The following is an 87709-nucleotide window of genomic DNA, read 5'->3' as shown; positions in this document are numbered from 1 at the left end:
TAGGCCCGCACCAGCGCCAGGGAGAAGTCGGAGTCCTCGGTGGCGAACAACCGCGCCGCGAACCCCGGGAACGACGGAAAGTTCATCGACGCCAGGATCCCGCCCGCGTTCATGTCCTTGACCCGCTCGTTCACGTCATAACAACCCGGCCGGATCTCATCCAGACCCTGCGGTTCGAGGCCGTACTCCTCCTTCGGACGCCCCGCCACCGCGTTCAACGCCGCGTTGGGGATGACGGTCTCCCGGAACTTCCAGACGTCGCTGCCGTCCTCGCGGTGGACGAGCTGGGGCGCGTCGTCCCGGTACTTCTTCGGCAGGTGGTTCACGAACATGTCGGGCGGTTCGATGATGTGGTCGTCCACGCTGATGAGGATCATGTCCTCGCGCTTCATGGCGTTCCTTTCGTCCGGGGGCGGGCGGCTCAGTCGGAGGCGGGCAGCGGCTTGGCCGCCTTGAGGGTCATCGGGACGCCGCCGCAGCTGAGCTCGCCCGCACCCGAGGAGGTGCAGAGCAGCTCGAGCGTTCCGGTGGCGTCGACGTAGCGCTTCCCGATGAGCGTGGCGGCCTCCCCGCCGCCGGGCGGCGGGGGCGGTGCGCCGCCCGTCGAGGAGGCGGGCACCATGGGGCTGCCGCCGCAGGAGATCTCCGGAACGCCCCCGGCGGGGGCGCGCACGATGATCACCCGCGTGCCGCAGGCGGTGCTGGCCAGCTGGTCACCGATGCGCGGTGCCGGTGCGGTCATGGGCGGACGTCCTCCTTCTCCTTGTCCCTGTCGAGCAGGCGGTCGGCGAGCTGGGCGATGTCGTAGGACTGCCGGGCCATCCAGAAGCGCAGGAACCCGGTCAGCGAGTAGCGCAGGAACACCGCGGACCCGGCGATGTCGGCGGTGACGCCGCCGAGGCCGAGCGTGATGGCGTCCCGCTGGACGAGCGGGTCGCGGGTGCCGTGCGAGAGCGCGTAGGCCGCCACGCCCAGCGCCGCCCCGGCCACCATCAGCACGGCGCCGAGGCGCAGCCACAGCGAGGATCGGCCGGCGGCCGGGTCGGGGATCTTCAGCTCCGCCAGCTCGCGGACGAAGCGGTCCGCGCGCGTCTGCGCGCCGCGGGCCTCCTCGCCGCGCGCCTCGTCCGGCGCGTTCTCCCCGGATGCGCGCGCGCCGCGGCTCGGTTCGGCGGACGTCGTCTCGGTCGGGCTCATGTGGGACTCCCCAGGTAGAGGGCGGACAGTTCGGCGCGCAGCCCGTCGTCCGGGCGGCCCTCCCGCTCGATCCGGCCGCGCACCAGCACGGCGGCGCGATCGGCGATCCCGAGGACGGCGGAGGCGAACTGCTCCACGACCAGCACGGCCACGCCCTGCCGGGCGATCTCGGCGACCTGCTCGTACAGCCGGCCGACGACCAGCGGCGCCAGGCCCATGGACAGCTCGTCGAGCAGCAGCACGGCGGGGTCGGCGGCGAGGCCCCGGGCGAGGGCGAGCATCTGCTGCTCGCCGCCCGACAGGGTGCCGGCCGTCTGCGCGGCGCGCCGGGCGAGGACGGGGAAGCGCCCGAAGGCGACCTCCTCGATCTCCGCGCGGGTGCGGCCGGTGAAGGTCATCATCAGCAGGTTGTCGCGGACCGACAGGTTGGGGAACACGCCGCGACCCTCGGGGATCAGGCAGACCCCGGCGCGGGCCAGGTCGCGCGGGCGGGCCCCGGTCACGTCGCGGCCGCCGAGCAGCAGCCGTCCCGACTCGGCCGGATGCACGCCGGCGGCGACGTGCAGCGTCGTGGTCTTGCCGGCCCCGTTCGGGCCGAGCAGCGCCACCACCTCGCCCGCGGCCACGGTGAGGCTCACCCCGTGCAGGACGGTGATCCGCTCGTGCGCGGCACGCACGTCGCACAGCTCGAACAGGGCGCTCACGACTCCCCCAGGTAGGCGGCGAGGACGGTCTCGTCGGCGCGGATCACCTCGGGGGGCCCGGCGGCGATGACCTTGCCGAGGTCGAGCACGTGCACCTCGTCGCACACGCCCATGACCAGCCCCATGTCGTGCTCCACCAGGACGACGGCGGTCCCGTCGCCGGCCAGCGACCGCAGCAGCGCCGCGAACCGCTCGGTCTCGGCGGCGTCCTGCCCGGCCGCGGGCTCGTCGAGGAGCAGCAGGGACGGCCGCACCGCCAGCGCGCGGCCCACCTCGACCAGGCGGGCGGCGCCGGTGGGTAGCGCGTCGGCCAGGCCGCCGGCGACCCCGGCCAGCCCGAGCCTGCCGATGATCTCGTCGGCGATCCGGGCGGCGTGCCGCCGCTCGGGCCCGAGCTCCGCGGCGACGAGCAGGTTGTCGCGGACGCTCAGCCGGCCGAACAGCTCCAGCCGCTGGAACGTGCGGGCCAGCCCGAGCCGGGCGCGCCGCGCGGGCCCCAGCCGCGTGACGTCCCGGCCGTCGAGCAGGACGCGCCCCGTCGAGGGCCGGCGCAGCCCGGACACGACGTCGAACAGGGTGCTCTTGCCCGCGCCGTTCGGCCCGATCAGGCCGGTGACGCGGCCCGGTTCGGCGGCGATGCCGACGCCGTCCAGGGCGAGATTCCCTCCGTAGGCGACCGTCACGCCCTCAACCTCGAGCGATGCCACGGGCCAGCACCTCCCCGTCCTCGGCGCGCCAGGGACGCCGCACACCCCACCACTCGACCGGGATCTCCGGCTCCGCCGGGGAGTCGCGCCGCGCCGCCGCGTAGGCCCGCAGCGCCGATGCGACGACCAGCGCACCGACCAGCAGGACCCAGCCGTTGACCGCGTCCAGGACCCGCAGCAGCCACGCCAGCGCGAGGGCGCACAGCAGGGCGGGCAGGACGATCCGGTCCCGGGCGGCCGGCTCCCAGTCGCGGCGGAGCCGGGGCACGATGCCGTCGGGGCTGTGCCCGAGGCCCATGCCGGCCAGGGCGGGCAGGATCGCGACGACGTTCTGCGTCCACGAGGCCAGGCCGAGCAGGATGTTCGGCCCGACGAACGCCGTCCCCGCGAACAGCCCGTTCCCGACGCAGCCGAGGCCGCCGATCACCGCGATCAGGAAGATGGGCAGCCCGGCCACGAGGTTGAACTGGTCGGCCGTGATCGTGCGCAGTTGCATGCCGTACAGCGCGCCGCCGAACCCGGCGATACCGGCCGCCAGGGCGAACACCGCCACCCGGGCGACCAGCAGGTTCCCGCCGAGGGTGGCGTAGGCCGCCTCGCTGTCGCGCAGCGCGATCAGCCGCCGGCCGAACCGGCCGCGGCGCAGCACGGCCACGCCGAGCGAGACCAGCGCGAGGCACACCGCCGAGAACACCATCAGCTCGCGGTCGCCGTCCAGCCGCAGGCCGAGCAGCGACGGGCCCGACACCTCCAGCGACCCCTGGTCGAACAGCGAGATCCGGACCCCGAACACGGAGAAGGACGGCAGGGTGAACAGCCACCGGTCGAGCACCACCGTGAACGCCGCCGTGCCGAGCGCCAGGTAGACCCCCGACAGGCGCAGCGCCGGCAACGCGACCAGCGCCCCCGCCAGCGCCGCGACGAGGACCGCGACCAGCAGCGCCCACGGCTGCCCGTGCGCGCCGAGATGCGCCCACACGACCGCGCCGATCCCCGCCATGCTGAGCTGGCACAACGAGATCTGGCCCGCGTACCCGGCCAGCGGGACGTACGACAGCGCGACCATGCCGAGCGGCAGCAGCGGCCCGAGGGTGATGAGGTCCTTGCCCTGCAGGACGGTCGCCAGCACCACGCCGACCACCACGATGGACGCGGCGAACAGCAGCGCCCCGCGCATCGACGGCAGCGGCACCGGGGCCAGGCGCCGGTCCCGGCCGCGCAGCCGCCGGTGCGGGAACAGCAGCAGCGCCACGAACAGCAGCAGCGCCGGCGCGGCGAGCCGCAGCCCGGGGAGGTAGGCGTTCTGCGGCAGGTAGCCGGTCAGGTAGCTCTCCATGCAGCCGACGACGACCGCGCCGAGGAACGTCAGCGGCAGGCTGCGCAGCCGGCCGAAGATCGCCGCGGTGTAGGCGCTGACGATCAGCAGGGAGAGCTGCTGCGCGTCCAGCGCGACGGCCGGCGCGATGAGGATGCCGCCGACCGCCGCGAGCTGCGTGCCGAGCACCCAGGCGACCCGGTTCGCGCGGACCGGGTCGGCCCCGGTGAGCCCGGCCAGCGCCCGGTCGTCGACGGTCGCCCGCATCTCCGCGCCGGTCCGGGTCCGGTTGAGCAGCGCCCAGAGACCGGCCGCGACCGCCACCGCGACCACCATGGTGAGCACCTGGTGCCAGGTGATCGTGACCGATCCCCAGTGCAGCGGCGTCCGGTCGGCGAAGAACGTCGGCAGCGGCCGGGCCACGTTCGGGTCCCAGACCCACCGTGCGGCGGCGATGAGGCCGCTCAGCAGCGCGACCATCATCACCATCCGCTCCGCCTCGCCCAGGTGCTGGACGGGGCGCAGCAGCACGCGTTCGACGAACAGCCCGAACGCGGGCGCGAGCACCAGCAGCACCACGGCGAGGGCGACCGGGACCGGCCATCCCCAGCCGGCGGACAGCTGCCAGTAGGTGAACGCCGCCAGCATGCCCGCCGCGCCGTGCGCGAAGTTGAACACGCCGGTGGTGACGTAGGTGAGCACCAGCCCGCTGCCGATGACCGCGTAGATCGCGGCGGTGCTCAGCCCGACGATCCCGAAGGCGAGGAACTGGTCCATTACTTGAGGTCGTTCATGCTCTTACCGACATCGGCGAGGGTGAGCGGCTTGCCATAATTGCCGGTGTACTTGTACTTGGGCGCGCCGCAGCGGTAGGGACCGTTGTTGGGCTTGAAGTCGGCGGGCTTCCAGCCGTCCGGGGTGGCCTTCTCGACGTTGAAGCAGTCCAGCGGGACGTCGTTCTTGGACAGGTCGATCGGGGCCTGCAGGCCGCCGGCCGTCCAGGCGGTTTCCTTGCGGGCGGCCTCGTAGACGCACTTGCGGGTCAGGTCGTCCCCGCAGGTGCCGGCCGACTTGGCGAACAGCAGCCACGCCGAGAAGCTGCGCAGGGCGACGCTCGTGACGTTCGCGCCGGAGGCGTACCTCTTGTACAGCTCCTGGACCTTCTTGGTCGCCGGGCTGTCCGAGGCGGTCTCCAGGGGGTGCAGCCCGCTGAGGTCGGCGAAGTTGTTCTGCGCCTTCAGGGACGGGCCCGCCAGCTTGATGAACTGGGGAAGGTAGGCGTTGTTGTTCGCGTCGATCCAGTCGAGCTTGTAGTTGATGCCGGTGAGGATCTGCTCGAGCTTGGCCAGGCTCGTGAAGTCCCCGTAGAAGATGAGGCCCTTGACGCCCTTGCTCTTGATCGACTGGGCGTAGGGGGTCCAGTCCGAGACGCCCTGCGCCGGGTAGAGGTCGCTGTAGGAGATCTTCCCGCCCAGCGCCCTGAGCGACTCCTGCGCCTGGCCGCCGAGGCCCTTGGTGACCGGCGAGTCGCCCGAGATGATGCCGACCGAGCCCTTCGACCCGGGGTAGGCCTCCTTCAGCAGCCACGACCAGTAGCCCTGGTAGCGGTTGTAGGAGACGCCGCCCGTCTGGGCGAGCTGCAGGTCCGAGCCGTTGTTGGTGACCATGCTCTGCTGGGCGGGGAAGTCGGGCAGCAGGCAGGAGAGCCGGTCCTTGGTGCCCATGGCGTCGAGCGCGGCGCTGCCGCCGACGAGCGCGAAGTCCTGCTTGCAGGATTCGAGCATCCGCTGGCGGACCTCCATCATCTTGGTGTCCCGGATGTTCGGGACGAGCTTGCGGCCCTTGACGCCGCCCAGCTCGTTGCACCAGGACGTGAACACCTTCGCGGCGTCCAGCAGCTCGGGGTTCTTGGTGAACCCGACGTCGCTGAAGACGCCGACGTCGATCGCGTCCTTGGTGACGCCCTGCGCGGGCGCCTTGGCCGGGCTGCCGGGCCCGCACACGTCCTTCAGGTCGCCGAAGTCGGCCGAGACGGCCTGCTTCGGCGCCGCGCCCTGCGTCGGTTCCTCGTTGCCGCCGCCGCTGCGGCCGCAACCGGCGGCCAGCAGGGCGACCGCCGCGAGGGCGGCTATGGTCGTCGGCGTTCTCACGGGTTTCCTCCTCGGTGCTTCCCCCGAGCGGCTGGCGGAGCAGGTGATCGCCGACCCTCTGGCGTCGTCCTCTTGCTGCAAGGAAACTAGCTTCTCGTATGCCGAGAATCAAGGATCCAGCTCCGAAGAACTCCTTGATCACTCAGGTCATGGCAGCGCGGCCCCCGCCCGGCGGCCGGGTCCGGCGACGTCGCAGGCAGGCGGTGGGCGGCCGGCCGCGGCCCCAGCGTTGACGGCGGCGCCGACTGCATGAGAATCTTCGAAGCAAAATGAGAGAATATAATTCTCACGAGAGGGGCCGACCCATGCGCCTGCCACCGCTGCCGGGTGAGCAGTGGACCGAGGAGGAGCGCGCCGCGCTGGGCGTGCTGCTGCCCGAGCACCTCATCAACCCGCGCGGGGCGGGCAACGCCCTGGCCACGCTGGTCCGGCACCCGCGCCTGACGAAGCGGTTCCTGCCCTTCAGCGGCTACCTGATGATGCGCTCGACCCTGCCGGCCCGGCTGCGCGAACTGGCCGTCCTGCGGGTCGCGCGGCTGAGCGGCTGCGCCTACGAGTGGACGGAGCACGTGAAGCTCGCGGCGGACATCGGCCTGTCCGGGGACGAGATCGAGGCGGCGGGCCGCGGCGAGGCCGCCGGCGAACTGGAGAGCGCGGTGCTGCGCGCCGTCACCGAACTCCACGCCGACTCGACCGTCTCCGACGCGACCTGGGCCCTGCTCGGCAAGCACCTCGACGAGCGCCAGCTCATCGACCTGCTCTTCACCGTCGGCACCTACGCCATGCTCGCGATGGCCTTCAACACCTTCGGCGTCGAGCCCGACGAGCCGACCGACAGGCGGATCTAGGCCCCGCGCGGGACGTCCGGGTCCGCGGGCACGATCAGGACCTTGCCCGCCGAGCTGCGGCCGGCGACGGCGGCGAGCGCGCCGGCCGCGTCCTCCAGCGGGTAGACGGCGTGGATGTGCGGCTTCAGCTCGCCCGTCGCGAACAGCCGGGTCAGCTCGGCGCGGCCCCGCGCGAGGGCGTCGCGGTCGTGCCGGGCCCAGCCGCCGAACTCGAAGCCGCGCACGCTGATCCCCTTGAGCATGACGAGGTTGAGCGGGATGCGGGGGATCTCGCCGGCGGCGAAGCCGACGGTCACGTAGCGCCCGCCCCAGCGCAGCGCGCGGAGGGCCGGTTCGGCGTGCGCGCCGCCGACCGGGTCGAGCACCACGTCGGCGCCGCCCGCGTCGGCCAGGTTCTTCTTCAGGTCCTCGTACGGCAGGGCGTCGTCCGCCCCTTCGGCGCGGCACAGGCCCCGCTTGCGCTCCGACGACGCGACGGCGATCACGCGCGCGCCGAGCAGCCGTCCGAGCTGGACGGCGGCGAGGCCGACCCCGCCGGCCGCGCCGAGCACGGCCAGCGTCTCGCCCGCCCGCAGTTCCGCGACGAGCGTGAGCGCGTGGTAGGCGGTGGCGTAGGAGACCCCGGACGCGGCGGCGGCACGGAGGTCGGCGTCCGGCGGCAGCGCGGTCAGGCTGGTCGCGGGCACCACCACGCGCTGGGCGAAGGCGCCGACGAACACCGAGCCGGACACCGCGTCGCCGACCGCGACGTCCTCGACGTCCGGCCCGACCTCGACGACGCGTCCGGCGAACTCGCTCCCCGGCGTGAAGGGGACCGGGGCGGCGACCTGGTAGGCGCCCTGGACGACGAGGATGTCGGCGAAGTTGACGGCGGCGGCGCGGACGTCGACGACGACCTGGCCGGCTCCGGCGACCGGCTCGGGGATCTCGCGCACGGTCAGGTCGTCCAGGGAACCGTGCACGGTGCAACGCAGTGCTCTCACAGCGGCGAGAATATCATTCTCTGAATAAGAAAGTAATGATCTCGCCACCTTTCAGGAGTGGAGGGGTGAGACTGCAAACGTCGTCCCGGCTAGGTGCAGTAAGGTTCTTGACATGGCACAGAAGACGGATCCGTCCGCGAGCACCCCGGCCGAGGAACCGGCCTGGAAGCAGCGCGCGGTCGAGCGCTCCACCAAGGCCGCCAAGCTCCGCGCCGAACAGCGGGTGGAGCGCTTCCTCGACGCGGCGCAGGCGATCATCACGGAGAAGAACACCACCGACTTCACCGTGCAGGAGGTCGTCGACCGCTCCCGCCAGTCGCTGCGCAGCTTCTACCAGCACTTCGACGGCAAGCACGAGCTGCTGCTCGCGCTGTTCGAGGACGCCCTGCGCAGGTCGTCCGACCAGATCCGGGCCGCCGCGGCCGGGCAGTCGGACCCGCTCGACCGGCTCCGGGTGGCGGTGCAGCTGCTGTTCGAGCTGTCGCGCCCCGACCCGGGCGCGCAGCGGCCGCTGTTCACCGACTTCGCCCCGCAGCTGCTGGTCTCCCACCCCGCCGAGGTGAAGATCGCGCACGCGCCGATGCTCGCCCTGTTCTCCGACCTGATGACGCAGGTCGAGGAGGCGGGGCAGCTGCGCGAGGGCGTCCGGCCGCGCCGCGCGGCGGCGCTGGTGATGCAGACGGTGATGTTCGTCGCGCAGTCCAGCGGGGTCGCCGAGGAGGACAACGCGCACCCGCTCAGCGCCGACGAGGTCTGGGACTTCTGCGCCATGGGGCTCGCCCAGCCCTGAGCGAGAATGCTGTTCTCAGATTGAAGAACATCACTATACTGAAGGTATGCCCGACCTTTGGAGCGACCTTCTGGCCTGCCTCGACCTGCGCGAGCTCCCCCCGGGCCGGGAGGCCGGCGCCTGGGGCGCGTCCGCGGCGTACGAGGGGCGCAACCAGCGGCTGAGCTACCACCGGCTGTTCGGCGGACAGCTCCTGGCCCAGTTCGTCTGGGCGGCGGCGCTCGCCTGCCCCGGCAAGGCCGTCAAGTCCCTGCACGCGCTGTTCCCCCGGGAGGGCGGCTCCGGCGAGCCCGTCCGGTACGAGGTGGAGCGCCACCGCGAGGGCGGCACGTTCGCGACGCTGACGGTCACCGCCCGGCAGTCGTCCGGCGTCATCGCCACCGCCGCGGTCTCGATGCACGCCGCCGAGGACGGACCCGACCACCAGACGCTCCCGAAGGCGCCGCCCGTTCCCGGGCCGGAGCACCGGGTGGAGATCGACCTGCTCCCCTGGGAGACCCGCGCGTCCGCCGACCTGGACACCGCCGCGTCCGGGCCGCCCGAGCTGGACCTGTGGATGCGCATCCCCGAGGCCGGTCCGGAAGGCGCCCCCGCCCTCACCGCCTACGCGACGGACCTCACCCTCATCGGGACGGCGCTGCGCCCGGTCGAGGGCGTCGGCCAGCGGGACGCCGGCACCGCGTTCACCTCCGCCGTCACCTCCCACACGCTCTGGTTCCACCGGCCGTTCCGCACCGGCGACTGGCTCCTGTTCCGCCAGCACAGCCCGCTGGTGGCGCACGGCCGCTGCTTCGGCAGGGGCGACGTGCTCACCGAGGACGGCGCGCTGGTCGCCTCCTACGCGCAGGAGGCCCTCCTACGCTTCCGCCGCTGATCGTCAGCCCGCCCCGCCGAGCGGCCTCCGGAGGAGATCCTCGGCGGCGGCGTAGGCGTCGATGCGGCCGGCCGCCACGTCGGCGGCCAGTTCGGCGAGGGCCGGATGCCCGCGCAGCCGGCTCTGCGCCAGGGAGAGGATCTGCGCGCGTGCGCGTCCGGCGCGCCGGACGGGATCGTCGGCGCGGTCGTGCGCCTCGATCGCCTCGACGAGCCGCGGCAGTCCCTCCCCCTTCGGCGCGACGAGGGTGAGGACCGGCGCACGGGTCTCGGCGCGCAGCTCGCGGACGGTCCGCTCGGCGCCGTCGCGGTCGGCCTTGTTGACGACCAGGATGTCGGCGACCTCCAGCAGCCCGGCCTTGGCGGCCTGGACGGCGTCGCCCGCGCCGGGCGCGAGCACGACCACGACGGGGTCGGCGACCGCGGCGATCTCGATCTCCGACTGCCCGACACCGACCGTCTCCACGATGACCGGGTCGTGGCCGAGGGCGGCGAGGAGCCGGACGGGCGCGGGCACGGCGGTGGCGAGGCCGCGGAGGTGCCCGCGGGTCGCCAGCGAGCGGATGAGCACGCCGGGGTCGGCGGCGGCGTCCGCCATCCGGATCCGGTCGCCGAGCAGGGCGCCGCCGCTGTAGGGCGAGGACGGGTCGACGGCGAGCACCGCCACCCGCGCCCCGCCCTCGCGGTACGCGCCGACGAGCGCCGCGACGGTCGTCGACTTGCCCGCGCCGGGCGGGCCGGTCACGCCGACGACCCGTGCGGCCGCCGGGCCGAGGACGTCCAGGACCTCGCCGCGGCGCGGCCCCTCGACGAGGCTGAGCAGCCGGCCCGCGGCGCGGACCGACCCGCCGCGCGCCGCGGCGATCAGCTCCGGGACGTTCACCGGGCGCCGGCCCCGGCCATCACGGCGCCGGAACCTCGATGACAGTGGCCGAGCCCATGCCGCCGCCAGCGCACATCGCGGCGACGCCGACGCCCCCGCCGCGCCGGCGCAGCTCGTGCACCAGCGTGACCAGCATGCGGGCACCGGTGGCGGCGACCGGGTGGCCGAGCGAGCAGCCGCTGCCGTTGACGTTCACCCGGTCGGGATCGAGCCCGAGCATCCCGACCGTGGCGACGCACATCGACGCGAACGCCTCGTTGATCTCGAACACCTCGACGTCGTCGAGCTTGAGCCCGGCGCGGGCCAGCGCCTTGGGGATCGCCTTCACCGGCGCGAGCCCGGTCTCGGCGGGGTCGACGCCGACCGACGCCCACGACCGGACGGTGGCGAGCACGGGCAGCCCCGCGCGCGCGGCGAGCCGGTCACTGGCGACCACGAGGGCAGCGGCGCCGTCGTTGCTGCCGCAGGCGTTGCCGGCGGTGATGCTGAATCCCTCGATCTCCGGATGGAGCGGCTTGAGCGAGGCGAGCTTCTCCATGGACGTGCTGCGCCGCGGGTGCTCGTCCACGGAGAACGTGCCGTGCGGCGTCTCGATGGGGACGATCTCCTCCTTGAAGCGGCCCTCGTCGATGGCGCGGATCGCGTTGCGGTGCGAGCGCAGCGCCCAGGCGTCCATCTCCTCGCGGGACACGCCCGCCTTGACGGCCGCGTTCCAGCCCACGGTGATCGACATGTCCAGGTTGGGAGCGTCCGGGCGGTCCGGATGGGTGGGCGGGTTCCACGGCTCGACCCACTCGCCGCCGACGAGGAACCGCGACTTCGGCGACGTGGAGGCGGAGTTCACCCCGCCGGCGATGACGAGCTCGTCCATGCCGGCCCGGATGCTCGCGGCGGCGTCCTGGACGGCGGCCTGCCCGGCGGCGCAGTGCCGGTTGCAGGCCTGCCCGGCGACCGAGGTGAGCCCGGCGGTGATCGCGGCGTGCCGGGCCACGACGCCGCCGCCGTAGAGCCCCTCTCCGAGGATCACGTCGTCGACCTGCTCGGGATCGAGACCCGACGCCGCCGCGGCGACCACGTGGTGCGCCAGGTCGTAGGCGGTGGTGTCGCGCAGGGTCCCCTTGAAGGCGGTGCCCACGGGGGTGCGCAGGGCGGAGGTGATGACGGCTTCAGGCACTGGTGTTCTCCAAGGTCGTGTCCATCTCGGACAGCAGGACGCGGCGCAGCAGCTTCCCGGTGTCGGTCTTCGGCAGTTCGGTGCGGAACACGATGTCGTCGGGCGTCTTGGAGGAGCGCAGCCGTTCCCGGACCCACCGCCTGATCTCCTCCGGGTCGCCTCGCCCGACGACGACGGCGACGAGGCGCTGCCCCCATTCGGGGTCGGGCACGCCCAGCACCGCGGCCTCCTCGATCCCGGGGTGCGCCACCAGGACGTCCTCGATCTCGGCCGGGGCGATGTTCTCCCCGCCGCGGATGATGGTGTCGTCGGCGCGTCCCTCGATGAACAGGTAGCCGCCGGCGTCGAGCCGTCCCCGGTCGCGGGTGGGGAACCAGCCCTCCGGATCGAGGGCGCTCCTGCCGCCGTACTCCCCGGAGATCTGCTCCCCCCGCACGAACACCAGCCCGGTCCGTCCCGGTTCCAAAGGCTCGCCCTCGTCGGAGCGGATCTGGAACTCGACGCCGGGGAGGGCGCGGCCCACCGACCCGAGGCGCGCCCGGGCATCCGGGTCGTCCGAGGTGAGAGCCGCGCGGTGGTCGTCCGGCTCCAGGACGGCGATGGACGACGCCGTCTCCGTCAGGCCGTAGGCGTTGACGAACCCCGTCTCCGGGAAGACCTGCAGCGCCCGTTCCAGGACGGGCAGCGGGGTGCGCGCGCCGCCGTAGGCGAGGTTGCGCAGCGTCGGTGTCCCGGCGTCGTCCCCGGGCACCTCGGCGACGATCCGTGCCAGCATCGTCGGCACGACCAGCGCGTGGGTGATCCGTTCGCGCCGGACGGTCTCCAGCCACTCCCGCGCGTCGAACGCGGACATGTACACCAGCCGGCGGCCCGTGTAGAGGTTCGACAGCAGGTTCGCCAGGCCGGCGACGTGGTAGGGCGGGACCGCGACCAGCGCCGCGTCCTCCTCCCCCGCGGACCCGAACTCCAGGGTGTTGAGGACGTAGGCGAGCAGATGCCGGTGCCGCAGCACGGCCGACTTCGGGGCGGCGGTGGTGCCGCTGGTGTACAGCAGCACCGCGACCGCGTCCCGGTCGTTGTCGGGGACCGCCTCCAGGCCGGGCTCGTCCTGCGAGGCCGCCGCCTCGGTCTCCTCCAGGAAGGAGTCGAGGTCGCCGGGCCGCAGGACGAGCGCGCCGGGATGGCGGGCCCGCAGCTCGTCCAGCTGCTGCTCGCCGAGCCGGTAGTTGAGGGGGACGAACGGCACGCCCGCCACGGCGGCGCCGAACAGCGCCACGGGGTAGGCGAGGTGGTTCGCCGCCAGGTAGAGGACGGCGGGATGCCGCCGGAACCGGTGGGCGGCCGCGCGGGCCAGGCGCAGCAGCCGCGCGGCGGTCAGCGAGCGGCCGTCCGCCGTCACCGCCGTCCGGTCGCCCGCCGAGGCCGCCATCTCGAGGATCATGATGATGTTCATGAGAATGCTATTCTCGCTCACTAAGATTCCTACTCGCAAGAGAGGGTAACGGAATGCAGATCGAGGGCAGTTCCGCGATCGTCGTCGGCGGTGCCGGCGGGCTCGGCGAGGCCACCGTCCGCCGCCTGCACGCGGCCGGCGCGAAGGTCGTCGTCGCCGACCTGGCCGACGAGAAGGGCAAGGCGCTGGAGGACGAGCTCGGCGTCCGCTACGTGCGCACCGACGCCACCGACGAGGACTCCGTGCTGGGGGCGATCGCGGAGGCCGAGGCGGCGGGGCCGCTGCGGATCTCCGTGGACGCGCACGGCGGCCCGGCCAGCGGCGGGCGGCTGGTCGGCAAGGACGGCTCGCCCCTGGACCTGGCCGGCTTCCGCACGACCATCGAGGTCTACCTGACCGGCGTCTTCAACGTGATGCGCCTGGCCGCCGCGGCCATCGGGAAGCAGGAGCCCGCCTCCGAGGAGGGGGCCAGAGGCGTCATCGTCAACACCGCCTCCATCGCCGCGTACGAGGGGCAGATCGGCCAGCTCCCCTACGCGGCCGCCAAGGGCGGGGTCGTCGGCATGACCATCGTCGCCGCCCGCGACCTGTCGCCGCTCGGCGTCCGCGTCGTGACCATCGCGCCGGGGACGTTCCTGACCCCGGCCTACGGCAAGGCCGGAGACCAGTTGGAGGCGTACTGGGGGCCGCAGGTCCCGCACCCGAAGCGCATGGGCCGCTCCCCCGAGTACGCCGCGCTCGTCCAGCACATCTGCGAGAACGACTACCTCAACGGCGAGGTCATCCGCCTCGACGGCGCCCTGCGGTTCCCGCCGAAGTGACCGGACCGCTTGCGGGCAGGGTCGCGTTCGTCGCCGGCGCGAGCCGCGGCATCGGGCGGACGGTGGCGGTGGCGCTCGCCGAGGCGGGCGCCGCGGTCGCCGTCGCCGCCCGGTCCGAACGCGAGGGGCGGCTGCCCGGCACGATCCACTCGGTCGCCGGGCGGATCAACGAGTCGGGCGGCCGCGCCCTCGCCGTCCCCTGCGACGTCACCAGCGAGGAGTCGGTCGAGGCGGCCGTCGCCGCGACCGCCGCGGAGTTCGGCGGCATCGACATCCTCATCGCCAACGCCGGGGTCCTCTGGCTCGGCCCGATCGAGTCGACGCCGCTCAAGCGCTGGCAGCTGTGCCTGGACGTCAACCTCACCGGCGTGTTCCTGGTGACCAGGGCCGTCATCCCGCACGTCAAGGCGCGCGGCGGCGGTTCGCTGGTGGCGGTGACGACCTCGGGCGTCGGCATGACGGACCGGGGCGCCACCGCCTACTGGGTCTCCAAGGCGGCGGTCGAACGCCTCTACCTGGGGCTCGCCGCCGAGCTCAGGCCCGACAACATCGCGGTGAACTGCCTCGCCCCGTCCCGCGTCGTGCTGACCGAGGGCTGGACGGCCGGTGGCGGCGGCAAGGAGATCCCCGACGAGATGGTCGAGCCGCCGGAGGCGATGGGCAGGGCCGCGGTGCTGCTCGCCGGCCAGGACGCGGGCGGCGTCACCGGCACCGTCCAGCGCTCGGAGGCCACGCACAGAGAATTGCGTTCTCGGCAGTTGAGAAGCTAGATTTCATGTATGGCGCACGACCATGGCTTCCATCCGGTCCGGATCACGCGGGTCATCGACGAGACGGCCGACGCGCGGACGTACGCGCTGGACGCGCCGTTCCCCTACCGGGCCGGCCAGTTCCTGACGTTCAAGGCCTGCGGCGCTCTGCGCAGCTACTCGATGTCGAGCTCGCCGGACACCGACGCCGAGCTGCGGACGACGGTGAAGCGCGTGCCCGGCGGGCTGGTCTCCAACTGGATGCTCGACAACCTGGAGCCCGGCGACCTGGTCGAGGTCACCCGGCCGGCCGGCGCGTTCTGCCTGCGGGAGACCTCCGCGCCGCTGGTGGCGTTCTGCGGGGGCAGCGGGATCACCCCGATCGCGTCCCTCGTCAAGAGCGCGCTGGCCACCACGGACCGGCGGGTCCGGGTGCTGGCGGCCGACCGGGACGCCGGCTCGGCCATCTTCCGCGACGAGCTGGCCGACCTCGCCGGCCGCCACCCCGGGCGCTTCGAGATCGAGCGCCACCTCGACGCCGAGAGCGGCTTCGTCACCGCCGACCGGGTGCGCGGCTTCACCGGCGCCGACCAGGACGCCGACTTCTACGTCTGCGGCCCGGCCCCGTTCATGGACCTGGTCGAGCGGTCCCTGCTGTCCCTCGGCGTCGAGGAGGGCCGGATCTTCATCGAGCGGTTCGCCGCGGCGGACGAGGAGCCGGCGGGCCCGGAGAAGGAGGGCACGGTCACCATCGTCCTGTCCGGCAAGCGGAAGACGATCCCGCAACGCGCGGGCGAGACGCTGCTGCAGAGCGCGCGCAGGGCGGGCCTCACCCCGCCGTTCTCCTGCGAGGCGGGCAACTGCGCCACGTGCATGGCCCAGGTCACCGACGGCGAGGCCAAGATGCGCGTGAACAACGCCCTGGAGGAGGACGAGGTCGCCGAAGGGTGGGTGCTCACCTGCCAGGGCGAGCCGGCGACCGAGCACATCACCGTCGTCTACGAGGACTGACCGCGTCAGCGAGGAACGAGATGGGGGAAGGCATGCCCGTTCGCCACCGCCACTGGATCGGCGGCAGGCCCGACGACCCGGCGGGCGGCGCCTACCTGCCCACCACCGATCCCTCGACGCGGCTGCCGGGCGACGAGATCGCCGCGGGCTCCGCCGCCGACGTGGACCGCGCGGTGGCAGCGGCGGCGTCCGCCCAGCCGAGCTGGGCCGGGTGGTCCGGCGCGGACCGCGCCGAGGTGCTGCACCGGGTCGCGGACGCGATCGAGGCCGGCGCCGGCGGGCTCATGGAGGTCGAGCGGGCCTGCACCGGAAAGACCGAGGGCCAGCTCCGCATGGAGATCGGCATGTCGGCCGGCTACTTCCGCTACTACGCCGGGGTCCTGCGCGCCCACCACGGCCGCACCATCGACCTCGGTGCGGGTAACCACGCCTACACGCGGCTCGAACCGTACGGTGTCGTCGCCGCGATCACACCGTGGAACCTGCCGCTGAACCAGGCGTGCCGGGCGCTGGCGCCGGCGCTGGCCGCGGGCAACGCGGTCGTCGCCAAGCCGTCGGAGTTCACCTCGGTGTCGACGCTGTCGCTGGCCCGCCTCGCCGGCGGGGCCGGGCTCCCCGCCGGCCTGCTGAACGTGGTGACGGGCACCGGCCCGGACGCTGGCACCCCGCTCGCCGCCCACCCGGCGGTGCGGCGGGTCACCTTCACCGGCTCGGTCGCCACCGGGCGGCACCTGGCCCGGATCGCCGCCGGACGGCTCATCCCCCTGACGCTGGAGCTCGGCGGCAAGTCGCCGCTGGTGGTGTTCGCCGACGCCGACATCGACGGGGCGGTCGCCGCGGCGGTGTCCGCCGTCGCCTTCAACGCCGGGCAGGTGTGCTCGGCCACCACCCGGCTCCTCGTCGAGGCCCCGGCGCACGACGCGGTCGTCGGGCGCGTCGTGGAGGCCGTCGAGCGGCTGCGGCCCGGCGCCGACTTCGGGCCGATGATCACCGAGGCGCAGTTCCGCAAGGTCCTGGACCACTTCGACGACGCCAAGCGCCAGGGCGCGGTGCCGGTGACCGGAGGGTCCGCCTACGACGGCGGGCCCGAGGCGCGGGGACGCTTCGTCCGCCCGACGGTCTACGCCCGCGTGCCGCCGGACCTGCGCATCGCCCGCGAGGAGGTGTTCGGCCCCGTCCTGGTCACGATGCCGTTCGCCGACGAGGCGGAGGCGCTCGCCCTCGCCAACGACACCGACTACGGGCTCGTCGGCGCGGTGTGGAGCGGCGACGCCGCGCGCGGCCTGCGGCTCGCCGAGCGGATCGACGCGGGGCAGGTGTCGGTGAACGGCGGCGCGCTCGGCATCGAGACGCCGTTCGGCGGCTTCAAGTCCAGCGGATACGGACGCGAGAAGGGCGTCGAGGCCCTGCACGAGTACGCCCAGGTGAAGACCGTCAGCCTGTCCCTGCGCCCCTGAACCCCCGGCCCCCTGAGAGGACCCATGGAAGACAGCGAAGACCTGCGCGCGGCGCGGGCCGTGCGCCGCGCCGTGCTCGGCGACGCCTACGTCGACGGCACGGCCGCCGGCCCGGACACGGTGGCCGGGGAGTTCCAGGACTACATCACCACGATGGCGTGGGGCGTGTGGGCCCGGGAGGGCGCCCTGACGTCCCGCGACCGGAGCCTGCTGGTGATGGCGATGACCGCCGCGCTCGGGCGGATGGAGGAGTTCCGGCTGCATGCGAGCAGCGCGCACCGGGCGGGCGTCGGCGACGCGGAGGTCGACGAGCTGCTGTTCCAGGTCGCCGCCTACTGCGGCGCCCCGGCGGGCGTCGCCGCCAGGCGGAGCATCAACCAGGTGCGGGCGGCGCGGGAGCAGAAGGGGGCGGGGCGGTGACGACCGTCGGGTTCGTGGGTCTCGGCAACATGGGCGCCGTGCTGGCGTCCAACCTTGTCGGAGCCGGGCTGACCGTCGTGACGTACGACGTCGCGGGGCCGGCCCGCTCCCCCGAGGGCGCCGCTCATGTCGACGACGTCGCGGCGCTCGCGGAGAAGGCCGACGTGGTGGTCTTCAGCCTCCCGGACGGGACCGCATCCGAGCAGGTCGCCCGGAGCATCACCGAGGCGCCCGTCCTGGGCGTGACCCACGTGGTCGACACCTCGACGATCGGGGTGGCCGCCTCCCGGACCGTCGCCGACCTGCTGGCCGGGAGCGGCATCGGCTACGTCGACGCCCCGGTGTCGGGCGGCGTCGCCGGAGCCCGCGCCCGCACCCTCGCGGTGATGTACTCCGGGCCCGACGACGCCTGCGCGCACGTCGAGCCGGTGCTCGCCGGGCTGAGCGACCGCCGCCACCGGGTGGGCGACCGGCCGGGGCTCGCGCAGGCGCTCAAGCTGGCCAACAACTTCCTGTCGGCCACCGCGCTCGCCGCGACCAGCGAGGCCGTCGCCTTCGGCGTGGCGGCCGGGCTCGACATGGGCACCATGCTCGCCGTGCTCAACGGGGCGAGCGGCCGCAGCGGCGCGACCGGCGACAAGTTCCCCGACCACGTGCTCACCGGCCGCTACGCCTCCGGCTTCACCAACTCGCTCATGTGCAAGGACGTGCGGCTCTACCTGCGCTCGGTCGCGGACCAGGGCGGCCCGTCCACGGTCGGCGCGGTCACCGCGTCGATCTGGGAGCGGTTCGCCGAGGCCGAACCCGGCGCCGACTTCACCCGGATCTACCCCTTCGTCCAGCATCCGTGAGGTGACGATGCGGTTCATCTACCACTACCCCGAGACGGGCGGGCTCGACGGCGACGTCCTCGACGCCGGTCCGCTGCGCGACGTGGCGGTCGCGGCGGAACGGGCCGGCTTCGACGGCCTGTCCCTCAGCGAGCACCCGGTGCCGGGCGCCCGGTGGCTCGCGGCGGGCGGCCACCAGACGCTGGACCCGTTCGTCGCGCTCGCCTACGCCGCCGGGGCGACCGACCGGCTGCGGCTGCTCACCCACCTGGCCGTCGCGCCCTACCGCAACCCGTTCCTGCTCGCCAAGGCCGCCGCGACGCTCGACAAGCTCTCCGGCGGACGCCTGACCCTCGGCCTCGGCACCGGCTACCAGAAGAGCGAGTTCCACGCCCTCGGCGTCGACATGGACGAGCGCAACGCGCTGTTCGACGAGGCCCTGGACGTGCTCCCGCTGCACTGGAGCGGCGAGCCGTTCGGCTACGAGGGCCGGCACTTCAGCGCCCGGGACGTGATCGCGCGGCCCCGGCCCGTCCAGGACCCGATCCCGATCTGGATCGGCGGCAACTCCCGGCTGAGCCGCCGCCGCGTCGCCGAGCGCGCGCAGGGCTGGATGCCGATGAACGGCGGCGCGCAACTGAGCGCCACCGCCCGCACCCCCGCGCTCGGCTCGCTCGACGACCTCGCCGCGGCCATCGCCGAGTTGCGGGAGGCGGCGGCCGCCAACGGCCGCACCGACCGGATCGACGTCCTGCACTCCTACCAGGACGCGGGGATCGCGACCCCGGCCGCCGAGGCCGACCGGCACCGCGAGGCGCTCGCCGAGATCGAGAAGGCCGGCGTCACCTGGGTGGTGGTGTCGAGCGGCACCGGTTCGCCCGCGGCCACGCTGGAGTTCCTGGAGGCCTTCGGCGCGACCTATCTGAGGGACGGGCGGTAGCGGCATGGGCTGGTTCGAGGACCGGGGCGGCCTGGACGGCACCGTCGCCGTCGTCACCGGCGGAGCGGGCGGGCTGGGGAAGGCCATCACCACCGACCTCGCCGCCAACGGCGTCCGCCCGGCGGTGCTCGACATCGACGCCGGCGCGGCCGGCGCCCTGCGCCGGTCGCTGGACGACCGGGGCCTCGACGCGATCGTCCGGCACGGCGACGTCCGCGACCCCGACGCGCTCGCGGCGCTCTTCACGGCCGCGGACGAGCGCTGGGGCCGCCTCGACACCCTCGTCAACGTCGTCGGCGGAACGTTCCGCGCGCCGTTCGCCGACACCGCCCCCAAGGGCTGGGACGCGCTGCTGCGCGCCAACCTGTCCCACGTCCTGCACGCCTGCTCGCTCGCCATCGAGCGGATGCGGGCGGGCGGGCGCGGCGGCAGCATCGTCAACATCACGACCATCGAGGCGCACCGCGCGGCGCCCGGCTTCGCCGTCTACTCGGCGGCGAAGGCGGCGGTGGAGCAGTTCGGCCGGACGCTCGCCGTCGAGCTCGCCCCCGACGGCATCCGGGTCAACAACGTCGCGCCCGACTACGCCCCGACCGACAACCTCGCGAAGCTCTCGACCGGCGACCACGCCCTCGCCGACGCCGACGGCGTCCGCATCGCGTTCCCGATGGGACGCGTCGGGCAGGTCACCGACATCTCGGGCTGCGTGGTGTTCCTCGCGTCGGGGCTGTCCGCGTACGTCACCGGGAGCACCCTGCACCCGGACGGGGGCACGTACGCGTCCTCGGGCTGGTTCAACTGGCCGGAGTCGGGCTGGGCGAACCACGTCCCCGCGCCCGTGCTGAAGGCCATGGCCTCGGGCGAGGGCGGCTGACCGGCCTGGGACGTTCCGGGCTCAGCCGCCGGCCGTGCTCCCGTGGCGTTCCTTGAGGAGCCGCCTCAGCACCTTACCGGACGGCAGGCGCGGGATCTCCTCGACGAGCACGACCTCGCTCGGCCGCTTGTAGGAGGCCAGCCGGTCGCCGACCAGCGCGATCAGCTCGCCGGGGTCGACCGGCCCGTCCGCGGCGACGGCCGCGACGACCGCCTCCCCGTTCGCGCCGTCCGGAACCCCGTACACCGCGCAGTCCGCGACGGCCGGGTGGCCGTGCAGCACGGCCTCGACCTCGGCGGGCGCGACCTGGAACCCGCGCACCTTGATCATCTCTTTGGCGCGGTCGGTGAGCCGGACCCAGCCGCCCTCGTCGATGTGCCCGACGTCCCCGGTGCGGTACCAGCCGCCGTCGAACGCGGCCGCGGTGGCCTCGGCGGGCAGATAGCCGGCCATCAGCGAGTCCGACCGCGCCTGGATCTCGCCGGTCTCCCCCGGTCCGGCCGGTTCGCCGGTCTCCAGCGAGACCACTCGCAGCTCGACGCCGGGCGCGGCCCGCCCGACGCTGTCCAGCCGTGCGCCGGAGACCGGATTGCAGGCGATGACGGGGAGCTCGCTCGCCCCGTACGCGGGCACCCAGCCGACGCCGGTCCGCCGTGTGACGGTCTCGGCGATCTCCGGGGTCACCGGCGTCGCGCCCCACATGATGTAGCGCAGCGACGACAGGTCGAACGACTCCAGCTCCGGGTGCGAGGCGATCGCCAGCGCGATCGGCGCGACGGCCATCTCCACGGTGATCCGGTCGGACTCGATGGTCCACAGCAGCAGGTCCAGGTCGTAGCGGCGGTGCAGCCGCATCCAGGCACCGGTCTGCAGGGCCGTCTCGATGTTGAGCAGGCCGAGGATGTGGGACGGCGGCGTGGCGATCTGGATGCGGTCCCGCGCGGTCAGCTCCAGCGTCGCGCGCCAGTTCCGGACGGCGGCGCCGAAGGAGGCGTGGGTGTGCCGGACCGCCTTCGGCAGGCCGGTCGTCCCCGAGCTGAACACCAGGAGGGCGTCGGTGTCCGGTGCCAGCTCGGGGAAGGCGGCGTTGGAGGGCCGGACGGGCTCCTCGTCCAGGTGCAGCATCGGCATCAGTCCGGCGAGGAGAGGATGGTCGCCCACCGCGTGCGACGGCTCGGTGACCTTCAGCGCGTGCTCGGCCTCGCCCCGCTTCCAGGACGGGCTGAACAGCACGACCGCAGCGCCCAGCCGCCAGACCGCCCGCACCGCGACGACGAACTCCGGCCGGTTCGAGGCCATCAGCGCGACGCGGTCCCCGGCCCGCACGCCGCGCCGCGCGAGCGTCCCGGCCAGCCCGGCGGCGAGCGCGTCCAGCCGCGCGGCCGTGTACTCGCGCTCCTCGAAGGCGAGCGCGGCCCGCCCGCTCACGTCAGGTCTCCGTGCTCCCCGAGGCGGGGCGGCGGCCCGTAGCGGGGCTCGTGCCCGGCGACCCGGATCGGGCTGCCGACCAGCCGGTACCCTCCCGCCTCCACGACCGTGTCCGGGGCGGCGGCCAGCGCCTCCGGCAGCGTCCGCACGGCCGCCGCCGGGATGCCGAGCGGGCGCAGCCGGGCCTCCCAGCCGGCGGCGGTGTCCGTCGCCAGGACGGCGGTCACGGCCGCGAGCACCTCCTCGCGCCGCGCCACGCGCTCGGCCATGGTCGCGAACCCCTCGACGCCCGCCTCCGCGCAGAACGCCTTCCAGAAGCGGTCGTGCGTGATGAACAGCGCGAGATGCCCACCGGCCGTCGGGAACAGCTGGGCCGGGACGTAGTAGGAGTGCGCGCCGAACGGCAGCCGGCGCGGCTCGACGCCCTCGTTCAGGTACGCGGACGCGCGGTAGTTGAGCTGGGACAGCATCACGTCCCGCAGCGACACCTCCACCTGCCCGCCGCGCCCGGAGACGATCTGGGCGAGCAGGCCCAGCGCCGCGGTGAGGCCGGCGGAGTTGTCCGCCGAGGAGTAGCCCGGCAGGGTCGGCGGCCCGTCGGGGTCGCCGGTGAGCGCGGCGACGCCGGTCGCGGCCTGCACGACGTAGTCGAACGCGGGATGGTCGCCGGCCGCCAGCCCGAACCCGGTGAGCGCGACGCAGACGATCCGCTCGTTGTGGTGCCGCAGCGCCTCGTAGGTGAGCCCCAGCCGCTGGATCGCCGACGGTTTCAGGTTGACCAGCAGGGCGTGCGCCCCGGCGACCAGCTCGCCGAGCCGCGCCCGGCCGGCCTCGGAGGTGAGGTCGATCCGGACGCTGCGCTTGTTCCGGTTGAGGCTGGCGAAGTACGCGTCGCTCACCTGCCGCGACAGGTCGCCGCCCGGCGGCTCGATCTTGGTGACCTCGGCGCCGAGGTCGGCGAGCATCATCGTGGCGTACGGGCCGGCCAGGATGTGTCCGGCCTCCAGCACGCGGATGCCCGCCAGCGGCCCGGCGCTCACCTCAGCTCCGCCGCGAGCCCCGCGAGCATCTCCCTGGTCCGCTGCTTGGAGGCGACCAGCTCGTCCCTGCCCTCGCCGATCGGCAGCAGCCGCACCGACAGGTCGGTGACGCCCGCGTCGGCGAACCGGCGCAGCCGGGCGGCGATGGCCGCCTCGTCGCCCGCCGCGCAGATGTCGCCGACGTCGCGGGCGTCGCCGTACTCCAGCAGCCGCTGGTAGTTCGGGGAGATCTCGGCCTCGCCGAGGATCCGGTTGGCGCGCTCGCGGGCCGCGTCCACCTCCGACGGCCCGCACAGGCAGACCGGGACGCCGGCCACGATCCGCGGCGCGGGGCGTCCGGCCTCCTCGGCGGCCTTGGTGATGCGGGGGACGACGTGCTCGCCGACCGCCTTCTCGTCGGCCATCCATAGCACGGTGCCGTCCGCCCGCTCCCCCGCGATCTTCAGCATCACGGGACCGAGCGCGGCGACCAGGACCGGCAGCGGGGCCACCGCCCCCAGCCCCAGGGGGTTGTGCACGGTGAACGTCTTGTTCTCCACGTCGACCGGGCCCGGCCCGGCGAACGCGGCGTCCAGGACGTCCAGGTAGTCGCGGGTGTACGCGGCGGGCCGCTCGTAGGGCAGGCCGAGCATGTCCCGGACGATCCAGTGGTGCGACGGCCCGACGCCGAGCGCGAGCCGCCCGCCCGTCGCCGCCTGGGCGGACAGGGCCTGCCGAGCCAGCGCGATCGGATGCTGCGCCTGCAGCGGCACCACCGCGGTGCCGATCTCGATCCGGCTCGTTCCCGTGCCCATCAGGGCCACCGCGACCAGGGCGTCGAAGTCCGTGGGCACCTGCGGCACCCACACGGTGTCCAGCCCGGCGGACTCGGCCCACCGGGCGTCGTCGACCATCCGGCTCGCCTTGCGCGCGGAGTCCCCGCGCTCGGGCCCGCTCATCACACCGATCCGCACGGCTCCTCCAAGTTCGCTGGGTTGGCTGATGCGCATGCGGCCGGGCGCGCCGGCCCGGCCGCGTGCGCCTCCGCGCGCGCCGTGCGCGGAGGGTCTCGGGTCACACCGGCGGCGCGGCGACGGGCCGCCACCGCGCGGTGCTCATCCGGTCGCGGCCGGCGGCGCGGCCGTCAGGGCGCGCACCTCCGCGACCAGGTCGTCGAGCCCGGTGGAGGTCGGGAACAGCGCGGCCGCGCCCGCCTCGCGCAGCCGGGGGACGTCGGCGGCCGGGATCGTGCCGCCGACGATGACGGTCATGTCGGCGGCGTCGGCGGCGCGCAGGGCCTCGACGGTGCGGACGGTCAGCGCGAGGTGCGCGCCGGACAGGATGCTCAGGCCGACGACGGCGACGTCCTCCTGCAGCGCGATCGCCACGATGTCCTCGACGCGCTGCCGGATGCCGGTGAAGACGACCTCGAACCCGGCGTCCCGCAGCGCGCGGGCGACGACCTTCGCGCCGCGGTCGTGGCCGTCCAGTCCCGGCTTGGCGATCAGTATGCGCGCGGGCATCAGAACACCACCGGCTGCTGGAACTCGCCCCAGACCGCCTTGAGCGCGGCCACCATCTCGCCGACCGTGCAGTAGGCGCCGGCGCAGTCGATCAGCGGGCCCATCAGGTTGGCGTCCCCCTCCGCGGCCCGGGACAGCTCGGCGAGCCGGGCGCGGACGGCCGCCGGATCGCGCTCCGCCTTCACCCGCGCCAGCCGTTTGAGCTGCCGCTCCCGGCCCTCGGCGTCCAGCTCGTAGCCGTCGATGTCGGGCGCGGGCTCGTCGGAGGCGAACCGGTTGACGCCGACCACCGGACGCGCGCCGGACTCCAGGTCGCGCTGGATCCGGTACGCCTCGTCGGCGATGAGGCCCTGCAGGTAGCCGTCCTCGATCGCGCGGACCATGCCGCCGTGCCGGTCGAGGTCGTCCATGATCTCGACGATCCGCTCCTCGGTGGCGTCGGTGAGCGCCTCCACGAAGTAGGAGCCGCCGAGCGGATCGGCGACCCGGGCGACGCCGGTCTCGTGGGCGAGGATCTGCTGGGTGCGCAGCGCGAGCGTCGCCGACTCCTCGCTGGGCAGCGCGAACGGCTCGTCCCACGCGGCGGTGAACATCGACTGGACGCCGCCCAGCACCGAGGCCATCGCCTCGTAGGCGACCCGGACGACGTTGTTGCGCGCCTGCGGGGCGTACAGCGACGCGCCGCCCGCCACGCAGCCGAACCGGAACATCGACGCCTTGTCGCTGGTCGCGCCGTACCGCTCCCGGACGATCGTCGCCCAGCGCCGCCGTCCCGCCCGGTACTTGGCGATCTCCTCGAAGAAGTCGCCGTGGGTGTAGAAGAAGAACGACACCTGCGGCGCGAACTCCTCGATCGTCATCCGGCCTCGCTCGACGACGGTGTCGCAGTAGGTCACCCCGTCGGCGAGCGTGAACGCCATCTCCTGGACGGCGTTGGCGCCGGCGTCGCGGAAGTGCGCGCCCGCCACCGAGATCGCGTTGAACCGCGGCACCTCCGCCGCGCAGAACTCGATGGTGTCGGCGATCAGCCGCAGCGACGGCTCCGGCGGCCAGATCCAGGTGCCGCGCGAGGCGTACTCCTTGAGGATGTCGTTCTGGATCGTCCCGGTGAGCTTCGCGCGCGGCACGCCCGCCTTCTCGGCGGCGGCGACGTAGAACGCCAGCAGGATCGCCGCCGTCCCGTTGATGGTGAAGCTGGTGCTGATCCGGTCGAGCGGGATGCCGGCGAACAGCACCTCGGCGTCGGCGAGGGTGTCGATGGCGACGCCGACCCGGCCGACCTCGTCGGTCACCTCCGGGTCGTCGGAGTCGTGGCCGCACTGGGTCGGCAGGTCCAGCGCGACCGACAGCCCGGTGCCGCCCTGGTCCAGCAGGTACCGGTACCGGCGGTTGGACTCCTCGGCGGTGCCGAACCCGGAGTACTGGCGGATCGTCCAGAGCCTCCCCCGGTACCCGGAGGGGTAGTTCCCGCGGGTGAAGGGGTACCGGCCGGGTTCGGGCGGTCCCCCGCGGACGTCCTCGGGCCCGTAGACGGGGCGGAGGGGGATGCCGGAGGAGCTCCGGACGGTGTCGTCGTCGTTCATGTCGGCCATGGCGGCGGACGCGTCAGACCGACATCAGACGGGCCAGGTTCCCGCCCATGATCTTCGCCTGGTCGGCCTCGTCCAGCCGCCCGAGCGCGTCGACGTAGCTGACCGGGTCGGCCAGGCCCTCGGGGTGGGGGTAGTCGGAGCCGAACAGCACCCGCTCGACCCCGATGAGATCGGAGAGCTCGGCCATGTCCTCCTCCCAGAACGGGCTGACGTGGATGTTGCGCTTGACCGCCTCGACCGGGTCCTCGCCGAACGCCTCCGGGGCCTTCTTGCGCACGTCGGCGAGCTGGTCCAGCAGCGGCGGCAGCCAGGACGAGCCGTTCTCGATGACCGCGATCTTCAGCTCGGGGAAGCGGGTCAGCATCCCGTGGCAGGCCATCGAGCCGACGGCGTCGGTGACCGGCCGCCATTCGGCCAGCATCCGGAAGGCGTTGGTCTTGAACGGCAGCATCTCGGCGCCGTGGCCCTCCCAGTCGTTGGCGTACCGGCTGTAGCCGCTGTCGGAGGAGTGCATCCCGATCAGCACGCCCTCGTCGACGACCCGCTTCCAGAACGGGTCGAACTCCGGCAGCGCGAACGAGCGGAGCCCGCGGTGCCCGGGGACGGGCGCGGGCCGGATCAGCACCGTCTTGGCGCCGCGCTCCAGGCACCAGTCGAGCTCCTCGATCGCCTTCTCGACGATGGGCAGGCTGATGACGGGGGTGGTGAAGATGCGGTCCTTGTAGTTGAAGGACCAGGTCTCGTGCAGCCACTGGTTGAGGGCGTGGACGACCACGTGGATCAGGTCCGGGTCGTCGCGCATCCGCTCCTCGATGAGGCTGGCGAGGGTGGGGAACATCAGCGTGCGCTGGATGCCGAGATCGTCCATCAGCTCCAGGCGCGGGCCGGGCTCGCGGAAGGCGGGGATCGCGCGCATCGGCTCGCCGAAGATCTCCCGCTTGCTCTTGCCGTCGGGGTTGCCGTGCCGGAAGTAGTCCTCCATCGCGCCCGGGCGGGCGACGACGTCGAAGGTCGGGTTGGGGATGTAGTCGCTGATCTGGCCGCGGATGGCGATCTTGGTACGGCCGTTCACCTGGACGTACTGGATGGCTCCCGCGTACTGCTTCGGCAGGTGGCGCGTGAGCGCCTCCTGGGTCTCGTAGAGGTGGTTGTCCGCGTCGAACAGCGGATACGGCAGCGCGCGCGACGGCATCGATATCCTCCTTAGGCGATATTGAGAATAGTATTCTCAGTGAGCGCGTACCGCAATGTCCCGGCGGAGCCGGAACTTCTGGACCTTGCCGCTCGCGGTGCGCGGGAAGTCCTCGACGACGTGCAGCTCCTCCGGCCACTTCTGCCGGGCCAGCCCCACCCGCTCCAGGTGGGCCCGCATCGCCCCGATCGTCGGCGCCGGCCCGCCGGGCTTCGTCCTGACGATCGCCGCGGCGTGCTCGCCGAGCCGGGCGTCGGGCGCCGGCACCACCGCCGCCTCGGCCACGCCCGGCATGCCGAGCAGGGACTCCTCGACCTCCAGCGCGCTGATGTTCTCCCCGCCGCGGATGATGATGTCGGACTTGCGGTCGGTGATCGTCAGGTAGCCGTCCTCGTCGAGCACGCCGATGTCGCCCGTCCGGTACCAGCCGTCCTCGTCGAACGCGCGGGCGGTCAGCTCCGGATCGGTGTAGCCGATGCACAGGTCCGGGCCCCGGCTGTAGATCTCCCCGTCCTCGCCGAGGCGGATCTCCACGCCCGGCAGCGCCGCGCCGTCGGTGTGCAGCCGCTTGGCCGCGGGGGCGGTGAAGTGCGAGCCCGTGATGGACGGGTGCTCGGTGCTCCCGTACGACCGGAAGACCGTGATGCCGAGGTCCTGGAGCCGGGTGGTGACCGCCACCGGGACCGCCGCGCCCCCGAGGCCCGCGAACCGCATGTTCGACAGGTGGTCCGGGGTGAAGTCGGGATGGTCGAGCAGGCTCGTCATGTAGTACGGGACGCCGCCGCAGACGGTGAGGTCGTCGCTCTTCATCAGCGCCAGCACCCGGCCCGGGTCCCAGACGTCGGCGATGTTCACCGCCGCGCCGCTCAGCACCGGGATCAGGTACGCCGAGACCATGCCGATGAAGTGGCCGACCGGGGCGGAGATGATCTGCCGGGAGACGTCCGGCGGGTGGCGCTCGGAGAGCTGGCGGGTCTCGAAACCGAGCGTCCGGTGGCTGTGCACGACCCCCTTGGGGTCGCGCGTCGTGCCGGAGGTGAACGCGATCACCGCGGGGCCCGCCGGGTCCGCGGCGGCCACGCCGGGCAGCGGGTCGCCGGCGAGCAGGTCGTCGAAGTCGCGCCCCACCACGCCGACGACCGGCACGTCCGCGCACACGCCGGGGTCGAACTCCAGGCGGCCGAACCGCTCGGCGCCGACGAACACCTTCGGCCGGACGGCCTTCAGGATGTAGCCGACCTCCTTGCGGCCGTAGAAGTGCACGATCGGGACGACCGTCGCGCCGAGGAAGGCCGACGCCCAGAAGACCGCCGCCGCCTCCATCCAGTTGGGCAGCTGGAACGCGACCACGTCGCCGGACCGTACGCCGCGGGCCCGGAGCCCGGCGGCGAGCCGCCGGGCGACCCGCTCCACGTCGCGGAACGTACCGGTCCACGGCCGCACCGCCGAGTGCACCCGGAACACCGTGCCGGGGGCTCCGGCGAGCCCGCGCGCCAGCATCTCCCCGAGGGTCTCGCTCGTCCACCAGCCCTCCGCCTCGTAGCGCTTGACCAGTGCGTCAGGGATCGTTCGCATGGTGATGGCTCCCAGTTCGCGATGCGGACCGCCGATGGCTTGTGAATATCACGTTCTCAGTCGAGAGAACAGTCATCTCTCGACGGGGAAGGAGAGCCGGATCGACCGGGTGGGGCACGCCTCGGCGGCGTTGCGCACGTCCTCGGCCGAATCCTCGGCCGGGTCCTCGCCGCGCTCGGCCACCAGCCGGACCTTCCCCTTTTCGTCCAGCTCGAAGGTGCCGGGCGCGTAGAAGGCGCACACTCCGGTGCCGGCGCAGGTCCGCGGCGTGACCGCGACCTCCTGCCGCTCCCCGGCCCGCCCGGCCCCGTCCGTGCCGCCGCTCATCCGAACACCACCGGCAGCCGGGCCGGGCCCCGCATCTGCAGGCCCATGAGGACGGGACGGGGGGCGTCCGGATCCCAGCGCAGGTTCGGCAGCCGGTCGAGGATCGCGGTGAGCGCCACCGTCATCTCCGCGCGGGCGAGGTGCATGCCGAGGCACACGTGCGGGCCCCCGGCGAACGACAGGTGGGGGCGCAGCGGCCGGAAGAGGTCGAACGCGTCGGGGTCGCCCCACCGGGCCGGATCGTGGTTCGCCGCGGTGAGGCAGAGCGCCACCCGCGAGCCGGCCGGGACGGAGACCCCGCCGAGCACCGTGTCCCGCGTCGCCATGCGGAAGAACGTCGGGTCGGTGACCTCCCACCGCAGGGACTCCTCGATCGCCGCGCGGACGAGCGACCGGTCGCGGCGGACGGCGTCGAGCTGGGCGGGGTTGTTCAGCAGCGCCCACAGCGTGATGCCGAGCTGCCGCCACGTCGTCCCGGACCCGGCCGTGAGGATCAGCCGCGCGAACGCCAGCACGTCCTCGTCGGTGAGCCCGTGGAGGTTCCCGTCCTCGTCCCGGACGCGCTCCTGGACCAGCCTGCTGATCAGGTCGTCGCGCGGGTTCTCCCGGCGGTCGGCGATCAGCGGGAGCAGCAGGTCCGCGGCGGCGGCCGAGGCGGCGAGCTTGTCCTCGCGCGCGACGTCGGCGCCGATCATCCGCTCGATCAGCTCGCGCAGCCGCAGCGTCTCGGCCATCCGGACGCCGAAGCTCCCGGTGATCGTCAGCAGCGGCAGCAGCGCGCAGAAGTCGAGGTTCAGCTCCGCCCGCCCCCGCTCTTCGACGCGGCTCAGCAGGGCGTCGGTGATCCCGGCGATCCAGCGGTCGATCCACCACTGCGTCGCGGCGCGTCCGAACGAGGGCTGGACGACGGCGCGGTGCCGGGTGTGCTCGGCGCCGTCCATGCCGAGGATGTTCGGGCCGAAGGTGGCGAAGGTACCGCGGAGGATCTCGGAGTTGAACGTCTCCGAGTCGCGGAACACCGCGTTGACCGTCGCGTAGTCGAAGACGGAGACGACCGGCTCCGACCACCGCCGCGCGTACTCGGGACGGGGCAGGCCCAGCGCCTCCTCGACGCAGCCCTCGTGCACGGCCCCGCTCTCGCGCGCCCGCCGCAGGTCGGCGTGGAAGTCCTCGACGTAGTCCCCGCCCGAGATGGCCCGGCGGTACTCGCCGCCGGTGTCGAACAACGTGCGGATCCCGTCCGGGTCGAGCCCGGCGATCTCCTCTAGCAGCATGCGTGTCTCCCGTTCGGTCGCGGGCCGGTCACCGGCTCACCGCCGTGAGGTGCTTGACCTGCTGGTAGGCCCGGATTCCCTCGCGTCCGCGCTCCCGCGAGCGGCCGCTGTGCCGCCACCCGCCGGAGGAGGCGAACGGCCCGAAGTAGCCGCCGTTCACCAGCACCGCGCCCGAGCGGATGCGGCGGGCCACGGCGAGCGCCCGGTCGGCGGCGCCGAACACCGCGCCCGACAGCCCGTACACGGTGTCGTTCGCCAGTTCGACGGCGTGGTCGAGGTCGCGGTAGCCGATCACCGACACGACCGGTCCGAAGGTCTCCTCCTGGGCCAGCGGGTTGGCCGTGTCGTCGAGGTCGACGACGGTCGGCTCGAAGAAGTGGCCGCCGAGGTCCGGGCGGGCGCGGCCGCCGGCGACGACCCGGCCGCCGTGCGCGAGGGCGGCGGCGACGTGGTCCTCGCAGCGCCGCACCTGGGCGTCACTGATGAGCGGCCCCACGTCGGTCGCCGGGTCGCGCGGGTCGCCGAGCCGGAGCGCGGCGACGCGGTCCGCGGCGTCGCGCAGGACGCGCCGCTTGCTCTCCTGCGGCACCAGCACCCGGGTCTGCAGGACGCAGCCCTGCCCGGCCATCGCGCGCATCACGACCGCGATCCCGTCGGCGGCCCCGTCCACGGCGTCGGGCAGGTAGACCCCCGCGGACTTGCCGCCGAGCTCCAGCATCAGGCGCTTGTGGGTCGGCGCGGCCTGGGCGGCGATCGCGGCGCCGACGGCGCTGGACCCGGTGAACGACACGGCGTCGACCTCCGGCGCCGTCGTCATCAGCACCGCCCCGGCTGTGCCCTCCTCGGCGAGGACGTTCAGCACGCCGGGCGGGAGCCCCGCCTCCTCGGCGGCCTCGCCCGCGGCCAGCACCGCCAGGGGCGCGAGCGGGCTGGGCCGCAGCACCACCGTGTTGCCCGTCAGCAGCGCCGGGACGACCTTCCACAGGGCCAGGAACAGCGGCACGTTGTAGGCCGGCATGGCCGCGACGACGCCGAGCGGTTCCCAGCTGAGGACGCTCGCGGCCACCCGCCCGCCGGCGACGAGACCGTCCAGCGGCACGGGGTTGTGCTCCTCCTCCGGCAGGGAGGCGTGGATCCGGACGGCGGCGCGGGCCTGCTCGATCGCGCCCGCGACCTGGAGCGTCCGCGCCGACGACAGCAGCGCACCGGTCTCGGCGACGACGGTGTCCGCAAGGCGCTCGCGCCGGGCCTCCAGCGCCGACAGGAACCCCAGGACGAGCGACGCCCGTTCGGCGGCCGGCGTCCGCGACCATCCGTCGAAGGCGCGCCGCGCGGCCCGCACGGCGCGCTGGAAGTCCGCGGGCTCGGCCGTCGGCACCTCGGCCACCGTGGACAGGTCCGCCGGGTTCGCGACCCGAAGGAGCGGGCCTCGGCCCAGGCGGACGCCGTCCACGAAGGAGTGCGGCGCCGACGCCTCCGTCGTGCCCGCCCTCACAGGCTGACGCCGGCGTCGAGCGGGAGCGCGACCCCGGTCACGGCGTGCGCGGCGTCCGACACCAGCCACAGGATCGCCTGACTGACGTCGGTGGGCTGCAGCCGGTCGATCGGCAGCACCCGCGTGAGCGCCTGCGCGTCGCTAGCCTGCGTCATCGGCGAGTGAGGATTGTTGATCATGTAGGTGTCGACCGCCGTCGGGTGGACGACGTTGACCCGGACGCCGTGCCGGCCGAGCAACCGGGCGAAGCCCTTCGCGAGGCCGACGACTCCGTGCTTGGCCGCGTTGTAGCCGGACATGCCGCCGGAGCCGTCCGTCATGCCCTTGAGCCCGGCGGTGGACCCGGTCACCACGATCGAGCCGCCGCGGCCCTGCTCGACGAGCGGCCGCTGGACCACCTTCAGCGTGTTGAAGACGCCGGTGAGCATCACCCCGACCGCGTCGTCCCATCGGGCCGCCGCCTGCTCCAGGGTGGTCTCGGTGCGGTCGCTGTGCAGCACGCCCGCGTTGGCGAGCACGATGTCCACGCCGCCGAGCTCGGCGATGCCGTGGTCCAGGGCCTTCGCCAGCGCGACGATGTCGCGGACGTCGGCGACCGCGGTGACGCACCGCCGCCCGGCGGCCTCGACGAGGCGCGCCGTCTCGGCCAGGTCGTCCGCCGTGGCCATCGGATAGGGCACGGTCGGGATGTCGGCGCAGATGTCCACGGCGATCACGTCGGCCCCGTGCTCGGCGAGCAGCGCCGCGTGCGACCGCCCCTGCCCGCGGCCGGCGCCCGTGATGAACGCGACCTTGCCGTCCAGTTGCCCCATGTCGTCGGCCTCTCCTCGGTGATCGCTGCCGCTCGGCCCTGCCGAAAAGGCATGCCGGACCGTCCGGCGGCCCAGTTGTTCCGCCGCCGGACCCGGTCGGGGATGGAGCCCGGCGAGGCGAACCGGCCGGGCTTTTCGAAGGTAAGCACGGTCGGCTAAAACCGTCAAGAGAATGAGCTTCTCCATATGTACGTGCAGTTGGCAGAGCCATCATGCTGGAGGTCGATCGTGCATGAGAGATTCTCATCTTCGCTATCGAGAACGATCTTCTCTTGCTTATGGACATATGGGCTTCTACTGGTTACGTTGAGGTCGCGATGCCGCCGATGAGGCGTCGCCCGCACCGCCGGCGAACCTCGCCGGTCCGTCCGCGGCGAGAGAAGAGACCTCGCCGCCGAGACCATTCCGCCCCGCCATTCAGTTCCGGTTTCCATGCGTCCCGCGGCGTCCGCGCCGGAGCGGCGCGAGCCCGCGAAGGAGAGCCCCATGCCCCACCGGCCGGCCGGCCCGCCGCCCGTCTTCGACGGCGTCCAGGTCCTCGAAGTGGCGCAGTGGACGTTCGCGCCGGCGGCCGCCGCGGTGCTGGCCGACTTCGGCGCCTCGGTCATCAAGGTCGAGGATCCGGTCACCGGCGACCCGCAGCGCGGGCTCGCGACCTCCGGGATCGTCCCGAAGGTCGGCGAGGTCAACCTGGTCACCGCCCAGACCAACCGCGGCAAGCGCAGCATCGGGCTCGACCTGCGCACGCCCCGCGGCCACGAGCTGCTCATGGAACTGGTCGACCGCGCCGACGTCTTCGTGACGAACTTCCGCGGACCCGCGCGGGTGAAGCTCGGGTTCGACGAGGACGAGGTCCGGTCCCGCAACCCGCGCATCGTCTACGCGCGGGCCACCGCCCAGGGGGTCCGCGGCCCCGACGCCGACCGCGGCGGGTACGACTTCACCTCGTTCTGGATGCGCAGCGGCATCGCCGCCGCGCTCACCGCGCCGGACGCCGACCGGCCGCTGCCCCAGCCGCCCGCCTTCGGCGACAAGGCCGGCGCGATGAACCTGGCGTTCGGGATCGCCGCGGCGCTGTTCCGCCGCGAGCGGACCGGCGAGGGAGCGTGCGTGGACGTCTCGCTGCTCGGCTCCGCGCTGTGGCAGCACTCCAGCGCGATCCTCTACTCCTGGGGGCTCGGCCGGGAGTTCCCCGTGGCCACCGGGCGGTCGGCGAACCCGATCGGGCGCGGCTACCGGACGGCCGACGGCCGCTGGATCGCGCTGATGATGATCGAGTCCGACCGCTGGTGGCCCGACCTGTGCCGGCACCTCGGCCGCCCCGACCTGATCGCGGACGAGCGGTTCGCGGACGCCGCGTCCCGGTCCGCGCACCACGACGCGTGCACCGCCGTGCTGGAGGACGTCTTCGCCGCGCTGCCGCTGGCGGAATGGGAACGGCGCCTCGCCGGCCTCGCCGGGCCCTGGGCCGTCCAGCGCTCGATGCTCGAAACCGCCGACGACCCCCAGGTCGTCGAGAACGGGTACACCGTGCCCGTCGACCACGACGGCACCGCGGTCCGGCTGATGAGCGCCCCGGTGCAGTTCGACGAGCGCGTCCCCGAACCGCGCCGCGCCCCTGAGCACGCCGAGCACACCGAGGAGGTGCTGCTCGAACTCGGCCACGACTGGGACGCGATCGCGGCGCTCAAGGAGTCCGGCGTGGTCTGACGACCGCGCGGGCCGGAACCGCAGCTCCACCCACCCCACCCCCTGGAGGACCCGGTGACCGCACAGCCAACGCCGGATCGGCCCCCCTTCCCCACCGAACGCGCGGCGACGGCCCTGGTGGTCGCGCTGATCGCCATCGAGGTCTGCGCCGTCTTCGAGACCGCGATGGCGGTCGCCGCCATCCCCACCTTCATGAAGGTCTTCTCGGCCGACGCCGCCACCGTCGGCTGGAGCACGACCATCTACCTGCTGGTGGGCGCCGCGTCCGCCGCCACCAGCGGACGCCTCGGCGACATGTTCGGCCGGACGCGGGTCCTGATCGCCGTGCTGGTGGTCGCGGCGCTGGGCTCGCTGATCAGCGTCCTGGCGGGCGGGCTGTGGCTCGTGGTGGTCGGGCGCGGCGTCCAGGGCATGGCCGCCGGCGCCCTGCCGCTGTCGTTCGGCCTGGTCCGCGAGCTGCTGCCGGAACGGCGGGTGCCGCTCGCCATGTCGCTGCTCGGCGGCGTGGTGCCGGTCTGCACCGGCGCCGGGGCGCTGCTCGCCGGCCTGCTGATCGACCACAGCGGATGGCGCGCCATGTTCCTGGTCGCCACGGTCCTCGGCGCGGCGGCGACGGCGGTCGCGGTCTTCGGCCTGCCGCGCACCCCGGGGATCACGCCGCGGCCGACCATCGACGTCGTCGGCGGCGTGCTGCTGGCGCCGGCCGCCGGGGGCGTGCTGTTCGGCGCCACCCAGGGCCGCACCTGGGGCTGGGACGACCCGCGGGTGATCGCGGCGTTCGTGCTCGGCGTCGCGGCCTTCCTCGTCTGGGCGTGGTGGGAGCGGCGCGTCCCGGAGCCGATGGTCGACCTGCGGCTGTTCGCCGCGCGCAAGGTCCGGCTGACGACGGCGGCGACGGTCATGGTCGGGCTCGGGCCCATGGGGGCGATCGCCATCCTGTCGCAGATGGTGCTGCAGCTTCCCGAGAAGGCACCGGTCGGGCTGGGGCTGTCGCCCACGAGGTCCGGATGGCTGCTGCTGGTCGTCGCGGTGTTCGGCTACGGGGGCGCGGCGGTCAGCGGACGGATCGCCCAGGCGGTGGGGGCGCGGTGGCCGCTGGTCATCGGGACCTGCACCTACGCCGCCGGCATCGTCCTGTGGATCTTCCTCGCCAAGAGCGTCGCCGGCACCCTGCTCTGCCTCACCCTCACCGGCATCGCCACCGGCTTCGCCGCGACCGCGCTGCCCGTCCTCATCGTGGAGGGGGTACCGGCGGAGCACACCGGCGAGGCGACCGGGATCAACCGGGTGACCCAGAACATCGCCGTGGCCTGCGGGCTGGCGCTCACCTCGGTCATCCTCGCGGCCTCGACCGTGCCCGGCACGGAGCTGCCGACCCGGTCGGCGCTGGTGGCCGCGCTGCTGTCGGTCACCGTCCTGGCGGTCGTCGGCACGGTGATCGGGCTGCTGATCGGCGGCCGCCGTCCCCGCGCGGCGACCGAGCCCGCCGGCGGTCTCGGGGTGGAGCCGGCGGAGGCCTGACCCGGCGACGACGAAGCCGGGCGACGAACGAAACCCGGCGCCGGACGCACCGGCGCCCCGACGGAAGGACGGACCACCATGACCGGCACGAACCCGGACCTGAACTGGCTGATCTCGGTCGACGACCACGTCCTCGAACCGGGCCACCTGTGGGAGACGTGGCTGCCGCAGAAGTACCGCGACCGCGGGCCGAAGCTCGTCATCGACGAGGACGGCAAGGGCACCTGGCACTACCTCGGCGCGAAGCAGCGCGCCAGCGGCCTGTCCGCGACGGTCGGCCGGGACAAGAGCCTGATCAGCCCGGAGCCGCTCGGCTACGACGAGATGCGGCCCGGCTGCTACGACCCGCGGGCCCGGGTCGAGGACATGGACCAGGGCGGCATCCTCGCCTCGATGACGTTCCCGACGTTCCCCGCGTTCTGCGGCCAGACGTTCTACCGCGGCGAGGACAAGGAGCTCGGGCTCGCCTGCGTCAAGGCCTACAACGACTGGATGGTCGAGGAGTGGTGCGCGAGCGCGCCCGGCCGGTTCATCCCGCTCACGCTGATCCCGCTGTGGGATCCCGAGGCCGCGGCCGAGGAGGTGCGGCGCGTCGCCGGCCGGGGCGTGCACGCGGTCGCGTTCAGCGAGAACCCCGAGCCGCTCGGGCTGCCGACGATCAACGACCCGGGCCGCTACTGGGACCCGTTCTTCCGGGCCGCCGCGGAGTGCGGCGTGGTCATCTGCATGCACGTCGGCTCGTCGTCGCAGATCCCGTCGATCAACGCCGACACCAACTTCATGGCCAACCTGTCGTGGGGCGCCGTCCGCACGTCCGGCACCATGCTCGACTGGCTGTTCAGCGGCGTCTTCGAGCGCTTCCCCGACCTGAAGATCTCCCTGGCCGAGGGCAACATCGGCTGGATCCCCTACTTCCTGGAGCGGGCCGAGCAGGTCATCGACAAGCAGCGCTTCTGGTTCCAGCGCGGCATCGACTACGACCCCGGCAAGGGCAGCAAGCAGCAGCGCACGGACGGCGGCGCGCACAGCATCGACTACCTGAACTTCGACATCCGGCAGAGCTTCCGCGACCACGTCTACGGCTGCTTCATCGACGACGTCGCCGGGCTGCGCAACCTCGACCTCATCGGCGAGGACAACGTCATGATCGAGACCGACTACCCGCACTCCGACACCACCTGGCCGAACTCGATGAAGCTCGCGCGCGACCGGCTCGCCGGGTTCGCCCCCGAGGTGCAGTACAAGATCCTGCGGGGCAACGCCGAGCGGCTGTTCCAGTTCACCCCGGCGGACACCGCGGAGCTCCCCGTCCCCGGCGGGGTGTCGTGACGGACGCCCGGACCGCCGTCATCGTCGGGCTCGGCATGAGCCCGCAGGGCCGCCGGCTCGGGATCTCGCCGCGGGAGCTGCGGCGGCAGGCGATCGACGCGGCGCTGGCCGACGCGGGGATCGGGCGCGAGCTGGTCGACACCTGCATCTGCTTCGGCGCCCAGCCCGAGGACCTGCGCTACGCCGGGCTGTCCCCGCGGACGTCGTTCGCGCTGAACTCGGGGGGCGCCTCCCCCGCGCTGTCGGTCGTCGTCGCCGCCGGCCTCATCGCGACCGGGCAGGCCGATCACGTCCTCAGCGTCTACGGGGAGGCGTTCACCGGGACGGCGCCGCGGCCGGAGCCGAACCACGGCGTCGCCGGACGGTCCGACATCGGCGGGTACAGCTACGGCTACCCCTACCTGTACGGGCTCGTCGGCCCCGGCGCGGTGTACGCGATGGCCGCCCGGCGCTATATGGACGTCCACGGCGCGACGTCGCAGGACCTGGGCGCGGTCGCCGTCGCCGAGCGGGCGTACGGGAGCGTCCGGCCGGGCGCGGTCGGGTACGGGCAGCCGATCACGGTGGCCGACCACCAGGCGTCCCGGATGATCGCCGACCCGCTGCGGCTGCTCGACTGCTCCCGCCCGACCGACGGCGGCGTCGCCATCGTGATCACGTCGGCGGAGCGGGCGGCGGACTGCGCCGGCAGCCCGGTCGCGGTGCTCGGGTCGGGCTGCGGGCACAACATCGCCAACTGGTGGGACGGCACGATGGCCGGCCGGTTCGGCGCGTCGCCCGACGCCGCCCGCCGCGCCTACGCCGAGGCCGGCGTCGGGCCGGAGGACATCTCCGTCGCGCAGCTCTACTCCCCCTTCACCATCGCCACGCTGATGCAGCTGGAGGAGTACGGGTTCTGCGGGGAGGGCGAGGCGCCCGCCTTCGTCCGGGACGGGCACACCGGACCGGCCGGGAGGCTGCCCACCAACACCGGCGGAGGGCAGCACTCCGGCTTCTACGCCACCGGGTTCACCCCGCTGTCGGAGGGCGTCCTGCAGGTCCGCGGCGAGGCCCCGACCAACCAGGTACCGGACGCCGAGCTCTGCCTCGTCAGCGGCAGCGGCGGCAACGGCGGCGTGCACGGCTCGTGGGCGCACGTGTCGCTCGTCCTGGGCAGGCCGCGGTGAGCGCGCCGCGGCCGTTCCCCGAGGACGTCGCACCGGACCTGGCGGACGCGGAGTTCTGGCAGGGCTGCCGCGAGGGCCGCTTCCTCCTGCTGCGCTGCGGGACCTGCGGCCGGGCGGTGTGGCCGGCGGGCGGTTGCCCGAGCCACGGGATGGCGCCGATGGCGTGGGAGCCGGCGAGCGGCCTCGGCCGCCTCCACACCTGGACGGTCGTGCACCAGCGGTACGCGACGTCGTTCGACGACCCGCCCCCCAACGTCGCCCTGGTGGAGCTGGACGAGGGCCCGCTGGTCCACTCGACCGTGATCGGCGCCGCCCGGCCGGTGATCGGGATGCGGGTGGAGGCCGACTTCCAGACGATCGCCCCGGACGTCGTGATCCCCGTCTTCCGGCCGGTCCGGGGGGCGGGCGATACCCTTGGCGCGTGACGCTGGAGCCGGGGTGGGCGGAGCGCATGACTCGGCACGCCGTCGAGCGCCGCCCCGCCCGAGGAGGGTTCGTCGGGCCGAGGGCCAAGCTCATCGCGGCCGGGCAGCGGCTGCTCCTGGAGAAGGGCGACTCCGACTACACGATCGAGGAGCTCGTGCGCCGGGCCGGCGTCGCGATCAAGACGTTCTACCGGTGCTTCCCCACCAAGGAGGAGTTCCTGCGGACGGTCTTCACCACGTCCGTCACGGGGGCGCTGCCGAGGATCCGCGAGTACATCCTCGCCACGTCCGGCGACCCGCTGGAGCGGCTGCGGATGGCGGTCACCTGGCCGCTCGTGTGGCACCGGGAGAACGAGTCGCTCAGCCGCGTGATCGCCTACGAGCACGTGCGGATCGCCCGGACCAGCCCCGAGACGATCGCCGTGACGGGCCGCCCGTACGAGGAGTTCGTCCGCGAGCTGATCGTCGGCGCGGCCGAGGCCGGGCTCGTGCGCCCGGCGAACCTCGACTGGGACGTGCACATCATCACCTCGATCGTCACCACGTCCTTCCACACGCTGGTCCTCGGGATGGGCGAGCCGCCCGAGCCCGACCGCGGCGCGCTCGCCGAGAACGTCTGGCGGTTCTGCCTGACCGCGCTGCACGGGCCCGCCGGCCCGGCCGCCGCCTGACCGCGCGTCCGCACCGGTCCGCCCGGCCCCGCCGGGGGTTGCCTGCACCGTGACTGGCGAATACGCTATTTCCGCAAATGAGAATGTCAATCTCGCCTCATCTGGAGAAGCCGCATGGTCGATCTCGAGCTGGAGCGGGGCGTGGCGGTCATCACCATCGACCGCCCGCAGGCCCGCAACGCCATCGCACCGGCCACCATGGACGAGCTGGACAAGGCCCTCGACGCGGCGGAGGGGGCCGGCGCGCTGGTGGTCCGGGGCGGGGGCGACCGCGCGTTCGTCTCGGGCGGCGACCTGAAGGAGCTCGCCGCGATCCGCACCGAGGACGAGGCGGTCGCGATGGCCCTGCGCATGCGAGGCGTCTGCGACCGGATCGCGGCCTTCCCCGCCCCGGTGATCGCCGCGCTGAACGGGCACGCGCTGGGCGGCGGGGCCGAGGTGGCGGTGGCCGCCGACATCCGGGTGGCCGCCGACGACATCAGGATCGGCTTCACCCAGTCGACGCTGGCGATCATGCCGGCGTGGGGCGGCGCGGAACGGCTCGCGGCGCTCGTCGGCCGGGGCCGGGCGCTGCTGCTCGCGGGCGCGGGGACCGTGCTCGGCGCGGCGGAGGCCGAGCGGCTCGGGCTGGTGGACATGGTACTGCCGCGCTCCTCCTTCGAGGAGGGATGGCGGTCGCTGGCCGCGTCGCTCGCCACCGGCGCGGCGCGGGAGATCAAGCGCGTCGTCGGGGGCGGCCTGACCGCCGACGAGGCTGCCCGCGCCTTCGCGCGGCTGTGGGTGGCGGACGAGCACTGGGAGGCGGCGGAGAGGGTGATGAACCGTGCGCGATGACGTGCGGCGGGCCGAGAGCCCGGTGGGGCTCATCGTGCGTCCGGCCGGCCCGGCCGAGACGACCGTCCTCTACCTGCCCGGCGACGGCGGCCCGCACGGCACGCCGGAGCCGGTGCTCGACCTGGCCGGGCGCCTCGCGACCCGGATGGCGGCCACCGTCGTCTGCGGCCGGTACGGGACGTCGTTCTCCACCGCCCTGGACGATGTCCGCGCGGCCTACGAGCACTGCCGGGCGTCCGGGCCGACGGTCGTCGCGGGCGAACGGTTCGGCGCCGGGCTGGCGGCGGCCCTGATGCTGCGGCTCCGCGACCTCGGAGCCGAGCAGCCCCGCTGCGCGGTGCTGGTGTCGGGGCTGCTCGACCTGACGCTGGAGGCGCCGAGCCTGCGGCTCAACGCCGGCGCCGACCCGGCGTTCGACGCCGCGCGGTTGCGGCGGCGCGTCGAGCGCTACGCCGCGGGCGCGGACCGGGCCGATCCGCTGCTCAGCCCGCTGTACGGCAACCTGCACGGGCTGCCGCCCATCAGGCTGCTGGCCGCGGGGACGGATCCGCTGCTGGACGACTCGCTGGCATTCGCCGCCCGCGCCGCCCGTTCCGGCGTCACCGTGGACCTCCGCGTCGTGCAGGACCGGTCGCTGCTGCCTGCCGAGACCGTCGCGGGCATCGCCGGCTTCGCCGCCGAGTGGACCCGCGCGAACGGTTCACCCGTTCCCTCCCGCTGACCTGGGACGGCCGGGCCGGGCTCGGCGGGCTCGCGCCCCCTCCGCCCGGCCCGGCAGGTCTCCCACGGGCCATGGTTCAGGTGACGGCGCCCGCGGCCTTGAGGGCGATGATGCGGTCCCAGTCCAGCCCCAGTTCGGCGAGGATCTCCTCGGTCTGGGCGGCGAACTCGGGCGCGGGGCCGAGCTCGGGCGCGGCGACGTCGAACTGCACGGGGCTGGCGACCAGGTCCAGGTCGCCGGCCCGGACGACGTACTCGTTCGCGCGGGCCTGCGGGTCGTTCCCGGCCTGCAGCGAGTCCTGCACCGGCGCCCACGGCCCGGCGAGGGTGGCGAAGCGCTCGGTCCACTCGGCCAGGGTCCGGGCGGCGATGGCCTCCCGGAGGATCTTCACGGCCTGCCCGGTGTTGGCGGCGATCCGCTCGGCGTCCGCGAAACGCGGGTCGTCGGCCAGCTCCGGCCGGCCGATGTGGCGGCACACGTCCGCCCAGAACTTGCCGGGCTGCAGCATGACGAAGGCCAGGTGGCGGCCGTCGGACGTGGCGTACAGGCCGGACAGCGGGTTGGACGGCGAGCCGTGCGCGCCCGCCGGCGGCGGGACGAGCGGCTCGCCGGCGTGGAGCGACAGCGCGATCCCGTGCCCCATCGCCCACAGGCCGCTGCCGAACAGCGACACGTCGACGACCGACGCCTCGCCGGTCCGCTCGCGCCGGAACAGCGCCGCCGCGATCCCGCCGGCCAGGTTCGTGCCGGAGATCGTGTCCCCGTAGGCCGGTCCGGGCGGGCTGATCATCCCTTCCGTCCCGGCGGGCGTGAGGCTGGCGGCGGTGCCGCCGCGCGCCCAGAAGGCCGTCATGTCGTAGCCGCCCTTGTCCGCCTCCCGGCCGCGCGGCCCGAGCGCGCTGCCCCGCGCGTAGACGATCTCCGGGTTGACGGCGCGGACGTCGTCGACGTCGATCCCGAACTTGGCGCGCGCGCCGGGGAGGAAGCTCGTGAGGAACACGTCCGAGCGGCGGATCAGCTCCTCGAGGACCTCCCTGCCCTCGGCCACGGTCAGGTCGAGCCCCAGGGAGCGCTTGCCGCGGTTGGCGTGCTCGATGTTGGGGTTGGGGTCGCCCTCGACGCGGATCGTGCCGATCTGCCGCAGGCCGCGCTGCGGGTCGCCGGTGACCGCGTGCTCCACCTTGACCACGTCGGCGCCCCAGTCGGCCAGCACGGCGCCCGCCGAGGGGACGAACCCGTACATCGCGACCTCGAGGACGCGGATCCCCTCCAGCGGCCTCACGCGGTCACCGCCGCGCAGAACCCGATCTCCATGAACTCCTCCAACCGGCGACGCCCGACCTGCGAACGGTGCCCGGCGGCTCCCGGCCGCGGAAGGGCACGCTGCCTGGAAGTTACATTCTCAGAAATGGAGAATCAACTCATCGACCACCGGAGACCGCCTCCGGCGATCGGCCGACGCGGGTCTTCCGGGCGGGCCGTTGATGAGAGTAATGTTCTCATATCCGGAACGAGGGTTCTCTAGCCCTGGACCGGGGTGCGCGGGCCGAGCGGCTCCAGACCGGAAGGACACCATCCATGGGACGTGTTGCGGGAAAGGTCGCGTTCATCACGGGCGCCGCCCGCGGCCAGGGCCGCAGCCACGCGGTGCGGCTGGCGGAAGAGGGCGCCGACATCATCGCCGTCGACCTCTGCCAGGACTACGAGACGGTCGGCTACCCCCTCGCCCGGCCGGACGACCTCAAGGAGACCGTCCGGCTCGTCGAGGAGCTGGGCCGGCGCATCGTGGCGGTGCAGGCCGACGTGCGCGAGGCCGCGCAGCTGCGCGACGCGGTGGAGCGGGGCATCGCCGAGCTCGGCCGGGTCGACATCGTCGTGGCGCAGGCCGGGATCGCCGGGATGAAGGGGCAGCCGCCACTGCAGGCGTGGACCGACGTCGTCGACACCAACCTCGTGGGCACGATCAACGCGGTCCAGGCGGCGCTGCCGCACCTGCCCGAGGGCGGCTCCATCATCGCCACCGGATCGACCGCGGCGCTCATGGTCATCGGCACCATCGACGAGCCCGGCAAGGACCCCGGCGGGCACGCCTACATGTACGCCAAGAAGGCGCTCTCGCAGTACATCCACGAGCTGGCGAGGAACGTCGCCCCGCTGCGGATCCGGGCCAACGTCGTACACCCCACCAACTGCAACACCGACATGCTGCAGAGCGAGCCGATGTACAAGTCGTTCCGGCCGGATCTGGAGCACCCGACCCGCGCGGACGCCGAGCCCGCGTTCAGCGTGCAGCAGGCGATGCCGATCCCCTACGTCGAGCCGCGCGACATCAGCGACATGGTCCTGTTCCTGGCGTCGGACGAGTCCCGCTACGTCACCGGCATGCAGATGCGGGTGGACGCCGGCGGCTACCTCAAGTGGCATGACTACAAGGTCTGAGCCCCGCGGGTCCGAGCCCGAACAGTCCGAGCCCCCGAAGGAGGAGACAACGTGAAGGTGAAGGTCGACTTGGAACGCTGCCAGGGCCACACGCTCTGCGCCATGAGGGCGCCCGACGTCTTCGAACTCGACGACGTCGACGGCCACTCGTCGCCGGTCAGCGAGGAGGTCCCGGCCGACCAGGAGGCGAAGGTCCTGGAGGCCGTCCGGTCGTGCCCGGAGCGCGCGATCTCGGTCTCCTGACCCGCCCGTTCCCAGCACAGCGAGGATGACGAGGAGTCCATGTGGCCGGACCGTCGGGCCGCCCCCTGCCGTCGATCACCGATGAGAACGCCTTCTTCTGGACGTCCGGGGCGGACGGCCGGCTGCGCTTCCAGCAGTGCGAGGCGTGCGAGGCGCTGATCCACCCGCCGCAGCCGGTGTGCCGGTACTGCCGGGGCACCCGGCTGCGGGTGCGGGCGGTGTCGGGATCCGCCACGCTCATCGGCTTCACCGTCAACCACCGGTTCGCCCTGCCCGGGCTGCCGCCGCCCTACGTCGTGGCGCAGGTGGCGATCGAGGAGGACCCCCGCGTCCGGCTGACGACCAACGCCGTCGGCTGCGATCCGGGCGACCTCGAACTCGGCATGCGGATGGAGGTCGCCTTCGAGCAGGCCGAGGACGTGTGGCTGCCGCTGTTCCGCCCGGCGGCCGAGCAGGGCGGGCCGGCGGAGCCGGTCGCGGACGCGGTGGAGCCGGAGCGGATCGGGCGGCACGTCCGGCCGATGGTCGCGGCGGACAAGTTCGAGGACCGCGCCGCGATCACCGGCATCGGGACCTCGGAGATCGGGCGGCGCCTGATGGTCCCGCCGCTGTCGCTGACCGTGGCGGCGTGCGAGCGGGCCGTCGCGGACGCCGGCCTCACCCTCGACGACATCGACGGCCTGGCGACCTACCCCGGCGCGGGCGCCTTCGGCGGGTTCGCCGAGGGCGGGGTCACGGCCCTGGAGTCGGCGCTCGGCATCCGGCCGACCTGGTACAACGGCGGCGCGGAGACCTTCGGCCCGGGCGGCTCCCTGATCGCGGCGATGCTCGCGGTCGCGGGCGGGCTGGCCCGGCACGTGCTGTGCTTCCGCACGCTCTGGGAGGCCACGCACACCGAGCTGATGCGGCAGGGGAAGATCACCCCGCCCGGCGGCGGGCGGGTCTCCGGCGGCTCCGCCTGGACGCACCCGTTCGGCGCGGTCTCGGCGGCGCACACGCTGGCGCAGAACGCCCAGCGGCACTTCGCCCGGTACGGGACGACCCGGGAGACGCTCGGCTGGATCGCCCTGAACCAGCGGGCGAACGCCGCGCTGAACCCGGCGGCGGTCTACCGCGACCCGATGACGATGGACGACTACCTCGGCGCGCGCCCGATCACGACGCCGTTCGGGCTCTACGACTGCGACGTGCCCTGCGACGGCGCGATCGCGGTCATCGTCTCGGCGGCCGGCGCCGCGCGCGACCTGGCCAAGCCGCCCGTCCGCGTGGAGGCCGTCGGGACGCAGATCATCGAGCGGCTGGAATGGGACCAGAGCACCCTGACCCACGAGCCGCAGGTCCTCGGGCAGGCCGCGCACCTGTGGACCCGCACGTCGCTGCGGCCCGCCGACGTCGACGTGGCCCTGCTCTACGACGGCTTCACCTTCAACTGCCTGTCGTGGATCGAGGCCCTCGGCTTCTGCGGCATCGGCGAGGCCAAGGACTTCCTCGACGGCGGCAAGAACATCGCCCGCGACGGCGTCCTCCCCCTCAACACCCACGGCGGGCAGCTCTCCCACGGACGCACCCATGGGATGGGCCTGGTCCACGAGGCCGTCGCGCAGCTGCGCGGGGAGGGCGGGGAACGGCAGGTGCCGGACGCCCGGGTCGCGGTGGTCAGCAGCGGCGGGCTCACACCGAGCGGAGCCATCCTGCTGCGGTCGGACGCGTGACGGCCGCCGCAGAACCCGCACCGTCCCGCCTGGTCGCCGACGTCGACGGTGTTCCCATGTCGGCGCTGCTGGCGGAGGCGCCCCGGCCCCGGGCCGTCATCGTCGCCCTGCACGGCGGCGCGACGACCTCGGCGTACTTCGACGCGCCGAACCGGCCCCGGCTGTCGCTGCTGCGGACCGGTGCGGCGCTCGGCTTCACCGTCCTCGCCCTGGACCGTCCGGGCTACGGCGCGTCCTCGGTCCGCCCCGAGCGGATGACGACCGCCGAGGAGCGCGTCGACCTTGCGGACGCGGCGGTGGACCGGTTCCTGGCGTCGCGGCCCCGCGGCGCGGGCGTTCTGCTAATGGGGCATTCGCTGGGCTGCGAGCTGGCCGTCAGGATGGCGGCCGGCGAGCGCGTCCGCGACCTGCTCGGGCTGGAGATCTCCGGGACGGGGCGGCACTACCGGCCGGCCGCCGCGGAGATCCTGACGGGCCGGTTCCGGGACGGCTCGTCACCGGCGTCCCGGGCGAGCGGGGTCCATGACCTGGTGTGGGGCGGCGACGGCCTGTACCCGGAGCGCATCGCGAGCGAGGCGGGCGTCCTGGTGCCCGGTCCCCCTCATGAGGGCTCCGTGGCCCGGAGCTGGCCGCACGACTTCCCGGCGGTCGCCGCCCGGGTGCGCGTCCCGGTGCACTACACCCTCGCCGAGCACGAGGGCGTGTGGAGGTCCGGACCCGCGGGGCTCGCCGACGTCACGGCCATGTTCACCGCCGCGCCGCGCGTCACGGCGGAGGAGCAGGCGGGCGGCGGGCACAACCTGAGCCTCGGCCTTTCGGCCATGGCGTACCACCTGCGCGTCCTGGCCTTCGCGGAGGAGTGCGCCCTGGCCCGGGAGCGCTCGGATCGCCGGCGCCCGTCCGAGCGGGTCCGCACGGTGGGCGAGGAGGCGCCGCGCTGAGCCGCCCGGCCCTCAGGCCGGGGCCGCGGTGGTCACTCCGCGGCGTTCGGGGTCCGGGACGCGAAGGTGGCGCCGGCGATGCCGCGGAAGCAGAAGTCCCAGACCTCCGTGGAGGTGAAGGGCACGGCGCGCCCGTCGACGGAGACGCCGTTGCCCTGCGCGGCGAACATGATCGTCTGCATCACGAGGGAGGCGCGGCGCCGCGGCCGGTCAGCGGGGATCGCGCCGGCCTCGGCGGCCTGCTCGATGAGCTCGGTGAACACCGAGAGCAGCGGCAGATGGGCGGCCGCGACCTGGGCGGGATGCCGGACGAGCAGCTGCTGCGCGAAGTCGCTGAACAGCGGACGCCGCACGTGCGGCTTCGGGCGGGACTGCTCGTAGAGGAGCTCGACGGCGCCCCGCAGGCGGCGCAGCGGGTCCGCCTCGGACACGGCGGCGTGCCGGATCTCCAGCGCCCCGGTGGCCAGCGCGTCCTCGAACAGCGCCAGCAGGAGCTCGTGCTTGCCGTCGAAGTGCTGGTAGAAGCTGCGCAGCGACTGCTGGGACCGTTCGACGACCTCCTGGACGGTGAAGTCCGTGGTCCCCTTCTCGATGATGAGCCCCTGCGCCGCGTCCAGGAAGCGCTGTACGCGCTGCTCGGCGCGGAGCTTGGCGGCCCGGGTGGAGCGCTCGACGGCCCGCCTGCGCCACGCCGGCTCTTCGGAGACTTCGGTCACGTGCAGAACGATACTCTGCGCTACCGATAAAGCCACACTCATGATGGACTTAAAAACGTCTCTCTCAAGAGACTCTTACTATCGATTCTTGAGAATGCTATTCTCTCGCCATGCATCACCTGGGCTGGCAGGCGCGGGAGCGCCCCGACGCGCCCGCCGTCATCGAGAGCGGCGGCAGGACCGTGACCTATGGCGAGCTCGACGCCCGTTCCCGCCATCTGGCCGCCGCACTCGACCTGGCCCCGGGCGAGCGCATCGCCGTCCAGATGCCCAACGGCGCCGCGCTGCTGGAGGTCGCCTGGGCCGCCCAGCGCTCTGGCCTGTACTACACGCCGGTGAACACGCACCTGCGGCCGTCGGAGATCGAGGAGATGACCGACGGCGCGCTGCTCATCACCACGGAGATCTACGAGCGGCTGCTCGCGGCCCCCGCGAGCGGAGAGTCCCGCGAGTGCGAGGGACGCGAACTGCTGTACTCCGGGGGGACCACGGGACGCCCCAAGGCGATCCGCAAGCAGCTCACCGCCGGGCCGATGGGCGACCCGTCCGCCGAATGCGTCCGCGTCGCGATGGGCCTGGAGCGGTACGGCATCGGCCCCGGGAGCGTCTACCTCTCCCCCGCTCCGCTCTACCACGCCGCGCCGCTCGTGTACTGCATGTCGCTGCTGCGGCTGGGCGCGACCCTCGTCGTCATGGACCGCTTCGACGCGGCCGGCTGCCTGGAGCTGATCGAACGGCACCGGGTCACCCACGCGCAGTTCGTCCCGACGATGTTCATCCGCATGCTGAAGCTGCCCGCCGAGCAGCGCGACCGCGACCTGAGCAGCCTCAAGCTGGTCTTCCACAGCGCGGCGCCCTGCCCGGTCGAGGTCAAGCGGCGGATGCTCGACTGGTTCGGGCCGATCATCCACGAGTACTACTCGGGCACCGAGGGCTACGGGCACGTCGCCATCGGCCCGGAGGAATGGCTCGCGCACCCCGGCTCGGTCGGCAAGGCCGGCGACGACGTCAGCATCCGCGACGGCGTCGTCTACTTCGGCGACCGCACGCTCGGCGACGTCGGCCGCCTGGACGAGGACGGCTACCTGTACCTGACCGACCGGGTCGCCCACATGATCGTGTCCGGCGGGGTCAACATCTACCCGCAGGAGGCGGAGAACCTCCTGGTCATGCACCCCCGCGTGGCCGACGCCGCGGTGATCGGGGTGCCCGACCCGGAGATGGGCGAGCGGGTCCTGGCGGTGGTCGAGCCGGCGGACGGGCAAGGCGGCGACGAGCTGAAGGACGAACTGCTCGCGTACTGCCGGGACCGCCTCGCCCACTACAAGTGCCCGCGCGACGTCGACTTCGTGCCCGCCCTGCCGCGGGACCCGAGCGGCAAGCTGCGCAAGGCCCTGCTCCGGGAGGGCTACTGGCAGGACCACGAAACGAGGATCGTCTGAATGGCACCGGCCACCGGCGACCCGAAGACGGCCCATCACGGCGAAGCGGTCCGGCGGACGGCGGCCGACGCCGCCGGGCCGGCCGCCACGACACTGCTCTGAGGCGAGGGCGCTCATGGATTTCGAGTTCGACGAGGACCAGCGGCTGCTGCAGGAGATGGTCCGCGACACGGTGGCCAAGTCGCGGTCGCAGCCCGAGGAGAAGCTCTGGCGGACCTACCAGGAGCTGGGATGGCTGGAGACCCCGCCGGTCGAGCTCGCGATCATCCTGGACGAGCTGGGCTACGTCGCCGACCCCACCCCGTTCCTCGCCACGACGACCTGGTTCGCGCCGCTCGCAGGGCGGCTGCCGGACGGCTCCGGGACCGGGGTGTGCGACGGCGCCGGACGCTTCGTCCTGGACGCCGACCGCGCCGACGAGGCGGCGCTGCTCACCCGTGACGGCGTGGTCGTCGTCGCCGGGGCCGAGCTGGACGTCGAGCCCGTCCCGGTCTTCGACCCGACCCTGCACGTGGCGCACGTCGCGGCCCCGGACCTCGCCGCCGGGATCCCGGACCTGACCCTGATGGGCCTGGCGATCACCGCCGTCGGGGCGTGCCGCCGCATCCTGGACCTCGCGCTGGCGCACGTGAAGCGGCGCGAGCAGTTCGGCGTACCGATCGGCTCGTTCCAGGCCGTCAAGCACAAGGCGGCGGACATGCACGTCGCGATCGAGCGGGCCAAGGCGCTGGCGTACTACTCGGCGCTGACCATCGCCGAGGACGACGCGCGCCGCCGCGAGGCCGCGCTGATGGCCAAGGCCGCCGCCGGGGAGTGCCAGCGGATCGTGTTCAAGCACGGCTACCAGCTCTTCGGCGCCATGGGCTACACGTGGGAGAACGACCTGCAGATCTACCTCAAACGAGCCAAGGCGTGCGACCTGCTGCTGGGCGGAGCGTCCGTGCACCGGCGGGCGCTGCTGGAGGAGTTCGCACAGAAGGGTGCCGTCCGATGAAGCTGGCCCCCGACCCCGAGGTCGAGGAGTTCCGCGCGGAGTTCGCCGCGTTCCTCGACGCGAACCTGCCCAGCGCGGAGGAGGCCGCGGTCCGGCCGAAGTCCAGCGCGGACATCCCGGAGTGGGCGCGGCGCTGGCAGCGGACGCTGTTCGACGCGGGCTGGCTGCTGCCGGGGAACCCGCCGGAGTACGGCGGCCGCAACGCCACGCTGCCGCAGCAGCTCGCGCACCTGGAGGAGCTGTCCCGGCGGCGGATCTACCACAGCTTCAACCCGCAGGGCCTCGGGATCGTCGCCGCCTCGCTGCTGACGTTCGGCACCGAGGAGCAGAAGCGGCGGTGGGCCGCCCCGATCCTGCGCGCCGAGATCACCGCCGCGCTCGGGATGAGCGAGCCGGGCGCCGGCTCCGACCTCGCCGGGCTGCGCACCCGCGCCGTCCTCGCCGGCGACGAGTTCGTGGTCAACGGGCAGAAGGTCTGGACGTCCGGCGCGCACGACGCCGACATCCTGCTGACGTTCGTGCGCACCGACCCCGACGCGCCCAAGCACAAGGGCATCAGCGTCCTCGTCATCCCCACCGACAGCGAGGGGCTGGTCCGCAGGCCGTTCGGATCGATCGCCGCCCCTGACGACCACGACTTCAACGAGGTGTTCTTCACCGACGTCCGGGTCCCCCGGGAGAACCTGATCGGCCCCTTGCACGGCGGCTGGGGGGTGGCGCACGGCTCCCTCGGGCACGAGCGGACGCTGCTGTGGCTGAGCTACGCCGACTGGATGAGCTACCTGATCGAGGACTCGCCCAGCAGCGAGGAGTGGTACGCGACCCTGCTCATGGACCTCCAGGCGATCCGGCTCCTCGGGTACCGCCAGCTCGCCGGCGGCCGGGACCCGGCCGAGCTCTCGGTGCTCAAGCTGTTCGGGTCCGAGGCGGTGCAGGAGGCGTCCCTGCACGCGCTGGAGGAGCACGGGCCCGACTCCCTGGTGCATCCCACGCTGACCGCGCCCTTCAACCACATGGACCTCGCCGACCACTACGCGAGCTGGTTCGAGCGGTACGCGCGCAGCTTCGGCGGGACGATCGCGGGCGGCACGTCGGAGATCCAGCGCAACATCATCGCCGAGCGCATCCTCGGCCTGCCCCGCTAGAGCCACCGGCCCGCGCAAGGCCGCGACCTGCAAGAGCACATCGGATCTCAGTGAGGAGGGCGCATGAGCGCCTCGGGCATGCGCGTCGGGTTCATCGGGCTGGGCAGCCAGGGCGGCCCCATGGCGCGGCAGATCGTCGACGCCGGGCACCCGACGACGCTGTGGGCGCGCCGCCCCGCGACGCTGGAGCCGTTCGCCGACACCGCCGCGGCCGTCGCCGCGTCCCCCGCCGAGCTGGCCGCGGCCAGCGACCTCGTCTGCGTCTGCGTGGTCGACGACGCCGGGGTCGAGGAGATCGTGGCCGGTGCGGACGGTGTGCTGGCGGGGCTCGCGGACGGCGCGGTGATCGCCGTGCACAGCACCGTCCACCCCGACACCTGCCGCCGCCTGGCGGCCGGCGCGGAGAAGGCCGGGGTCTCGCTCATCGACGCGCCGGTGAGCGGGGGCGGCCCCGCGGCGTCCGAGGGCCGGCTCCTGGTGATGGCGGGCGGCGAGCAGGAGACCGTCGAACGCTGCCGCCCGGTGTTCGCCGCCTACGGCGACCCGATCGTCCACACGGGCCCGCTCGGCTCCGGGCAGGTCGCCAAGCTGCTGAACAACCTGCTGTTCACCGCCAACCTCGCGACCGCGTCGACCGCGCTGACCCTCGGCCGGGCGCTGGACGTCGACCCCGGGAGCCTGGCCGAGGTGATCTCCCACGGCAGCGGCGCCAGCTTCGCCCTCGACCGGGTCGCCCCGACCGGGGGAAGCCTCGACCGCCTCGCCGCCTACGCCGGCGCGCTGCTCCGCAAGGACGTCGGGCTGATCGCGGGCGTCGCCGGCGCGGCGGGCGCCGAACCGGGCGCGGTCCTGGACGCCGCCGACGCCGCCCTGGCCCTCATGGACCGCCGCAGATGACCTGGGTCCGGCCCGCGCCGTGACGCCCGGCGGCACGGCTCCGCAGAACCCCGTCCCGCAGAGGAGGAACCGATGGACCAGATCTTGTACGACGTCGAGGACCGCGTCGCGGTCATCACCCTGAACCGCCCCGAGGTCGCCAACGCCCAGACCATGGAGCTGCTGGACGACCTCGACGCCGCGTGGAGCCGCGCCGCCGCCGACGACGAGGTGCGGGTCATCGTGCTGAAGGGCAACGGCAAGCACTTCTCGTCCGGCCACGACCTGAAGGGCGGCGGGCCCGCCCCGGACAAGATCACGCTGGAGCACATCTACGCCGTCGAGGCGCGCCGGTACCTGGAGCACACGCTGCGGTGGCGCAACGTCCCCAAGCCGTCGATCGCCGCCGTGCAGGGCAAGTGCATCGCGGGCGGGCTCATGCTCTGCTGGCCCTGCGACCTGATCGTGGCCGCCGAGAACGCGCAGTTCTCCGACCCCGTGGTGCACATGGGCATCGGCGGCGTGGAGTACCACGGCCACACCTGGGAGCTCGGTCCCCGCAAGGCCAAGGAGATCCTGTTCACCGGCCGTCCCATCACCGCGGACGAGGCCGAGAAGGTCGGCATGGTCAACCGCGTCGTCCCGCTGGACGAGCTGGAGGCGACGGCGATGGAGCTGGCCGGGCAGATCGCGCAGATGCATCCGTTCGCGCTGCGGCAGGCCAAGCGCGCCGTCAATCAGACCCTCGACGTGCAGGGCTTCTACGCCGCGATCCAGTCGGTGTTCGACATCCACCAGACCGGCCACGGCAACGCCCTCAGCGACGTCGGGTTCCCCGTCCTGCTGCGGCACCAGGGGATGAAGGACAAGCTCAAGAGCCAGTGAGCGCCGCGCGGCCGTCAGAGCGCGGTGGACGGGTCCGCGAGCCGGCCGGTCGGGGGCCGGATCATCCCGTGCACGGAGTAGGAGGCGACCAGGCGCTCGTCCTCGCTATACACGCGTCCCTCGCTCTGGGTCGTTCCGCGGCCCGTGTAGACGACCCGGGTCGCGTACAGCAGCCACTCGGTGACGTCGACGTCCTCGTGGTAGGCGACCGTGACCTTGGATATGCCGGTGGAGATGGTCCGGTGCGCCATGGCCTCGCTGTATCCGGCGTGGGGACGCAGCGCCGCGGCGATCGTCCAGTGCGCGACCGGGTGCGTCATCAGGGCGCTGTGCAGGTAGGCGGCCGGCGGCGCGTCGGCGAAGCGCGTCCACACGAACAGCTCGGGCGGCCCGACGCGCTGCGGGTCCTCGTCGTAGGCGTCGTCGACGACGCGCAGCTCGCGGCCCTGCACCTGCATGCCCGGCCGCTCGAAGGGACGCGCCGGCCGGGAGACGTCGGGCATCGGCGCCGTTGAGCCGATGAGGTCATCGGCGTCGGCGCCCATAAGGATCAGCCCGGCGCAGCAGAACCGGCCGTCCTGCGACACCCGCGCCTGGACGGTCGAGTAGGTCCGGCCCCTGTGCGGCACGTCCAGCTCGACCTCGATCCCCGCGTCGTGGCGGGCGGCTCGCGAGAACACCATGGACGCCGACGCGACCCGCTGATCGGGGATCTCCTTCGACGCAGCGACGACGGCGTCCGCCAGGAGCTGCCCGGCCTCCACGACGTTGCGGGCGGCGGCCCCGTGGGCGGGGGCCGCATACCGCCCGGGTCCGGCCGGCCGGACGTCCATCAGCCGGATCAGCTCGTCCTCGTCCCAGGCCTTCTCCGGCTCTCCCCCGGCGGCGGGCTCCGCCCCCGCGGTCTCCACGGCCTTCACCTTCCGGCGGAGGTGACCGGGTCGGCCGCGCCGATCTGGACGACGGCCCGGTCCTGGTAGAAGGCGATGTGGTCGCGCAGGACGGCGACCTCGGTGTACGGCTCCGGGTACTCCCAGGCGATGGGGTCGTCGCCGTCATGCGGCCGCCAGTATTTCGCCTGCCCCTTGAACGGGCACCGCGAGGTCCGGTCGGATGGCGCGAGGTGCTCGGTCCGCACGTCCGCCCTCGGTATGTAGAGGACGAGCCCGTGGTCCTGCTCGTCGACGACGAGAGCGGCGGTGGTCTCGGCCAGCGTCACGCCCTCGTGGGTCACGCGGACGAGGTTGCGCTTGCGGCGCACGTCCACCCGGTAGTCCGGCCGGTCGATGTAACCCGATGGTTCCATGGCTTCCTCCTCGGGGCGCGTCAGAGCGCGTCCGGCAGCGAGCCGCCGCGGACCTGCTCGCGGAGGCGGAACTTCTGGATCTTTCCGGTGGCGGTGCGCGGGAAGTCCGCGACGAGGTGCACCGACTCCGGCCATTTCGGCCGGGCGAGGCCGGCCGCGGCGAGATGCGCCCGCACGTCCTCCACCGTGACCGGGCGCGCCGGATCGCGCGGGCGGACCACGGCGCAGGCGTGCTCGCCCAGCCGCGCGTCCGGCTCGGCCACCACGCTGACCTCGGCGACCTGCTCCATCCTCAGCAGCAGCGCCTCGATCTCCTGGGCGCTGATGTTCTCGCCGCCCCGGATGATGACGTCGGCGACCCGGTCGGTGATGGTGAGGTAGCCGTCGCCGTCCACCTCGCCCATGTCGCCAGTGCGGTACCAGCCGTCGGCGTCGAACGCGCGGGCGGTGAGCTCGGGGTCGGTGTAGCCGATGAAGCAGTCGGCGCCGCGGGTGAGGATCTCGCCGTCGTCGTCGAGGCGGAACTCGGCGCCCGGCAGCGCCCGGCCGTCCGTGCGCAGGCGCTTGCCCTGCGCGTCCTCCAGCAGGCTCGCCGTGACCGACGGGTGCTCCGTGCTCCCGTACGACCGGTACACCGCGATGCCCTCCTTCGTCGCCCGCTCGGTGAAGGCCTCCGGCACCGTCGCGCCGCCCAGTCCCATGTACGGGATCAGGGCCAGATGCTCGGGGGTGAAGTCCGGATGGTCGAGCAGGCTGGTCAGGAAGTAGGGCGGCCCGCCGGCGATGCCGACGCCCCGCTCGCTCATCAGCGCCAGCACCTCCGCCGGGTCCCAGACGTCGATCAGGTGCACGGGCTCCGAGCGCAGCAGCGGCAGCAGGAACGCGTTGATCATTCCCATGAAGTGGCCGACCGGGGTGCCCACGACCTGCGGCGGCCCGCCCTTGCCGTAGAAGTGGTCGGCCTGCCGCGCCTCCCAGCCGATCGTCTGGTGGCTGTGCACCACGCCCTTGGGCTTGAGCGTCGTCCCGGACGTGAAGCCCACGATCACCGGGGACGCGGGGTCGACGGGCTCCGGCTCCGGCAGCGGGTCGGCGTCCAGCATCCGGTGGAAGGGGACGGCGTTCCCCGGCAGCTCCCGCTCCGGACGGTCGCTCACCACCAGCCACAGCGGTTCGCCGCCGCGCGAGGCGAACAGGTCCTCGTACTGGCGGAGGTGGTCGGTGCGCCCGAAGCCGTCGGGCGTGACGATCACCGCGGGACGGGTGTCGTCCAGGATGTGGCCGACCTCCTTGGGGCCGTAGAAGTGCACCACCGGGACGACGATCGCGCCGACATAGGCGGCGGCCCAGAACGTCATGGCGGCCTCGACCCAGTTCGGCAGCTGGAGCACGACCACCGAGCCGGGGCCGACGCCGCGGGCCTTGAGCGCCCGGGCCAGCGACCGTGCGGCACGGTCCACATCGGCGAGCGTGCCGCTGTAGGGACGCACCCGCGAGCGGACATGGAAGGGCAGGTGCGCGGCCCGGCCGAGCCCGGCGGCCACCGTCGAGCCGAGGGACTCGCCGGTCCACCGGCCTTCGTCGCGGTAACGCCGGGCGAGCGCGGCGGGAACGGTCCGGAGGCCCCAGCCGTCGAGAGCAGAGCTTCGAGTCATCGTTCCGCCTTCAGTACGACTTCGGCAGGCCGAGGACGTGCTCGCTGATGTAGTTCAGCACCATCTCCTGGCTGACCGGGGCGATGCGCATCAGGCGCGACTCCCGGAAGTAGCGCTCGACGTGGTACTCGCGCGCATACCCGAACCCGCCGTGCGTCTGGACGGCCGCGTCGGCCGCGGCGAAGGCGGCGTCGGCGCACAGGTACTTCGCCGTGTTCGCCTCCTTGCCGCACGGCTCCCCGGCGTCGTAGCGGGCGGCGGCGTGCCGCGCGGCCAGCTCCGCCGCGTCCAGCCGCATCGACGCCTCGGCGAGCGGAAACGCGATTCCCTGGTTCTGGCCGATCGGGCGGTTGAACACCACCCGCTCCCCCGCGTACCGCACCGCCCGGCGCAGCGCCGCGCGGCCGATGCCCAGCGATTCGTGCGCAAGCAGGATCCGCTCGGGGTTGATGCCGTCCAGCAGGTATGTGAACCCGCGGCCCTCCTCGCCGACCAGCGCCGATCCGGGGACGCGGAAGTCGTCGATGAACAGCTCGTAGGAGGACACCGCGTTGCGGCCGAGCTTCGGGATCGCGCGCATCTCGACGCCGCCGCCGGTCAGGTCGACCACGAACATCGACAGCCCGTCCGTCGGGCGCCTTCCCTCGCGCGGCTCGCTCGTTCGCGCCAGCAGCACCGCCTTCTGCGACTGCGCCGCCTTGGTGATCCAGACCTTGCGCCCGTTGATCACGTAGTCGGAGCCGTCCCGGCGGGCGAAGGTGCGGATCCGGCTGGTGTCGGAGCCGGCGTCGGGCTCGGTGATGGCGAAGCAGACGTGCAGGTCGCCGGTGGCGGCGGCGGGGAGCAGCTCGCGGCAGAGCCGGTCGCCGCCGTGCCGGGCCACCAGGTTGAGCCCGAAGATCGTCAGGTGGAAGGGGCTGCAGCCGTTCATGCCCGCCCCGGACGCCGCGATCTCGTACATCATGGACGACGCCGCCGAGATCCCCATGCCCGCGCCGCCGTACTCGCGCGGGATCGCGATGCCGAGCCAGCCCGCCTCCGCGAACGCCTTGTAGAACTCCCAGGGGAACCGGGACTCCTGGTCGGCCTCGGCCCAGTAGGCGTCGTCGAACCGCCCGGCCACGTCCCGGACGGCCGCGCGCAGTTCCTCGTCGGTGAGCGCCTCGTCGGCGGTGGCGCCGGAGGGCGCGGTGTCCTGGCTCATCGAAAGCTCCTAGATCGGTTTCCTGCGTCAGCGCACCGAGCGTCCGCCGTCGACGTACAGCACCTGCCCGGTCACGAACCCCGACTCCTCGGCGGCGAGGAACAGGGCGGCGTTGGCGATGTCGGCGGGCCTGCCGGCCCGCCGCATCGGCAGGGTGGCCGCGACGTCCGCCAGCCGCCGCTCGGCCGGGACGCCGAGGCGCTCCGCCGTCGCCCGGGTCATCTCGGTGTCGACGTAGCCGGGGCCGATCGAGTTGACCGTGACGCCGAACGGGCCGAGCTCGATGGCGGTCGTCCGGGTGAAGCCCTGGATGCCCGCCTTGGCCGCGGAGTAGTTCGCCTGGCCCCGGTTGCCGAGCGCCGAGGTCGAGGAGATGTTGATGACCCGCCCGTACCGCCGCTCGACCATGATCTTCTGCGCGGCGCGGGTCACCAGGAACACCCCGCGCATGTGCACGTTCACCACGGTGTCCCAGTCGTCCTCGGTCATCTTGAACAGCAGGTTGTCCCGCGTGACCCCGGCGTTGTTGACCACGATGTCGAGCCCGCCGAACTCCTCGACGAGCCGCTCCACCGCCCGCTCGACCTGCGCGGCGTCGGCGACGTCCGCGCCGAGGCCGAGGGCGCGTCCGCCGTCCTTCTCGATCGAGGCCACGGTCTCGCGCGTCAGGTCCTCCTCGAGGTCCAGGACGCCGACGCGGGCGCCGGCGCGGGCGTACGTCCGGGCGATCTCCGCTCCGATGCCGCGGGCGGCGCCCGTCACCAGCGCGACGCGGCCGTCAAGATTGGTCATGGTGCTCGACTCCTGTGTTCTCGGGGACGGACGGGGCGGGCACGGCGCGGGCGCGCCCGATCGCGCGGACCGCGTCGCGGTGGGCGCCGGACTCCAGGAGCCGGACGTGCCACTCGGCCTCGGCGTCCGCGCAGTCGGCGAGGTCGTGGTCGTGGGCGCGGGCCACATGGCGCTTCATCGCCGTGACCGCGTCCGGGGAGACGGCGGCGAGGCGTCCGGCCACGTCGGCGACGTGGCCGTGCAGTTCGTCGTCGGGGACGGCCCCGGTGACCAGGCCGAGTTCCTCGGCGCGTGCGGCGGGCAGGGGCGGTGACAGGTACAGCAGTTCCAGCGCCCGGGACGCGCCGACCAGCCGGTTCAGCGCCCATGTGCAACCGAAGTCGCCCGCGAGCCCGAGCCGGCCGAACCCCGTGCGCAGGGTCGCGGACGCGGCCGCGTAGCGCAGGTCGCAGGCCAGGGCGAGGCCGAGGCCCGCGCCGACGGCCGCGCCCTCGATCAGCGCCACGGACGGCTTGCCCAGCTCGCGGAGCCGGACGACGGTCGCGCGCTGGAGCGCCTTCTGGGCCGCCAGCCGGAGGCCGGGGGCGTCCGGCGGGCCGAAGATGCTCTCCCCCGCCGCGAGCTTGGCGAGGTCGCCGCCGGCGCAGAACGTGCCGCCGGCCCCGGCCAGGACCACGACCCGGACGTCGTCCGCGGCGGCGGCGAGGTCCAGCATGGCGGCCAGGCCGTCGAGCATCTCCCGCGAGAAGGCGTTGCGGACCTCCGGCCGGTTGAGCGTGAGGGTCAGCACGCCGCCCGCCCGCGCGGCGAGCAGGTGCGCGGTGCCCGTCGCCACGGTCCCGCCCGAATTACTTGACATAGACGTCGAAATTATAATGAGCTGATCGCCAGGTCAATGCCCGTCACCGAGCCGCTCCCCGGGCCGGCCGACTGTCATCGATATTGACGTCAAAGTTAGACTCAGGTGGAAGCCAGCCCGATCCGCACCCGCGCCGCACGCCCTGGAGGACCCCGATGCCCGACCGGCCAGGCAGCCGAGACCCGGCCAGCGCCCCCGCACCGCCCCTCGCCGGCACCGTCGTGGTGAGCTTCGAGCAGGCGGTGTCGGCGCCCTACTGCACGCGGATGCTGGCCGATCTCGGCGCCGAGGTCATCAAGGTCGAGCACCCGCGCGCCGGGGACCTCACCCGCTGGTTCGACGACGCGGCCGACGGCATGGCGACCTACTTCGTCTGGCTCAACCGCAACAAGCGGTCGCTGGCGCTGGACTGCAAGCGGCCCGAGGCGCGGCCCGTCCTCGACCGGCTGCTGGAACGCGCCGACGTCGTCGTGCAGAACCTCGCACCCGGTTCCGCCCGCCGCCTCGGGCTGGACGCGGCGACGCTGGTCGAGCGGTACCCGTCGATAGTGGCCGTGGACATCTCCGGCTACGGGACGGGCGGTCCGCTCGACCACCGCCGCGCCTACGACCTGCTCGTCCAGGCCGAAAGCGGGTCGTGCGCCGCGACCGGGCAGGCCGACGCGCCCGCCAAGCCCGGCATCCCGATCGCCGACATCGGTACGGCGATGCAGGCCGCGTCCGGCATCATGGCCGCGCTGCTCGGGCGCGCCCGCACCGGCACGGGCGCGGCGCTGCAGGTGAGCATGTTCGACACGGCGGCCGACTTCCTCGGCTTCGCCCTCCTGTACGCCCGCTACACGGGCGAGGAGCGCGCGCCGATCGGGATGTCGTCGCCCATCGTCGCGCCCTACAACGCCTACCCGACCAAGGACGGCCGCACGGTCGTGCTCGGCACGACGAACGACGCCGAGTGGCAGCGCCTCGCCCGCGACCTCATCGAGCGTCCCGACCTCGCCGACGACCCGTCCCTGGCCACCACCCCGCTGCGGTGCGGGCAGCGCGCCCGGCTAGACGAGGCCGTCACCGCCTGGACGTCCACCCTCGACCTCGCCGAGATCTGCGCGCGCGCGGACGCGGCAGGCATCGGCAACGCCGAGTTCAACCGGGTCACCGAGGTCGTCGACCACCCGCAACTCACCTCGCGCGGCCGGTGGCAGGAGGTCGGGTCCCCGGTGGGACCGCTGGCCTCGCTGCTGCCCCCGATCGTCACCCCCGCATGGGGCACGCCGCTTGAGGACGTCCCCGCCCTCGGCGAGCACACCACCGCGATCCTCACCGACCTGGGCTTCGACTCCGGCGCGCAGGACGGGCTCCGCAAGGCCGGCGCGGTGTGACACCGCGGCCCGGCTCACCAACAGTCAGGAGAGACATGAACGAGGCTGTGATCTGCCGGCCGGTGCGGACCCCGATCGGCCGGTTCGGCGGCGCGCTGCGGACGGTCCCCGTCCAGGATCTGGGCGTGGCCGTCGTGAAGGCGCTGCTCGATGGCACCGGGGCTGACGGCGGCGGGCTGGACGGCGCGCTTATCGACGACGTCGTGTTCGGCCACTGCTACGGCACCGCCGAGGCGCCCGCAATCGGGCGGGTCATCGCCCTGGACGCGGGCCTGCCGACCACGGTGCCCGGCGTGCAGATCGACCGGCGCTGCGGGTCCGGCCTCCAGGCCGTGGTGTACGCGGCCGCGATGGTGCGCTCCGGCGCCGCCCAGGCGATCATCGCGGGCGGCGCGGAGAACATGTCGCAGGCCCCGCACTACTCGCTGACCGCGCGCTGGGGGTCGCGCGCCGGCGACATCACGCTGACCGACACGCTGACGCGCGGCCGCTCGACCGCCGGCGGCCGGCACCACCCCGTGCCGGGCGGCATGCTCGAGACGGCCGAGAACCTGCGCCGCGAGTACAAGATCGGCCGCGAGGAGCAGGACGAGCTGTCCTACGCCTCGCACCGGCGCGCACTGGACGCCCAGGACCGCGGCGCGTTCGCGGAGGAGATCGTCCCGGTGACCGTGCGCGGCCGCAAGGGCGACGTGGTCGTCGACGCGGACGAGCACCCGCGCCGCGACATCTCCCTCGAGAAGCTCGCCGCGCTCCGCCCGGTCATGGCGAAGGACGACGCCGAGGCGACGGTCACGGCCGGCAACGCCAGCGGCCAGAACGACGGCGCCGCCGCGTGCCTGGTGACGACGCCCGAGTTCGCCGCCGAGCACGGCCTGCGGCCGCTCGCCCGCGTGGTGTCCACCGCGATCGCCGGGGTCCCGCCGCATCTGATGGGCATCGGGCCGGTGCCGGCGACGCGGAAGGCACTGGACGCCGCCGGGCTCGCGCTGGCCGACATGGACCTCATCGAGCTGAACGAGGCGTTCGCGGCGCAGGCGCTGGCGGTGACGCGGGAGTGGGGCTTCGCGCGCGACGACTTCGAGCGGCTCAACGTCAACGGCTCGGGCATCTCGCTGGGGCACCCGGTCGGGGCCACCGGGGCGCGGATCGTGGCGACGCTGCTGCGCGAGATGGAGCGGCGGGACGCGCGCTACGGGCTGGAGACGCTGTGCATCGGCGGCGGTCAGGGCATCGCCGCGGTGTTCGAGCGGGTGCGCGGCTGAGCGCGTTGCGCCGCCGGGGGCGGAAGGGTCAGGTCCGCGCGGCCTTCACGGTCTTTCCGCTCCCGGCCTTTCCGCGCGCGGCCTTTCCGCTCTCGGCGCTCGCCTTGCCTTCGGCGTCCGGGTCCAGGCCCAGCGCGTTGGCCCACAGCAGCGTGAGCTGCTCCACCGCCTCGTTCATGGCGAACCGGGCGCCGCCGATGAACATCATCTCGGCGAACTTGGCGACCATGCCGCCGAGCGCGGTCGCCGCGTACCGCTCGTCGACGCGTTCGTCGGCCAGCCCCTCCGCCTGCAGCCGTTTGATCGCGGACTCCAGCCGGGCCGCCAGGTAGTCGTCGCGCTTGGAGCGCACCCGGCGGACGTCCTCGTCGTAGCGGCTGACCTCCTCGATGACCCGCATGATGCGGGCCTCCTTGCGGTAGGCGGTCAGGTAGGCCTTGTTGGCGGCGCGGATGCGGTCGATCGGCCCGGCGTCGTCGGCGAGGTCCTGCGCGATGTCGTCCATCGACACCAGGCGCACCTCGACCTCCTCGGCGATCTCCCGGAAGAGCGATTCCTTGGAGTCGAAGTAGTGGTAGAACGACCCGTGCGACACCTCGGCCTCGGTGGCGATGTCGGTGATCCGCGCCTGGAGGAAGCCGTCGCGTTCGAACACGGTCTTGCCGGCGGCGACCAGGCGCGCCCGCGTCCGGCGGCCCTTCGCCGAGCGGGGCTCGGGATCCATGCTGCTCTCCAAACGGATGAATTCGACGTCGGAAACACCTTGACGTCGAGAATATCAACCTTCCCGGCCGCCATCGCGCGACCTCCGGCGGCCGCCCCGGCCGGCCCGCCGCCGCGACACCACCGTCCCTTTATTTGACATCGACGTCAGTATAGAATGATGGGCCACGGTAGCCCCGCCCCCGGCGCGCGGGGACGCAAGGGAGATGAGATGGCACCGGTCCCCATCGCCGACGACCTGTTCACCTGGCCCGACGACGAACCACGGCTGATCGGAGGCAGGTGCAAGGAGTGCGGCACGCACGTGTTCCCGCTCCGCGCCGGCTGCGCCAGGTGCGGAGCCGCCGCCGTGGAGCGCGCGCTGCTGAGCCGCGACGGGACGCTGTGGACGTGGACGTCCCAGGGCTTCCCGCCGAAGGCGCCGTTCCGCGGCGGGTTCGCCGGCACGGACCCGTTCGAGCCCTGGCTCGTCGGCGTGATCGAACTGCCCGGCCAGCTGCGCGTCGAAAGCCTCATCACCGGCTGCGCGCAGGGCGACCTGGAGTTCGGCATGCCGATGCGGCTGGTCACCATGCCCTTCCGCACCGGCGAGGACGGCGCGGAGATCATCACGTTCGCCTTCAGCCCGGAAGGGGCCGAGCATGCCTGATGTCGCGATCATCGGGGTGGGGATCCACCGGTTCGGCCGCTTCCCCGGCAAGCCGGCCCTCGCCATGGGCGCCGAGGCGGCCCGGGACGCGCTGGCCGACGCCGGCCTGAGCTGGTCCGACATGCAGTTCGCCGTGGGCGGCAGCTACGAGGTCGACCAACCGGACGCGGTCGTCGCCGAGCTCGGGCTGACCGGCGTGCAGTTCACCAACGTCTACAACGGCTGCGCGACCGCCGGCAGCGCGCTGGCCCTGGCCAGCCAGACGATCAAGCTGGGCGAGCACGAGATCGGCCTCGTCCTCGGCATGGACAAGCACGAGTCCGGCGCGTTCACCGCCGACCCGCAGGAGTACGGCTGCCCGTCCTGGTACGGCGAGATGGGGCTGTTCCTCACCACCAAGTTCTTCGGCATGAAGATCAACCGCTACATGCACGACCACGGCATCACCCACGAGACGCTCGCCGCGGTCGCCGCGAAGAACTACCGCAACGGCGAGCTCAACCCCAACGCGCACCGGCGCAAGCCGCTGAGCCCGGAGCAGATCCTCGAGTCGCGGATGGTCAACTACCCGCTGACCCAGTACATGTTCTGCAGCCCCAACGAGGGCGCGGCGGCGCTCGTCGTGTGCAGCGCCGACGTGGCGCACCGCTACACCGACAAGCCGATCTACCTGCGCAGCGTCGTCACCCGCACCCGGCGGTTCGGCGCATTCGAGGTGCACACCCCGTCCGCCTCGGTGGCCGCCGACCACGTCCCGGCACCGACCGTGGACGCCGCGAAGGCCGCGTTCGAGGCGGCGGGCGTCGGCCCGGAGGACGTCGGGATCGCGCAGCTCCAGGACACCGACGCAGGCGCCGAAGTCATCCACATGGCCGAGGTCGGGCTGTGCGCGGACGGCGAGCAGAACGAGCTGATCGCCTCCGGGGCCACGGCGCCGGGCGGCCGGCTGCCGGTCAACACCGACGGCGGCCTGATCGCCAACGGCGAGCCGGTCGGCGCGTCGGGCCTGCGGCAGGTGCGCGAACTGGTGCTCCAGATGCGCGGCCGGGCCGGCGACCGGCAGGTCGCCGGCGAGCCGCGGGTCGGCCTCGCCCAGCTGTACGGCGCACCGGGCGTCGCCGCGGTCTCCATCCTGTCCACCTGACCGGGACGGGCGCCCCCGGAAGCGGAGCGGCCCGGGGGCGCCGCACCCCGGGCCGCTCTCCCGCTCTCAGCCCGCCGCCGCTCCGAGCGCCTGGCGGGCGATGATGACCTGCTGGATCTGGCTCGTCCCCTCGTAGATGCGGAAGAGCCGCGCGTCGCGGTAGAACCGCTCGACCGGCACCGACCGCATGTACCCGGCGCCGCCGTGCACCTGGACGGCGCGGTCGGCCACGCGCCCGACGGCCTCGCTGCAGAAGTACTTGGCAGCGGCCGGCCCGGTACGGCGGTCGGAGCCGTCGGCGTAGGCGCGCGCGGCGTCCAGGACGAGGGCGCGGGCCGCCATGGTGTCGGTCACCGAGTCCGCGATCATCCCCTGCACCAGCTGGTGCGACCCGATCGGCTTCCCGCCCTGCTTCCGGTCGGACGCGAACCGGACGGACTCGTCGACCAGCCGCCGGCACATCCCCACGCAGGCGGCGGCCAGCAGCAGGCGCCCGTTGGACAGGCAGCGCATCGCGGTCAGGAATCCGGTACCGGCACCCGCCTCGCCGCCCACGACCGCATCGGACGACACCCGCACGCCGTCCAGGTTCACGTCGGCCGTCCAGGCTCCGAACTGCCCCATCTTGTGGTCGCGCGGCCCCACGGTCAGCCCGGGGGTGCCGGCCGGGACGATGAAGGTCGCGATCCCCCGGGACGACCTGGCGTCCGGGTCGGTGCGGGCGAAGACCATGAACACGTCGGCGATCGGCGCGTTGGTGATGTAGCGCTTGACGCCGTTGAGCACCCACTGGTCGCCGTCGCGGACCGCGCTGGTCCGCAGGTCGGCCGGGTCGGACCCGGCGTCCGGCTCGGTGAGCGCGAACGAGGCGACCGCCTCCCCCGAGGCGAGCCGGGGCAGCCAGTGCTCCTTCTGCTCCGGGGTCCCGGCGTCCATGATCACCTGCCCGGCGATGCCCACGTTGGTGCTGAACATCGAGCGCAGCGCCGGGGTGGTGTAGCCGATCTCGATCAGCAGCCGGCACTGGTCGACGACGCCGAGGCCGAGGCCGCCGTACTCCTCCGGGATGGTGAACCCGAACAGGCCCATCCGCTTCGCGGTCTCGCGCAGTTCGGCGGGCACCTCGTCCTTCTCGTCGATCTCCGCCTCGCGCGGGATGACGTCCCTGCGGATGAAGTCGCGGACGGCCTCCAGCATCGGTTCGAGGTCGTCGTCGTGGGTGTCGGCCACCGGTCAGCCACCTTCCATGGGCTTTTATTTCGACGTCGGAGTCGGTAATACGGGCGGGCGCCTCAGGTCACCGCGCGGGTGGACGCCCGCTCCTGCAGAGCGGTCTTGAGCACCTTCCCGCTCGCGGTGAGCGGCAGCTCCTCGATCAGCTCCACGAAGCGCGGCACCTTGTAGTTGGCCATCCGCTCGCGGCACCAGGCGATGACCTCGTCGGCGGACGGCGCGGGCGGGCGCGGCACGACGAACGCCATGCCGATCTGGCCGAGGCGCGCGTCGGGAACGCCGATGACCGCGACCTCGCGGACGCCCGGGTGCTCGAGGAGCATGGCCTCGATCTCGGCCGGGTAGGCGTTGAACCCGCCGACGATGAACATGTCCTTGGAGCGTCCGGCGATGCTCAGGCAGCCGCCCTCGTCGAAGCGCCCCAGGTCACCGGTGCGCAGCCAGCCGTCCGGGGACAGCACCTCCGCCGTCGCGTCCGGGTCGTCCAGGTACCCGGCCATGACGGTCGGCCCGCGCAGCACGATCTCGCCGACCTCGCCCTTCGCCGCGTCCTCGCCGGCGCCGTCGACGACGCGGATCTCGAAGCCGGGTCGGGCGCGGCCGACGGTGGTGGCGATGGTCTCCGGGGCGTCGCCGGGCCCGGTCGAGCTGGCCGTTCCCGCCTCGGTCAGGCCGTATCCGGCGACGATCACCTGGAACGGCAACTCGTCGCGGATCCGCCGGATCAGTTCGACCGGGATGTCGGCCGCGCCCGTCACCGCGACGCGCAGGCTCGACAGGTCGTACCGGTCGCGGTCGGGATGCTCCAGGATCGCGTGGTACATGGTCGGGGCGCCCGGCAGGACGGTCGCCTTTTCCTCCGCGACCAGCCCGAGCACCGTGTCGACGTCCAGGACGGCCTGCGGGTACATGGTGGCGCCGGCCGACACGCAGGCGAGGATGCCGGCCTTGAACCCGAACATGTGGAAGTAGGGGTTGACCATCACGTACCGGTCGCCCTCGGAGAGCCCGGTCATGGCGACCCAGTCGGTCGCCACGCGCATCGTCCGGCCGTGGGTCATGACCACGCCCTTGGGCTCCCCGGTCGTCCCGGAGGTGAAGAGGATGTCGGACGTGTCGCCTGAGCCCAGGGCGGCGCGCCGCCGGTCAACCTCGGCGAGCGCCTCGCCGGTGGCGCGCGCCAGGAAGGCGTCCCACGGCACCCCGGTCCCGGACGGACGGCCGCGGGCGATGACGGTGGTCCGCAGGTCCGGCAGGGCGACGCCCGCGCCGGCGAGCATCTCCACGTAGTCGTTGCCGAGGAAGTCGGTCACCGTCACCAGCGCCTTCGCCCCGGCGCGGTGCAGGATGCCGGCCGCCTCCCGCCCCTTGAACCTGGTGTTGACCGGGACGAGGACGGCGCCCGCCTGCTGCAGCCCGAGCAGCGCGACGATCCATTCGCGGCTGTTGAACGCCCAGATGCCGACGCGGTCGCCCGGCTCGACGCCGCTCGCGACCAGCGCGGCCCCGAACCGGCGGGCCTCCTCGTAGAGCTCCCTGTAGGAGACGCGCTTCCCGCCGTCCACGACGGCGGTCCGGTCGGGGAAGCGCTCCGCTGCGGACGCGGCCATCGCCGCGATGCTCGGCCGGTCCGGCCCGGGGTCGTCGTCGCTCATGTCGGCCTCCGTGATTGACATCGACGTCAGTATAGACTTTTATCGGGAGCAGAGAAGAGCTCCTCCGCATCCGCGCCGGCGGCCCGCGCGGCACACCCCCGCGGGCCCGGCGCGCCTCCCCCGAGGTGGCCGCCAATGATCACCGAGTCCGACCGTCCCCCGGCCGCCGCCGTCGCGCCCCGCACCGCGCCGCGGAGTGAGCGCTGATGGACGTCCGCCTGTCCGCCGAACAGCGGGCGCTGCGCGAAGCGGCCGCCCGGCTCGTCGACGACCACGCGCCCGGCTCCGTCGCCGCGCTGGCCGACGCCCCCCGTGCCGCCCGGCTGGACGCGGCGCTGGCCGGTTCCGGCTGGCGCGAGCTGCGCGTCCCGGACGCCGGCGACGGGAACCGGCCGCTCGCCTCCGCCGTCGAGACCGCGATCGTGGCCGAGGAGCTCGGCCGCGGCCCGGCCGACGCCTCCTTCCTGGGGCCGACACTGGCCACCGAACTGCGGCGCCGCGCGGGCGCCGAGCCCGCCGCCGAACCCGAGACCGTCCTGCTGCGGCCCGACCTGTCCGGCCTGGTCGTGGCCGAGGACGGGCAGGCGCGCTGCTCCGGCGTCGCGATCGACGCGCGGGGCGCCACGGCCGCGCTGGCCCTCGTCCGGACCGGCCACGGCTACGACCTGGCCCGCGTCCCGGTGTCCGGCACGTCGCCGGGGCGCGACCTCACCCGTCCCGCCGCGACGGTCCAGGACGCCGAGGCCGGACGGCTGCCCGGCACGGGCCGCGGCCCGCTCACCGCCGAGGACGTCGAGGCCTGGTCGGCGTTCGCCCTCGCGCTCACCTGCGCCGACCTGGTCGGGACGATGCGCGGCGCGGTGGACCTGGCCCGCGGGTACGCCGGCCTCCGCCACCAGTACGGCGTGGCCATCGGCACCTTCCAGAGCGTCCAGCACCTGCTGGCGGACGCGTTCGTCTCGATGGAGGGGTCCAGCAGCGTCACCCGGCACGCGGCCTGGGCGGCCGACACCCTCCCGCCCGGGGAGGCGTTCGCCGCCGCCGCGGTCGCCAAGGCCTACTGCGCCCGCGCCGCCCGCGAGGTGTGCGAGACCGCCGTCCAGGTGCACGGCGGCATCGGCATGACGTGGGAGTGCCTCGCCCACGTGCACCTCCGGCGGGCGCTGCTGTCCACCCAGGTGCTCGGCGACACGGGCGTGAACCTCGCCCGCGTCGTCGCGCACCGCAAGATCGGAGGCCTGCACGATGGACTTCGCTGACTCCCCGGAGGAGGCCGCGTTCCGCGCGCGGCTGCGGGCGTGGCTCGCGGAGCACAATCCCAAGCTCCCCCATTCGTCCACGGACGACGCGTACTGGGACGGCCAGGCGCCCTGGCACCGGGCGCTGTACGACGCCGGGTTCTTCGGGCTGTCGTGGCCCGGGGAGGTCGGCGGGCACGGCCTGCCGAGCGTGTACGAGGCGATCGTCGACGAGGAACTGGCGCAGGCCGGCGCGCCGCCGCGTCCCAGCCTGGGCTACCTGGTCCAGGGCATGATGCGGCACGGGAGCGAGGACGTGCAGCGCCGCTTCCTGCCCGGCCTGGTCAGCGGCCGGGAGCGCTGGTGCCAGGGGTTCAGCGAACCGGACGCCGGGTCGGACCTGGCGTCGCTGCGCACCCGCGCGGTCCGGCAGGGCGACGAGTACGTGATCACCGGCCACAAGGTCTGGACCAGCTACTCCGACGAGGCCGACTGGTGCCTGGTGCTGGCCCGGACCGATCCCGGCGTCCCCAAGCACAGGGGGCTGTCGGCGTTCGCCCTCCGGATGGACCAGGCCGCCGTCGAGCAGCGCCCGCTCAAGATGATCAACGGGGTGACCCGCGAGTTCGGTGAGGTGCTCTTCGACGGCGCGGTCGCCAAGGCGTCCGACATGATCGGGGAGCCGGGCGAGGGCTGGCGGCTGGCCATGACCGTGGTCAGCCACGAGCGGGAACCGGGCGAGCTGGGCTACGTCGCGCGCTACACCAAGGCCGTCAACGAGCTGGTCGACGTACTGCGCTCCGAGCCCGGCCGGTTCACCGAGGAGAACGTCCGGGACGTGGCGTGGGCGGTCGTCGAGGCCGAGATGCTGCGGCTGCACGTGTGCCGGCGGCTCTCCGACCGGCTGGACGGCACCTCGCACGGGCCCGAGGGCTCGGTGGACAAGCTGCTGATGACGCGGGCCGAACAGGCCGTCGGGCACGCCGCGCTCGGCATCAGCAATCTGACCGGCGGCATCGAGGAGGACACGTGGCTCAAGACGTATCTCTACAGCCGGGCGCAGAGCATCATGGGCGGGACGTCGCAGGTGCAGCGCAACCTGGTCGCGACCCGGATCCTCGGGCTGCCGGTCGCATGAGCGGCGCGTACGGGATGCCCCCGGAGATCGAGGTCACCGCGGACGGGCCGATCAGGATCGTGACGCTCAACCGCCCCGAGTCGCTCAACGCGACCAACCACGCGCTGCACGAGGGGCTCGGCGCGCTGTTCGGCCGGCTCGACGCCGACGAGGAGGCCCGCGCGGTCGTCCTCACCGGCGCGGGCCGCGCGTTCTCGGCGGGCGGCGACTTCTCCTACCTCGACGAGCTGACCAAGGACGACGGCCTGCGGCGGCAGACCCTCGTGGACGCGCGCAGCATCGTCACCGGGATGGTGCAGTGCCGGCTGCCGATCGTCGCGGCGGTCAACGGGCCGGCCGTCGGGCTGGGATGCAGCCTGGTCGCGCTCTCCGACATCGTGTACATCGCGGAGAGCGCCCACCTCGCCGACCCGCACGTCATGGTCGGGCTCGTCGCGGCGGACGGGGGCCCGGTCACCTGGCCGCTGCTGACGAGCCTGCAGCTGGCCAAGGAGTACGCGCTCACCGGCGACCGGATCAGCGCGCGCCGGGCCGCGGAGATCGGCCTGGCGAACCATGTCTGCCCCGACGGCGAGGTGATGGAGTCCGCGATGGCCTGCGCCCGCAAGCTCGCGGCCCTGCCCCGCCGGACGATGGAGGACACCAAGCGCGTCCTCAACCTGCACCTGGAGCGCGCCGTCCTCGCCACGCTCGACTTCGCGATCGCCGCGGAGGACCGGTCCTTCCTGTCGCCCGAGCTGCGGGCGACCCTGGACAGGCAGCTGGCCAAGCAGAAGAAGCAGGACTGACGGCCGCAGGACCTGGTCCGCCGGTGGCAGGGGCTCGCCGTTCCCCGCCACCGGCGGCGTCTTTCACAGGAGCGGCGCGTCCGGCAGGCGCCGGGTGCGGAGCAGGTCCTCTCCGAGTTCGCGCGTCAGCGTCCTGGCGTCACCGAAGAGGCCGTCGAGGGTGAGCACGCGCCGGAAGCAGTGATGGAAGCCGTGCTCGTCGGTGAAGCCCACCCCGGCCAGCACCTGCTGGCAGTGACGCGCCACGGTGCGCGCGTTCCGCCCGGCGACGGCCTTGGCCATCACGGCCAGCAGCGGGGACACCCGGTCGCCCGTTTCGACGGCGGCGGTCGCGGCGGCCTCGGCGGCCTCGATCGCCACCAGGCAGTCGGCGAGACGGTGCCGGACGGCCTGGAACGCGGCGATCGGCCTGCCGAACTGGACGCGGGTCACGGCGTGCTCGCGCGCCAGGCGGAGCATCGTCCGGCTCACGCCGATCAACTCGTACGCCACGGCGGCCCGTGCGGACGCCAGTGCGTCCTCCCACGTAGCGGCCGTGATCGCCGTGCCGCCGGACGCGGGCAGGCCGCGGCCTTCGATCGCGACCAGCCCGAGCCGGGGGTCGACGCCTCCGATCGGGCGGGTTTGGAGCTTGCCCGTCTCCACGGTGAAGGCGCGCAGCGCGCCGTCCTGCCCGGCGGCGAGCACCACGGCGCGGGCGGCGCCCGCCATCCGCGCTGTGCCGAGGCCACGCACGGTGAGTGCGCCGTCCTGGACGGAGCCGGGCGCGCCGTACCCGCCGAACTCCGGCAGAACGAACGCGGTATCCGAATCAGCCGCAAGCCCCAGCGCGATCGTCACCAGGTCGTCCAGTGCACCGGAGGCCGCGTTCGCGTTGCCCTGCCGGGTGAACAGCAGCGGGATGACCGCGTTCCCCTCCTCCGCCAGCGCCTCCCGCCAGCCGACCTCGTCCAGTGACGCCTCGACCGCGGCGACGGTCGCGTGCCGGAAGGCCCGTTCGAGGCTCTCCCCCAGCAGTTCGGCGGTCTCGGTGTCCATCATCGGTCCGTCCCGAGGTCGAGCAGGCGGCGCGCGATGATGTCGCGCTGGATCTCGGCGCTGCCGCCGTAGATCGTCGCCGCCCGCGAGTACAGGAACCCGGTGCGCCACCGGTCGGCGTCCGCGTCGTCGCCGACCGCGAGGGCCGCCGGCACCGCGTCCGCGGCCAGGTCGAAAACGGCCTGCTCGGTGGTGGCGAGCAGCACCTTGTCGACCGAGGTCTCCGCGCCCAGCCGCTCGCCGCGCGCCATCCGGTGCTGCGTCCCGCGCGACCTGGCGTGGAAGGCGAACGCCATCTGGACGACCTCGCCGAGATCGGCGGGGTCGAGCGCGCCGTCCGGCGCCGTCGCGAGCAGGTGCCCGAGCCGCTGCCGCAGGTAGGCGCTGCGGTGCCAGAGCGAGGTGCTGCGCTCGTAGGGCAGCAGGTCCATCGCGACGGCCCAGCCGCCGTCGACCTCGCCGAGCGTGCGGTCGGTCGGGACGCGCACGTCGTCGAAGAACACCTCGCAGAACTCGTCCCGGCCGTGCATCGCGCGGATCGGGCGCACGGTGATGCCGGGCGAGTCCATGTCGACGAACAGGGCGGTGATGCCCCTGCTCCCCGACTCCGGCGTGCCGGTCCGCGTCAGCAGGACGCACCGGTGCGCGTACTGGGCCAGGCTCGTCCAGACCTTCTGGCCGGTGACGCGCCAGGAGTCGCCGTCGCGGCGCGCGCGGCACGCCAGCGAGCCCAGGTTGCTGCCGGTGCTCGGCTCGGAGAAGCCCTGGCACCAGGTCTCGTCGCCGCGCAGCAGCCGCGGCACCGTCTCCGCGGCCAGCTCCGGACGGGCGAACTCGATCATGGTGGGGGCCAGCACCTCGGTCATCGAGTAGATGCCGGGCTCGATCAGGTCCCGGGACGCCAGCGCCTCGCCGAGGTAGGCGCGCATCAGCGTGGAGCCGCCGAGCCCGCCCACCCGCTCGGGCCAGCCCCAGCGCATCCAGCCCGCGTCGTAGGTCATGCGCTTGACCAGGGAGAGGTGCTCCACCTCCTGGTCGAAGGCGACGTCCGGGCCGAACTCGGGGCTCAGTTCGTGCTCGTGCTCGTCGAGCCAGGCGTCCAGGCCGGCACGGAATTCCCGTAGTTCCATCGGGCGCGCGTTCAGTTCGCGGACTTCTGCTTCGGCGCCGGGCGCAGCGGGTCATGGGCGCGCCCGGAGTCGCGCGCGCCGTTGCGCCGCAGGAAGGTCATCGCCCTGGTCCGCAGCCGCCACCCGTCCGGGGTGCGGGTGTAGGCGTCGGTGTACCAGCCGATCCGCATCGAGTGGTCGTGCTGGGCGACGAAGCACAGCGGCTGCTCGCCCGTGGCCGATCCGTCCCCGTCGAACGTGATCGCCGGCGTGCCCACCGAGAACAGGCCCTTGGGGGCCGCCGCGACCAGTTCGGGGAAGTCGCCGACCCCGTACGTCTCGCCGAAGGCGCTGTAGGTGCCGTCCGGCGCGAACACGGCCACGACCGCGTCCACGTCGTCCTTCGTCATGCCGACCGCGTAGCGCGCGAGCAGTTGCTCGATCTCGATGATGTCGGCAATGCGCGAGCTGTCCACGCTTCGACCTCCTTGGTGGGAGTCAGGCTCGGCAGGAGTCGGGGTGACGGCCGTCCGGCCCGCGCCCGCCGGGGGCGGGCGTTCCATGCCGGATGTTATCTCGACTTCGACGTCAAAACCAGTATCATGCGAGAATGCCATTCTCGCACGTGCTGGGGCGGAGGCCGGGCCGATGCCGGTGATCGACATGGACGGGGTCCGGGACCTCGGCCGCGAACTGAGCAACTGGGGACGCTGGGGCGACGACGACCAGCGGGGAACGCTGAACCTGATCACACCGGAGTGCGTGAGCGCGGCGGCCGGGACCGTCCGGCGCGGCGTCACCTTCGGCCTCTCGATCCCCGCCGACGAGACCGGCCCGTACGGCTCCCCGGGCAGCGGACGCTTCAACCCGATCCACACGATGACCCGGTACCGCGGCGACAACCCCCAGGGCGAGTTCTGGGACTTCTGCTCGTCCGAGGACATGGTGATCCTCGGGACGCACTCGTCCACGCACTTCGACGCTCTCGCCCACCTCTGGTACGACGACCTGCTTTACAACGGCCGCCACCACGACGACGCCGTCACGGCGTGGGGCGCGGTGCACTGCTCGATCCAGAACCTCGTGGCGGGCGTGGTGTCGCGCGGCGTGCTGCTCGACATCCCGCGCCTTCGCGGCGTCGAGCACCTCCCGCCGGGGACACAGATCGGGCCGGCCGACCTCGACGCCGCGTTCGACGCGGCCCGGCTCGCCCCGCGGCCGGGCGATGTGCTGCTCCTGCGCACCGGCACCTATCCCCGCCAGCGGCGCGGCGCCGACGTCGGCCAGGGCGGATCGCCGGGTATCACCTGGGAGTGCGCCCGCTGGATCCGCGACCACCGGATCGCGGCCGTCTGCGCCGACAACTTCGCCGTCGAGGCGCTCGGCGCGAACCCCGGCGGCCCGATGATCCCCTTCCACATGCTCGCCATCCGCGACATGGGCCTCCTGCTGGGAGAGATGTTCGACTTCGAGCAACTCGCCGAGGACTGCGCGGCGGACGGCGTCCACGAATGCATGTTCGTCGCGTCCCCGCTGAACATCCCGGGCGGCGTCGGCTCGCCCCTCAACCCCATCGCCATCAAGTGAGACCAACGAGGAGACCTCCATGCCCAAGGCGTACGTCATCCTGACCGAGGCCATCAAGGACCAGGCCGCGATGGCCGCCTACGGCAAGGCCGCCGCCCCCGCGATCGCCGGCAGCGGTGCGCGCGTCCTGGCGGTCGATCCGGACCCGCAGAACCTCGAGGGCGACTGGCACGGCGACCGTACCGTCATCATGGAGTTCCCCTCGGCGGAGGCGGCGCGCGCCTGGTACGACTCGGCCGCCTACACCAGCGCCAGGACGCTGCGGCAGGCGGCCGCGGACACCAACGCCGTCATCATCACCGGACTCCCCGCCCCGGGCGGGAAATGAGCGGTGGCCGGCCTCGCCCTCGCCGCACCGACCGCATCGGCAGGCAGCTCACCCGGTTGGCCGGGGGACGAGCACGCTCGTCCCCCGGCGTCAGGGATCAGGTCCCGTTGGCGGGTTGCCGGTAGGTCCGGCCGTCGATGGTGGTGGTCATGGTTCCGGTGGCCTGGAAGTCGCTCTGCAAGGAGGAGGGGGACAGCACGAAGCCGCCCGGTTCGCTGGTGACCTTGCGGCCGGTCTCGCGCCCGCTCAACCACAGGTCCTCGTGGAAGGTGAGGGTCTGCGCGATGGCGGGTCCCGTGCCGGCGACGCTTTCCGTGCCGTTGATGATGTGGACGCCGTCATCGCTGTAGCCGGTGTAAGCGGCCTGGATGGAGGCGATGGCGCGCGGTGCGGGAACCGCGCGATCAGCAGGCGGCTTCGGCGCCCGCCGGGTTCGGTGGACGGAGGGCAGGGCAGCGGGCCGGCCCCACCGCACGCAGACGCGGTGACCAGCGACTCCGCCGATCAGGCCGGCCGGGTTGTAGCTCAGCCGGTGCGGGTCGCGGGGGTCGACGCGGTAGGGCTGGTACCGCGGCGCGGCGTTGAACAGTTCGGTGACCTTCGCCAGGTCGTAGCGCGGGGCCTTGGGCGTGCCGGTCGCGGGCGAGGGGTCGAACACGAGCCGTCCCATGAAGGCGAACTCGTCGCACTGGGTGCCGGTGAGGACGACGTGGTTCCAGCCCAGGTGAACGCCGTCGGGTTGATGCGCAGTTCGCGGATGCCTCCGCCGGTGCCCGAGCCGTCGGCGGTGACGTTCCAGCGGATGGGGTAGATGTGCGTCCTGGCCGGCGTGCAGCGCGCGTCGGTCACGCGGTAGGCGGCCCCGGGGGCGAGGCAGCCCGTCCCGTGCGGATTGACCGACGCGGTCCAGGCGCCGGCGGCGGTCGAGGGCGACCCCGCCGTGACCGCCGCACGTGCGAGAATGACCTTCTCATAAATGGAGATCCTTGCTACCATCGGCACGTCGACCGACCGGAGAGGCAGACCACATGGCGCACTTCCCCAAGCCAGCCGAGGGCAGCTGGACGGAGCACTACAAGATCGACAAGGGGCCGCTCTCCTACGCCGACTCGATCACGCCGGAGCACTACGAGCTGGAACGCGACGCCATCTTCCGGCGCACCTGGCTGAACGTCGGCCGCGTGGAGCAGCTGCCGAGGAAGGGCAGCTACTTCACCAAGGAGCTCGACGCCGCCCGCACGTCGGCCATCGTCGTCCGCGGCATGGACGGTGAGATCCGCGCCTTCCACAACGTGTGCCGGCACCGCGGCAACAAGCTCGTGTGGAACAACTTCCCGCGCGAGGAGACCAGCGGCGTCTGCCGGCAGTTCACCTGCAAGTACCACGCCTGGGGCTACAACCTGGAAGGCGACCTGACCTACGTCCAGCAGGAGTCGGAGTTCTTCGACCTGGACAAGTCCGACTACGGGCTGGTCCCGATGCGGGCGGAGGTCTGGGAGGGGTTCATCTTCGTGAACCTCGACCGCGAGAACAGGACGCCGCTGCGCGAGTACCTGGGCAAGTTCGGGAAGGGCATCGAGGGCTACCCCTTCGACAAGCTGACGCAGGTGCACAAGTACCGGGCCGAGATCGGCAGCAACTGGAAGCTGTTCATCGACGCGTTCGCCGAGTTCTACCACGCGCCGATCCTGCACTCGGGCCAGTACATGGCCGAAGAGGCGCAGAAGATCAAGAAGTACGGCTACGAGGCGATCTCCTACGACGTAGACGGCCCCCACGGAATGGTGTCGTCGTGGGGCGGAATCGCGCCGCCGCACGACCAGAAGATGGTCAAGCCGATCGAGCGGGCGCTGCGCAGCGGGCTCTTCGGCCCCTGGGACGCCCCCGACATCGGCCTGGGCGAATGGCCGCCGAGCGTGAACCCGACCCGCCATCCCCACTGGGGCATGGACTCGTTCGTGTTCTTCCCGAACTTCATGCTGCTCATCTGGCGGCCGAACTGGGTCCTCACCTACCACTACTGGCCGACCTCGTACAACACGCACATCTTCGAGGGGACGGCCTACTTCGTCCCGCCGAAGAACGCGTTCCAGCGGCTACAGCAGGAACTCGCGGTCGTCTCGTTCAAGGAGTACGGCCTGCAGGACGGCAACACGCTGGAGGCCACGCAGACGATGCTCGAATCCAGGACGGTGACGGACTTCCCGCTCAACGACCAGGAGGTCCTCCTGCGCCACCTGCACAACACCGCGGGCCGGTACGTAGACGACTACCAGCAAGAGCGTGCCGGGACGCCGGTCGCCTCGTCCTGACCGAAGGAGACACCCCTATGGCCAGCAAACTGCCACCCGAATTCGCCGACCTGGAACCGTTCGCGGATTGGGCGCTCCCGACCGAACGCGAGCGCTATGCCAAGCGTATTGCGAGCAGCATGGAGGAGCTCCAGGCCTTCTATGACGCCGCATACCCCCGCTTGGAAAACGCCACTCCCTACCTCGAGCAACTCGAGCTCGACGGCATCTCGGATGCGGACAAGCATCTGCTGTGGCTGTTCTGCGCGCTGGTGACCGTCGCCTTCCCGGTGGAGGCATGGAGCCAGCCGACGGTCCCCGACAGCGGCGCGTCCAGCATCGACTCCGTCCTCGAACCGGCCGTCTGAGCACGCCCGTCCGCGGCCCGGCCCACCGGCCGTCCCACGGCTCATTCCCCGTATCCGTCACCCGACGCCGAAGGAGCGCGCATGGCTCGCCCGAGGAAGCCGCAACCGCCGATCCATCTGCAGAGCGCGCGGCTGCTCGACATCGACAAAGGCGAGCTCGTCGAGCCGGGCTCCCTGCTCATCGTCGGTGACCGCATCGTCGAGACGGCACCGTCCTCGGTGCCCGACGACGCGGTCCGGATCGACCTCGGGGACGTGACGGTGCTGCCGGGCCTCATGGACATGGAGGTCAACCTGTTGCTCGGCGGGCCCGACCACCGCAGTCCGCTCAACCCCGTGCAGGACGACCCCGCCGTCCGGACGCTGCGGGCCGTGGCGAACGCCCGCCGCACGCTCCGGGCCGGCTTCACGACCGTGCGCAACCTCGGCCTGTTCGTGCAGACCGGCGGCCTCCTCCTCGACGTCGCGCTGAAGAAGGCCGTCGACCACGGCTGGATCGACGGGCCGCGGGTCGTGCCGGCGGGCCACGCCATCACTCCGACGGGCGGTCATCTCGACCCGACGATGTTCCAGGCGTTCGCCCCGCACATCATGCCGCTGACAGTGGAGGAGGGCATCGCCAACGGCGTCGCCGAGGTGCGCAAGGCCGTCCGGTACCAGATCAAGCACGGAGCGCGGGTCATCAAGGTCTGCGCGTCCAACGGGATCATGTCGCACACCGGCCCCGCCGGCGCCCAGCAGTACTCCAACGAGGAACTCCGGGCGATCACCGACGAGGCCCACCGCGCGGGGTTGAAGGTCGCCGCCCACTGCATGGGCGACGAAGCCGTCCGGAACGCCGTCGAGGCGGGCATCGACTGCGTCGAGCACGGCTTCCTCGCGGGCGACGACACCCTCGACCTCATGATCGAGCGCGGGACGTTCCTGGTGGCGACCACCTACCTCACCGACGGCATGGACGTCTCCCGGGCGGCGCCCGAACTCCAGGAGAAGGCCGCCGACGTCTTCCCGCGGGCCAGAGAGACGATCAGCAGGGCCATCGCGAAGGGCGTCAGGATCGCCTGCGGGACCGACGCCCCCGCCATCCCGCACGGGAAGAACGCCAAGGAGCTGCTCGCGCTGGTCCAGCGCGGGATGACGCCGCTCCAGGCGATCCGCGCCGCCACGACGGTCGCGGCCGACCTCATCGACGTCACCGACCGCGGCCGCCTGGCGGAAGGCCTGCTCGCCGACGTCATCGCGGTTCCCGGCGACCCGCTCGCCGACATCGGCGTGCTGGAGGACGTCCGGTTCGTCATGAAGGGCGGCCAGGTGCACCGCCACGACGACCCGCGCCCCGGGGACTGACGGATCGGGCCCCGGTCCTCACGTGGGCGCTCGCCGGCCGCCTACGTGAGGACGGGGTGGTTCGCGCGGAAGACGTTGTGCGGGTCGCGTGAGCGCTTCAGCTCGCGCAACCGAGCGAGGACCGGTTCGGCGAACGTGTCGGCCGCGGTCTCCTCAGGGGTCAGCAGCGTGTACGGCTTGCGGCCCGCCACGACGGCCCCGAACCGCTCGACGATCCGGGCCTGCGCGGCGCGGACGGCGCGCGCACGGTCCGGGTCCGGTCCGGTGCCGACCATCTGGAGGAGGTACGGCTCAGGCAGGGCTTCGCTCGCGCCGGAGCCCGGTTCCGCCAGCGCACCGGCCAGGTGCCGGACCTGGATGGAGAGCAGCGGATCGATCGGCTCCGTGGCCAGGTCCTCGTCCAGGCGGGTCAGGAGTTCGGCGCGGGGCAGGGAGGCAGCCGGTGCGGTCGGCTCGGCGGCGATCCCGCCGAGATCGGCCACCGGCACGACCCCGCGGCCGTCGCTGATGGCGCCGCCGATCCCCTCGATGCCGCGCACCAGGGCCGCGCCCTCGCGCGGATCCCCCAGGTAGGTCAGGTCCAGCGCCACCATCGGCGGGGCCCCGGGGAAGGCGAACCGGTTGAACCAGACGGTCAGCTCGGGCGGCGCCCCGTCGGTGACCTTCCGGAAGGCCTCGAACACCTCGCCGGCGCGCGCCTGTGGCCAGACGACCCGTCCGCCGTACACCGACGGCGCCGGATGCAGGTCGAACTCCAGCGACGTCACCAGCGCGAAGTCGCCGCCGCCGCCCTTCAGCCCCCAGAACAGCTCCGGGTCGGACGCCGCGCTCACCCGCGCCCGGTCGCCCTCGGCGTCGACGACGTCGAAGGCGCGCACGCTGCCGGCGGCCCACCCGTACCTGCGGCCGAACCAGGACAGGCCGCCGCCCAGCGTGTACCCCACCACGTTGACGACGGGCGAACTGCCGGCCAGGCCGGTCAGGCCGTGGGGTCCTGCCTCCGACAGCACCCGCCCCCAGTTCACCCCGGCCCCGACCTGGGCCACCCGTTCCGGCGCCAGCACCCGCAGACCGCCCAGCCGGCCGGTGCGCAGCAGGATGGCGTCCTCCACGTCGCCCGAGGCGTCGTGGCCGCCGGCTTGGGCGGTCACCGCGAGCCCCGCTCGCCGCGCGTAACGGACCAGCGCGGCCACGTCCTCGGCGTCCTCGGCCTCCACCACGGCCGCCACAGGCTGATCGACGGTCAGATTCCAGGCCCTACGTGCGTCGTCGAAGCCATCGTCACCGGGCCCCAGCACCCGTCCTCTGATCACCTTGCGCAGCTCGGCGCTCGCCATCCGACTCCCCCCTCTTCACCGGCGGACAGGATCGGTCCGCCACCAGCCAGCTAATTTACTAAGATGCTAGCATCCTTGCACCGGCGACACGGGGGCCGAGCAGGTCGGGGCGTAACCGGTTCTTCGTCTGCGTTCCCGGGTCAGCAGGCGGGTGTGCGCCGGCCGTTGTACTCCTCGTCAGTGACCTTGCGCCTGCGGCGCCGGTCAGCGGGGGGTGAGCTGGAGGGTGGTGTCACGCGGGCCGGGCCGGGTCATGGGCTCGGCCCACGGGCTGGTGCCGTACTTGGCCAGGTAGGCCGCGTCGATCTGGTCCAGGCCAAACTCCGCCTTCTGGCCAGTTGGGCCGGCGGCCTCGGCGCGGCATTGCGCGGTGCCGCGGAACCGAATAGCGTTCTAATCGGTTCAGTGCCGTCCAGCCCAGGGACACGCCCATGACGTCGTCGGAACTCGCCACCCCCGTGCCCCGGCTCGGTGACCTGGAGTTCTGGAAGCGGCCCCCGGCCGAGCGCGACGCGGCGTTCCGGCGGCTCCGCCAGACCGGCGGGCCGCTGTTCTTCGACGAACCGCCCATGGCGTTCATCCCGAAGGGCCGCGGCTTCCACGCCCTGGTGCGGCACGCCGACGTCGCCGAGGCGAGCCGCCGCCCGGACGTCTTCAGCAGCGAGCCGAACACCACCTCGATCGCCGACATGCCGGGACCGATGAGCCGCTACTTCGGCTCGCTCATCAACATGGACGATCCCCGCCACGCCCGGCTCCGCCGCATCGTCTCCCGCGCGTTCACCCCCAAGATGCTCGCCGGGACGCTGCAGGACGTCCAGACCCAGGCCGAGGGGATCGTGGACGAGTTGGCCGCGCGCGGCGGCGGGGACTTCGTCACCGACGTCGCCGCGCGCCTGCCCGTCCAGGTCATCTGCGACATGATGGGCGTCCCCGCCGAGCAGCGCGCGTTCGTGGTCCGCCGCGCCAACCTGGTCCTCGCCGGCTTCGACTCCGAATACCTCGGCATGGATGTCGACGGCCTGGAGCGCAAGCCGTTCGTCAAGCGCTTCCTCCTGCGCGGCAACGTCGCCGTCCGCTATCTGCGCGCCGGCCGTGCCCTGCACTCCATGGCGATGAACCTCGCCAAGCAACGCCGCACGCACCCGCGCGACGATCTGACCACCCGGCTCGTGACCGCCAACGTCGACGGCGAGCACCTCACCGACCAGGAACTCGGCTCGTTCTTCATCCTGCTCCTGGTCGCGGGCAGCGAGACCACCCGCAACGCCCTCGCGCACGGCCTGCACCTGCTCACCACCCATCCCGAGCAGCGCGCCCTGCTCCTGGAGGACTTCGACGGCCGCATCGACGGCGCCATCGAGGAGATCGTCCGCTACGCCACTCCCGTCATCGCGTTCCGCCGCACGGTGACCTGCGACCACGAAATGCACGGCGTCCAACTGCACAAGGGCGACAAGGTCGTCCTGTATTACAACTCCGCCAATCGTGACGAGGACGTCTTCACCGACCCCGACGCCTTCGACATCACCCGCTCCCCCAACCCCCATCTCGGCTTCGGCGGACCGGGCCCGCACTTCTGCCTCGGCGCCCACCTGGCCCGCCGCGAGATCAGCGTCATGTTCCGCGAGCTCTTCACCCGCCTGCCCGAGCTGCGCTCCACCGCCGAGCCGGACCGCCTGCTCTCCACCCTCATCAACGGCATCAAACACCTCCCCTGCCGGACCTGACCGCCCACCGCGGTTCTCCGCGTGCTGAGTCCGCGCCTTGGAACGCCGAGTCGGCGCCGGGCGAAATTCCTCGGGTGGGCGGAACAACCATTCGGCGGTTCGCTGGTCTTACAGGCATGACCTTCAAGCGACCCTTGGCCGCTCCCCCGGCCGGTGTCGAACCCGGCGACCCGCCGGCGCCCACCGCCCCGGCGAGAGACGTCGCGGAGCTGTTCCACGCGCATCACCTGTCGCTCGTGCGGCTGGCGTTGCTGCTCCTCGGTGACCGTGCCGGTGCGGAGGACGTCGTCCAGGACGTCTACGCGCGGCTGCACCGGCGCCAGCGCACGTCACCGGACCCACCGGACGATCTGCTCGCCTACGCCCGCGCCGCGCTGGTGAACGCCTGCCGTACGGTGCTGCGGCGCCGGGCCCTGACGCGCCGCTTCGTCGAGCCGCCGCCCCCGGTGTGGTCGGCGGAGAACGACGTGGTGATCGCCGAGGACCGGCGGCGGGTGCTGCGCGCCATCGCCCGCCTCGCCCCCCGCCAGCGGGAGGCGATCGTCCTCCGGTACTACTTCGACCTGCCCGAGGCGGACATCGCGGCCGCGATGGGCGTCCGTGCCGGGACCGTGAAGTCGACGCTCTCGCGCGGACTCGTCGCGCTCCGCGCCCGTTATGAGGAGGAAGAGTGAAGACGCTGCCCGAAGACCTCGTTCGCGAGGCGCTCGCCGACGCCGCCGCGACCGTCACGCCCGGCAGCCTGCGGCCGCTGACCGTTGGCGCTCCCCGACGCCGTCGTCGGCCCGTCCTGTTCGCCGTCGCCGCCGCGACGGCCATGGCCCTGGCGATCGCCGCGCTCGTCATCCGGCCTTCCGATCACGCGACCGAGGCGCCCCGCATGACGCTCGCGGCCTACGCCGGCGCCAAATACGTCCTCATCGGCGCGTTGCCGCCCGGACGGCCGGTGTCGGTGACCGAAGCCGCCACCGGCCGGGAGATCGCCCGCATTCCCGCGCCGCGCGGCGCGGCGGGCTTCTGGGACGCCGCCGGCACCGGTGACGGCCGCACCTTCTTCCTCACCACGGTCGACGTCGGCCGGTCCCTGATCCACCTCTACCGGCTGTACCTGAACACCGACGGGACCCCGCGGACGTTGACGGAGCTGCCGCAGCTGGCCCTGCACGGTTTGCCGGGCGAGGGACCGCGGCTGCTGGCCGCGACGCGCGACAAGAGCAGGATCGCCTACGTCACCGAGAGCGGGGCGAAGCTGACCATCGGCAAGAACGGCGGATACTCCCTCACCGACGACGAGCACATCCGCGAGCGCATCACCGTCCTCGACGTCGCCACCGGGCGCCGCCGGGCCGTCGACCTGCCCGAGGGCCAGATCGCCGACCAGCTGACCTGGACGCTGGACGGCCGCCGTCTCCTCTTCACCGCCGAGACGCGGGGCGGCGGGCTGCGCGTCCTCGACGCGGCCACCGGCGAGATCCGTCCCGTCCCGCTGGGTCCGGCCGGCACGGAGCTGATCGGCGCCGCCACCGACGCCGACAGCGGTCACATCGTCGCGCTGGTGGCCGGGCGGGGCCAGGGCCACGCGAGGTGGTACTCCCTGGCGACCGGGAAGATCGACCGCGACGTGCCGCTGGGCGAGGTCCGTCCCGGCAGCCCGACGGTGGTCGCCTTCGGCGACACCATCGTCGCGGAGATCGGCGACCACCTCTACAAGATCGCGAACGGCACCGTGCACAAGCAGCCCATCCCGCCGGGCGTCGTCGATCTGTCCCCGCAGGGCGCCTGGTGACCGCCGCCTTCCGAAGTGATCACTTGTAGCGGGCGGCGATGCGGCGGCGATGGGACGCGGGAGAACCGAATAGGGAACGGTTGAGCGCGGCGCGTTTCAGGTAGACGTGGATGCCGCTCTCCCAGGTGTAGCCGATGCCCCCGTGCAGCTGCATCGCCTTGCCCGCGACGTCCACCGCCATACCGCAGGCGTATGACTTCGCCATCGACGCCGTCAGCCCGGATTCGGGGTCGCCGCTGGACAGGGCTCCCGCGGCGGCCTCGACGAGGCGGCGCGCCACGGTGATCTGGACGAGCATGTCGGCGCACGCGTGCTTGACGGCCTGGAACGAGCCGATGGGACGGCCGAACTGCTCCCGCACACCCGCGTAGGCGACCGTCGCGTCCAGCATGGCCTCGCTGAGGCCGAGGCTGTCGCAGGCCAGGGCGACGGCGGCCCGGTCGGCCAGGCGGCGGAGGGCCGCCTCGGGGTCGCCGGTGAACCGCCGCACCGAGTCCTCCTCGACCGGCACACCGTCAGCGGTCACATGGCCGAAGTGCCGGGTCGCATCGAGGAGGGGCTGTGCGTCCACACTGAGCCCGGCGGCACCCGGTCCGGCGTCGATGAGAACCGGAACCCCGCCGGGGGCGAGCGCCGGGAGCAGGAGCCGGTCGGCTCCGACCGCGTCGGGCACGAACGCCGCACTGCCGTGCAGGAGAAGTCCCCGTGGCGATCGCTTCAGGCGGAACGACGGCTCGGCGCAGGCGGCACCGGTTTCACCCGGCAGCGCGACGGCGGGTACGGCGGCGCCGGACGCGGTGTCGCGGAGCAGTCCGTCCCGTCCCGGTCCCGGTTCCAGCAGTGTGAGGGCTCCGACTCCCAGGACCGCCGCCCCGAAGTAGGGCGTGCACGCCGCTGCGCGGCCCATTTCCTCGAGAACGACGGCGACCTCGGCGAAGGTGGCGTCCGCGCCGTCCAGCGCCTCCGGCACCTCGAGCCCGGCCCACCCTGATTCGACGACCCGCTTCCAGGCGACCTCCCGTCCGGAGTCCGCTTCACCGAGCAGGTCGCGCGCCACGGCGCGCAGTTCGTCATGGACGCCGGAGAGGTCCGATGTCATCGGGCCGTCCTCGGTTCGCGGGGCAGTCCGAGGCCGCGCTCGCCGATGATGGTGCGCTGGATCTCGCTCGTCCCGCCCGGGATCGTCCACTCCCACGAGCCGATGAAGTCCAGCGCCCAGGCGCCCGACTCCCATCCGCTGGACAGGGGTTTGCGCAGCTCGGCGTGGGCGGCCGGCCCCGCGACCTCGGCGCCGAAGTCGGTCGTCCGCTGCAGCAACTCGCTGTAGTACAGCTTGACGATGGACGCGTCGGCCGGACGGGCGGTGCCGGCGTCGTGGCGTTCCACCAGGTCGCGGCAGAGGGCGCGGAGACCGGTGAGCTCGGTTTCGAGCGCGGCCAGCCGGTCGGCCACCAGAGAGTCGTCGAGGGGGCGCGCGCCGGTGGGGCCCCGGCGGGTGCACGTCTCCACCAGCCACCGGAAGCCCGCGTTGCCGAGCCTCTCGGCCAACTCCAGCATCGTCATGCCGCGTTCGGCGCCCAGCGTCTCCTGCGCCGTCCGCCAGCCGTCGTTCTCCCGCCCCACCAGGTCGGACTCGGGGACGACGACGCCTTCGAGGAAGATCTCGCAGAAGTGCGACTCGCCGGTCGCCTGCCGGATCGGGCGGACGTCGATCCCGGGCGCGCTCATGTCCAGCAGGAAATAGGAGATGCCGTCCCGTTTCGGGGCATCGGGGTCGGTGCGCGCCAGCAGCAGGCAGCGGTCGGCGTGCGCCGCGCCGCTCGCCCACACCTTCTGACCATCGACTATGTAGGCGTCGCCCCGCCTGCGGGCCGTGGTCCTGAGCGCGGCCAGGTCGGACCCGGCCCCGGGTTCGGAGAAGCCCTGGGCCCAGATCTCGCCGTCCAGGATCGCGGGGAGATGGCGGCGGCGCTGCTCGTCGCTGCCCGCGGCGAGCAGCGTCGCGGCGGCGTGGTGGATCGCGACGAACGCCAGCACGAGCCGCGGCGCGTCGTGCACGGCGAGCTCCTGGTGGAGGACGATCTGCTCGGCCACCGGCATCCCGCCTCCCCACTCGCGCGGCCAGTGCGGAACGGCGAACCCGGCGCGGCGCAGTTCCTGGAACCACGCCTTCTGGAACGCGACGAACTCCTCCTCCGGGACGTCCGTCTGCGCGCGCCGCCAATCTGCGGGGGCGTGCTCGCGGCACCACTGGCGCACGGCGGCACGGAACTCGTCGAGATCCCTCACCGCCCCGGCTGCGGCCCCCGATCCGGTCATGGTGTCGCCCGCGCCGGCAGATCACCGAACGGCCCGGTCAGGCCGTGCCGTTCCAGCCGGTCCGTCAACCGCTCGCGCGTCCCGGACAGGCCCAGCGGCAGGCGGCGGAGCGGCTGACTGTAGCGGGACAGCCACGACAGGGCCGCCTCGTCGCAGAAGCCCAGGGCTCCGTGCAACTGGTGCGCGATCCGGAAAACGGCCTCGGCCGCCTCGACGGCCGCCAGCCGGAGCGCGAGCGCGTCGTCGAGCGCCTCGTCGCGGCGGCTCTGCACGCTCCAGAGCGCGTACTTGGCCAGCACCTCGACGCCGCTGCGCTCGACCTCCGCCTCGGCGAGCTGGAACCGCACGCCCTGGAACCGTGCGAGCGGCTGCCCGAACTGCTCGCGGACCAGCACGTGCTCCCGGGTGAGCTTCATCGCCCGGTCGAGCATCCCGAGGAGGGTCCAGCAGGGCAGGACCAGGCCGAGGGCCGCGTCCCGCGCGCCGTCGCCGTCGACCGGCCGCAGGCCGAGTCCGGTGACGAACGCCGACGTGCGGGGCGGGGCGTCCGGCGACCGCGCGACGGCGACGCTGCGCCGTCCGTCCAGCGTCACCGCGATCCAACGCAGGTCCAGCCCCTCCACGGCACCGGCGGGGTGGGCGCCGTCGACCACCAGCAGCCCGTCGGCATCGAGGTCGGTGGGCCGGGAAAGCCGCTCCGCCACCGGAAACGGGACGGCCCAGTACCCCGCGCCGCGGCACAGCGCGGCCGCCGCCTCCAGTTCCGCCGCGTCGCCACGAGGGTCGAGGTCCCAGGCGCCGAGCCCGTCCAGCACCGGCGCGACGAGGGCGCCCCTGCGCTTGGGCTCCCGTTCGGCCGCCCGGACCAGCTCGTCGCCTCCGGCCGCCTCGAACGCCCGCAGCGCCTGCCGTCCGTACTCGGCGGCCTCTTCGCTCAGGTCGATGTCCATGCCCGCCGTGCCCGTGCTTGCCGTGTCCGTGCGCGCCGTGTCCATGCGGCCGGTCACGATGCCAGGAGCGCTCGGGACAGCAGGATCTGCTGCATCTCGACGCTCCCCGACGCGACGGTGGACGCCCGGGAGTACCGCCAGTGGTCCTCCACCTGGAGGCGGAACCGGCGGGCCTCCGCGCCGTCCGGTGCGGCCGACGCGACGATCTCCATGAGCACCTCGGCGCTGTCCTGGTCGAGCCGGGTCACCGCGATCCGGTACGCCGCGGCGTCGCCGGGACGCACCGTCCCCCGGCTCTGCGTCGACACCACCTGGTAGGCCAGCAGCCGGGCGCGCCGGCAGTGCGTGAGCATCCGCGCCCATCGTCCGCGCAGTTCCGCGGGCAGGCCGGCCCACCGGTCGCCGAGCACCGACGGCGCCGCCCGCAGCAGGCGCTCGCAGCGAGCGTAGCGGGCGATGCCCACGCGCTCGAACGCCAGCACCTCCTGCACGACAGCCCATCCCTCGTCCACATTGCCGAGGACGTCGGCATCGGTCACCCGCAGGTCGCTGAAGAACACCTCGTTGAGGTGGTGCGGCCCCATCATGGACGGGATGGGCCGCACCTCCACGGCGGGGTCCGCCATGGGCACCAGGAAGACCGTCAGGCCGTGCTGCTTCTTGTCCCCCGTGGACGTCCGGGCGAGCAGGAAGCACCACTGGGCCATCGCGGCGTAGGAGGTCCAGATCTTCTGACCGGAGACGCGCCAGCCGTCGCCGTCGCCGTCGCGCCGCGCCGCGGTGCGCACCGCCGCCAGGTCGGACCCCGCGTCCGGCTCGCTGAAGCCCTGGCACCAGATGGCCTCGCCGCGCGCGATCGGCGGCAGGTGCCTGCGCCGCTGCTCCGGCGTGCCGTGCCGCATGATGGTCGGGCCGACCCAGTTGACCCCCATGTACTGCGCGCCCCTGGGTTCGTGATGGGCCCACATCTCCTCGCGGACGACCGTCTGCTCCCAGACCGAGGCGCCCCGGCCGCCGTACCGTTCGGGCCACGCCAGGCACAGCAGGCCGCGCGCGGCGAGCAGCCGGCAGAAGCTCTGCGCGACCTCCAGGTCGGCCGGATCGTCGGTGAACGCTCCGAGGAAGCCGGGTGGGACGTGCTCGGCCACCAGCCCGCGCAGCTCGCCGCGCAGGGCCTGGGCGGACGGCCCCATCGTGAAGTCCATGGCGTCGACGTTATTTCAATCCTTGAAAGGATTGCAATACTGAGTTTCCTTGTCCTGACTGGTTAGACTGGGGCGTCCGGTCCCCGAACCTGCACAGGAAGCCGCCTGCGTGACGACCACCCGACGCACCCGCATCCCCCAGCACCGCATCGCCGAGTCCGTCGCCGCCGAGCTGCGCACGCGCATCCTGAGCGGCGACGACGACTACACCCTCCCCACCCAGGACCAGCTGGTGCGGGAGTTCGGCGTCAGCTACCCCTCGATCAGGGAGGCCATCCGCATCCTGGAGACCGAGGGCCTGGTCACGGTCCGCCGCGGCAAGGTCGGCGGCGCCGAGGTGCACCGTCCCGACCGGTCGTCGGCGGCCTACCATCTCGGGCTCGCGCTCCAGGGCGGCCGGGTCACGCTCGGCGACCTCGCGGCCGGGCTGCGGATGCTGGAGCCGATCTGCGCCGCCGAGTGCGCCCGGCGGGAGGACCGCGCGGAGGCGGTCGTCCCGGTCCTGCGCGCCAACATCGAGCAGTGCACCGCGCTGGTGGACGACGGCGTCGCGTTCACGCAGCTCGCCCGGGAGTTCCACGACCTGCTCGTCGCGTTCACGCCGAACGCGACCGTCCGGCACGTCGTCGGCAGCCTCGTCGCCCTGTGGTCGGCGCAGGAGGAGGCGTGGGCCGAGGCGCTGACCCGGCGCGGCGAGTACCCCACCCGGGACGAGGCGATGACGGCCGTCCGCACCCACCGCCGGATCGTCGACGACATCGCCGCCGGGCGCGCCGGGGAGGCCGAGCGGCACGCCTGCGCCCATCTCAACGCGACCCAGGCGCTGCTTCTGGAGCACTTCGACGACGGCGTCGTGAACGCCGCGTCGCCCGCCGCCCGCCGGGCGATCCACTCCAGCCTCCCCGCGCGGCACTGACGGCTGGCCGGTCCGCTACCGGGCGGTCCACCCGCCGTCGACGACGACCGTCTGCCCGGTGACGTAGCTCCCGGCGTCGCCGGCGAGCCAGACGACGGCGCCGACGATGTCGTCGGCGCCGCCCTCCTTCGGCAGCGGCGTGTTGCGGCGCAGGTACTCGGCCGGGCGTTCGTTCTCGTAGAGCGGG

At 73.2% G+C, this 87709-nt stretch carries 86 protein-coding genes and 1 pseudogene (1 of these 87 running past the window's edge); 44 read left to right on the top strand and 43 right to left on the bottom strand.

What is annotated here, in order from left to right; all coding sequences use genetic code 11:
• From ABD296_RS03705 to ABD296_RS03675, 7 genes and pseudogenes are all read right to left on the bottom strand, one after another.
• Window positions 1–392: pseudogene (locus ABD296_RS03705) on the bottom strand (amidohydrolase family protein); the annotation flags it as partial.
• 29 nt (window positions 393–421) lie between these two features.
• On the bottom strand, window positions 422–742 hold the full coding sequence (locus ABD296_RS03700) for a hypothetical protein (RefSeq protein ID WP_344261401.1): 321 nt from the start codon (window positions 740–742) through the stop codon (window positions 422–424).
• Entirely contained in the window at window positions 739–1197 is a 459-nt protein-coding gene (locus ABD296_RS03695) for a hypothetical protein (protein ID WP_344261399.1), read from the bottom strand. The genes ABD296_RS03700 and ABD296_RS03695 overlap by 4 nt, the downstream gene beginning before the upstream one ends.
• Window positions 1194–1901: an ABC transporter ATP-binding protein gene (locus ABD296_RS03690; RefSeq protein WP_344261397.1), complete on the bottom strand. Its 708-nt coding sequence runs from the start codon at window positions 1899–1901 to the stop codon at window positions 1194–1196. Before ABD296_RS03690 ends, ABD296_RS03695 begins: the two co-directional genes overlap by 4 nt.
• A complete protein-coding gene (locus ABD296_RS03685; RefSeq protein WP_344261395.1) occupies window positions 1898–2608 on the bottom strand; it encodes an ABC transporter ATP-binding protein in 711 nt (236 codons plus the stop codon). Before ABD296_RS03685 ends, ABD296_RS03690 begins: the two co-directional genes overlap by 4 nt.
• On the bottom strand, window positions 2589–4700 hold the full coding sequence (locus tag ABD296_RS03680; protein ID WP_344261393.1) for an ABC transporter permease subunit: 2112 nt from the start codon (window positions 4698–4700) through the stop codon (window positions 2589–2591). Before ABD296_RS03680 ends, ABD296_RS03685 begins: the two co-directional genes overlap by 20 nt.
• A complete protein-coding gene (locus tag ABD296_RS03675; RefSeq protein ID WP_344261391.1) occupies window positions 4700–6073 on the bottom strand; it encodes an ABC transporter substrate-binding protein in 1374 nt (457 codons plus the stop codon). The genes ABD296_RS03680 and ABD296_RS03675 overlap by 1 nt, the downstream gene beginning before the upstream one ends.
• 305 nt (window positions 6074–6378) lie before the next feature.
• Between ABD296_RS03675 and ABD296_RS03670 the strand changes: the two genes are divergently transcribed.
• Complete coding sequence (locus tag ABD296_RS03670; RefSeq protein ID WP_344261389.1) at window positions 6379–6921, top strand: carboxymuconolactone decarboxylase family protein; 543 nt, start codon at window positions 6379–6381, stop codon at window positions 6919–6921.
• On the opposite strand, the gene ABD296_RS03665 is transcribed toward ABD296_RS03670, so the two are convergent.
• Window positions 6918–7904: an NADPH:quinone oxidoreductase family protein gene (locus ABD296_RS03665; RefSeq protein ID WP_344261387.1), complete on the bottom strand. Its 987-nt coding sequence runs from the start codon at window positions 7902–7904 to the stop codon at window positions 6918–6920. The genes ABD296_RS03670 and ABD296_RS03665 overlap by 4 nt on opposite strands.
• Window positions 7905–8016: 112 nt before the next feature.
• Between ABD296_RS03665 and ABD296_RS03660 the strand changes: the two genes are divergently transcribed.
• Entirely contained in the window at window positions 8017–8694 is a 678-nt protein-coding gene (locus ABD296_RS03660) for a TetR/AcrR family transcriptional regulator (protein WP_344261385.1), read from the top strand.
• A 46-nt stretch (window positions 8695–8740) separates the two neighbouring features.
• Complete coding sequence (locus tag ABD296_RS03655) at window positions 8741–9568, top strand: acyl-CoA thioesterase (protein WP_344261383.1); 828 nt, start codon at window positions 8741–8743, stop codon at window positions 9566–9568.
• A 3-nt stretch (window positions 9569–9571) separates the two neighbouring features.
• Here ABD296_RS03655 and meaB read toward each other — a convergent pair whose 3' ends face one another.
• From meaB to ABD296_RS03640, 3 genes are read right to left on the bottom strand one after another with little or no spacing between them, the layout of a single operon-like run.
• The gene (meaB, locus tag ABD296_RS03650) at window positions 9572–10450 is read right to left on the bottom strand and encodes a methylmalonyl Co-A mutase-associated GTPase MeaB (RefSeq protein WP_344261381.1); all 879 of its coding nucleotides are present in this window, start codon (window positions 10448–10450) and stop codon (window positions 9572–9574) included.
• Window positions 10451–10469: 19 nt separating this feature from the next.
• Window positions 10470–11624, bottom strand: coding sequence for a thiolase family protein (locus tag ABD296_RS03645; protein ID WP_344261379.1), 1155 nt, complete (start codon window positions 11622–11624; stop codon window positions 10470–10472).
• Complete coding sequence (locus ABD296_RS03640) at window positions 11617–13077, bottom strand: class I adenylate-forming enzyme family protein (RefSeq protein WP_344261377.1); 1461 nt, start codon at window positions 13075–13077, stop codon at window positions 11617–11619. The genes ABD296_RS03645 and ABD296_RS03640 overlap by 8 nt, the downstream gene beginning before the upstream one ends.
• Window positions 13078–13130: 53 nt before the next feature.
• On the opposite strand from ABD296_RS03640, the gene ABD296_RS03635 reads away from it, so the two are divergent.
• From ABD296_RS03635 to ABD296_RS03600, 8 genes are read left to right on the top strand one after another with little or no spacing between them, the layout of a single operon-like run.
• Window positions 13131–13898 (top strand): SDR family NAD(P)-dependent oxidoreductase, encoded by a 768-nt coding sequence (locus tag ABD296_RS03635; RefSeq protein ID WP_344261375.1) that lies wholly within the window; start codon window positions 13131–13133, stop codon window positions 13896–13898.
• Complete coding sequence (locus ABD296_RS03630; protein WP_344261373.1) at window positions 13895–14668, top strand: SDR family NAD(P)-dependent oxidoreductase; 774 nt, start codon at window positions 13895–13897, stop codon at window positions 14666–14668. Before ABD296_RS03635 ends, ABD296_RS03630 begins: the two co-directional genes overlap by 4 nt.
• A 9-nt stretch (window positions 14669–14677) precedes the next feature.
• The gene (locus ABD296_RS03625) at window positions 14678–15658 is read left to right on the top strand and encodes a ferredoxin--NADP reductase (RefSeq protein WP_344261371.1); all 981 of its coding nucleotides are present in this window, start codon (window positions 14678–14680) and stop codon (window positions 15656–15658) included.
• A 32-nt stretch (window positions 15659–15690) separates the two neighbouring features.
• A complete protein-coding gene (locus tag ABD296_RS03620) occupies window positions 15691–17115 on the top strand; it encodes an aldehyde dehydrogenase family protein (protein ID WP_344261369.1) in 1425 nt (474 codons plus the stop codon).
• A gap of 24 nt (window positions 17116–17139) precedes the next feature.
• Window positions 17140–17535, top strand: a complete 396-nt coding sequence (locus ABD296_RS03615; protein WP_344261367.1) for a carboxymuconolactone decarboxylase family protein — start codon at window positions 17140–17142, stop codon at window positions 17533–17535.
• Window positions 17532–18386, top strand: coding sequence for an NAD(P)-dependent oxidoreductase (locus ABD296_RS03610; RefSeq protein ID WP_344261364.1), 855 nt, complete (start codon window positions 17532–17534; stop codon window positions 18384–18386). The genes ABD296_RS03615 and ABD296_RS03610 overlap by 4 nt, the downstream gene beginning before the upstream one ends.
• A gap of 7 nt (window positions 18387–18393) precedes the next feature.
• On the top strand, window positions 18394–19305 hold the full coding sequence (locus tag ABD296_RS03605; protein WP_344261409.1) for an LLM class F420-dependent oxidoreductase: 912 nt from the start codon (window positions 18394–18396) through the stop codon (window positions 19303–19305).
• 4 nt (window positions 19306–19309) lie between these two features.
• Window positions 19310–20179: an SDR family NAD(P)-dependent oxidoreductase gene (locus ABD296_RS03600; RefSeq protein ID WP_344261362.1), complete on the top strand. Its 870-nt coding sequence runs from the start codon at window positions 19310–19312 to the stop codon at window positions 20177–20179.
• 21 nt (window positions 20180–20200) lie between these two features.
• Here the strand turns inward: ABD296_RS03600 and ABD296_RS03595 are convergent, their stop codons facing one another.
• The 11 genes from ABD296_RS03595 to ABD296_RS03545 form a co-directional block, all read right to left on the bottom strand.
• Window positions 20201–21607: a class I adenylate-forming enzyme family protein gene (locus ABD296_RS03595; RefSeq protein WP_344261360.1), complete on the bottom strand. Its 1407-nt coding sequence runs from the start codon at window positions 21605–21607 to the stop codon at window positions 20201–20203.
• Window positions 21604–22647: a CaiB/BaiF CoA transferase family protein gene (locus ABD296_RS03590; RefSeq protein WP_344261358.1), complete on the bottom strand. Its 1044-nt coding sequence runs from the start codon at window positions 22645–22647 to the stop codon at window positions 21604–21606. The genes ABD296_RS03595 and ABD296_RS03590 overlap by 4 nt, the downstream gene beginning before the upstream one ends.
• Complete coding sequence (locus ABD296_RS03585; protein WP_344261356.1) at window positions 22644–23600, bottom strand: LLM class F420-dependent oxidoreductase; 957 nt, start codon at window positions 23598–23600, stop codon at window positions 22644–22646. Before ABD296_RS03585 ends, ABD296_RS03590 begins: the two co-directional genes overlap by 4 nt.
• Before the next feature lie 141 nt (window positions 23601–23741).
• Complete coding sequence (locus tag ABD296_RS03580; RefSeq protein ID WP_344261354.1) at window positions 23742–24149, bottom strand: cobalamin-dependent protein; 408 nt, start codon at window positions 24147–24149, stop codon at window positions 23742–23744.
• Entirely contained in the window at window positions 24149–25732 is a 1584-nt protein-coding gene (locus ABD296_RS03575) for a methylmalonyl-CoA mutase family protein (protein ID WP_344261352.1), read from the bottom strand. Before ABD296_RS03575 ends, ABD296_RS03580 begins: the two co-directional genes overlap by 1 nt.
• A gap of 22 nt (window positions 25733–25754) precedes the next feature.
• Complete coding sequence (locus tag ABD296_RS03570; RefSeq protein ID WP_344261350.1) at window positions 25755–26933, bottom strand: amidohydrolase family protein; 1179 nt, start codon at window positions 26931–26933, stop codon at window positions 25755–25757.
• 36 nt (window positions 26934–26969) lie between these two features.
• Window positions 26970–28508 carry an AMP-binding protein gene (locus ABD296_RS03565; protein WP_344261348.1) on the bottom strand — a complete coding sequence of 513 codons (1539 nt, stop codon included), beginning with the start codon at window positions 28506–28508 and terminating at the stop codon, window positions 26970–26972.
• Between the two features lie 72 nt (window positions 28509–28580).
• Window positions 28581–28835, bottom strand: a complete 255-nt coding sequence (locus ABD296_RS03560) for a ferredoxin (RefSeq protein WP_344261346.1) — start codon at window positions 28833–28835, stop codon at window positions 28581–28583.
• Window positions 28832–30109: a cytochrome P450 gene (locus ABD296_RS03555; protein ID WP_344261344.1), complete on the bottom strand. Its 1278-nt coding sequence runs from the start codon at window positions 30107–30109 to the stop codon at window positions 28832–28834. The genes ABD296_RS03560 and ABD296_RS03555 overlap by 4 nt, the downstream gene beginning before the upstream one ends.
• Before the next feature lie 28 nt (window positions 30110–30137).
• A complete protein-coding gene (locus ABD296_RS03550; protein ID WP_344261342.1) occupies window positions 30138–31604 on the bottom strand; it encodes an aldehyde dehydrogenase family protein in 1467 nt (488 codons plus the stop codon).
• On the bottom strand, window positions 31601–32416 hold the full coding sequence (locus tag ABD296_RS03545) for a mycofactocin-coupled SDR family oxidoreductase (RefSeq protein WP_344261340.1): 816 nt from the start codon (window positions 32414–32416) through the stop codon (window positions 31601–31603). Before ABD296_RS03545 ends, ABD296_RS03550 begins: the two co-directional genes overlap by 4 nt.
• Before the next feature lie 486 nt (window positions 32417–32902).
• Between ABD296_RS03545 and ABD296_RS03540 the strand changes: the two genes are divergently transcribed.
• From ABD296_RS03540 to ABD296_RS03505, 8 genes are all read left to right on the top strand, one after another.
• The gene (locus ABD296_RS03540) at window positions 32903–34126 is read left to right on the top strand and encodes a CaiB/BaiF CoA transferase family protein (protein WP_344261338.1); all 1224 of its coding nucleotides are present in this window, start codon (window positions 32903–32905) and stop codon (window positions 34124–34126) included.
• Window positions 34127–34180: 54 nt separating this feature from the next.
• Window positions 34181–35647: an MFS transporter gene (locus ABD296_RS03535; protein WP_344261336.1), complete on the top strand. Its 1467-nt coding sequence runs from the start codon at window positions 34181–34183 to the stop codon at window positions 35645–35647.
• Window positions 35648–35725: 78 nt separating this feature from the next.
• Window positions 35726–36976, top strand: coding sequence for an amidohydrolase family protein (locus ABD296_RS03530; protein ID WP_344261334.1), 1251 nt, complete (start codon window positions 35726–35728; stop codon window positions 36974–36976).
• A complete protein-coding gene (locus tag ABD296_RS03525; RefSeq protein WP_344261332.1) occupies window positions 36973–38142 on the top strand; it encodes a thiolase C-terminal domain-containing protein in 1170 nt (389 codons plus the stop codon). Before ABD296_RS03530 ends, ABD296_RS03525 begins: the two co-directional genes overlap by 4 nt.
• On the top strand, window positions 38139–38567 hold the full coding sequence (locus ABD296_RS03520) for a Zn-ribbon domain-containing OB-fold protein (protein ID WP_344261329.1): 429 nt from the start codon (window positions 38139–38141) through the stop codon (window positions 38565–38567). Before ABD296_RS03525 ends, ABD296_RS03520 begins: the two co-directional genes overlap by 4 nt.
• On the top strand, window positions 38564–39238 hold the full coding sequence (locus tag ABD296_RS03515; RefSeq protein WP_344261327.1) for a TetR/AcrR family transcriptional regulator: 675 nt from the start codon (window positions 38564–38566) through the stop codon (window positions 39236–39238). The genes ABD296_RS03520 and ABD296_RS03515 overlap by 4 nt, the downstream gene beginning before the upstream one ends.
• 114 nt (window positions 39239–39352) lie before the next feature.
• A complete protein-coding gene (locus ABD296_RS03510; RefSeq protein WP_344261325.1) occupies window positions 39353–40072 on the top strand; it encodes an enoyl-CoA hydratase/isomerase family protein in 720 nt (239 codons plus the stop codon).
• Window positions 40062–40793, top strand: coding sequence for an alpha/beta hydrolase fold domain-containing protein (locus tag ABD296_RS03505; RefSeq protein ID WP_344261323.1), 732 nt, complete (start codon window positions 40062–40064; stop codon window positions 40791–40793). Before ABD296_RS03510 ends, ABD296_RS03505 begins: the two co-directional genes overlap by 11 nt.
• 76 nt (window positions 40794–40869) lie before the next feature.
• Here the strand turns inward: ABD296_RS03505 and ABD296_RS03500 are convergent, their stop codons facing one another.
• On the bottom strand, window positions 40870–42075 hold the full coding sequence (locus tag ABD296_RS03500) for a CaiB/BaiF CoA transferase family protein (protein ID WP_344261321.1): 1206 nt from the start codon (window positions 42073–42075) through the stop codon (window positions 40870–40872).
• A 296-nt stretch (window positions 42076–42371) separates the two neighbouring features.
• On the opposite strand from ABD296_RS03500, the gene ABD296_RS03495 reads away from it, so the two are divergent.
• The 4 genes from ABD296_RS03495 to ABD296_RS03480 are packed head-to-tail and all read left to right on the top strand — an operon-like array spanning window position 42372 to window position 46128.
• Window positions 42372–43232 (top strand): mycofactocin-coupled SDR family oxidoreductase, encoded by an 861-nt coding sequence (locus ABD296_RS03495; RefSeq protein ID WP_344261319.1) that lies wholly within the window; start codon window positions 42372–42374, stop codon window positions 43230–43232.
• A 51-nt stretch (window positions 43233–43283) separates the two neighbouring features.
• Window positions 43284–43475 carry a ferredoxin gene (locus ABD296_RS03490; RefSeq protein WP_344261317.1) on the top strand — a complete coding sequence of 64 codons (192 nt, stop codon included), beginning with the start codon at window positions 43284–43286 and terminating at the stop codon, window positions 43473–43475.
• A gap of 41 nt (window positions 43476–43516) precedes the next feature.
• Complete coding sequence (locus ABD296_RS03485; protein WP_344261315.1) at window positions 43517–45187, top strand: thiolase C-terminal domain-containing protein; 1671 nt, start codon at window positions 43517–43519, stop codon at window positions 45185–45187.
• Window positions 45184–46128: an alpha/beta hydrolase gene (locus tag ABD296_RS03480; RefSeq protein WP_344261313.1), complete on the top strand. Its 945-nt coding sequence runs from the start codon at window positions 45184–45186 to the stop codon at window positions 46126–46128. Before ABD296_RS03485 ends, ABD296_RS03480 begins: the two co-directional genes overlap by 4 nt.
• A gap of 32 nt (window positions 46129–46160) precedes the next feature.
• Here ABD296_RS03480 and ABD296_RS03475 read toward each other — a convergent pair whose 3' ends face one another.
• A complete protein-coding gene (locus ABD296_RS03475) occupies window positions 46161–46844 on the bottom strand; it encodes a TetR/AcrR family transcriptional regulator (RefSeq protein ID WP_344261311.1) in 684 nt (227 codons plus the stop codon).
• A 110-nt stretch (window positions 46845–46954) separates the two neighbouring features.
• Between ABD296_RS03475 and ABD296_RS03470 the strand changes: the two genes are divergently transcribed.
• From ABD296_RS03470 to ABD296_RS03450, 5 genes are all read left to right on the top strand, one after another.
• On the top strand, window positions 46955–48286 hold the full coding sequence (locus ABD296_RS03470) for an AMP-binding protein (RefSeq protein ID WP_344261309.1): 1332 nt from the start codon (window positions 46955–46957) through the stop codon (window positions 48284–48286).
• Between the two features lie 115 nt (window positions 48287–48401).
• Complete coding sequence (locus ABD296_RS03465; RefSeq protein ID WP_344261307.1) at window positions 48402–49280, top strand: acyl-CoA dehydrogenase family protein; 879 nt, start codon at window positions 48402–48404, stop codon at window positions 49278–49280.
• A complete protein-coding gene (locus ABD296_RS03460) occupies window positions 49277–50425 on the top strand; it encodes an acyl-CoA dehydrogenase family protein (RefSeq protein ID WP_344261305.1) in 1149 nt (382 codons plus the stop codon). Before ABD296_RS03465 ends, ABD296_RS03460 begins: the two co-directional genes overlap by 4 nt.
• A gap of 63 nt (window positions 50426–50488) precedes the next feature.
• Window positions 50489–51322, top strand: coding sequence for an NAD(P)-dependent oxidoreductase (locus ABD296_RS03455; RefSeq protein WP_344261303.1), 834 nt, complete (start codon window positions 50489–50491; stop codon window positions 51320–51322).
• A gap of 72 nt (window positions 51323–51394) precedes the next feature.
• Window positions 51395–52186, top strand: a complete 792-nt coding sequence (locus ABD296_RS03450; protein ID WP_344261301.1) for an enoyl-CoA hydratase — start codon at window positions 51395–51397, stop codon at window positions 52184–52186.
• 14 nt (window positions 52187–52200) lie between these two features.
• Here ABD296_RS03450 and ABD296_RS03445 read toward each other — a convergent pair whose 3' ends face one another.
• The 6 genes from ABD296_RS03445 to ABD296_RS03420 are packed head-to-tail and all read right to left on the bottom strand — an operon-like array spanning window position 52201 to window position 58002.
• A complete protein-coding gene (locus ABD296_RS03445) occupies window positions 52201–53097 on the bottom strand; it encodes an acyl-CoA thioesterase (protein ID WP_344261299.1) in 897 nt (298 codons plus the stop codon).
• Window positions 53098–53102: 5 nt separating this feature from the next.
• Window positions 53103–53492, bottom strand: a complete 390-nt coding sequence (locus tag ABD296_RS03440) for a DUF427 domain-containing protein (RefSeq protein ID WP_344261297.1) — start codon at window positions 53490–53492, stop codon at window positions 53103–53105.
• A gap of 20 nt (window positions 53493–53512) precedes the next feature.
• Window positions 53513–55147, bottom strand: coding sequence for an AMP-binding protein (locus ABD296_RS03435; RefSeq protein WP_344261295.1), 1635 nt, complete (start codon window positions 55145–55147; stop codon window positions 53513–53515).
• Between the two features lie 10 nt (window positions 55148–55157).
• On the bottom strand, window positions 55158–56351 hold the full coding sequence (locus tag ABD296_RS03430) for an acyl-CoA dehydrogenase family protein (RefSeq protein WP_344261293.1): 1194 nt from the start codon (window positions 56349–56351) through the stop codon (window positions 55158–55160).
• A gap of 27 nt (window positions 56352–56378) precedes the next feature.
• Window positions 56379–57143 carry an SDR family NAD(P)-dependent oxidoreductase gene (locus ABD296_RS03425; protein ID WP_344261291.1) on the bottom strand — a complete coding sequence of 255 codons (765 nt, stop codon included), beginning with the start codon at window positions 57141–57143 and terminating at the stop codon, window positions 56379–56381.
• The gene (locus ABD296_RS03420; protein ID WP_344261289.1) at window positions 57130–58002 is read right to left on the bottom strand and encodes an enoyl-CoA hydratase/isomerase family protein; all 873 of its coding nucleotides are present in this window, start codon (window positions 58000–58002) and stop codon (window positions 57130–57132) included. The genes ABD296_RS03425 and ABD296_RS03420 overlap by 14 nt, the downstream gene beginning before the upstream one ends.
• A 155-nt stretch (window positions 58003–58157) precedes the next feature.
• Here ABD296_RS03420 and ABD296_RS03415 point away from each other — a divergent pair, with 155 nt between their 5' ends.
• Both ABD296_RS03415 and ABD296_RS03410 read left to right on the top strand, forming a co-directional pair.
• The gene (locus ABD296_RS03415; protein WP_344261287.1) at window positions 58158–59378 is read left to right on the top strand and encodes a CaiB/BaiF CoA transferase family protein; all 1221 of its coding nucleotides are present in this window, start codon (window positions 58158–58160) and stop codon (window positions 59376–59378) included.
• Window positions 59379–59413: 35 nt separating this feature from the next.
• Window positions 59414–60643 carry an acetyl-CoA C-acetyltransferase gene (locus ABD296_RS03410; protein ID WP_344261285.1) on the top strand — a complete coding sequence of 410 codons (1230 nt, stop codon included), beginning with the start codon at window positions 59414–59416 and terminating at the stop codon, window positions 60641–60643.
• A gap of 28 nt (window positions 60644–60671) precedes the next feature.
• Here ABD296_RS03410 and ABD296_RS03405 read toward each other — a convergent pair whose 3' ends face one another.
• Entirely contained in the window at window positions 60672–61367 is a 696-nt protein-coding gene (locus tag ABD296_RS03405; protein WP_344261283.1) for a TetR/AcrR family transcriptional regulator, read from the bottom strand.
• A 210-nt stretch (window positions 61368–61577) separates the two neighbouring features.
• On the opposite strand from ABD296_RS03405, the gene ABD296_RS03400 reads away from it, so the two are divergent.
• Both ABD296_RS03400 and ABD296_RS03395 read left to right on the top strand, forming a co-directional pair.
• A complete protein-coding gene (locus ABD296_RS03400; protein WP_344261281.1) occupies window positions 61578–62015 on the top strand; it encodes a Zn-ribbon domain-containing OB-fold protein in 438 nt (145 codons plus the stop codon).
• A complete protein-coding gene (locus ABD296_RS03395; protein ID WP_344261279.1) occupies window positions 62008–63159 on the top strand; it encodes a thiolase family protein in 1152 nt (383 codons plus the stop codon). The genes ABD296_RS03400 and ABD296_RS03395 overlap by 8 nt, the downstream gene beginning before the upstream one ends.
• 66 nt (window positions 63160–63225) lie before the next feature.
• Here ABD296_RS03395 and ABD296_RS03390 read toward each other — a convergent pair whose 3' ends face one another.
• Together ABD296_RS03390 and ABD296_RS03385 are read right to left on the bottom strand one after the other, a co-directional pair.
• Complete coding sequence (locus ABD296_RS03390; RefSeq protein WP_344261277.1) at window positions 63226–64389, bottom strand: acyl-CoA dehydrogenase family protein; 1164 nt, start codon at window positions 64387–64389, stop codon at window positions 63226–63228.
• Window positions 64390–64451: 62 nt separating this feature from the next.
• Window positions 64452–66068 carry a FadD3 family acyl-CoA ligase gene (locus ABD296_RS03385; RefSeq protein ID WP_344261275.1) on the bottom strand — a complete coding sequence of 539 codons (1617 nt, stop codon included), beginning with the start codon at window positions 66066–66068 and terminating at the stop codon, window positions 64452–64454.
• 185 nt (window positions 66069–66253) lie between these two features.
• Here ABD296_RS03385 and ABD296_RS03380 point away from each other — a divergent pair, with 185 nt between their 5' ends.
• The 3 genes from ABD296_RS03380 to ABD296_RS03370 are packed head-to-tail and all read left to right on the top strand — an operon-like array spanning window position 66254 to window position 69211.
• Window positions 66254–67306: an acyl-CoA dehydrogenase gene (locus ABD296_RS03380; protein ID WP_344261273.1), complete on the top strand. Its 1053-nt coding sequence runs from the start codon at window positions 66254–66256 to the stop codon at window positions 67304–67306.
• A complete protein-coding gene (locus ABD296_RS03375) occupies window positions 67293–68423 on the top strand; it encodes an acyl-CoA dehydrogenase family protein (protein ID WP_344261271.1) in 1131 nt (376 codons plus the stop codon). The genes ABD296_RS03380 and ABD296_RS03375 overlap by 14 nt, the downstream gene beginning before the upstream one ends.
• Window positions 68420–69211, top strand: coding sequence for an enoyl-CoA hydratase/isomerase family protein (locus ABD296_RS03370; protein WP_344261269.1), 792 nt, complete (start codon window positions 68420–68422; stop codon window positions 69209–69211). Before ABD296_RS03375 ends, ABD296_RS03370 begins: the two co-directional genes overlap by 4 nt.
• A gap of 63 nt (window positions 69212–69274) precedes the next feature.
• Here the strand turns inward: ABD296_RS03370 and ABD296_RS03365 are convergent, their stop codons facing one another.
• Genes ABD296_RS03365 through ABD296_RS03355 form a run of 3 tightly spaced genes read right to left on the bottom strand, consistent with a single transcriptional unit; the run spans window position 69275 to window position 71834 of the window.
• Window positions 69275–70252: an acyl-CoA dehydrogenase family protein gene (locus tag ABD296_RS03365; RefSeq protein WP_344261267.1), complete on the bottom strand. Its 978-nt coding sequence runs from the start codon at window positions 70250–70252 to the stop codon at window positions 69275–69277.
• On the bottom strand, window positions 70249–71379 hold the full coding sequence (locus ABD296_RS03360) for an acyl-CoA dehydrogenase family protein (RefSeq protein ID WP_344261264.1): 1131 nt from the start codon (window positions 71377–71379) through the stop codon (window positions 70249–70251). Before ABD296_RS03360 ends, ABD296_RS03365 begins: the two co-directional genes overlap by 4 nt.
• Before the next feature lie 11 nt (window positions 71380–71390).
• Window positions 71391–71834, bottom strand: coding sequence for a nuclear transport factor 2 family protein (locus ABD296_RS03355; protein WP_344261262.1), 444 nt, complete (start codon window positions 71832–71834; stop codon window positions 71391–71393).
• A gap of 172 nt (window positions 71835–72006) precedes the next feature.
• On the opposite strand from ABD296_RS03355, the gene ABD296_RS03350 reads away from it, so the two are divergent.
• Window positions 72007–72945 (top strand): cyclase family protein, encoded by a 939-nt coding sequence (locus ABD296_RS03350; protein WP_344261260.1) that lies wholly within the window; start codon window positions 72007–72009, stop codon window positions 72943–72945.
• A 19-nt stretch (window positions 72946–72964) separates the two neighbouring features.
• Window positions 72965–73273 carry a DUF1330 domain-containing protein gene (locus tag ABD296_RS03345; RefSeq protein WP_344261258.1) on the top strand — a complete coding sequence of 103 codons (309 nt, stop codon included), beginning with the start codon at window positions 72965–72967 and terminating at the stop codon, window positions 73271–73273.
• Window positions 73274–73370: 97 nt separating this feature from the next.
• On the opposite strand, the gene ABD296_RS03340 is transcribed toward ABD296_RS03345, so the two are convergent.
• Window positions 73371–73943, bottom strand: a complete 573-nt coding sequence (locus tag ABD296_RS03340; protein ID WP_344261256.1) for a hypothetical protein — start codon at window positions 73941–73943, stop codon at window positions 73371–73373.
• Window positions 73944–74301: 358 nt separating this feature from the next.
• On the opposite strand from ABD296_RS03340, the gene ABD296_RS03335 reads away from it, so the two are divergent.
• From ABD296_RS03335 to ABD296_RS03325, 3 genes are all read left to right on the top strand, one after another.
• A complete protein-coding gene (locus ABD296_RS03335) occupies window positions 74302–75585 on the top strand; it encodes an aromatic ring-hydroxylating oxygenase subunit alpha (RefSeq protein WP_344261254.1) in 1284 nt (427 codons plus the stop codon).
• Window positions 75586–75602: 17 nt separating this feature from the next.
• Window positions 75603–75932, top strand: a complete 330-nt coding sequence (locus ABD296_RS03330; RefSeq protein WP_344261252.1) for a hypothetical protein — start codon at window positions 75603–75605, stop codon at window positions 75930–75932.
• Window positions 75933–76013: 81 nt separating this feature from the next.
• Window positions 76014–77279, top strand: coding sequence for a metal-dependent hydrolase family protein (locus tag ABD296_RS03325; protein WP_344261250.1), 1266 nt, complete (start codon window positions 76014–76016; stop codon window positions 77277–77279).
• 41 nt (window positions 77280–77320) lie between these two features.
• Here the strand turns inward: ABD296_RS03325 and ABD296_RS03320 are convergent, their stop codons facing one another.
• Entirely contained in the window at window positions 77321–78616 is a 1296-nt protein-coding gene (locus ABD296_RS03320; RefSeq protein WP_344261248.1) for an FAD-binding oxidoreductase, read from the bottom strand.
• Window positions 78617–79047: 431 nt separating this feature from the next.
• Here ABD296_RS03320 and ABD296_RS03315 point away from each other — a divergent pair, with 431 nt between their 5' ends.
• From ABD296_RS03315 to ABD296_RS03305, 3 genes are all read left to right on the top strand, one after another.
• On the top strand, window positions 79048–80346 hold the full coding sequence (locus ABD296_RS03315) for a cytochrome P450 (RefSeq protein ID WP_344261246.1): 1299 nt from the start codon (window positions 79048–79050) through the stop codon (window positions 80344–80346).
• Between the two features lie 116 nt (window positions 80347–80462).
• The gene (locus ABD296_RS03310; protein ID WP_344261244.1) at window positions 80463–81020 is read left to right on the top strand and encodes an RNA polymerase sigma factor; all 558 of its coding nucleotides are present in this window, start codon (window positions 80463–80465) and stop codon (window positions 81018–81020) included.
• On the top strand, window positions 81017–82132 hold the full coding sequence (locus ABD296_RS03305) for an NHL repeat-containing protein (RefSeq protein WP_344261242.1): 1116 nt from the start codon (window positions 81017–81019) through the stop codon (window positions 82130–82132). The genes ABD296_RS03310 and ABD296_RS03305 overlap by 4 nt, the downstream gene beginning before the upstream one ends.
• A gap of 19 nt (window positions 82133–82151) precedes the next feature.
• Here the strand turns inward: ABD296_RS03305 and ABD296_RS03300 are convergent, their stop codons facing one another.
• Genes ABD296_RS03300 through ABD296_RS03285 form a run of 4 tightly spaced genes read right to left on the bottom strand, consistent with a single transcriptional unit; the run spans window position 82152 to window position 86606 of the window.
• Window positions 82152–83231 carry an acyl-CoA dehydrogenase family protein gene (locus ABD296_RS03300; RefSeq protein ID WP_344261240.1) on the bottom strand — a complete coding sequence of 360 codons (1080 nt, stop codon included), beginning with the start codon at window positions 83229–83231 and terminating at the stop codon, window positions 82152–82154.
• On the bottom strand, window positions 83228–84451 hold the full coding sequence (locus tag ABD296_RS03295; RefSeq protein ID WP_344261238.1) for an acyl-CoA dehydrogenase family protein: 1224 nt from the start codon (window positions 84449–84451) through the stop codon (window positions 83228–83230). Before ABD296_RS03295 ends, ABD296_RS03300 begins: the two co-directional genes overlap by 4 nt.
• Entirely contained in the window at window positions 84448–85458 is a 1011-nt protein-coding gene (locus ABD296_RS03290; RefSeq protein WP_344261236.1) for an acyl-CoA dehydrogenase family protein, read from the bottom strand. The genes ABD296_RS03295 and ABD296_RS03290 overlap by 4 nt, the downstream gene beginning before the upstream one ends.
• Window positions 85455–86606, bottom strand: coding sequence for an acyl-CoA dehydrogenase family protein (locus ABD296_RS03285; protein ID WP_344261233.1), 1152 nt, complete (start codon window positions 86604–86606; stop codon window positions 85455–85457). The genes ABD296_RS03290 and ABD296_RS03285 overlap by 4 nt, the downstream gene beginning before the upstream one ends.
• A gap of 109 nt (window positions 86607–86715) precedes the next feature.
• Between ABD296_RS03285 and ABD296_RS03280 the strand changes: the two genes are divergently transcribed.
• Window positions 86716–87522: a FadR/GntR family transcriptional regulator gene (locus ABD296_RS03280; RefSeq protein WP_344261231.1), complete on the top strand. Its 807-nt coding sequence runs from the start codon at window positions 86716–86718 to the stop codon at window positions 87520–87522.
• Between the two features lie 15 nt (window positions 87523–87537).
• Here ABD296_RS03280 and ABD296_RS03275 read toward each other — a convergent pair whose 3' ends face one another.
• Window positions 87538–87709, bottom strand: partial view of an SDR family NAD(P)-dependent oxidoreductase gene (locus ABD296_RS03275; protein WP_344261229.1) — the final stretch only. The gene runs 608 nt beyond the window's last position; only the last 172 of its 780 coding nucleotides appear in the window; its start codon lies off the right edge, out of view — the gene reads right to left on this strand; its stop codon occupies window positions 87538–87540.

The sequence above is a fragment of the Actinomadura napierensis genome (assembly GCF_039529375.1).
In the GTDB taxonomy this organism is placed as follows: domain Bacteria; phylum Actinomycetota; class Actinomycetes; order Streptosporangiales; family Streptosporangiaceae; genus Spirillospora; species Spirillospora napierensis.
This window is presented reverse-complemented; position numbering and strand designations above follow the sequence as displayed.

Coding starts and splice junctions, on each gene's coding strand:
- ABD296_RS03335 (WP_344261254.1), top strand. CDS start 74,302: ATGGCGCACTTCCCCAAGCCAGCCGAGGGCAGCTGGACGGAGCACTAC.
- ABD296_RS03655 (WP_344261383.1), top strand. CDS start 8,741: ATGCCCGACCTTTGGAGCGACCTTCTGGCCTGCCTCGACCTGCGCGAG.
- ABD296_RS03425 (WP_344261291.1), bottom strand. CDS start 57,143: ATGACCAATCTTGACGGCCGCGTCGCGCTGGTGACGGGCGCCGCCCGC.
- ABD296_RS03605 (WP_344261409.1), top strand. CDS start 18,394: ATGCGGTTCATCTACCACTACCCCGAGACGGGCGGGCTCGACGGCGAC.
- ABD296_RS03575 (WP_344261352.1), bottom strand. CDS start 25,732: ATGAACGACGACGACACCGTCCGGAGCTCCTCCGGCATCCCCCTCCGC.
- ABD296_RS03510 (WP_344261325.1), top strand. CDS start 39,353: ATGGTCGATCTCGAGCTGGAGCGGGGCGTGGCGGTCATCACCATCGAC.
- ABD296_RS03380 (WP_344261273.1), top strand. CDS start 66,254: ATGGACGTCCGCCTGTCCGCCGAACAGCGGGCGCTGCGCGAAGCGGCC.
- ABD296_RS03320 (WP_344261248.1), bottom strand. CDS start 78,616: ATGGCGAGCGCCGAGCTGCGCAAGGTGATCAGAGGACGGGTGCTGGGG.
- ABD296_RS03400 (WP_344261281.1), top strand. CDS start 61,578: ATGGCACCGGTCCCCATCGCCGACGACCTGTTCACCTGGCCCGACGAC.
- ABD296_RS03565 (WP_344261348.1), bottom strand. CDS start 28,508: ATGCGAACGATCCCTGACGCACTGGTCAAGCGCTACGAGGCGGAGGGC.
- ABD296_RS03470 (WP_344261309.1), top strand. CDS start 46,955: ATGCATCACCTGGGCTGGCAGGCGCGGGAGCGCCCCGACGCGCCCGCC.
- ABD296_RS03315 (WP_344261246.1), top strand. CDS start 79,048: ATGACGTCGTCGGAACTCGCCACCCCCGTGCCCCGGCTCGGTGACCTG.
- ABD296_RS03435 (WP_344261295.1), bottom strand. CDS start 55,147: ATGACTCGAAGCTCTGCTCTCGACGGCTGGGGCCTCCGGACCGTTCCC.
- ABD296_RS03410 (WP_344261285.1), top strand. CDS start 59,414: ATGAACGAGGCTGTGATCTGCCGGCCGGTGCGGACCCCGATCGGCCGG.
- ABD296_RS03530 (WP_344261334.1), top strand. CDS start 35,726: ATGACCGGCACGAACCCGGACCTGAACTGGCTGATCTCGGTCGACGAC.
- ABD296_RS03460 (WP_344261305.1), top strand. CDS start 49,277: ATGAAGCTGGCCCCCGACCCCGAGGTCGAGGAGTTCCGCGCGGAGTTC.
- ABD296_RS03385 (WP_344261275.1), bottom strand. CDS start 66,068: ATGTCAATCACGGAGGCCGACATGAGCGACGACGACCCCGGGCCGGAC.
- ABD296_RS03375 (WP_344261271.1), top strand. CDS start 67,293: ATGGACTTCGCTGACTCCCCGGAGGAGGCCGCGTTCCGCGCGCGGCTG.
- ABD296_RS03420 (WP_344261289.1), bottom strand. CDS start 58,002: ATGTCAAGTAATTCGGGCGGGACCGTGGCGACGGGCACCGCGCACCTG.
- ABD296_RS03540 (WP_344261338.1), top strand. CDS start 32,903: ATGCCCCACCGGCCGGCCGGCCCGCCGCCCGTCTTCGACGGCGTCCAG.
- ABD296_RS03330 (WP_344261252.1), top strand. CDS start 75,603: ATGGCCAGCAAACTGCCACCCGAATTCGCCGACCTGGAACCGTTCGCG.
- ABD296_RS03395 (WP_344261279.1), top strand. CDS start 62,008: ATGCCTGATGTCGCGATCATCGGGGTGGGGATCCACCGGTTCGGCCGC.
- ABD296_RS03555 (WP_344261344.1), bottom strand. CDS start 30,109: ATGCTGCTAGAGGAGATCGCCGGGCTCGACCCGGACGGGATCCGCACG.
- ABD296_RS03700 (WP_344261401.1), bottom strand. CDS start 742: ATGACCGCACCGGCACCGCGCATCGGTGACCAGCTGGCCAGCACCGCC.
- ABD296_RS03635 (WP_344261375.1), top strand. CDS start 13,131: ATGCAGATCGAGGGCAGTTCCGCGATCGTCGTCGGCGGTGCCGGCGGG.
- ABD296_RS03680 (WP_344261393.1), bottom strand. CDS start 4,700: ATGGACCAGTTCCTCGCCTTCGGGATCGTCGGGCTGAGCACCGCCGCG.
- ABD296_RS03580 (WP_344261354.1), bottom strand. CDS start 24,149: ATGCCCGCGCGCATACTGATCGCCAAGCCGGGACTGGACGGCCACGAC.
- ABD296_RS03415 (WP_344261287.1), top strand. CDS start 58,158: ATGCCCGACCGGCCAGGCAGCCGAGACCCGGCCAGCGCCCCCGCACCG.
- ABD296_RS03495 (WP_344261319.1), top strand. CDS start 42,372: ATGGGACGTGTTGCGGGAAAGGTCGCGTTCATCACGGGCGCCGCCCGC.
- ABD296_RS03285 (WP_344261233.1), bottom strand. CDS start 86,606: ATGGACTTCACGATGGGGCCGTCCGCCCAGGCCCTGCGCGGCGAGCTG.
- ABD296_RS03695 (WP_344261399.1), bottom strand. CDS start 1,197: ATGAGCCCGACCGAGACGACGTCCGCCGAACCGAGCCGCGGCGCGCGC.
- ABD296_RS03640 (WP_344261377.1), bottom strand. CDS start 13,077: ATGAACATCATCATGATCCTCGAGATGGCGGCCTCGGCGGGCGACCGG.
- ABD296_RS03350 (WP_344261260.1), top strand. CDS start 72,007: ATGCCGGTGATCGACATGGACGGGGTCCGGGACCTCGGCCGCGAACTG.
- ABD296_RS03440 (WP_344261297.1), bottom strand. CDS start 53,492: ATGGAACCATCGGGTTACATCGACCGGCCGGACTACCGGGTGGACGTG.
- ABD296_RS03365 (WP_344261267.1), bottom strand. CDS start 70,252: ATGATGGACACCGAGACCGCCGAACTGCTGGGGGAGAGCCTCGAACGG.
- ABD296_RS03340 (WP_344261256.1), bottom strand. CDS start 73,943: ATGGGACGGCTCGTGTTCGACCCCTCGCCCGCGACCGGCACGCCCAAG.
- ABD296_RS03625 (WP_344261371.1), top strand. CDS start 14,678: ATGGCGCACGACCATGGCTTCCATCCGGTCCGGATCACGCGGGTCATC.
- ABD296_RS03670 (WP_344261389.1), top strand. CDS start 6,379: ATGCGCCTGCCACCGCTGCCGGGTGAGCAGTGGACCGAGGAGGAGCGC.
- ABD296_RS03450 (WP_344261301.1), top strand. CDS start 51,395: ATGGACCAGATCTTGTACGACGTCGAGGACCGCGTCGCGGTCATCACC.
- ABD296_RS03545 (WP_344261340.1), bottom strand. CDS start 32,416: ATGGGGCAACTGGACGGCAAGGTCGCGTTCATCACGGGCGCCGGCCGC.
- ABD296_RS03465 (WP_344261307.1), top strand. CDS start 48,402: ATGGATTTCGAGTTCGACGAGGACCAGCGGCTGCTGCAGGAGATGGTC.
- ABD296_RS03615 (WP_344261367.1), top strand. CDS start 17,140: ATGGAAGACAGCGAAGACCTGCGCGCGGCGCGGGCCGTGCGCCGCGCC.
- ABD296_RS03345 (WP_344261258.1), top strand. CDS start 72,965: ATGCCCAAGGCGTACGTCATCCTGACCGAGGCCATCAAGGACCAGGCC.
- ABD296_RS03295 (WP_344261238.1), bottom strand. CDS start 84,451: ATGACCGGATCGGGGGCCGCAGCCGGGGCGGTGAGGGATCTCGACGAG.
- ABD296_RS03560 (WP_344261346.1), bottom strand. CDS start 28,835: ATGAGCGGCGGCACGGACGGGGCCGGGCGGGCCGGGGAGCGGCAGGAG.
- ABD296_RS03620 (WP_344261369.1), top strand. CDS start 15,691: ATGCCCGTTCGCCACCGCCACTGGATCGGCGGCAGGCCCGACGACCCG.
- ABD296_RS03570 (WP_344261350.1), bottom strand. CDS start 26,933: ATGCCGTCGCGCGCGCTGCCGTATCCGCTGTTCGACGCGGACAACCAC.
- ABD296_RS03660 (WP_344261385.1), top strand. CDS start 8,017: ATGGCACAGAAGACGGATCCGTCCGCGAGCACCCCGGCCGAGGAACCG.
- ABD296_RS03300 (WP_344261240.1), bottom strand. CDS start 83,231: ATGACATCGGACCTCTCCGGCGTCCATGACGAACTGCGCGCCGTGGCG.
- ABD296_RS03310 (WP_344261244.1), top strand. CDS start 80,463: ATGACCTTCAAGCGACCCTTGGCCGCTCCCCCGGCCGGTGTCGAACCC.
- ABD296_RS03430 (WP_344261293.1), bottom strand. CDS start 56,351: ATGAGCCAGGACACCGCGCCCTCCGGCGCCACCGCCGACGAGGCGCTC.
- ABD296_RS03360 (WP_344261264.1), bottom strand. CDS start 71,379: ATGGAACTACGGGAATTCCGTGCCGGCCTGGACGCCTGGCTCGACGAG.
- ABD296_RS03600 (WP_344261362.1), top strand. CDS start 19,310: ATGGGCTGGTTCGAGGACCGGGGCGGCCTGGACGGCACCGTCGCCGTC.
- ABD296_RS03370 (WP_344261269.1), top strand. CDS start 68,420: ATGAGCGGCGCGTACGGGATGCCCCCGGAGATCGAGGTCACCGCGGAC.
- ABD296_RS03405 (WP_344261283.1), bottom strand. CDS start 61,367: ATGGATCCCGAGCCCCGCTCGGCGAAGGGCCGCCGGACGCGGGCGCGC.
- ABD296_RS03325 (WP_344261250.1), top strand. CDS start 76,014: ATGGCTCGCCCGAGGAAGCCGCAACCGCCGATCCATCTGCAGAGCGCG.
- ABD296_RS03455 (WP_344261303.1), top strand. CDS start 50,489: ATGAGCGCCTCGGGCATGCGCGTCGGGTTCATCGGGCTGGGCAGCCAG.